Origin of the sequence: Streptomyces sp. NPDC028722 (assembly GCF_040637655.1) — a bacterium.
In the GTDB taxonomy this organism is placed as follows: domain Bacteria; phylum Actinomycetota; class Actinomycetes; order Streptomycetales; family Streptomycetaceae; genus Streptomyces.
Genome location: NZ_JBEZWU010000020.1, coordinates 1 through 114,337, shown reverse-complemented (window position 1 = coordinate 114,337; position 114,337 = coordinate 1). Strand labels below are relative to the sequence as shown.

102 protein-coding genes, 1 tRNA gene and 2 pseudogenes (1 of these 105 cut by a window edge) are annotated in these 114,337 nt (G+C 70.8%); 45 read left to right on the top strand and 60 right to left on the bottom strand.

All coding sequences use genetic code 11. The annotated features are described in order from the left end of the window. On the bottom strand, window positions 1-604 hold the 5' portion of the coding sequence (locus AB0F03_RS26975) for a TetR/AcrR family transcriptional regulator (RefSeq protein ID WP_361996402.1). It extends 38 nt beyond the left edge of the window; 604 of the gene's 642 nt are visible here — the first part of the coding sequence; the start codon lies at window positions 602-604; its stop codon lies beyond the left edge, outside the window. A gap of 89 nt (window positions 605-693) precedes the next feature. Between AB0F03_RS26975 and AB0F03_RS26970 the strand changes: the two genes are divergently transcribed. From AB0F03_RS26970 to AB0F03_RS26960, 3 genes are read left to right on the top strand one after another with little or no spacing between them, the layout of a single operon-like run. Then, the gene (locus AB0F03_RS26970; RefSeq protein ID WP_361996400.1) at window positions 694-1,482 is read left to right on the top strand and encodes an ATP-binding cassette domain-containing protein; all 789 of its coding nucleotides are present in this window, start codon (window positions 694-696) and stop codon (window positions 1,480-1,482) included. A 20-nt stretch (window positions 1,483-1,502) separates the two neighbouring features. Beyond that, window positions 1,503-2,252 carry an ABC transporter permease gene (locus AB0F03_RS26965; protein WP_361996398.1) on the top strand — a complete coding sequence of 250 codons (750 nt, stop codon included), beginning with the start codon at window positions 1,503-1,505 and terminating at the stop codon, window positions 2,250-2,252. A 13-nt stretch (window positions 2,253-2,265) separates the two neighbouring features. Then, window positions 2,266-2,838, top strand: a complete 573-nt coding sequence (locus AB0F03_RS26960) for a cob(I)yrinic acid a,c-diamide adenosyltransferase (protein WP_361996396.1) — start codon at window positions 2,266-2,268, stop codon at window positions 2,836-2,838. A gap of 36 nt (window positions 2,839-2,874) precedes the next feature. Here AB0F03_RS26960 and AB0F03_RS26955 read toward each other — a convergent pair whose 3' ends face one another. After that, entirely contained in the window at window positions 2,875-3,378 is a 504-nt protein-coding gene (locus AB0F03_RS26955; protein ID WP_361996394.1) for a DinB family protein, read from the bottom strand. A gap of 322 nt (window positions 3,379-3,700) precedes the next feature. On the opposite strand from AB0F03_RS26955, the gene AB0F03_RS26950 reads away from it, so the two are divergent. Then, on the top strand, window positions 3,701-5,524 hold the full coding sequence (locus AB0F03_RS26950; protein WP_361996392.1) for a glycoside hydrolase family 18 chitinase: 1,824 nt from the start codon (window positions 3,701-3,703) through the stop codon (window positions 5,522-5,524). Window positions 5,525-5,548: 24 nt separating this feature from the next. Here AB0F03_RS26950 and AB0F03_RS26945 read toward each other — a convergent pair whose 3' ends face one another. From AB0F03_RS26945 to AB0F03_RS26825, 25 genes and pseudogenes are all read right to left on the bottom strand, one after another. Further along, window positions 5,549-5,995 (bottom strand): DUF2550 domain-containing protein, encoded by a 447-nt coding sequence (locus AB0F03_RS26945; RefSeq protein ID WP_361996390.1) that lies wholly within the window; start codon window positions 5,993-5,995, stop codon window positions 5,549-5,551. Window positions 5,996-6,149: 154 nt separating this feature from the next. Beyond that, on the bottom strand, window positions 6,150-6,524 hold the full coding sequence (locus AB0F03_RS26940) for a F0F1 ATP synthase subunit epsilon (protein WP_121786871.1): 375 nt from the start codon (window positions 6,522-6,524) through the stop codon (window positions 6,150-6,152). A gap of 110 nt (window positions 6,525-6,634) precedes the next feature. Continuing rightward, window positions 6,635-8,071 (bottom strand): F0F1 ATP synthase subunit beta, encoded by a 1,437-nt coding sequence (atpD, locus tag AB0F03_RS26935; RefSeq protein ID WP_361996388.1) that lies wholly within the window; start codon window positions 8,069-8,071, stop codon window positions 6,635-6,637. Continuing rightward, window positions 8,072-8,989 (bottom strand): F0F1 ATP synthase subunit gamma, encoded by a 918-nt coding sequence (locus AB0F03_RS26930; protein WP_361996386.1) that lies wholly within the window; start codon window positions 8,987-8,989, stop codon window positions 8,072-8,074. It lies immediately after the preceding gene. Between the two features lie 21 nt (window positions 8,990-9,010). Further along, window positions 9,011-10,603, bottom strand: a complete 1,593-nt coding sequence (atpA, locus tag AB0F03_RS26925) for a F0F1 ATP synthase subunit alpha (protein WP_361996384.1) — start codon at window positions 10,601-10,603, stop codon at window positions 9,011-9,013. A 138-nt stretch (window positions 10,604-10,741) separates the two neighbouring features. Next, window positions 10,742-11,557 (bottom strand): F0F1 ATP synthase subunit delta, encoded by an 816-nt coding sequence (locus AB0F03_RS26920; protein WP_361996383.1) that lies wholly within the window; start codon window positions 11,555-11,557, stop codon window positions 10,742-10,744. Next, window positions 11,554-12,099 (bottom strand): F0F1 ATP synthase subunit B, encoded by a 546-nt coding sequence (locus tag AB0F03_RS26915; RefSeq protein WP_361996381.1) that lies wholly within the window; start codon window positions 12,097-12,099, stop codon window positions 11,554-11,556. The genes AB0F03_RS26920 and AB0F03_RS26915 overlap by 4 nt, the downstream gene beginning before the upstream one ends. Before the next feature lie 41 nt (window positions 12,100-12,140). Then, window positions 12,141-12,383 (bottom strand): F0F1 ATP synthase subunit C, encoded by a 243-nt coding sequence (locus tag AB0F03_RS26910; protein ID WP_361996379.1) that lies wholly within the window; start codon window positions 12,381-12,383, stop codon window positions 12,141-12,143. A 72-nt stretch (window positions 12,384-12,455) separates the two neighbouring features. After that, entirely contained in the window at window positions 12,456-13,277 is an 822-nt protein-coding gene (gene atpB, locus AB0F03_RS26905) for a F0F1 ATP synthase subunit A (RefSeq protein WP_361996377.1), read from the bottom strand. 225 nt (window positions 13,278-13,502) lie between these two features. Continuing rightward, entirely contained in the window at window positions 13,503-13,949 is a 447-nt protein-coding gene (locus AB0F03_RS26900) for a hypothetical protein (protein ID WP_361996375.1), read from the bottom strand. Between the two features lie 300 nt (window positions 13,950-14,249). Beyond that, window positions 14,250-15,605, bottom strand: coding sequence for an MraY family glycosyltransferase (locus tag AB0F03_RS26895; RefSeq protein WP_361996373.1), 1,356 nt, complete (start codon window positions 15,603-15,605; stop codon window positions 14,250-14,252). Between the two features lie 161 nt (window positions 15,606-15,766). After that, a complete protein-coding gene (gene glyA / locus AB0F03_RS26890; RefSeq protein WP_361996371.1) occupies window positions 15,767-17,005 on the bottom strand; it encodes a serine hydroxymethyltransferase in 1,239 nt (412 codons plus the stop codon). A gap of 254 nt (window positions 17,006-17,259) precedes the next feature. Beyond that, complete coding sequence (locus AB0F03_RS26885) at window positions 17,260-17,937, bottom strand: protein-tyrosine-phosphatase (protein ID WP_356820117.1); 678 nt, start codon at window positions 17,935-17,937, stop codon at window positions 17,260-17,262. Continuing rightward, complete coding sequence (locus AB0F03_RS26880; RefSeq protein WP_356820115.1) at window positions 17,934-18,581, bottom strand: L-threonylcarbamoyladenylate synthase; 648 nt, start codon at window positions 18,579-18,581, stop codon at window positions 17,934-17,936. The genes AB0F03_RS26885 and AB0F03_RS26880 overlap by 4 nt, the downstream gene beginning before the upstream one ends. 52 nt (window positions 18,582-18,633) lie before the next feature. Further along, on the bottom strand, window positions 18,634-19,479 hold the full coding sequence (gene prmC, locus AB0F03_RS26875; RefSeq protein ID WP_356820113.1) for a peptide chain release factor N(5)-glutamine methyltransferase: 846 nt from the start codon (window positions 19,477-19,479) through the stop codon (window positions 18,634-18,636). 39 nt (window positions 19,480-19,518) lie between these two features. After that, complete coding sequence (gene prfA / locus AB0F03_RS26870; RefSeq protein WP_361996368.1) at window positions 19,519-20,595, bottom strand: peptide chain release factor 1; 1,077 nt, start codon at window positions 20,593-20,595, stop codon at window positions 19,519-19,521. Window positions 20,596-20,701: 106 nt separating this feature from the next. Continuing rightward, window positions 20,702-20,923 (bottom strand): 50S ribosomal protein L31, encoded by a 222-nt coding sequence (gene rpmE, locus AB0F03_RS26865; protein WP_031140670.1) that lies wholly within the window; start codon window positions 20,921-20,923, stop codon window positions 20,702-20,704. Between the two features lie 162 nt (window positions 20,924-21,085). Continuing rightward, window positions 21,086-22,219, bottom strand: coding sequence for an LCP family protein (locus tag AB0F03_RS26860; protein ID WP_361996366.1), 1,134 nt, complete (start codon window positions 22,217-22,219; stop codon window positions 21,086-21,088). Between the two features lie 354 nt (window positions 22,220-22,573). Then, on the bottom strand, window positions 22,574-24,640 hold the full coding sequence (gene rho, locus AB0F03_RS26855) for a transcription termination factor Rho (RefSeq protein WP_361996364.1): 2,067 nt from the start codon (window positions 24,638-24,640) through the stop codon (window positions 22,574-22,576). Window positions 24,641-25,062: 422 nt separating this feature from the next. After that, a complete protein-coding gene (gene thrB, locus AB0F03_RS26850; RefSeq protein WP_361996362.1) occupies window positions 25,063-25,980 on the bottom strand; it encodes a homoserine kinase in 918 nt (305 codons plus the stop codon). Window positions 25,981-26,476: 496 nt separating this feature from the next. Continuing rightward, window positions 26,477-27,535, bottom strand: a complete 1,059-nt coding sequence (thrC, locus tag AB0F03_RS26845; protein ID WP_361996360.1) for a threonine synthase — start codon at window positions 27,533-27,535, stop codon at window positions 26,477-26,479. Between the two features lie 6 nt (window positions 27,536-27,541). Then, window positions 27,542-28,834: a homoserine dehydrogenase gene (locus AB0F03_RS26840; RefSeq protein ID WP_361996358.1), complete on the bottom strand. Its 1,293-nt coding sequence runs from the start codon at window positions 28,832-28,834 to the stop codon at window positions 27,542-27,544. A gap of 167 nt (window positions 28,835-29,001) precedes the next feature. Next, window positions 29,002-30,393 carry a diaminopimelate decarboxylase gene (lysA, locus tag AB0F03_RS26835; RefSeq protein WP_361996356.1) on the bottom strand — a complete coding sequence of 464 codons (1,392 nt, stop codon included), beginning with the start codon at window positions 30,391-30,393 and terminating at the stop codon, window positions 29,002-29,004. A gap of 54 nt (window positions 30,394-30,447) precedes the next feature. Continuing rightward, entirely contained in the window at window positions 30,448-31,644 is a 1,197-nt protein-coding gene (gene nrtL, locus AB0F03_RS26830; RefSeq protein ID WP_361996354.1) for an ArgS-related anticodon-binding protein NrtL, read from the bottom strand. Window positions 31,645-32,007: 363 nt separating this feature from the next. Continuing rightward, window positions 32,008-32,379, bottom strand: a pseudogene (locus tag AB0F03_RS26825) (response regulator); the annotation flags it as partial. A 166-nt stretch (window positions 32,380-32,545) separates the two neighbouring features. On the opposite strand from AB0F03_RS26825, the gene AB0F03_RS26820 reads away from it, so the two are divergent. After that, a tRNA-Arg gene (locus tag AB0F03_RS26820) sits at window positions 32,546-32,617 on the top strand. Between the two features lie 257 nt (window positions 32,618-32,874). Here the strand turns inward: AB0F03_RS26820 and AB0F03_RS26815 are convergent. From AB0F03_RS26815 to AB0F03_RS26805, 3 genes and pseudogenes are all read right to left on the bottom strand, one after another. After that, window positions 32,875-33,129, bottom strand: a complete 255-nt coding sequence (locus AB0F03_RS26815) for a hypothetical protein (protein WP_361996352.1) — start codon at window positions 33,127-33,129, stop codon at window positions 32,875-32,877. Between the two features lie 54 nt (window positions 33,130-33,183). Further along, window positions 33,184-34,038 (bottom strand): nuclease-related domain-containing protein, encoded by an 855-nt coding sequence (locus tag AB0F03_RS26810; RefSeq protein ID WP_361996350.1) that lies wholly within the window; start codon window positions 34,036-34,038, stop codon window positions 33,184-33,186. Between the two features lie 188 nt (window positions 34,039-34,226). Beyond that, window positions 34,227-35,174, bottom strand: a pseudogene (locus AB0F03_RS26805) (site-specific integrase); the annotation flags it as partial. Window positions 35,175-35,345: 171 nt separating this feature from the next. Here AB0F03_RS26805 and AB0F03_RS26800 point away from each other — a divergent pair. Next, on the top strand, window positions 35,346-36,320 hold the full coding sequence (locus AB0F03_RS26800; RefSeq protein WP_361996488.1) for a DUF1152 domain-containing protein: 975 nt from the start codon (window positions 35,346-35,348) through the stop codon (window positions 36,318-36,320). 451 nt (window positions 36,321-36,771) lie between these two features. On the opposite strand, the gene AB0F03_RS26795 is transcribed toward AB0F03_RS26800, so the two are convergent. From AB0F03_RS26795 to AB0F03_RS26775, 5 genes are all read right to left on the bottom strand, one after another. Then, window positions 36,772-37,098 (bottom strand): hypothetical protein, encoded by a 327-nt coding sequence (locus tag AB0F03_RS26795; protein ID WP_361996348.1) that lies wholly within the window; start codon window positions 37,096-37,098, stop codon window positions 36,772-36,774. Between the two features lie 412 nt (window positions 37,099-37,510). Next, window positions 37,511-43,132: a DEAD/DEAH box helicase gene (locus AB0F03_RS26790; RefSeq protein ID WP_361996346.1), complete on the bottom strand. Its 5,622-nt coding sequence runs from the start codon at window positions 43,130-43,132 to the stop codon at window positions 37,511-37,513. Next, a complete protein-coding gene (locus AB0F03_RS26785; protein WP_361996344.1) occupies window positions 43,125-44,081 on the bottom strand; it encodes a hypothetical protein in 957 nt (318 codons plus the stop codon). The genes AB0F03_RS26790 and AB0F03_RS26785 overlap by 8 nt, the downstream gene beginning before the upstream one ends. Then, window positions 44,078-46,207, bottom strand: a complete 2,130-nt coding sequence (locus tag AB0F03_RS26780; protein WP_361996342.1) for a hypothetical protein — start codon at window positions 46,205-46,207, stop codon at window positions 44,078-44,080. Before AB0F03_RS26780 ends, AB0F03_RS26785 begins: the two co-directional genes overlap by 4 nt. A gap of 948 nt (window positions 46,208-47,155) precedes the next feature. Beyond that, complete coding sequence (locus AB0F03_RS26775) at window positions 47,156-48,190, bottom strand: Ku protein (RefSeq protein WP_361996340.1); 1,035 nt, start codon at window positions 48,188-48,190, stop codon at window positions 47,156-47,158. 53 nt (window positions 48,191-48,243) lie between these two features. On the opposite strand from AB0F03_RS26775, the gene ligD reads away from it, so the two are divergent. After that, the gene (gene ligD / locus AB0F03_RS26770; RefSeq protein ID WP_361996338.1) at window positions 48,244-49,131 is read left to right on the top strand and encodes a non-homologous end-joining DNA ligase; all 888 of its coding nucleotides are present in this window, start codon (window positions 48,244-48,246) and stop codon (window positions 49,129-49,131) included. A gap of 24 nt (window positions 49,132-49,155) precedes the next feature. Here the strand turns inward: ligD and AB0F03_RS26765 are convergent, their stop codons facing one another. Continuing rightward, complete coding sequence (locus AB0F03_RS26765; RefSeq protein WP_361996337.1) at window positions 49,156-49,959, bottom strand: nuclease-related domain-containing protein; 804 nt, start codon at window positions 49,957-49,959, stop codon at window positions 49,156-49,158. Between the two features lie 101 nt (window positions 49,960-50,060). Here AB0F03_RS26765 and AB0F03_RS26760 point away from each other — a divergent pair, with 101 nt between their 5' ends. The 7 genes from AB0F03_RS26760 (at window position 50,061) to AB0F03_RS26730 (ending at window position 56,851) form a co-directional block, all read left to right on the top strand. After that, a complete protein-coding gene (locus AB0F03_RS26760) occupies window positions 50,061-50,573 on the top strand; it encodes a protein phosphatase (RefSeq protein ID WP_361996335.1) in 513 nt (170 codons plus the stop codon). A gap of 242 nt (window positions 50,574-50,815) precedes the next feature. Further along, the gene (locus tag AB0F03_RS26755; RefSeq protein ID WP_361996333.1) at window positions 50,816-51,610 is read left to right on the top strand and encodes a hypothetical protein; all 795 of its coding nucleotides are present in this window, start codon (window positions 50,816-50,818) and stop codon (window positions 51,608-51,610) included. Continuing rightward, window positions 51,607-52,851, top strand: a complete 1,245-nt coding sequence (locus tag AB0F03_RS26750; protein WP_361996331.1) for a HAMP domain-containing sensor histidine kinase — start codon at window positions 51,607-51,609, stop codon at window positions 52,849-52,851. Before AB0F03_RS26755 ends, AB0F03_RS26750 begins: the two co-directional genes overlap by 4 nt. Before the next feature lie 146 nt (window positions 52,852-52,997). After that, on the top strand, window positions 52,998-53,381 hold the full coding sequence (locus AB0F03_RS26745) for an SH3 domain-containing protein (protein ID WP_361996329.1): 384 nt from the start codon (window positions 52,998-53,000) through the stop codon (window positions 53,379-53,381). A 52-nt stretch (window positions 53,382-53,433) separates the two neighbouring features. Further along, window positions 53,434-54,795, top strand: a complete 1,362-nt coding sequence (locus tag AB0F03_RS26740; protein ID WP_361996327.1) for an FtsW/RodA/SpoVE family cell cycle protein — start codon at window positions 53,434-53,436, stop codon at window positions 54,793-54,795. A gap of 35 nt (window positions 54,796-54,830) precedes the next feature. Beyond that, window positions 54,831-56,288 (top strand): penicillin-binding transpeptidase domain-containing protein, encoded by a 1,458-nt coding sequence (locus tag AB0F03_RS26735; protein WP_361996486.1) that lies wholly within the window; start codon window positions 54,831-54,833, stop codon window positions 56,286-56,288. A gap of 44 nt (window positions 56,289-56,332) precedes the next feature. Continuing rightward, entirely contained in the window at window positions 56,333-56,851 is a 519-nt protein-coding gene (locus AB0F03_RS26730) for a DUF3291 domain-containing protein (protein WP_361996325.1), read from the top strand. Here the strand turns inward: AB0F03_RS26730 and AB0F03_RS26725 are convergent. Further along, complete coding sequence (locus AB0F03_RS26725; RefSeq protein WP_361996484.1) at window positions 56,835-57,656, bottom strand: hypothetical protein; 822 nt, start codon at window positions 57,654-57,656, stop codon at window positions 56,835-56,837. The two genes, AB0F03_RS26730 and AB0F03_RS26725, sit on opposite strands and share 17 nt — an antisense overlap. A 183-nt stretch (window positions 57,657-57,839) precedes the next feature. Between AB0F03_RS26725 and AB0F03_RS26720 the strand changes: the two genes are divergently transcribed. The 4 genes from AB0F03_RS26720 to AB0F03_RS26705 all read left to right on the top strand — a co-directional run bounded on the left by AB0F03_RS26720 (window position 57,840) and on the right by AB0F03_RS26705 (window position 60,929). Next, a complete protein-coding gene (locus AB0F03_RS26720; RefSeq protein ID WP_361996323.1) occupies window positions 57,840-58,778 on the top strand; it encodes a diiron oxygenase in 939 nt (312 codons plus the stop codon). A 34-nt stretch (window positions 58,779-58,812) separates the two neighbouring features. Continuing rightward, a complete protein-coding gene (locus tag AB0F03_RS26715; protein WP_361996321.1) occupies window positions 58,813-59,469 on the top strand; it encodes a TetR/AcrR family transcriptional regulator in 657 nt (218 codons plus the stop codon). A gap of 4 nt (window positions 59,470-59,473) precedes the next feature. Next, the gene (locus AB0F03_RS26710; RefSeq protein WP_361996319.1) at window positions 59,474-59,776 is read left to right on the top strand and encodes a hypothetical protein; all 303 of its coding nucleotides are present in this window, start codon (window positions 59,474-59,476) and stop codon (window positions 59,774-59,776) included. A 112-nt stretch (window positions 59,777-59,888) separates the two neighbouring features. Continuing rightward, window positions 59,889-60,929 (top strand): C40 family peptidase, encoded by a 1,041-nt coding sequence (locus AB0F03_RS26705; protein ID WP_361996317.1) that lies wholly within the window; start codon window positions 59,889-59,891, stop codon window positions 60,927-60,929. Here the strand turns inward: AB0F03_RS26705 and AB0F03_RS26700 are convergent. The 6 genes from AB0F03_RS26700 to AB0F03_RS26675 all read right to left on the bottom strand — a co-directional run bounded on the left by AB0F03_RS26700 (window position 60,926) and on the right by AB0F03_RS26675 (window position 67,451). Continuing rightward, entirely contained in the window at window positions 60,926-61,219 is a 294-nt protein-coding gene (locus AB0F03_RS26700; protein ID WP_361996315.1) for a hypothetical protein, read from the bottom strand. The two genes, AB0F03_RS26705 and AB0F03_RS26700, sit on opposite strands and share 4 nt — an antisense overlap. A 320-nt stretch (window positions 61,220-61,539) precedes the next feature. After that, the gene (locus tag AB0F03_RS26695; RefSeq protein ID WP_361996313.1) at window positions 61,540-62,793 is read right to left on the bottom strand and encodes a styrene monooxygenase/indole monooxygenase family protein; all 1,254 of its coding nucleotides are present in this window, start codon (window positions 62,791-62,793) and stop codon (window positions 61,540-61,542) included. A 24-nt stretch (window positions 62,794-62,817) separates the two neighbouring features. Then, window positions 62,818-63,477: an ATP/GTP-binding protein gene (locus AB0F03_RS26690; RefSeq protein WP_361996311.1), complete on the bottom strand. Its 660-nt coding sequence runs from the start codon at window positions 63,475-63,477 to the stop codon at window positions 62,818-62,820. After that, complete coding sequence (locus tag AB0F03_RS26685) at window positions 63,458-63,865, bottom strand: DUF742 domain-containing protein (RefSeq protein ID WP_361996309.1); 408 nt, start codon at window positions 63,863-63,865, stop codon at window positions 63,458-63,460. Before AB0F03_RS26685 ends, AB0F03_RS26690 begins: the two co-directional genes overlap by 20 nt. Continuing rightward, a complete protein-coding gene (locus tag AB0F03_RS26680) occupies window positions 63,862-64,359 on the bottom strand; it encodes a roadblock/LC7 domain-containing protein (RefSeq protein ID WP_361996307.1) in 498 nt (165 codons plus the stop codon). Before AB0F03_RS26680 ends, AB0F03_RS26685 begins: the two co-directional genes overlap by 4 nt. Further along, the gene (locus tag AB0F03_RS26675; RefSeq protein ID WP_361996305.1) at window positions 64,356-67,451 is read right to left on the bottom strand and encodes a nitrate- and nitrite sensing domain-containing protein; all 3,096 of its coding nucleotides are present in this window, start codon (window positions 67,449-67,451) and stop codon (window positions 64,356-64,358) included. Before AB0F03_RS26675 ends, AB0F03_RS26680 begins: the two co-directional genes overlap by 4 nt. A gap of 382 nt (window positions 67,452-67,833) precedes the next feature. Between AB0F03_RS26675 and AB0F03_RS26670 the strand changes: the two genes are divergently transcribed. Further along, complete coding sequence (locus AB0F03_RS26670) at window positions 67,834-68,622, top strand: protein phosphatase 2C domain-containing protein (protein ID WP_361996303.1); 789 nt, start codon at window positions 67,834-67,836, stop codon at window positions 68,620-68,622. A gap of 55 nt (window positions 68,623-68,677) precedes the next feature. On the opposite strand, the gene AB0F03_RS26665 is transcribed toward AB0F03_RS26670, so the two are convergent. Then, window positions 68,678-69,169, bottom strand: a complete 492-nt coding sequence (locus AB0F03_RS26665; RefSeq protein WP_361996301.1) for a MarR family transcriptional regulator — start codon at window positions 69,167-69,169, stop codon at window positions 68,678-68,680. Between the two features lie 227 nt (window positions 69,170-69,396). On the opposite strand from AB0F03_RS26665, the gene AB0F03_RS26660 reads away from it, so the two are divergent. Beyond that, the gene (locus tag AB0F03_RS26660) at window positions 69,397-70,230 is read left to right on the top strand and encodes a lysozyme (protein WP_361996300.1); all 834 of its coding nucleotides are present in this window, start codon (window positions 69,397-69,399) and stop codon (window positions 70,228-70,230) included. 174 nt (window positions 70,231-70,404) lie between these two features. Beyond that, window positions 70,405-72,795, top strand: a complete 2,391-nt coding sequence (locus AB0F03_RS26655) for a SpoIIE family protein phosphatase (protein WP_361996299.1) — start codon at window positions 70,405-70,407, stop codon at window positions 72,793-72,795. Between the two features lie 81 nt (window positions 72,796-72,876). Here AB0F03_RS26655 and AB0F03_RS26650 read toward each other — a convergent pair whose 3' ends face one another. The 4 genes from AB0F03_RS26650 to AB0F03_RS26635 form a co-directional block, all read right to left on the bottom strand. Continuing rightward, entirely contained in the window at window positions 72,877-73,845 is a 969-nt protein-coding gene (locus tag AB0F03_RS26650) for a hypothetical protein (protein WP_361996298.1), read from the bottom strand. 181 nt (window positions 73,846-74,026) lie between these two features. Beyond that, window positions 74,027-75,100, bottom strand: coding sequence for a serine/threonine-protein kinase (locus AB0F03_RS26645; RefSeq protein ID WP_361996296.1), 1,074 nt, complete (start codon window positions 75,098-75,100; stop codon window positions 74,027-74,029). Window positions 75,101-75,251: 151 nt separating this feature from the next. Then, window positions 75,252-77,678: an endopeptidase La gene (gene lon / locus AB0F03_RS26640; protein WP_361996294.1), complete on the bottom strand. Its 2,427-nt coding sequence runs from the start codon at window positions 77,676-77,678 to the stop codon at window positions 75,252-75,254. Window positions 77,679-77,793: 115 nt separating this feature from the next. Beyond that, window positions 77,794-78,591: a rhomboid-like protein gene (locus tag AB0F03_RS26635; protein WP_361996292.1), complete on the bottom strand. Its 798-nt coding sequence runs from the start codon at window positions 78,589-78,591 to the stop codon at window positions 77,794-77,796. A gap of 194 nt (window positions 78,592-78,785) precedes the next feature. Here AB0F03_RS26635 and AB0F03_RS26630 point away from each other — a divergent pair, with 194 nt between their 5' ends. The 4 genes from AB0F03_RS26630 (at window position 78,786) to AB0F03_RS26615 (ending at window position 85,558) form a co-directional block, all read left to right on the top strand. Further along, window positions 78,786-79,463 (top strand): spermidine synthase, encoded by a 678-nt coding sequence (locus AB0F03_RS26630; RefSeq protein ID WP_361996290.1) that lies wholly within the window; start codon window positions 78,786-78,788, stop codon window positions 79,461-79,463. A 112-nt stretch (window positions 79,464-79,575) separates the two neighbouring features. Continuing rightward, entirely contained in the window at window positions 79,576-80,316 is a 741-nt protein-coding gene (locus tag AB0F03_RS26625; protein ID WP_121786956.1) for a response regulator transcription factor, read from the top strand. Further along, window positions 80,313-81,437, top strand: coding sequence for a HAMP domain-containing sensor histidine kinase (locus AB0F03_RS26620; protein WP_361996288.1), 1,125 nt, complete (start codon window positions 80,313-80,315; stop codon window positions 81,435-81,437). Before AB0F03_RS26625 ends, AB0F03_RS26620 begins: the two co-directional genes overlap by 4 nt. Before the next feature lie 302 nt (window positions 81,438-81,739). Then, window positions 81,740-85,558: a multifunctional oxoglutarate decarboxylase/oxoglutarate dehydrogenase thiamine pyrophosphate-binding subunit/dihydrolipoyllysine-residue succinyltransferase subunit gene (locus tag AB0F03_RS26615; RefSeq protein WP_361996286.1), complete on the top strand. Its 3,819-nt coding sequence runs from the start codon at window positions 81,740-81,742 to the stop codon at window positions 85,556-85,558. Window positions 85,559-85,681: 123 nt separating this feature from the next. Here AB0F03_RS26615 and AB0F03_RS26610 read toward each other — a convergent pair whose 3' ends face one another. After that, on the bottom strand, window positions 85,682-85,864 hold the full coding sequence (locus tag AB0F03_RS26610) for a DUF6104 family protein (protein ID WP_005312030.1): 183 nt from the start codon (window positions 85,862-85,864) through the stop codon (window positions 85,682-85,684). 180 nt (window positions 85,865-86,044) lie between these two features. On the opposite strand from AB0F03_RS26610, the gene AB0F03_RS26605 reads away from it, so the two are divergent. Further along, the gene (locus tag AB0F03_RS26605; protein ID WP_361996284.1) at window positions 86,045-86,983 is read left to right on the top strand and encodes a DUF4097 family beta strand repeat-containing protein; all 939 of its coding nucleotides are present in this window, start codon (window positions 86,045-86,047) and stop codon (window positions 86,981-86,983) included. A 1-nt stretch (window position 86,984) separates the two neighbouring features. After that, complete coding sequence (locus AB0F03_RS26600; RefSeq protein ID WP_361996282.1) at window positions 86,985-88,166, top strand: PadR family transcriptional regulator; 1,182 nt, start codon at window positions 86,985-86,987, stop codon at window positions 88,164-88,166. Between the two features lie 24 nt (window positions 88,167-88,190). Here AB0F03_RS26600 and AB0F03_RS26595 read toward each other — a convergent pair whose 3' ends face one another. Further along, window positions 88,191-89,156: a zinc-binding dehydrogenase gene (locus tag AB0F03_RS26595; protein WP_361996280.1), complete on the bottom strand. Its 966-nt coding sequence runs from the start codon at window positions 89,154-89,156 to the stop codon at window positions 88,191-88,193. Between the two features lie 229 nt (window positions 89,157-89,385). After that, window positions 89,386-90,609, bottom strand: a complete 1,224-nt coding sequence (locus tag AB0F03_RS26590; protein ID WP_361996278.1) for an NADP-dependent malic enzyme — start codon at window positions 90,607-90,609, stop codon at window positions 89,386-89,388. A gap of 582 nt (window positions 90,610-91,191) precedes the next feature. Between AB0F03_RS26590 and AB0F03_RS26585 the strand changes: the two genes are divergently transcribed. Genes AB0F03_RS26585 through AB0F03_RS26575 form a run of 3 tightly spaced genes read left to right on the top strand, consistent with a single transcriptional unit; the run spans window position 91,192 to window position 93,928 of the window. After that, window positions 91,192-92,151, top strand: coding sequence for an ABC transporter substrate-binding protein (locus AB0F03_RS26585; protein ID WP_361996276.1), 960 nt, complete (start codon window positions 91,192-91,194; stop codon window positions 92,149-92,151). A gap of 38 nt (window positions 92,152-92,189) precedes the next feature. After that, the gene (locus AB0F03_RS26580; RefSeq protein ID WP_361996274.1) at window positions 92,190-93,125 is read left to right on the top strand and encodes an amino acid ABC transporter permease; all 936 of its coding nucleotides are present in this window, start codon (window positions 92,190-92,192) and stop codon (window positions 93,123-93,125) included. Beyond that, entirely contained in the window at window positions 93,122-93,928 is an 807-nt protein-coding gene (locus AB0F03_RS26575; protein ID WP_361996272.1) for an amino acid ABC transporter ATP-binding protein, read from the top strand. The genes AB0F03_RS26580 and AB0F03_RS26575 overlap by 4 nt, the downstream gene beginning before the upstream one ends. Window positions 93,929-94,017: 89 nt before the next feature. On the opposite strand, the gene AB0F03_RS26570 is transcribed toward AB0F03_RS26575, so the two are convergent. After that, complete coding sequence (locus AB0F03_RS26570) at window positions 94,018-94,776, bottom strand: class I SAM-dependent methyltransferase (protein WP_361996271.1); 759 nt, start codon at window positions 94,774-94,776, stop codon at window positions 94,018-94,020. Window positions 94,777-94,876: 100 nt separating this feature from the next. On the opposite strand from AB0F03_RS26570, the gene AB0F03_RS26565 reads away from it, so the two are divergent. Then, a complete protein-coding gene (locus AB0F03_RS26565) occupies window positions 94,877-95,506 on the top strand; it encodes a CGNR zinc finger domain-containing protein (RefSeq protein WP_356820023.1) in 630 nt (209 codons plus the stop codon). Here the strand turns inward: AB0F03_RS26565 and sodX are convergent. Next, the gene (gene sodX / locus AB0F03_RS26560; RefSeq protein WP_361996482.1) at window positions 95,410-95,844 is read right to left on the bottom strand and encodes a nickel-type superoxide dismutase maturation protease; all 435 of its coding nucleotides are present in this window, start codon (window positions 95,842-95,844) and stop codon (window positions 95,410-95,412) included. The genes AB0F03_RS26565 and sodX overlap by 97 nt on opposite strands. A gap of 145 nt (window positions 95,845-95,989) precedes the next feature. On the opposite strand from sodX, the gene sodN reads away from it, so the two are divergent. The 3 genes from sodN (at window position 95,990) to AB0F03_RS26545 (ending at window position 97,398) form a co-directional block, all read left to right on the top strand. Next, on the top strand, window positions 95,990-96,385 hold the full coding sequence (gene sodN / locus AB0F03_RS26555) for a superoxide dismutase, Ni (protein ID WP_046418451.1): 396 nt from the start codon (window positions 95,990-95,992) through the stop codon (window positions 96,383-96,385). A 159-nt stretch (window positions 96,386-96,544) separates the two neighbouring features. Further along, window positions 96,545-96,946 carry a helix-turn-helix transcriptional regulator gene (locus AB0F03_RS26550; protein WP_361996269.1) on the top strand — a complete coding sequence of 134 codons (402 nt, stop codon included), beginning with the start codon at window positions 96,545-96,547 and terminating at the stop codon, window positions 96,944-96,946. A 35-nt stretch (window positions 96,947-96,981) separates the two neighbouring features. Beyond that, window positions 96,982-97,398, top strand: a complete 417-nt coding sequence (locus AB0F03_RS26545) for a VOC family protein (RefSeq protein WP_361996267.1) — start codon at window positions 96,982-96,984, stop codon at window positions 97,396-97,398. Window positions 97,399-97,449: 51 nt separating this feature from the next. On the opposite strand, the gene AB0F03_RS26540 is transcribed toward AB0F03_RS26545, so the two are convergent. The 4 genes from AB0F03_RS26540 to AB0F03_RS26525 form a co-directional block, all read right to left on the bottom strand. Further along, window positions 97,450-97,782 (bottom strand): DUF952 domain-containing protein, encoded by a 333-nt coding sequence (locus AB0F03_RS26540; protein WP_361996265.1) that lies wholly within the window; start codon window positions 97,780-97,782, stop codon window positions 97,450-97,452. A 9-nt stretch (window positions 97,783-97,791) separates the two neighbouring features. Continuing rightward, complete coding sequence (locus tag AB0F03_RS26535; protein ID WP_361996263.1) at window positions 97,792-98,049, bottom strand: hypothetical protein; 258 nt, start codon at window positions 98,047-98,049, stop codon at window positions 97,792-97,794. A 242-nt stretch (window positions 98,050-98,291) separates the two neighbouring features. Next, a complete protein-coding gene (locus AB0F03_RS26530) occupies window positions 98,292-99,437 on the bottom strand; it encodes a family 2 encapsulin nanocompartment cargo protein polyprenyl transferase (RefSeq protein ID WP_361996262.1) in 1,146 nt (381 codons plus the stop codon). Between the two features lie 112 nt (window positions 99,438-99,549). Then, a complete protein-coding gene (locus tag AB0F03_RS26525) occupies window positions 99,550-100,956 on the bottom strand; it encodes a family 2B encapsulin nanocompartment shell protein (protein WP_361996260.1) in 1,407 nt (468 codons plus the stop codon). Window positions 100,957-101,262: 306 nt separating this feature from the next. On the opposite strand from AB0F03_RS26525, the gene AB0F03_RS26520 reads away from it, so the two are divergent. Then, entirely contained in the window at window positions 101,263-101,856 is a 594-nt protein-coding gene (locus AB0F03_RS26520; RefSeq protein ID WP_361996258.1) for an N-acetylmuramoyl-L-alanine amidase, read from the top strand. A gap of 164 nt (window positions 101,857-102,020) precedes the next feature. Then, entirely contained in the window at window positions 102,021-102,875 is an 855-nt protein-coding gene (locus tag AB0F03_RS26515) for a pyridoxal-phosphate dependent enzyme (protein ID WP_361996480.1), read from the top strand. Here the strand turns inward: AB0F03_RS26515 and AB0F03_RS26510 are convergent. Then, window positions 102,872-104,455 (bottom strand): Na+/H+ antiporter, encoded by a 1,584-nt coding sequence (locus tag AB0F03_RS26510; protein ID WP_361996256.1) that lies wholly within the window; start codon window positions 104,453-104,455, stop codon window positions 102,872-102,874. The two genes, AB0F03_RS26515 and AB0F03_RS26510, sit on opposite strands and share 4 nt — an antisense overlap. 61 nt (window positions 104,456-104,516) lie before the next feature. Between AB0F03_RS26510 and AB0F03_RS26505 the strand changes: the two genes are divergently transcribed. The 3 genes from AB0F03_RS26505 to AB0F03_RS26495 all read left to right on the top strand — a co-directional run bounded on the left by AB0F03_RS26505 (window position 104,517) and on the right by AB0F03_RS26495 (window position 106,682). Then, window positions 104,517-104,777 (top strand): UBP-type zinc finger domain-containing protein, encoded by a 261-nt coding sequence (locus tag AB0F03_RS26505; RefSeq protein WP_361996254.1) that lies wholly within the window; start codon window positions 104,517-104,519, stop codon window positions 104,775-104,777. A gap of 292 nt (window positions 104,778-105,069) precedes the next feature. Continuing rightward, window positions 105,070-105,486, top strand: coding sequence for an anti-sigma regulatory factor (locus tag AB0F03_RS26500; RefSeq protein WP_009190566.1), 417 nt, complete (start codon window positions 105,070-105,072; stop codon window positions 105,484-105,486). Beyond that, window positions 105,483-106,682, top strand: coding sequence for an RNA polymerase sigma factor SigF (locus AB0F03_RS26495; RefSeq protein ID WP_361996252.1), 1,200 nt, complete (start codon window positions 105,483-105,485; stop codon window positions 106,680-106,682). Before AB0F03_RS26500 ends, AB0F03_RS26495 begins: the two co-directional genes overlap by 4 nt. Before the next feature lie 17 nt (window positions 106,683-106,699). Here the strand turns inward: AB0F03_RS26495 and AB0F03_RS26490 are convergent, their stop codons facing one another. Then, on the bottom strand, window positions 106,700-107,152 hold the full coding sequence (locus AB0F03_RS26490; protein ID WP_361996250.1) for a hypothetical protein: 453 nt from the start codon (window positions 107,150-107,152) through the stop codon (window positions 106,700-106,702). Window positions 107,153-107,288: 136 nt separating this feature from the next. Here AB0F03_RS26490 and AB0F03_RS26485 point away from each other — a divergent pair, with 136 nt between their 5' ends. Both AB0F03_RS26485 and AB0F03_RS26480 read left to right on the top strand, forming a co-directional pair. Further along, the gene (locus AB0F03_RS26485; protein WP_361996248.1) at window positions 107,289-108,257 is read left to right on the top strand and encodes a diacylglycerol kinase family protein; all 969 of its coding nucleotides are present in this window, start codon (window positions 107,289-107,291) and stop codon (window positions 108,255-108,257) included. Between the two features lie 319 nt (window positions 108,258-108,576). Continuing rightward, a complete protein-coding gene (locus tag AB0F03_RS26480) occupies window positions 108,577-108,834 on the top strand; it encodes a WhiB family transcriptional regulator (RefSeq protein ID WP_003992873.1) in 258 nt (85 codons plus the stop codon). Window positions 108,835-109,046: 212 nt separating this feature from the next. Here the strand turns inward: AB0F03_RS26480 and AB0F03_RS26475 are convergent, their stop codons facing one another. Further along, entirely contained in the window at window positions 109,047-110,513 is a 1,467-nt protein-coding gene (locus tag AB0F03_RS26475; protein ID WP_361996479.1) for a PAS domain-containing sensor histidine kinase, read from the bottom strand. Window positions 110,514-111,040: 527 nt separating this feature from the next. On the opposite strand from AB0F03_RS26475, the gene nagB reads away from it, so the two are divergent. The 4 genes from nagB to AB0F03_RS26455 all read left to right on the top strand — a co-directional run. Beyond that, on the top strand, window positions 111,041-111,826 hold the full coding sequence (gene nagB, locus AB0F03_RS26470; RefSeq protein ID WP_361996246.1) for a glucosamine-6-phosphate deaminase: 786 nt from the start codon (window positions 111,041-111,043) through the stop codon (window positions 111,824-111,826). Between the two features lie 232 nt (window positions 111,827-112,058). Next, window positions 112,059-112,823: a GntR family transcriptional regulator gene (locus AB0F03_RS26465; RefSeq protein ID WP_361996244.1), complete on the top strand. Its 765-nt coding sequence runs from the start codon at window positions 112,059-112,061 to the stop codon at window positions 112,821-112,823. 124 nt (window positions 112,824-112,947) lie between these two features. Next, window positions 112,948-113,223, top strand: coding sequence for a DUF3311 domain-containing protein (locus AB0F03_RS26460; protein ID WP_361996242.1), 276 nt, complete (start codon window positions 112,948-112,950; stop codon window positions 113,221-113,223). Continuing rightward, window positions 113,220-114,337 (top strand): sodium:solute symporter (locus AB0F03_RS26455; RefSeq protein WP_361996240.1); only part of this gene is annotated, 1,118 nt, incomplete at its 3' end. The genes AB0F03_RS26460 and AB0F03_RS26455, both read left to right, overlap by 4 nt.

Sequence of the window (114,337 nt, the reverse complement as noted above, 5' to 3'; positions counted from 1 at the left end):
CGTCCAACAGGTCCTCGATGTCGCCCAGGAGGACGAGTACCTCTCGTGACACTTCGGCCGGTTTGTGACCGGCGAGCATGCGGCGGCCGATCGCGTCGAAGACCGTCCGGTGGAGCCAGCAGATCTGACCGGCGATCAGGCCGGGCAGCGGGTCGGCGTCGTCCGCGCCGGTCTCCTCGCGCAGGGCCGTCTCCAGGTTGTCGTGGATCTCCTGCTGGAGGCTCCACAGCCGGGAGCGCAGGGGCGGGGCCTCGTGGATGACGCGCATGAAGCGGTCGTAGCCCTCCATCAGGCCCACCCGGGGCGAGACGGCCTCGACCTCCTCGCGCAGTTCGCGCAGCACGGCCCGGGCGGCGGACTCTCCCGCGTCCCGGCCGCGCACCCAGCGGGCGAGCCGGTCGACCACGCCGGCGGAGCGGTCGAAGAAGAGGTCCTCCTTGGCGGGGAAGTAGTTGTAGACGGTGTTGACGGAGACGTCGGCCGCCTCGGCCACGTCCGCCATGGTCACCGCCATGAAGCCGCGCTCCACGAACAGTCCGGTGGCGATGTCCGAGATCCGCTGCCTGGTCTCGCGCTTCTTCCGCTCCCTGAGCCCCTCTGCCATGCCGTCATCGTAGGACGCCCGAAGATTCATGGCGACCCACCAAACTTGGTGCCATTGCAAACTTGGTGGGAGTCTGTTTTTCTGAGGGCATGGCAACAGTCATCAGTACGGCGGGCCTCGCCCGCACCTTCCGGACGAAAGCCGGACCCGTCGACGCCGTCCGCGGCATCGACCTCACCGTCCACGCGGGCGAGATCCTCGGCTTTCTCGGCCCCAACGGCGCGGGGAAGACCACCACCCTGCGGATGCTCACCACCCTGCTGAAACCCACCGGCGGGGCCGCCGCCGTCGCCGGGCACGACCTGGCGACCGATCCGGTCGGGGTGCGCCGGGCCAGCGGATACGTCGCCCAGTCCGGCGGGGTCGACCCGCAGATCACCGTGCGGGAGGAACTGGTCACCCAGGGCCGGATGTACCGCCTGCCGAGGGCGGAGGCGGTGGCGCGTGCCGGGGAACTGGCCGCGGAGCTGGATCTCACGGCACTCCTGGACCGGCGGACCGGCACGCTCTCGGGCGGCCAGCGGCGCCGCCTGGACATCGCCATGGCCCTCACCCACCGCCCCGAGGTGCTGTTCCTGGACGAGCCGACGACCGGCCTGGACCCCGGCAGCCGCGCCGACCTGTGGGACCTGGTCCGCCGGCTGCGCGACCGGCACGGCACGACCGTCCTCCTGACCACGCACTACCTGGACGAGGCCGACGCCCTCGCCGACCGCCTGGTGATCGTCGACCGGGGCACGGTCGCCGCCGAGGGCACCCCGGGCGCGCTCAGGCTGCGCCACGGCGGTTCGCTGGACGCCACGCTCCAGGACACCTTCCTCGCCGTCACCGGCCGCGGCCCCGCACCGGCGGCCGCCACCTCCCCCGTAGCCGTATGAGACCGACAGGGACCCGCCCGATGCTCCTTCACGACACGGCCCTCGTCTACGGCCGCTATCTGCGCCAGTCGCTGCGCTCCCGCTTCGCCCTGCTCTTCGGCGTGCTCACGCCCCTGCTCTATCTGCTCTTCTTCGGCCCGCTGCTCACCGGACTGCCGCTCGGCGGTCGGGGCAGCTCCTGGCAGGTGCTGGTGCCCGGCCTGCTGCTGCAACTCGGCCTGTTCGGCGCGCTGTTCGCGGGGTTCGCGATCATCCTGGAGAAGGGACAGGGGGTGGTGGAGCGGATGCGGGTGACCCCGGTCAGCCGGCTCGCCCTGCTGCTCGGCCGGGTGCTGCGCGACGCCACGGTCTTCGTCTTCCAGGCGGTGCTGCTGGTACTGGCCGCGCTGGTGATGGGCCTGCGCGCCCCGCTGACCGGCGTGCTGATCGGCTTCGCGTTCGTCGCCCTGCTGACGGTCTCGCTGGCCTCGCTGTCGTACGCGCTGGGCATGAAGGTCCGAACCCCGCAGGAGTTCGGACCGCTGATCAACGCGGTGTCGATGCCGTCGATGCTGCTGTCCGGGCTGATGCTCCCGATGTCCCTGGCGCCGGGCTGGCTGGACGTGCTGTCGCACTTCGTGCCGTTCCGCTACCTGGTGGACGCGGTCCGCGACGCCTACGTCGGCCGGTACGGCACCGCGCACATGCTCTACGGCGTCCTGGTCGCCGTCGGGTTCTCCGCGCTGGCCGTGACGGTGGGCACACGGGTGTTCCGGACGGCCGGGGCGTAACTACGCTGGCCGCATGGTCAATCTGACACGCATCTACACCAGGACCGGCGACCAGGGCACCACCAGCCTCGGCGACATGAGCCGGGTGCCCAAGACGGACCTCCGCATCTCCGCGTACGCGGACACCAACGAGGCCAACGCGGTCATCGGCACCGCGATCGCCCTGGGAGGGCTGCACGAGGAGATCGTCACGGTCCTCACCCGCGTCCAGAACGACCTGTTCGACGTGGGCGCGGACCTGTCGACACCGGTGGTGGAGAACCCCGCGTTCCCGCCGCTCAGGGTGGAGCAGTTCTACGTCGACAAGCTGGAGGCGGACTGCGACCGCTTCAACGAGCGGCTGGAGAAGCTGCGTTCCTTCATCCTGCCCGGAGGCACCGCGGGTGCCGCCCTGCTCCACCAGGCGTGCACGGTCGTACGGCGGGCCGAGCGCTCCACGTGGGCGGCCCTGGAGGTGCACGGCGAGACGATGAACCCGCTCACCGCGACCTACCTGAACCGCCTCTCGGACCTGCTGTTCATCCTGGCCCGCAGCGCCAACCGGGAGGTCGGCGACGTGCTGTGGGTGCCGGGCGGGGAACGCTAGCCCCCTCCCCCACGGCCCGGCCGGGCGCCGGTCGGGTCAGGAGCCGGTCCGGCCGTCGGCCAGCTCGCGCAGGATGTCGAGGTGGCCGTTGTGCCGGGCCGTCTCCTCGATGAGGTGCAGCACGATCCAGCGCAGGTCGAACACGCTGCCGTCGTCCCGCTTCCGCCGCGCCTTGGCGCCCAGGTCGTGCGCGGCGATCAGCTCGTTGTGCCGTGCGGCCCCCTCGGCGTACTCGTCCAGCAACCGGGACAGCGGGAAGTCGACGGCGATGCGCATCTCGCGGTCTGGGTCCTCGTCGGTCCAGGGCCCCTCGTCCTCCTCCCCGAGGAAGATGACCCGGAACCAGTAGTACTCGACCCAGCGCAGATGGTTGATCACCCCGCTCATGGTCATCAGCGGCGAGCCGGGGAGAGGAGCCGAGCGGGCGTCCTCCTCGGACAGTTCCTCGCACTTGGCGCGCGCGGTGGCGCGGACGTAGTCGAGGAAGGTGGTCAGCTGGGTGCGCTCGTCCCAGGCGGGAGGCGTGTCGGTGCGTGTCATCGCCGGAATGATCCACCGGCACCCTTCTCCTTGTCGACAGGATTTGCGGCGGCCCCGGCCCGGGGCTCCCGTTCCGGGAAGCGCGTGTGACCGGCGCGGTCCGGCCGCGGAGGGCGCGCACGTCAGCCGGTTACCGGCCGAACCGGAGCCGAGCAGCCGGGTGCAAGCGACGGTTCCGGCGCGTGAGTCGGGGCGCTGACGGGACGACTCCGGAATGGTCCAGACCTATTGACGAGTGGTCCAGACCTTTCTACTCTCGCAGCACTCGGGCATGGAGGCTCAGTCATGCCCCTGACACCCCCGACGACGAGGGAGGCGCAGCATGCGCTTCAGACACAGAGCCGCGGCAGGGTTCGCGACCCTGTTGCTCCCGCTGGCCGGCCTGGTCGGCCTCGCGAGCCCCGCACAGGCCGCGAGCAACGCCACCGCCACCTACACCAAGGCCAGCGACTGGGGCACCGGCTTCGGTGGTCAGTGGACCATCAAGAACACCGGCAGCTCCAGCATCAGCTCCTGGACCGTCGAGTGGGACTTCCCCTCCGGTACGTCCGTCACCTCCTCCTGGGACGCGGACGTCACCGGCTCCGGAACCCACTGGACCGCGAAGAACAAGTCCTACAACGGCAGCATCGCCCCCGGTGCCTCGGTCTCCTTCGGCTTCAACGGCGCGGGCTCCGGCTCCCCGTCGAACTGCAAGCTGAACGGCGACAGCTGCGACGGCACGACGGTCCCCGGTGACGCGGCCCCCTCCGCGCCCGGCACCCCCACCGCCTCCTCCGTCACCGACACCTCGGTGAAGCTCGGCTGGGGCGCGGCCACCGACGACAAGGGCGTCAAGAACTACGACGTCCTGCGCGACGGCAAGGTCGTCGGCACGGTCACCACCACGTCGTACACCGACACCGGTCTGACCGCCGGCACCGACTACTCCTACACCGTGCAGGCCCGCGACACCGCGAACCAGACCGGTCCGGTCAGCGGCGCCGTCAAGGTGCACACCACCGGCGGCGGCACCACTCCCCCGCCGCCCACCGGTGACAAGGTCAAGCTCGGCTACTTCACCGAGTGGGGCATCTACGGCCGGAACTACAACGTCAAGAACCTGGTGACGTCCGGCTCCGCGTCCAAGATCACGCACATCAACTACGCCTTCGGCAACGTCACCGGCGGCAAGTGCGCGATCGGCGACTCCTACGCCGACTACGACAAGGCCTTCACCGCCGACCAGTCGGTCAGCGGCGTCGCCGACAACTGGGACCAGCCGCTGCGCGGCAACTTCAACCAGCTGCGCGAGCTGAAGGCCAAGTACCCGAACATCAAGGTGCTGTGGTCCTTCGGCGGCTGGACCTGGTCCGGCGGCTTCGCGGACGCGGCCAAGAACCCGGCCGCCTTCGCCCAGTCCTGCTACGACCTGGTCGAGGACCCGCGCTGGGCCGATGTCTTCGACGGCATCGACATCGACTGGGAGTACCCGAACGCCTGCGGTCTGACCTGCGACACCAGCGGGGCGGCGGCCTACAAGAACCTGATGGCCGCCCTGCGCGCCAAGTTCGGCTCGAACAACCTGATCACCGCCGCCACCACTGCGGACGGTTCCGCCGGCGGCAAGATCGAGGCGGCCGACTACGCGGGCGCCGCCCAGTACGTCGACTGGTACAACGTGATGACGTACGACTTCTTCGGTGCCTGGGACGCCAAGGGCCCCACCGCCCCGCACTCCCCGCTCACCTCGTACAACGGCATCCCGAAGGAGGGCTTCACCACCGCCGACGCGCTGGCCAAGTTCAAGGCGATCGGCGTCCCCGCGAAGAAACTGCTCATCGGCATCGGCTTCTACGGCCGCGGCTGGACCGGCGTCACCCAGGACGCCCCGGGCGGCACGGCCACGGGCCCGGCGGCCGGCACCTACGAGCAGGGCATCGAGGACTACAAGGTCCTGAAGTCGTCCTGCCCGGCCACCGGCACGATCGCCGGCACGGCCTACGCCCACTGCGGCAGCAACTGGTGGTCGTACGACACCCCGGCCACCATCAAGGCGAAGATGGCCTGGGCCAACAGCCAGGGCCTCGGTGGCGCGTTCTTCTGGGAGTTCAGCGGCGACACCAGCGACGGTGAACTGGTGAGCGCCATCAGCAACAACCTGTAACCGTCAAGCACCAGGTATCAAGCACTAAGCCACATTGACGCGCTGACCGGGCGGGGCTGCTTCCAGCCACGCGAGAAAACCGGTCAGCGCGTCTTCGCTCATGGCGAGTTCGAGGTGCGCGTCCCGGTGCGCACAGGCCAGCACCACCGCGTCGGACAGCAGCGCCAGTTCCTCCTCGCCCTCGGGCAGCCGGCGGCCGACCACCTCGATCTGCGCGCGCTCCAGGACGCGGCGGGGGCGGACGGCGTAGGAGAACACCCGGTACCACTCGATGCGGTCACCGTTGTAGCGGGCGACGCCGTAGCTCCAGCCCTTGCCGCCCGCGTCCGGTTTCTCGGGTACGCCCCAGCGCAGTGAACAGTCGAACGTACCGCCGGACCGCTGGATCAGCCTGCGGCGCAGTCCGAACAGGAACAATCCCACCGCCAAGAGCGCGACCACGATCCCGCACACAGTCAGAGCGAGGACCATCGGCACCGACCTCCTCGTCTCTCAGGCAGTGGCACCGCTGGTGTCACTGAGTAATGAAACGGAAAAAACACCCACATCTGCCTCAGCCGCGACCGGCACCGGATTGCTCCGGGCCGGCCGCGGCTGAGTGACGTCAACGTACAGCGCGGCTGGTTCAGCGCGCCGCCGCCGCGCGCAGTCGGACGTCCGCGCGGCGCTCGGCACCGGCGTCGCCCTCCGCCTTCGCGCGCTCCAGCTCCCGCTCCGTGCGCTGGACATCGATCTCGTCCGACAGCTCGGCGATCTCGGCCAGCAGCGACAGCTTGTCGTCCGCGAACGAGATGAAACCGCCGTGCACCGCGGCGACGACCGTTCCGCCTTCACTCGTACGGATGGTCACCGGGCCCGACTCCAGCACACCGAGCAGCGGCTGGTGACCGGGCATGACGCCGATGTCGCCGGACGTGGTGCGCGCGACGACCAGGGTGGCCTCGCCGGACCAGACCTGACGGTCGGCAGCGACCAGCTCGACATGCAGCTCAGCAGCCAAGGGTGGCTCCTCGGGTCACCACCCGGCGGTAGTGCCGGGTGTTGGGGTCAATTCTAGTAGGCGTGGATGAGGGGGCGGGACGCACCCGCCCCCTCACCCGAGCACGAGGCTCAGGAGACGCCCAGCTCCTTGGCGTTGGCCTTGAGGTCCTCGAGGCCACCGCACATGAAGAACGCCTGCTCGGGGAAGTGGTCGTAATCGCCGTCGCAGATCGCGTTGAACGCGGTGATCGACTCGTCGAGCGGCACGTCCGAGCCGTCCACGCCGGTGAACTGCTTGGCGACGTGGGTGTTCTGGGACAGGAAGCGCTCCACACGACGGGCACGGTGGACGACCAGCTTGTCCTCCTCGCCCAGCTCGTCGATACCGAGGATCGCGATGATGTCCTGGAGATCCTTGTACTTCTGGAGGATCGTCTTCACACGCATGGCCGTGTTGTAGTGATCCGCCGTGATGTAGCGCGGGTCCAGGATCCGGGACGTGGAGTCGAGCGGGTCCACGGCCGGGTAGATGCCCTTCTCCGAGATCGGACGGGAGAGAACCGTCGTCGCGTCGAGGTGGGCGAAGGTGGTGGCCGGGGCCGGGTCGGTCAGGTCGTCCGCGGGGACGTAGATCGCCTGCATCGAGGTGATCGAGTGACCGCGGGTCGACGTGATGCGCTCCTGGAGGAGACCCATCTCGTCGGCCAGGTTCGGCTGGTAGCCCACCGCGGACGGCATACGGCCGAGCAGCGTGGAGACCTCGGAACCGGCCTGCGTGAAGCGGAAGATGTTGTCGATGAAGAACAGCACGTCCTGCTTCTGGACGTCACGGAAGTACTCGGCCATGGTCAGGCCGGCCAGCGCGACGCGCAGACGGGTGCCCGGGGGCTCGTCCATCTGACCGAAGACCAGCGCGGTCTTGTCGATGACGCCCGAGTCGGACATCTCCTCGATGAGGTCGTTGCCCTCACGGGTGCGCTCACCGACACCGGCGAACACGGAGACACCGTCGTGGTTGTTGGCGACGCGGTAGATCATCTCCTGGATGAGCACCGTCTTGCCGACGCCGGCACCGCCGAACAGGCCGATCTTGCCGCCCTTGACGTACGGGGTGAGCAGGTCGATGACCTTGACGCCCGTCTCGAACATCTCGGTCTTCGACTCGAGCTCGTCGAAGTTCGGGGCCTTGCGGTGGATCGGCCAGCGCTCGCCGGTGTAGGCCTCGTCGGTGTTCAGCACCTCACCGAGGGTGTTGAACACCTTGCCCTTGGTGAAGTCGCCGACCGGCACCGAGATGGGGGCACCGGTGTCGACGACCGGGGCCTGGCGGACCAGACCGTCGGTCGGCTGCATGGAGATGGTGCGGACCAGGCCGTCACCCAGGTGCTGGGCGACCTCCAGGGTCAGCGTCTTCTTCTCGCCGGCGTTGGCCGGGTCGGCCACCTCGACGTGCAGCGCCTGGTAGATGTCCGGCATCGCGTCGACGGGGAACTCCACGTCGACGACCGGGCCGATGACCCGGGCGACGCGGCCCGTAGCCGTCGCGGTCTCAACAGTGGTGGTCATTTATCGGTCACTCCCCGCGGTCGCGTCGGCCAGGGCACTGGCGCCACCGACGATCTCGCTGATTTCCTGGGTGATTTCGGCCTGGCGGGCCGCGTTGGCAAGGCGGGACAGCGTGTTGATCAGCTCGCCCGCGTTGTCGGTGGCCGACTTCATCGCGCGCCGCGTGGCGGCGTGCTTCGAAGCGGCCGACTGGAGCAGCGCGTTGTAGATGCGGCTCTCGACGTACCGCGGCAGCAGGGCGTCGAGGACGTCCTCCGCCGACGGCTCGAAGTCGTACAGCGGCAGGATCTCGCCCTGGGGGGCGCTCTCCTGCGCGACCTCGTCGAGACGCAGCGGCAGCAGCCGGGCGTCGAGCGCCGTCTGCGTCATCATCGAGACGAACTCGGTGAAGACGATGTGGAGTTCGTCCACACCACCCTCGGCCGTGTCCTTCTCGATCGCCTCGATCAGAGGCGCCGCCACCTTCTTGGCGTCCGCGTACGTCGGCTCGTCGGTGAACCCGCTCCACGACTCCGCGATCTTGCGCTCACGGAAGTTGTAGTGGGCTGCACCGCGCCGGCCGACGATGTACGTGTCGACCTGCTTGCCCTCGCGCTCCAGGCGCTCGGTCAGCTGCTCCGCCGCCTTGATCGCGTTGGAGTTGAAGGCGCCGGCGAGACCGCGGTCGCTCGTGAGGAGGAGGACCGCGGCGCGGGCCGGGTTCTCCGCCTCCGTGGTGAGCGGATGCCTGGTGTTAGAACCCGTACCGACCGCCGTGACCGCGCGCGTCAGCTCGGTCGCGTACGGCGTGGAGGCCGCCACCTTGCGCTGCGCCTTGACGACGCGCGAGGCGGCGATCATCTCCATCGCCTTGGTGATCTTCTTGGTCGCGGTGACGGATCGGATGCGACGCTTGTAGACCCGGAGCTGGGCTCCCATGAGTCAGGTCCCTTCCTTACGTCACTTGGCGGCAGCGGCAGGAGTGTCCTCGCCGAGCAGCTTGCCGTCCGAGGTCTCGAACTGCTTCTTGAACTCGGCGATGGCGTCCGCGATGGCCGTGAGCGTGTCGTCGGACATCTTGGCGCCCTCGCGGATGGAGGTCATGAGGCCCTGCTCCTTGCGGTGCAGGTACTCCAGCAGCTCCTTCTCGAAGCGGCGGATGTCGGCGACCGGTACGTCGTCCATCCGGCCGGTGGTGCCGGCCCACACGGAGACGACCTGGTCCTCGGTGGACATCGGCTGGTACTGGTCCTGCTTCAGCAGCTCGACCATGCGCTGACCGCGCTCCAGCTGCGACTTCGAGGCCGCGTCCAGGTCGGAACCGAAGGCGGCGAACGCCTCCAGCTCACGGAACTGGGCGAGGTCGACACGCAGCCGGCCGGAGACCTGCCTCATCGCCTTGTGCTGCGCGGAACCACCGACTCGGGAGACGGAGATACCGACGTTCAGCGCGGGGCGCTGACCGGCGTTGAAGAGGTCCGACTCCAGGAAGCACTGGCCGTCGGTGATGGAGATGACGTTGGTCGGGATGAACGCCGAGACGTCGTTGGCCTTCGTCTCGACGATCGGCAGACCGGTCATCGAGCCGGCGCCCTCGTCGTCGGAGAGCTTGGCGCAGCGCTCCAGCAGACGCGAGTGCAGGTAGAAGACGTCACCCGGGTAGGCCTCACGGCCCGGCGGGCGGCGCAGCAGCAGCGACACGGCGCGGTAGGCGTCGGCCTGCTTCGACAGGTCGTCGAAGATGATCAGGACGTGCTTGCCCTGGTACATCCAGTGCTGGCCGATGGCCGATCCGGTGTACGGCGCCAGGTACTTGAAGCCGGCCGGGTCGGACGCCGGGGCGGCGACGATGGTCGTGTACTCCAGCGCGCCGTTCTCCTCCAGCGCGCGGCGCACGCCGGCGATGGTGGAGCCCTTCTGGCCGATGGCGACGTAGATGCAGCGGACCTGCTTCTTCGGGTCGCCCGTGCGCCAGTTGTCGCGCTGGTTGATGATCGTGTCGACGGCCAGGGCGGTCTTGCCGGTCTGGCGGTCACCGATGATCAGCTGACGCTGACCGCGGCCGATCGGGGTCATCGCGTCGACGGCCTTGTAGCCCGTCTCCATCGGCTCGTGCACCGACTTGCGCTGCATGACCGTGGGGGCCTGTAGCTCGAGGGCGCGGCGGCCGTCGGTCTCGATCTCGCCGAGGCCGTCGATCGGGTTGCCGAGCGGGTCGACGACGCGGCCGAGGTAGCCCTCGCCGACCGCCACGGAGAGGACCTCACCGGTGCGGCGCACCGGCTGCCCCTCCTCGATACCGCTGAACTCGCCGAGGACGACCGCACCGATCTCGCGCTCTTCCAGGTTCAGCGCGAGGCCGAGGGATCCGTCCTCGAACTTCAGCAGTTCGTTCGCCATGGCCGAGGGCAGGCCCTCGATCTTGGCGATGCCGTCGCCGGCGACGGTGACCGTGCCGACCTCCTCGCGCGAGGCCGCGTCCGGCTTGTACGACTGGACGAAGTTCTCCAGCGCGTCCCGGATCTCCTCCGGCCGGATCGTGAGCTCCGCCATCTGGGTTCCCTGCTCTCCTTGTTGGGCCCGAAGTTTCACTTTGGGGGGATGCGGACTCCCCCCAACAGGAGGTGAATCCTCTGCACGGCCCAACCAGGGCCGTAATTACGTTTTTCTCGACGAGTTGCCGAGGTGCTGCTAGCTCGCCATGCGACGGGCGGCCTCGTCCAGCCGGTCCGCGATCGAGCCGTTGATGACCTCGTCACCGACCTGCACCCGGACGCCTCCGACGACCTCGGGGTCGACGTCGAGGTTCAGGTGCATCCGACGCCCGTAGAGCTTGGTCAGGGCGGCGCCGAGGCGCTCCTTCTGCCCGTCGCTCAGGGGCACCGCCGAGGTGACGACGGCGACCATGCGGTTCCGGCGCTCGGCGGCAAGCCTGGACAGGGACTCCAGTCCCGCTTCCAGGCTACGTCCACGCGGCGCGGTGACGAGGCGCGTCACCAGACGCTCGGTGACCGGCTTGGCCCGCCCGCCGAGCAGCCGGTGCAGCAGCTCGGTCTTGGCCGGGCGGCCGGCGGCGCGGTCGGTGAGCGCGGCGCGCAGCTCGGGGCTGGAGGAGACGATCCGGCCGAACCGGAACAGCTCGTCCTCGACGTCGTCGAGGGTGCCCGTCTTCTCCGCGGCCGTGAGGTCGGCGATGTTCGCCAGCTCCTCGACCGCGTCCACCAGGTCGCGGGACTGCGACCAGCGGGACCGGGCCAGCCCGGACACCAGGTCGGCGGTGCTGCCGCTGACCTGGCCCCCGATCAGACGCTGGACCAGCTGCGCCTTCGCCTCTCCGGCCTTGCCCGGGTCGGTGAGGGCGCGGCGCACGCCGGCCTCGCGGTCGAGCAGCGCGGCGACGGCCGCCAGCTCGTCGGCGAGCTGCGCGGCGTCCACGGCCGTGGAGTCCGTCAGCGCGTCGAGACGCCCACGGGCGGCTGCCAGGGCCTCGCGGCTCGCTCCGTTCATCGCGTGGCCTCGGCCTTCTCCTCGAGCTGGTCGAGGAAGCGGTCGATCACACGGCTCTGCCGGGCGTGGTCCTCGAGGGACTCACCGACGAGCTTGCCGGCCAGGTCGGTGGCGAGCTTGCCGACGTCCTGGCGCAGCGCGGACGCGGCGGCCTTGCGGTCGGCCTCGATCTGCGCGTGACCGGCGGCGACGATCTCCTCGCGCTGACGCTGGCCCTCGGCCCGCATCTCGGCGATGAGCACGGCACCCTGCTCCTGCGCCTCCTGGCGCAGACGCGCGGCCTCGTGCCGGGCCTCGGCAAGCTGGGCCTTGTACTGCTCGAGGACGCTCTGGGCCTCGGTCTGTGCGGCCTCGGCCTTTTCGATACCGCCCTCGATGGCCTCACGACGCTCTTCCAGAACCTTGTTGATGTTCGGGAGGAGCTTCTTGGCGAGGAAGCCGAAGACGATGACGAAGGCGAGCAGGCCGATGACAAGCTCGGGGATCGGCGGGATGAGGGGGTTCTCCCCGCTCTCGGCCGCCATGATGAGCAGCTGGCTCATGTCAGTGCCTTTCGTCTAGGTGGCTTTGGCTGATCGGTCGATCAGATGCCGTAGACGAACGGCATGACCAGACCGATCAGCGCCAGCGCCTCACAGAAGGCGAAGCCGAGAATCTGGTTGGCGCGGATCAGGCCGGCAGCTTCGGGCTGACGGGCCAGGGCCTGGGTGCCGTTACCGAAGATGATGCCGACGCCGACGCCGGGGCCGATGGCGGCGAGACCGTAGCCGATGGAGCCGAGGGAGCCGTGAACGCCGTCGGCAGCAAGGGTCTGGAGAGCGGACATGCCGATTCTTCCTTCTTCTTTACGGACCGGTGGGGGTTGGCCACCGGACGATCGGGGTGTGGTGTGGGGCGCTCAGTGGTGCTCGGCGAGGGCGCCCTGGATGTAGGTGCACGTCAGAAGAACGAAGACGTACGCCTGAAGAGCCTGGATGAAGAGTTCGAAGGCCGTCATCACGAGGGTCATGATGAAGCTGACGCCGGCGTAGGCGATGCCGATGCCGTTCAGCAGGTACCAGCTGGCGATCGTGAAGAGCAGCAGCAGGGTGTGGCCCGCGAACATGTTCGCGAAGAGTCGCACCGCGTGGGTGAAGGGGCGCACCAGCAGGTTCGAGAAGAACTCGATGAGCATGGCGAGCGGCAGCACCGCACCGAGCGACTTGTCGTAGCCCGTGACGTTCTTGAAGAAGCCGACGAAACCGTGGCGCTTGAACGTCAGCGAAACCCAGAGGATGTAGACGATCAGTGCCAGGACCAGCGGGTACGAAATGATCGACGTCACCGGGAACTGGGCGACCGGAACGATCGACCAGAGGTTCATCATCCAGATGAAGAAGAACAGCGAGACGACCAGCGGGACGTACTTCTCGCCTTCCTTCTTGCCGATGGTCTCGTAGACGACACCGCGGCGGATGAAGTCGTAGCCGGTCTCGGCGACCATCTGGAGCTTGCCGGGGACGACCTTCGGCTTACGGAAGGCGGCCCAGAAGAAGCCGACGATGATGATCGAGCCGAGCAGCGCCAGCAGCATCGTCTTGTTGAAGTACACGTTGCTGTCGCCGTCGCCCCAGAGGGGCTGGAACAGGAACGAGTGCAGGCCGGGAGCCGGGAAGCCACAGCCGTCGAAGATGTGGCAGTCGGTCTCGAAGGCGAGCACCTGCGTCGGATCAGCACTCACCGCGGGCTCCTTCAGCGTGGCGCATAGGTACGGCAACCTCGTTGTGTCGGCGCGGCGTACGACCGCGGGTCGGCACGGGACTGGTGTTACGGATGTGGGGGCGGCTTGGGGGCATCTCGCCTCGCGATTGAGCAGGCGTCAGCTCAGATGCCCGCGCCCGCGATGCCGCAGTTGGCACCGGACGATAGCAGGCGATCTCGTGCGCCTTTATCCCGGCCCTACCCCTCACGACGAGTGCCCCGACTTGTGGGACTTTCCGTCGCTCGTGGATACGGTCGATTCGGGTTCGACGTACAGGATCTTGGACTTCATGTGCGCACGCGTCTGCGCGGCGATCCACGCGAGGGTGCCGGCGAGGAGCGTGAGCGCGAAAGCCCTGGGATTGAACAGCGTCGTGTGCTTGAACGCGGCCATGAACACGAACAGCAGCAGGATCTGTGCCGCGTAGAGCATCAGGCCCATGGCCTGGAACAGATGCGGAAGCGATTTGGCGGTGCGCTGGAGGACGTACAGACCGATACCCATGAACAGGATCACGATCACCGTGGCGACGACAGCCCCGATCGCTCCCTTGCCACCCGCGACCACACCGCTGACGACGGCGGCAATCGCGCCGACGGCAACCGTGGGTACGGCGGCCTGGGCCAGGATCCGGGCGTCATTGGACGGCATGGCGGCAACTCCGCTTTCACAGGGGGCAGGTGTCGTCATGGACGAGCGTAGTCCCGGGCCGAGGGGGTCAAGACCTCACACCGACGGACCAACGCACTGGGTCCTTCGGCTCTCTCCGGGGTTCTCGTGAACCGTATCACAAACTATTTGATGAGGTCTTTACCTGGTTGGTGTGCTTGCTGTCACACATGAGAGTGACAGCGCCCGTCTGTGCAAAAACCGAACCGAGTTGTCTGGTATTGGGGATTTTGCTCCCCCACGAGTTGGCAATGCTCTAGTCAGATTCTTACCTTGGCCGTCTCAGCGACGGTGGGCGAAACGGGACCGGGAACCGATCGCGGTCGCCCCGTTGACGCCCGCGGCACCGGCCACGACGGGGTCCCGCTCCGCGGATTCCCCGGGCTCCCGCACCGGGTCGCCGGACCCCGGTGCCACCTCGTCCGACGCCTCGGCCTGCTGCCCGGACACGGCCGGCTCCACGCTCCGGCGGCGCCTGCGGTACCGCGGCGGCACGAACCGCTGGGCCCACACCGGCACCCGCGGGGTGAAGCGCGGGAGCAGCAGCAGGAGCAGCCCGATCGCGCTGAGGAACACCACGCCCAGCACGATCCACATCGACGCCGAGTTGACCGAGTAGGCGAGAGCGCCGAAGCCGATCAGGGCCGACCAGAAGTACATGATCAGCACGGCCCGGCTGTGCGAGTGGCCGATCTCCAGCAGCCGGTGGTGCAGATGGCCGCGGTCGGCGGCGAACGGGGACTGGCCGCGCCAGGTGCGCCGGACGATCGCCAGGACCAGGTCGGCGGCCGGCACGGCGATGATCGTCAGCGGCAGCAGGAGGGGGATGTAGACCGGGACCGTCTGGTGGACCGCCGCCTTCTCCGACCCCGTGAAGAGGGCCAGCGCGTCCGGGTCCACCTGACCGGTGATCGAGATCGCGCCCGCCGACAGCACCAGGCCGATCAGCATCGAACCCGAGTCGCCCATGAAGATCCGCGCCGGGTGCATGTTGTGCGGCATGAAGCCCAGGCACATGCCCATCAGGATCGCCGCGAAGAGGGTCGCCGGCGCCGCGGACTCGATGCCGTACGAGTACCAGATCCGGTAGGCGTACAGGAAGAACGCCGCCGCCGCGATGCACACCATGCCGGCCGCGAGACCGTCCAGGCCGTCCACGAAGTTCACCGCGTTGATCGTGATCACGACCAGCGCGACCGTCAGGAGCGTGCCCTGCCACTGGGTCAGGGCGACGTTGCCGACGCCCGGGATGGGCAGCCACAGGATCGTCAGACCCTGCATGACCATCACGCCCGCGGCGATCATCTGACCGCCCAGCTTGATCAGCGCGTCGATCTCGAACTTGTCGTCCAGGACGCCGATCAGCCAGATCAGGGCGGCACCGGAGAGCAGCGCCCGTGGTTCGTTCGACTTGGCGAAGACCTCGTTGAGGTTGGTCAGGTGGTCCGCGACCAGCAGGCCCGCGCACAGCCCGAAGAACATGGCGATACCACCGAGCCGCGGAGTGGGTTCCCGGTGCACGTCACGGGCCCGGATCTCCGGCATCGCCCCGGCCACGATCGCGAACTTCCGTACCGGCCCTGTCAGCAGATACGTCACCGCGGCCGTGATGCAGAGCGTCAGCAGGTATTCACGCACGGGCTTCCCCACAGGTCTCGCTGGCCATCACAGCCTCACACCCTAGCGACGGACGCATACGGTTGAGGACTTCCGGGTAGCGACGATGGTTGCACGGGTGGCTGTGCGCCACGGTCCACAGGGGTCCACACCGGGAGATACGGGACTTCGCCGGTCCCCGTTCAGCCGGGATACGGCGGGAACTCACCGGTGAGTGCGCGCACCTCCTCCCGGGCCGCGGCCGGCTGTGTACCGCCCCGCAGCACGGCCGCCAGCAGCGCCGCGATCCGCACCATCTCCGCCTCGCCCATGCCCTGCGTGGTCACGGCGGCCGTCCCCAGGCGCAGCCCGCGGCCGTCGCCGTGCGGCAGGGCGCAGCAGTCCAGCACCAGGCCGGCCGCCAGCAGCCGGCCACGCGCGGTGCGGCCGTCCACGCCGAGCGGGGCCGGGTCCGCGGTGATCAGGTGGGTGTCCGTGCCGCCGGTGGTGACGGCCAGCCCCTCCGCGGCCAGGTGCCCGGCGAGCACGCGCGCGTTGGCGACGACCTGATGGGCGTACGTCGCGAACGCCGGTGTCGCCGCCTCACCGAACGCGACGGCCTTGGCGGCGATGGTGTGCATCTGGGCGCCGCCCTGGGTGAAGGGGAAGACGGCCCGGTCCACCCGCTGGGCCAGCTCGGCACCGCACAGGAGCATCCCGCCGCGCGGACCGCGCAGCACCTTGTGGGTGGTCGCGCACACGATGTCCGCGAACGGCACCGGGTTCGGCGCCGCGCCGCCGGCGACCAGCCCGATCGGATGCGCGGCGTCGGCGATCAGATAGGCCCCGACCTCGTCGGCGACCGCGCGGAAGAAGGCGTAGTCGATGTGGCGGGGGTAGGCGATGGAACCGCACACGATGGCCTTGGGGCGGTGGTTGCGGGCCAGGTGGCGCACCTGGTCGTGGTCGATCAGACCGGTCTCGGCGTCGACGCCGTAGCCGACGAAGTCGAACCAGCGGCCGGAGAAGTTCGCCGGTGAGCCGTGGGTGAGGTGGCCCCCGTGGGGCAGGCCGAGGGCGAGGACGGTGTCGCCGGGGCGCAGCAGGGCCGCGTAGGCGGCCAGCACGGCCGAGGAGCCGGAGTGGGACTGCACATTGGCGTGCTCGGCGCCGAACAGGGCCCTGGCCCGGTCCACGGCGGCGCGTTCGGCGACGTCGACGATCTCGCAGCCGCCGTGGTGCCGGGCGCCGGGATACCCCTCGGCGTACTTGTTGGCGAGCGGCGAGCCGAGGGCGGCCAGCACGGCCGGCGAGCAGAAGTTCTCGGCGGCGATCAGCTGGAGCGTCGTCGACTGCCGCTGAAGCTCCCCCAGCAGGATCTCGGCCATCGCCGGATCCTGCCGCCGCAGGGCATCGGTCTCGTGGACGGTGGTGACCGACATGACGGACTCCGGGCGGTCGACGGTGGCGTATCCCCAATGTAGGCCCGCCCCCCGGCGAACGCGCGACCATCACGCCCGCACGGCCCGCCTCGGTACGAGCGGGTACTCCTGTCGGCTCAATCGGTGGCCGGCCGCGCGCCACCGCACGCACAACGCCGGCGGGAACTCCCCGACGCGCCTCACGCGCGCTCGGCCCCGGCGGGCCTGCCGGCTTCGGGACGCCGCGGCCGACCCGGGCCGCCGCACGCCGGCCGTCACGCGCGCGCCGGTACCCCCGTCAGCGCGGTGACGACCGGGTCCAGGGCGTCCCGTATCTCGTCGCCGATCGAACGGAAGAACGTCAGGGGCGCGCCGTAGGGGTCGTAGACCTCGTCCGCCTCCGCCGTCGGGGCCAGCAGCCAGCCCCGCAGCGCCGCCGCCGCCCGCACCAGCGCCCGCGCCCGCATCACCACCCCGTCCTCCAGCGGCGGCAGCGTGGTGGGGTCTATGGCGCGGACCAGGCGGGTGAACTCCTTGAGGGTGAAGGTGCGCAGCCCTGCGGAATGGCCCATGGAGATGACCTGGGCGCGGTGGTCGCGGGTGGCGGTCAGGACCAGGTCGGCCATGATCACGTGTTCGTCCAGCAGCTCCCGGCCGACGAAGCCGGAGGTGTCCGCGCCGAACTCGGCCAGCACGGTCTCCGCGTGGGACTCCATGGACGCACCCTCGTGGCCCCAGGTGCCCGCGCTCTCCACGATCAGCCCGCCACCGAGTACGCCGAGCCGCTCCGCGACGAAGTGGCGGGTCAGCCGCTCGGTGATGGGTGAGCGGCACACGTTGCCGGTGCTGACGTGGAGGATGCGGAAGGTGTCGCGCGGAAACCCGAACGTCGTCGTCTCCTCCGCGCTGTAACCCCCGCCGCCTATGCCACGCCCCGCTTCAGGGGCCGTCAATTCGCCACCTCGAGGTCGGGTACCACCTTGCGCAGCTCGTCGGGGGAGATCGCGCCCTCGCGCAGCAGCAGCGGCACCTCGCGGGAGACGTCCACGATGGACGACGGCACGATGCCCGGGGTGGGCCCGCCGTCGAGGTAGACGGAGACGGAGTCGCCGAGCATCTGCTGGGCGGCGTCGCAGTTCTCCGGCGCCGGGTGACCGGTGAGGTTGGCGGAGGACACGGCCATCGGACCGACCTCGGTGAGCAGCTCGATGGCGACCGGGTGCAGCGGCATGCGCACGGCGACCGTGCCGCGGGTGTCGCCGAGGTCCCACTGGAGGGACGGCTGGTGCCTGGCGACGAGCGTCAGGGCGCCCGGCCAGAACGCGTCGACCAGCTCCCAGGCCAGCTCGGAGAAGTCCGTGACGAGGCCGTGCAGGGTGTTCGGGGAGCCGATGAGGACGGGGGTGGGCATGTTGCGGCCCCGGCCCTTGGCGGCGAGCAGGTCGCTGACGGCCTCCGAGGAGAACGCGTCGGCGCCGATCCCGTACACCGTGTCGGTCGGCAGCACCACCAGCTCGCCCCGGCGGACGGCGGACGCCGCCTCGCGCAGACCCGTCACGCGGTCGGTCGCGTCGTTGGTGTCGTATCGCCGTGCCATGACTAACTGGCCTCCTCGTACACGTACTGCGGGGTGGGGGTCTGCGGGGTGCTCACGGCAGCGCCTTGCGGGCCGTCGCGAAGCGGGGGCGGTTGTTGAGGTCGGGGTGGTCGGCCGCGTCGGCCCAGCCCCGCTCCTCGGTGAAGATCCACGGCACCTGGCCGCCCTGGGTGTCGGCGTGCTCGATAACGACGACACCGCCGGGGCGCAGCAGCCGGTGCGCGGTGCGTTCGATGCCCCGGATAAGGTCGAGTCCGTCCTCACCGGAGAACAGGGCCAGCTCCGGGTCGTAGTCGCGGGCCTCCGGGGCGACGTACTCCCATTCGGTGAGCGGGATGTACGGCGGGTTGGAGATGACCAGGTCGACCTGGCCGTCGAGGTCGGGGAAGGCCGTGAGGGCGTCACCCTGGCGCAGGTCGACCCGCGACCCGGACACGTTCTTGCGCGTCCACACCAGGGCGTCCTCGGACAGTTCCACGGCGTGGACGCGGGAGCGCGGCACCTCCTGCGCGAGGGCCAGCGCGATGGCACCGGAGCCGGTGCACAGGTCGACGATGCACGGCTCCACGACGTCCATGGCGCGTACGGCGTCTATGGCCCAGCCGACCACGGACTCCGTCTCCGGCCGGGGCACGAACACGCCCGGCCCGACCTGGAGCTCCAGGTACCGGAAGTACGCCCGCCCGGTGATGTGCTGGAGCGGCTCGCGCTGCTCGCGCCGGGCGATGACCTCCCAGTACCGGGCGTCGAAGTCGGTGTCCTTCACGGAGTGGAGTCCGCCGCGCTTCACGCCGTGCACGAAGGCGGCCAACTCCTCCGCGTCGTTGCGCGGCGAGGGCACGCCGGCGTCGGCCAGCCGCTGGGTGGCCTGGGCCACCTCTGCGAGCAGCAGGTTCACGCGAGTCCTCCGTGTCGTACTCGTGCGGGCGTACGGGTCTTACGCGGCGGCGAGCTTCGCCGCCGAGTCTGCGTCGACGCAGGCCTGGATGACCGCGTCGAGGTCGCCGTCCAGGACCTGGTCCAGGTTGTACGCCTTGAAGCCGACGCGGTGGTCGGAGAGCCGGTTCTCCGGGAAGTTGTAGGTGCGGATCTTCTCGGAGCGGTCGACGGTGCGGACCTGGCTGCGGCGGGCGTCGGCGGCCTCCCGCTCGGCCTCCTCCTGCGCCGCCGCGAGCAGCCTGGAGCGCAGGATACGCAGCGCCTGCTCCTTGTTCTGGAGCTGGCTCTTCTCGTTCTGGCAGGAGGCGACGACTCCGGTCGGCAGGTGCGTGATCCGCACCGCGGAGTCGGTGGTGTTGACGGACTGCCCGCCCGGGCCGGAGGACCGGTAGACGTCGATGCGGAGGTCGTTGGGGTTGATCTCGACGTCGACCTCCTCGGCCTCCGGCGTGACGAGCACACCGGCGGCGGAGGTGTGGATACGGCCCTGGGACTCGGTGGCCGGCACCCGCTGCACGCGGTGCACCCCGCCCTCGTACTTCAGCCGCGCCCACACGCCCTGACCGGGCTCGGTCGCGCCCTGGCCGCCCTTGGTCTTCACCGCGACCTGGACGTCCTTGTAGCCGCCCAGCTCGGACTCGGTGGCGTCGATGATCTCGGTCTTCCAGCCGACGCGCTCGGCGTAGCGCAGGTACATGCGCAGCAGGTCACCGGCGAACAGGGCCGACTCGTCACCGCCGGCGCCCGCCTTGATCTCCAGAATGACGTCCTTGTCGTCACTCGGGTCGCGCGGGACGAGCAGCAGCCGCAGCTTCTCGGTCAGCTCCTCGCGTTGCTTCTCCAGATCCTTGACCTCGGCGGCGAAGTCGGAGTCGTCGGCCGCGAACTCGCGCGCGGTCTCCACGTCGTCGCCGGTCTGCTTCCAGGAGCGGTACGTGGCGACGATCGGGGTCAGCTCGGCGTAGCGCTTGTTCAGCTTGCGCGCGTTCGCCTGGTCGGAGTGGACCGACGGGTCGGCGAGCTTCTTCTCCAGGTCGGCGTGCTCGACGACGAGTTCCTCGACGGCCTCGAACATTCTGGGCTCCTGTACTGCGGTGAAGGAAAGGGCGGGCGACCAAAAACGCCGGTCCCGGGCACACCCCGCGAGAGGGCGTGGCCGTGGACCGGCGATATGGGGCTCGCTACTTCTTGGAGCCGGCGGCCTTGCCGAAGCGGGCCTCGAAGCGGGCCACACGGCCACCGGTGTCGAGGATCTTCTGCTTGCCCGTGTAGAACGGGTGGCACTCGGAGCAGACGTCGGCCCGGATGGCACCGGACTCGATGGTGCTGCGGGTGGTGAACGACGCGCCACAGGTGCAGCTGACCTGCGTCTCGACGTACTCGGGGTGGATGTCGCGCTTCAAGGTGTCTCCTAGGTATCGGGAGGGCGCCGGGTCGCCGCCACGGGATGCGGGAGCGTGAACCGGAGCCGACGTACCAGTCTGCCAGGACTGGGGCCATCCACCCAAACCGGGGGTACGGTCGTTCTATTCCTGGGGGCCGCACAGGCCCCTGCGGCGCTACGCCTAGCCGGTCACCACGCCCGTGGCCTCGCCCGTCGCCGTGCCTTGCGTGGCCGCCCTGGGGATCGGCCGGTCGCTCTTCAGGGCGTTCCACACCAGCGCGGCCTTGCTCCGCTCCAGGAGGACCCGGTTGGGGTTGGCCGGGTCGTACCGCACGGGCATCGTGACCATCTTCATGTGCGACGAGCCGATGCCCTTGAGGCCGTTGGCGAAGTCCATCAGGGAGTTGACCGAGCCGAGGTCGGAGTCGGTGGTGACGGCCTTGGTGGCGGTGTCCGCGAGGTCGAACAGCTTCTTGGGGTTCGTGAAGACGCCGACGTGCTTGACCTGATCGATCAGTGCCTTGATGAAGGCCTGCTGGAGCTGGATGCGGCCCAGGTCGGAACCGTCGCCCACGCCGTGCCGGGTGCGCACCAGGCCGAGGGCCCGCTCGCCGTCCAGGGTGTGCGCGCCGGCCTTGAGGCGCAGGTGGCTCTGCGGGTCGTCGATGGCCTTGGTGGTCGTCACCCGGACCCCGCCGAGGTCGTCGATGAGTCTCTGGAAGCCCTCGAAGTCGACCTCCAGGTAGTGGTCCATGCGGATCCCGCTGATCGACTCGACGGTCTTCACCGCGCAGGCCGCGCCCCCGGTGGAGTACGCCTCGTTGAACATCACGCCGGACGCGACGGGGTGGGCGGTGCCCTTGGTGTCGGTGCATTCGGGCCGGTCGACGAGGGTGTCCCGGGGGATGGAGACCACGCTGGCCCGCTGGTGGCCCTCGTACACGTGGACGATCATCGCCGTGTCGGACCGGGCGCTGCCGTCGTCGGTGCCGCCGCCGAGCTTCCTGTTCTTGCCGGACCGGGTGTCCGAGCCGAGGACCAGGATGTTCTCGGACCCGTTGTCGATCTTCGTGGGCCGGTCGCTGCCGAGGGCCTGGTTGATGTCGACGCTGCGGATGTTGCCGTTGAGCTTGACGTACACGAGCCCGGCGCCGGCGCCGCCCAGCACGACCACGCCCGCGGCCGTCCAGGCCGTCACGAGCAGCGCCTTGCGGTGCGTGCCACGGGCCTTGCGGCGGCGGCCCCTGCCCCCGCGGCGGGATCCGGTCGTGCCCTGCCCGGTTATGGCGGGCTCGGGCGTGCTCTCGGCGGCCACAGCGCTCCTCGGTCTCGTCGGTCGGCTACCCCCTGCTGTCAGGGTCAGGCGCGGTTCTCACCGCTCCATCGTCGCTCCGCCGGGTCAGACGGAGAAACCGGGAAAAGGGTTGCACGACGCAGAGTGCCCGCCGCGTGCGGAAAAGGTCACGGCGGGTAGTCGCCTGTTTCCGGCCGACCGCGTTCACCTGCGGTTCGGCGTCGGAGGCCGTACGTCCGGACTTCTGTGCCCGCCCGGATTCCTGTGGCAAAGATCTCGGGTCGCACGCCCTCCCCTCCCCCGGCGCAACGAGCCCGCCCCCCGTCCACAAGGGGACGGGGGGCGGGCTCGTGCGGTTCAGGGACGCGGAGACGTTCAGTCACCGTTTCCCGGCGTCGGCGTCGTCTTCTGGATCTGCATCAGGAACTCGCCGTTCGACTTGGTCTGCTTCATCTTGTCCAGCAGCAGCTCGATGGCCTGCTGCTGGTCGAGCGCGTGCAGCACCCGGCGCAGCTTCCAGGTGACGGCCAGCTCCTCGTTGCCGAGCAGGATCTCTTCCTTACGGGTACCGGACGCGTCGACGTCCACCGCCGGGAAGATGCGCTTGTCGGCGAGCTTGCGGTCGAGCTTGAGCTCCGCGTTGCCGGTGCCCTTGAACTCCTCGAAGATCACCTCGTCCATGCGGGACCCGGTGTCCACCAGCGCGGTGGCGAGGATGGTGAGCGAGCCACCGTCCTCGATGTTCCGCGCCGCGCCGAAGAACCGCTTCGGCGGGTACAGCGCGGTCGAGTCGACACCACCGGACAGGATGCGGCCGGAGGCCGGGGCCGCCAGGTTGTAGGCACGGCCCAGACGCGTGATCGAGTCGAGCAGCACGACGACGTCGTGACCCAGCTCCACCAGGCGCTTGGCGCGCTCGATGGCCAGCTCGGCGACCGTGGTGTGGTCCTCGGCCGGGCGGTCGAAGGTCGAGGAGATGACCTCGCCCTTCACCGACCGCTGCATGTCGGTGACCTCTTCCGGACGCTCGTCGACGAGGACGACCATCAGGTGGCACTCGGGGTTGTTGTGCGTGATCGCGTTGGCGATCGCCTGCATGATCATGGTCTTGCCGGTCTTCGGCGGGGCCACGATCAGACCGCGCTGGCCCTTGCCGATCGGCGCGACGAGGTCGATGATCCGGGTCGTCAGCACGCCCGGGTCGGTCTCCAGGCGGAGGCGGTCCTGCGGGTAGAGCGGCGTCAGCTTGTTGAACTCCGGGCGGCCGCGGCCGTGTTCGGGCGCCATGCCGTTGACGGAGTCGAGGCGGACCAGCGCGTTGAACTTCTCGCGGCGCTCACCCTCCTTGGGCTGGCGGACCGCGCCGGTGAGGTGGTCACCCTTGCGCAGACCGTTCTTGCGGACCTGGGCGAGGGAGACGTACACGTCGTTCGGGCCGGGCAGGTAGCCGGAGGTCCGGATGAACGCGTAGTTGTCCAGGATGTCCAGGATGCCCGCGACGGGGATCAGGACGTCGTCGTCGGTGACCTGCGGCTCGGCGATCTCGTCGCGGCCACGACGGCCACGGCGGTCGCGGTAGCGGCCCCGACGGCCACGGCGGCCGCCCTCGAAGTCGTCGTCGTCCTGCTGCTGCTGGCGGTCGCGGTCCTGCCGGCCGCCGCCCTGCTGCTGGCCCTGCTGCTGACGGTCCTGCCGGTCCTGACGGCCGCCGCCGCCCTGACCCTGCTGCTGCTCGTCGCCCTTGCCACGGCGGTCGCGGTCCCGGCCGCGCTCACGGCGGTCGCGGCGGCCACGGCCCTCGCCGTCACCGGCGTCGCCCTTCGCGTCGCCCTGCTGCTGCGACTGCTGCGCGGGCGTCTCGGCCTTGGGCTCGCTCTTGGCCTCGGCGGCGACGGTGTCGGCACCGCTTCCGGCCGGGCTGCCCGCATCGGCGGTGGCACGGCGGCGACGGCGCTCGACCGGGGCGTCGTCCGCCCCGCGCTCGGCCTCTCCCCCACGCTCGGCCGCGCTCGCGCGGGAGGGGCCCCCGGCGGGCTGGCCGGGGATCTCGATCTGCTGCTGGGCCACGGCCTTGTCGGCGGGCGCCTCGGACCGGGTCCCGGCCTTGTTCTCCGCGTCCTCGGCGGAGTCGCCGGTGCGGGCCTTGGAGGTGGCCCGGCGCTTCGGCTTGGTCTCGGTGGCGGTCTCGGCCTTGGGGGCGGCGCCCCCGGATGCCTGCGCCTCCTTGATGACCTCGATCAGCTGGCTCTTGCGCATCCGCGCGGTGCCCCTGATACCGAGGCCCGAGGCGACCTGCTGAAGCTCGGCCAGCACCATGCCCTCGAGGCCGGTACCGCGGCGCCGCCGGGAGCCGGCACCGGCGGCAGGCGCGGAGGCGTCCGTGGAGGGCGCGGCAGCGGTCTCCTCGACACGTGCGCCCATCAGATCGGTGGTGTCGCTCACGAAGGGTCCTTCCCTGGAGCGGACGTCGGCCTGTCTGGCTCGGCGACCGGTTGTGCTGTCCGGCTACGGTCCTGTCTTCTGTGAACCGTGCCGGGGCGGTGGTCCGCCAAAGCGGCGGAAGAAAATGTGCGGTGATGGCGCTTCCGCGAGCCGTGGCACCGTGTGTCACGTGGCGCGGTAGCACCGGTTCCGGAGGTCCCCTAGAGGGGGTACCCCCACCGGCGGCCCGCTCAGCGCTCGCCTACGACGTACTGCCCAGGTACGGCGCAAGGAACACGGAGTGGCGCGGGAGGCTCCCGGAAGAATGTCTGTCCCCGACGGGGACACGAGGCACCTCGCCATGGTGAGGTCGGGTGCAGACTTGAGATTAACACTACCGGATCCCACAAACATTCCCCCTCTCCAAATCCGGCAACCGCGTGTCAGGACGCAAGCGGCAGCACGCTCGCTCCCCGTACGTCGAGGTCCAGCCGGTTGGCGGCCCACTCGGCGCCGGCCAGGGCTTCCACCTTGTCGGCGGTGCCGGCGTCGGCGAGGGCCATGACGGTGGGTCCGGCGCCGGAGATGACGGCCGGGACGCCGTCGGCGCGCAACCGCTCCACCAGCGCCGCGCTGTCCGGCATGGCCGGGGCGCGGTACTCCTGGTGCAGACGGTCCTCGGTGGCGGGCAGCAGCAGCTCGGGGCGCCTGGTCAGCGCCTCGACGAGCAGGGCGGCGCGGCCCGCGTTGGCGGCGGCGTCGACGTGCGGCACGGAGCGCGGGAGCAGGCCGCGCGCGGTCTCGGTGAGGACCGGCTTCCCGGGCACGAAAACCACCGGAACGATGGAATGGTGGGGCTCCATCCTGATGGCCCGGGCGGCGCCGGCCTCCATCCAGGACAGGGTGAAGCCGCCGAGCAGACACGCGGCCACGTTGTCGGGGTGGCCCTCGATCTCGGTGGCCAGCTCCAGCAGCGCGGCGTCGTCCAGGCGGGACTCGCCGCCTATGGTCACCGCGCGGGCGGCGACGATACCGGCGCAGATGGCGGCGGAGGAGGAGCCGAGGCCCCGGCCGTGCGGGATGCGGTTGGCGCAGACGATCTCCAGGCCCCGGGGCTGGCCGCCCAGCAGGTCGAAGGCCGTGCGCAGGGAGCGGACGAGGAGGTGGCTCTCGTCCCGCGGGAGGGTCTCGCCGCCCTCGCCCGCGATGTCGATGTGCAGCCCGGTGTCGGCCACCCGGACGACCACGTCGTCGTAGAGCCCCAGCGCGAGACCCAGGGCGTCGAAGCCGGGGCCGAGGTTGGCGCTGGTGGCGGGAACGCGCACCCGGACGGCGGCGGCGCGGAACGCTGGACCGGCCATCGCTCGTTGACTCTCCTTGAGCTGCGTGACTGGCGGATGACGCTCGATGATTCGAGGGTCGTCCGGTGGACTGCCGATGACTGACGTACGAAGACCCGTCGGGCCGCGGAGACGGCGCCGTGCCACACGCTGGGGCATATGCGGTGGGCGGGTTGGATACAGCCTATCGAAGGAAGGTTCCGTGGCGACATAGGGCGCACAGGAGGCGCACGATGCGTGTCGGAAGCCGCCTGTGCCCCTGTCGGGGACGGCCCCGGACCAGGGACGCCCGGCCCGGGACACAGGGCCGGAACACCCGGCCCCGGGCGCCCGGACCGACCAGGTGCCGTGGCCGGGATGCCATGGCCGGGATGCCGTGGCCGGGGCGCGGCGCGCAGGCGGCGCGCCCCGGGCCGTGAGCGTCGGACGAGGCCGTGACCGTGACCGTCGGACCAGGCCGTGACCGTGGGACGCGGCCGTGACCGTCGGACGCGGCCGTGACCGTCGGACGAGGCTGTCAGGCGAGGCCGAGGCGCTCGGCCGCGGTGGCCGCGTCGACCGGGACGGTGACCGGCTGCGGGGCGCCGGCGACGGCCCAGTCGGGGTCCTTCAGGCCGTTGCCGGTGACGGTGCACACGATGCGCTGCCCCGGGTCGACCTTGCCCTGTTCGGCGGCCTTGAGCAGACCGGCCACGGAAGCGGCGGAGGCGGGCTCCACGAAGACACCCTCCTGCGCGGCCAACAGCCGGTAGGCGCGCAGGATTTCACGGTCCGTCACCTCGTCGATGACACCGCCGGACTCGTCCCGCGCGGCCAGGGCGTACTGCCAGGAGGCGGGGTTGCCGATGCGGATGGCGGTGGCGATGGTCGACGGGTCCTTGACGACCTCGCCGCGCACGATCGGGGCGCTGCCGGAGGCCTGGAAGCCCCACATGCGGGGAGTCGCGGTGGCGATGCCGTCGGCGGCGTACTCCCGGTAGCCCTTCCAGTAGGCGGTGATGTTGCCCGCGTTGCCGACCGGCAGGACGTGGATGTCCGGCGCGTCGCCGAGCATGTCGACGATCTCGAAGGCAGCTGTCTTCTGGCCCTCGATGCGCACCGGGTTGACCGAATTCACCAGCGCCACGGGGTAGTTCTCGCTCAGGGCGCGGGCGAGGGTGAGGCAGTCGTCGAAGTTGCCGTCCACCTGGAGGATCTTCGCGCCGTGCACGAGGGCCTGGCCCATCTTGCCGAGCGCGATCTTGCCCTGCGGCACGAGGACCGCGGACACCATGCCGGCGCGTACGGCGTACGCGGCGGCGGAGGCGGAGGTGTTGCCCGTGGAGGCGCAGATGACCGCCTTGGCCCCCTCCTCCTTGGCCTTGCTGATGGCCATGGTCATGCCGCGGTCCTTGAAGGACCCGGTGGGGTTGGCTCCCTCCACCTTCAGGTGGACCTCGCAGCCCGTGCGCTCGGAGAGCACCTGCGCGGGCACGAGGGGCGTGCCGCCCTCGCGGAGCGTCACGACCGGCGTGCTGTCGGAGACCGGAAGCCTGTCCCGGTACTCCTCGATGATTCCGCGCCACTGGTGGGTCATTGCTGGTTACTCTCCTTCAACCCGCATGATGCTGGCGACACCCCGCACGGTGTCGAGCTTGCGCAGTGCCTCGACGGTCCCGGTGAGGGAGGCGTCGGAGGCCCGGTGGGTGACGACGACGAGGGAGGCCTCGCCGTCCTTGCCCTGCTGCCGAACGGTGTCGATGGAGACGCCGTGTTCGGCGAAGACGGTGGCGACCTGGGCGAGCACGCCCGGTTTGTCGGCCACGTCGAGGCTGATGTGGTACCGGGTGACGACCTCGCCCATCGAGGAGACGGTCAGGTCGGCGTACGCCGACTCGCCGGGCCCGGTGGTGCCGTTGAGCCGGTTGCGGCAGACGGCGACCAGGTCGCCGAGGACGGCGGAGGCGGTCGGGGCACCGCCGGCGCCGGGGCCGTAGAACATCAGTTGCCCGGCCGCGTCCGACTCCACGAAGACGGCGTTGTACGCGCCGCGCACCGAGGCGAGCGGGTGGCTGAGCGGGATCATCGCCGGGTGCACGCGCGCGGTGACCGACGCCCCGTCCTTGGCGCGCTCGCAGATGGCGAGCAGCTTGATGGTGCAGCCCATCTCGCCGGCCGAGCGGAAGTCGGCGGCGGTGACCTCGGTCATGCCCTCGCGGTAGACGTCGTCGAGGCGCACGCGCGTGTGGAAGGCGATGCCGGCGAGGATCGCGGCCTTGGCGGCGGCGTCGAAGCCTTCGACGTCGGCGGTCGGGTCGGCCTCCGCGTACCCGAGGGCGGTGGCCTCGTCCAGGGCCTCCTGGTAGCCCGCCCCCGTGGAGTCCATCTTGTCGAGGATGAAGTTGGTGGTGCCGTTGACGATGCCGAGCACGCGGTTGACCTTGTCGCCGGCGAGGGACTCGCGCAGCGGCCGGATCAGCGGGATGGCGCCGGCGACGGCGGCCTCGTAGTAGAGGTCCTTGCCGTGCTGCCCGGCGGCGGCGTGCAGCGCGGCCCCGTCCTGGGCGAGCAGCGCCTTATTGGCCGAGACGACGGAGGCGCCGTGTTCGAAGGCGGTGGTGATGAGGGTCCGCGCGGGCTCGATCCCGCCGATGACCTCGACGACCACGTCGATGTCGCCGCGTTTGACGAGGGCGGTGGCGTCGGTGGTGACGAGGGCCGGATCGATGCCCTCCCGGACCCTGGAGGGCCGCCGGACCGCGACGCCTGCGAGTTCCACCGGGGCGCCGATCCGCGCGGCGAGGTCGTCGGCGTGCGTCGTCATGATGCGCGCCACCTCTGAGCCGACCACTCCACAGCCCAGCAGCGCCACCTTCAGCGGACGCGTACGCATCATCCGACCTCGTTTCCTCATACCGTCTACGGTTGGACCAGTCTCACTCACCGGACGACAGTTTCTACCCTTCGTCCGGATCGTGAGACATGTATTTCATTTGTACGGAGGCGCGGAGCCGGAGATCTTCCACCCCCGGTCACACCCCCGCGATTTCCCGTGGGAACCGGTCACCCCACGTCCAGACGCAGGAGGTCCTCCTCCGTCTCGCGCCGGACGATCACCCGGGCCTCGCCGTCCCGTACGGCGACGACGGGCGGCCGGAGCACGTGGTTGTAGTTGCTGGCCATGGACCGGCAGTACGCGCCCGTCGCCGGTACGGCGATCAGGTCGCCCGGCGCCACGTCGGCGGGCAGGAACGCGTCCTTGACCACGATGTCCCCGCTCTCGCAGTGCTTGCCGACGACGCGGGCGAGCACGGGCTCCGCGTCGGAGACCCGCGACACCAGCGCGACGCTGTACTCGGCGTCGTACAGCGCGGTCCGGATGTTGTCGGACATGCCGCCGTCGACGGAGACGTACGTCCGCAGCCCCTCCAACGGCTTCACGGTGCCGACCTCGTAGAGCGTGAAGGCCGTCGGCCCGACGATGGCCCGCCCCGGCTCGACGGAGATCCGCGGGGTGCGCAGCCCGGCCGCCTCGCACTCGCGCGTGACGATCTCGTTGAGCGCCTTGGCGATCTCGTGCGGCTCACGGGGATCGTCGTCGCTGGTGTAGGCGATACCGAGCCCGCCGCCCAGGTCGATCTCGGGCAGCTCGACCCCGTGCTCGTCCCGGACGTCCCGCAGCAGCCCGACCACGCGGTGGGCGGCGACCTCGAAACCGGACATGTCGAAGATCTGCGACCCGATGTGGGAGTGGATCCCGATCAGCTCCAGCCCGTCGAGGTGCAGCGCCCGCCGTACGGCCTCCGCGGCCTGCCCCCCGGCCAGCGGAATGCCGAACTTCTGGTCCTCGTGGGCGGTGGCGATGAACTCGTGGGTGTGCGCCTCCACGCCCACGGTGATCCGGATCTGGACCGGCTGGCGCCTGCCGAGCGACTGCGCGATGTGCGCGACCCGCACGATCTCCTGGAAGGAGTCCAGGACGATGCGCCCGACACCAGCCTCGACCGCCCGGGTGATCTCCGCGACGGACTTGTTGTTGCCGTGCAGGGCGATCCGCTCGGCGGGCATGCCGGCGCTCAGGGCGGTGGCCAGTTCCCCGCCCGAGCAGACGTCGAGATTGAGCCCCTCCTCGTGCAGCCACCGCACGACGGCCCGGGACAGGAAGGCCTTCCCGGCGTAGAACACGTCGGCGTCCGGACCGAACGCGCTGCGCCAGGCACGGGCGCGGACCCGGAAGTCGGCCTCGTCGAGGATGTAGGCGGGCGTGCCGAACTCCTCGGCGAGCCGGGTGGCGGTGATCCCGCCGACGGTGAGGACACCGTCGTCGTTACGGCCGACGGTCCGGGCCCACACCTTGGGATCGAGGGTGTTCAGGTCGGCGGGCGGCGCGGAGTAGTGCCCCTCGGGCAGGACGTCGGCGTGGCGGGGCCCGGCGGGATGGGCGGAACGGCTCATGACGTGGCTCTCAGACTCTCTGTCTCTCTCCGGGACGCATCTGCTCTCGGCGCCTCAGAGATGTTCGGGTGCGTCGATGCCGAGCAGGGACAGGCCGCCGGCCAGCACCGTCCCGGCAGCTTCGGCGAGGGCCAGCCGGGCACGGTGGGCGGCCGAGGGTTTCTCGTCCCCACGGGGAAGCACGCAGGGCAGAAAGGGCAGCACGGCATCGGCGACGGTCACGAGATGCCGGGCGACCCGGTCCGGGGCACGGTGGGTGGCGGCCGCGGCGAGGATACGGGGGTGGTCGGCGAGGGGGGTCAGCAGCGGGCGGAGGGTGGTGCCGGCTTCGGGGTGGGGGTGGGGGTGGGGGGCCGGGCGCGGGAGGGCGTCCGGCTGGGTGGGGGCGGGGTTGCCGGGGCGGGGGGCGGCGGCATCCGGGGCAGGGTCGCCGGGGCGGGGGCCGGCGGCGGTCGTGACGTAGTGGCCGAGGTGGGGGGCCGCGACGGGTGCGGGTTCGACGGGTCCCGATTCGGCGGGTCCGGGTCCGACGGGTGCGGGTCCTACGGGTCCGGCTTCGGCGGTGAAGCCCAGGCGGGCGGCGTTACGGCTGAGGGACCGGATACGGGCGTGGGCGTATCGGACACGGAAGAGGGGATTGCTCTCCCGCTGCACCAGGTGGTCGGCGCTGATCCGGGGCCGGTCGTGCGGGGCCGGGTGGAGCAGGGCCCACCGGGCCGCGTCGGGACCGAGCGGGGCGGGATCCTCCGGTGCGGGCACGGGCCGCAGGTTGGCGGGCTCGCCGTGCTCGACGGTGGCCCGGCCGCCCTGCGCCCCCACGAGCCGTACGACCACGTCGGCGACGACCTCGGCCCGCACCTCGTACGGCACGCGCAGCGCGACGAGCTGGCCGGCGAGGGCGTCACCTTGCCCGTACCGCTCGCCCTTGTCCCGGATCTCGCGCACCAGCCCGCTGACGGAGTCGGCCTGGGCGGCGAGGGTGATGTTGAGGAACCCGGGCCCGGTGACGACGACGTCCCGGATGCCGGCGGCGCCGGCGAGGCGGGGCCGCAGGATCTCGGCGACCCGCCGCGGGGGCTGCCCGGCCGGCCGGGCGAGCTGGAGCGCGATGGTGGTGGCGTAGTCCCCGCAACCACCGGGCCCCGGCTCACCCACCACGGCCCGCTCGGGCACGGTCACACTCAGCGCTCCGTCATCGACAGCGCGACGCACCGCGCGCAGCACGGTACGGGAGAGCTCGACGGGGGTCACGGGACAAGCGTAGGGGAGGAGGGGGGTGGGTAGGCGAGGCGGTTATCCACCGGGCCCTGCCCCCGCGGTGCGTGCGCCTCACTCTCCGCGGTGCGCGCCGCCCTACCCTCCGCGGGCCATCCCGCCCGGCACACCGTCGGAGAGTCCCTCACCACCCGGGGAGTCATCACGGCCGGGACATCCGCCGCTACCGGAGACACGGTGCGAACCGGAAGCCCCACCTTCACCGGCCCCGGCATCACCACCGCCCGGCCCCCGGCCTCCTCCACTACTTCCCCTTCCCCCGTCACCGCCGCCGCCTCCTTCGCCCCCGCCTCCCCCATCCCCGTGGGCCTCTCCCCCGTGCCCTCCGTGTCCGGTGCGGCGCTCGATGAGGTCCATGACGAGCCGCACCAGCTCGGCGGGCTCGAAGGGCTTGGCGAGGAAGGCGTCCACGCCGACGTCGAGACCTGCCTCGACGTCGTACTGCGTACACGCGCTGATGATGGCGAGGGGCAGATGACTCGTACGGGGATCGGCACGGAGCCGGGCGGCGGTGCGCAGCCCGTCCAGCCGGGGCATGACGACGTCGAGCGTCACGACGTCGGGCTGCACCTGATGCACCACGTCCAGACACTCGGCACCATCGGCCGCGGTCACGACCTCGAGCCCTTCCAGCTCGAGATTGACCCTGATCAGCTGCCGGATGACCTTGTTGTCGTCCACAACAAGCACCCGCCCCGAAGCGCCTGGCACACGTCGAGAGTAGGTCGGCTCCGGCCACCGCGTCCGGGTTTTCCCCACTTCCACCCCCTACCGGGGACGCGCCCACCCCGCACCCCGGAATCGGGTTCCTGATCACCCCCGCGGACCTGCTAGTGTTCTACCCGTCGCCGCGAGCGAGAAGCTCAACGCAAGACACGCCCCCGTAGCTCAGGGGATAGAGCAACGGCCTCCGGAGCCGTGTGCGCAGGTTCGAATCCTGCCGGGGGCACCCAGCATGAGGTGCCCAAAGACCCCGTCACCAGCGGAAACGCTGAGGCCGGGGTCTTCGCGTATGTGCAGGCGTGTGCCGCCCGGAGCGGGCGTATGCCGGGGTCTGTGGACGAGGCGTGGACGGGATCTTGGAGCATCGCCGCAGGTGAGGTCCAAGAATGGGCGAGGCCGGCACCGGCGCCAGGTGCCGCCGCCCTGATAGACATCACCACGCCACCAGGGCTACCAGCGGGCTCCCACGAGGACTACCGACACCTAATCGTGGTTGTTGCTACGGGCTTGGCGTGCCGCCTCCTCGCGCTGCTTCCTGAAGTAGTCGTCCTTCCGCTTGATGGCACGCCGACGCCGCGCCTCCTCTTCCTGCCGCTTCCTTGTCTCGTTCTGCAGCTTCTCCGCTGCATCCCTGAAGATCGGGCTCTTCACCACATCGTTTTTCATCAGTACAGCCAGTCCCGAGACCACAGCCGCACCCGCCAAACCAGTCAGCGCCATCAGCTTCGCGCTCTTCATTCGTTGCTCACCCCTCAGCACTAAGACATCGCCCGCTAGTCGCTGTCCACCAAGTCAGGCGTGGCTCCAAGCCTGACGATGGCGAGCAACGCTGTACACCCGTTCCACCTGGTCGGCCGTGAGAACGCCTAAGAGCGGACCGAGGGCCGACACCTGGCGCTCCTGGTACACCCTGACATCGAGCTGCGTAGCGACCACCTTCAGCTCGGTCACACCTACGAAGACGAGCACCGGCTCCACCACTACCGGGAAGTCGCAATAACGCTCAAGCACTCGGGCGACCCGCTTCGCCTCTGCCCGGCTCTTGCGTGCGTAGGGCGCCGGTTTCCCGTGATCGACTTTTACGGAATCGTCCCCGACCCATACGGCCCGCTTGTGGTGGTGCTTCGTATTGATGCTGAACACTCCACCAGGCCCGATCAGTAAGTGATCGATATCTACTTTGTTGGCCAAGGGGACGGAGTGCAGGACGCGCCAGCCGTGGCGCCCCAAGCGGTTTAACTCGGCTCCCACTCGCCGCTCCCCCGCCAACCCCTTTCGCCAGGGGTCCCATTCCGAGGGCCGCCGCAGAAGCCGTGAGACGACTCGCTCCATCAGTCCCGGGCCGGATTCATCGAGCAGATCACGTATGGACTTCCCGGGAGGGTTGACGGCCAGGTCGTCGGCCGGCGTCAGAGGCGGCAGCATCGGACGCGCCTGAACCTCCGGCGCCCTGTCTGGCGGGACAGGCTCGGTGAGGTTCTGTAAGTGCTTCGTGAGCACGGCGATCACGTCGTCACGACACTCGGCCCGCAAAACCGTGATGTCCCCCGTCGTGACGTCCGCCCAACCGACCGCGGTGCCATCAGGCAGGTTGGCGTACAGACGATCATGCCCGTACCGCTTCCAGCGGGTGACGTGCAGTTCCATAAGGCCCCCTGTGCTCCCGCGTTGCCGTTGCAGATATGCCAGCAGCAAGCGAGACGAGGCCACAAGACCGCATGGTGTGCCGCTTGACTCAGCTCGCCGCTTCCGAACGAGGCATCGGCGCAGGTAGGGCCAAAAAGAGGGAGGCCTCAGGCGGCATGCCTGAGGCCTCAGTGTGGGTGCAGGTTGTCTCACTCGTACTCGCGGAGCAGGTCCTCGATGCGCCGGTTGGCGACGTCCTGCCGTCCGTCGAGGCACTTCGCGTAGCGGGTCAGCAGGACCTCAACGCTGTTGCCGGCGCGTTCGGCAACCTCGGTGGGATCCACTCCCGCATTGAGCCACGTCGACAGCGCCGAGTGCCGAAGGTCGTACGGCCTGCTCGCAAGCGGCGAGGCCGCGACAGCCGGCGGAAGCGCCAGAAGCCGAGCCTCTTGCCACACGCGGTAGTAGGTCGAGGACGGGACGACCGAACCCCTCTCACTGAAGAAGAGCCGCCCGTCCTCCGCTGTGCCGAACGTGGCCAGGTGCTCACGCAGCACGGCGACGAGCTGGGGCGGGATGGGCACACGCCGGACGCCCTCAGCCGGTCGATTCTTGAGCCCGCGGTCGTCGTGGGTCTCCCCCGAGTCCGTCCATTGCTTGCCGACCGAAGGACGGGTGCGGTGGAGCAGCGCCGATCCCCAGCCCTGCTCAGGGAGGACAAGGTCAGTCTCGACCAGGCCAACCGCCTCAGCGGGCCGGAGGCCACCGAAGTACATCGCCGCGAACAGCCCGACGAGACGCCGGCCGCGAGCCCGCCGGTATCCGCCCACGTAGGACACTGCCGCCAGGAGATTGCGTGCCTGCTCCGGGTTGGCCACAACGCGCGGATCGACCTGGTTCGAGACCTTGGGCTTCTGCCAGCGAACCGCCGTAATCGGATTCTCCCGCAGCTCCCCCAAGTCGACCGCGTAGTTCGCAGCGTTGACGAGGGTCCGCCGCTTCCGCCGCACGGTCTCGGCAGCTGCCGCGGTGCCGTCGAGCTTGAGCTTCAGCCCGTCGAGCACCGCGCGGGCCGTTGCCGGTTCAGCGAGGTCCGCGAGCGGCCGGGAAGCCTTCGCTACCCAGTGCAGGACGTTCCGAACATTGTCCGGAACTTCCGGCGGAACGAGAGCGGCGGCCTGGTGCTGGTTCGTCGTCGCACTGACCGCGTCGCTCGGGGCCAACGTGGCCACGGAGGAGGTGGCGACGCAGTCGCCGCCGCAATGCTTCACGCCGCCCTGTACGGCGACGAGGACCAGGCGGTGATCCTCACCTAGGCGTGGGACCGCCTGCTCATCGACCCGGTACCGGGCCCACGAGGAGCCCGCGACTTCACCGGCCTCCGGCAGATCACCCCGGCCGTCTCGGCAGTGCCGGCCGAGGCCCGTCCGATCGCACCAGCCGGTTTCACACTGCCGAGGCTTGCCGCGGAACTCCCGCATACCTTCGCACTGCTCGACCCATACCAAGGTGCCGAAGGCGTAACGCGTCAGCTGGAAGAACTGGTCAGTCACTTCGGGCCGGAGTCCATCGACCTCCTGGACGTGGGCGGTGACATCCTCGCCCGGGGCGACGAGCCGACGCTGAAGAGCCCTCTCGCCGATGCCCTCACCCTGGCCGCTGCCTGCCAGGTGAACGCGTCGGTCCGCCTCCTGGTCGCCGGCCCCGGCCTGGACGGCGAACTCTCCCCGGGCGACCTACGTCCGATGCTCGGTTCTGTCCTCCACACCCTCACCGCGGACGACGTGCAGCGGATCAGCGCAGTCCTGGAGTGGCACCCCTCCGAGGCAACCGCGATGCTCGCCGCAACGGCCCGAGGCGTCCGGGGCACCTGCGAGGTACGAGACGCGGGGCTTCCCGTAGCTCTCACCGACGAGGGCCCACGGGTGCACGAGGTTGACCTGGACGAAGCGGTGAGCCGCAACAGTCTGGCCCGGGCCATCATGACGACCGCTGCCCTGGACGAGGTCGAGGCGCATAGCCGCCAGGTCTGCGGGTTCTCCGAGATCGACTATGAGCGCAACAAGGCCGCGTGGCTGAAGGACCAGTCACCGGTGAGACTGGACGCCGAAGCCGTATTGCCGCAGCTGGAACAGTTCGAGACGGAGGCCCGCAGCCGCGGAGTCACTCACACGACGTTCCGCCGCATCACCGAGGCTCTGCACCTCAACGGCTCTCAGCGCAGCGAACTGCGCTGGCTGCTCATCAACAGGCGCCCGGAGCAGTACGACGCACCCCTGTGGCGCATCACGACGACTGCCTGAGTAACAACTTTCTCTACGGGTTCAAGGCGGCTCGCTCCGCTCACCGCGCGCGGCCCGGCCCCCGGCCGGGCTTGCGCTCCTGTCTCCGCCCCGCTCCAGCCCGGCCGGCGCCCGCGCCGCGCACATAGCAGCGAGCCAAAGACCACGAGTCGAGTGCCACACAGGAGCGGCCCCGGTCAGAGCGATGCCTCCGGCGGGGGATCGGCCGGCACCGGGATGGCGGGGGCGCCGTCGTCGGCCGCGGGCGCGTAGTGGCGTGCGCGGGGTGCTCCCATCCCGTCCGCCGTCGACCCAGGCAGAGCCGAGCAGACGCGGCCCATGGCGTCCAGGTCGTTCGTACAGTGGCGCGCTCCACCTGGACGCCATGGACCACGCCCGCTCCACGGTGTTTGGGTCGACGGCGTACGGGATGGGAGCTGGGGAAGGCGGTGGGCTGCCGCCCACAGCAATCTCAATGTTCGGAGGGGGACTCCTGCGCCTCATCTGCGAACAGGGAAATCTGCCCGCGCATCACCGGAGAACGAGAAGGGCGCGCGTAGTCAGAGATGGGACCAAGCGTTCGCAGCACGGTCGCGTCATATAGCCAGCTGAGATTCCCTTCCTTTTCCAGTCGGCCGCTTACCTGCAACGCCAAGTCTTCCTCATGCGCCCTGACCGCCTCATGATATTCCTCTTCATCCGAGAGTCGGACGCGGACCTTTTTTGCTGGCCCCGATGCGGGCGCCTCGATACTAAAGACACCAGGACTTCCAGCCTGCTTCTTGGCGAGTAGGTGCACTCGTCCGATCATCGTCGTAACTCGGGAGGAGTCATCTGACGCTAGTTTCATAGCCGCTTTATTTAGTGGAAGTAGATCCGAACCTTGCAGGTCAAATCGAGAATCTAGGTCAACAGGAGAGGGCATGGCGGGATCCCACTCCACGCTAATATCTGCACCGTCCGAATTCTCGGCAGCGTCCGAACCGACCTCAAATGATCTCAGCTTCCCAAGCTGAGAGCGCGAGTTCGATTCTCGTCACCCGCTCCACACGAAACACCCAGGTCTGTGACCTGGGGGTTCTTTGTCGTCTTCTCCCACGCAGAATGGAAGTTCACCCCACCTGACGATCATTCGGTTCAGCGTTGTGGATGGTTAGTGATCAGGATTTGAGGGAGGGGTTGAAGACAGTCGTAGTTCTAATCCTGTACCACTATTCGTCGATGCCCTCGAATTCGGTCACCATGGAGACAATCCTCGCGGGCGCCTTATCGAGGAGGAAGTCGTCGGCGAAGACGACCTCGGGGATGCCTCGGCAGTCTGCGGCCGCGGCTCGCCTGACCGCAGAGATCCGGGGGGATTCAACTTGGTCGTCAGCTGCCTCGAAGGGACTCTTGGCGGCTACCCACATACGCTGCTCAAACAGGACGGCCGGGCCTGCCCCACCGAGGTCCGGTACGAACTCGGCACCGCCTTCCAGGAAGTCAGCCGCCCAGTTCTGCAGCAGCCGACTGGGCTGGCGCGGCTCGATGCGGGTACCTGTGGCCTCCCCGGAGAGGATGGCAAGGAGGTCGTCGGCGAGCCGCCAGTCCAGGAGCGAGTGGTAGGCCATGTTGGTGTAGTCGCGCAGGCACTCGTAGCAGGAGCCCCGGCAGTCGCGGCCGTGGCTGCCGTCACGGAACTTCTCGACCATGCGGTTGGCGGCGGCCACGAGGTCGTTGAAGACCTCGGGCTCGGCCAGGTGGGTGCAGTAGCCCGCGCCGTTATCGAGGGTGTCGGAGAGGAAGGCGAACGTCCGCGCCCGGGAGCCGGCGGATCCGGCACCGTGGATACCGGAGGCGATTTCGTTCGGCTGGACCTGGAGGATATCGCCGGCTGCCACACGGAGGAGTGCGGCCAGGGAGTACCAGCCGGCACGGCGTCCGGAGCGGTCATCCGGGAATCCGGTCGCCTGGGCGACTGAGGCGAGGTTGAGGCGGAGGCCGTGTTCCAGACTCTCGCCCGAGGCCGGGCCGAGGAGGAAGAGATCGGTGTGCTGGACCGCGCCGATCGCTGTGCCAGGGGTGCTGCTGGCGTCTTCAACGGTTCCGGCCAGCCAGGGCGCGTAGACGGCAGCTTCTGCCTCTACCAAAGCACCGGACCAGTCGGAGGTCGCCTTGGCCGGGGAGAAGTGGAAGAGCCGACCGCCGTTGTCGTTGACCGCGTAGCGGCGGCCCTTTCCGGCATGCACCACCATCCCGGCTTGGGTAATCCGCCGGGGAGCACCGGACTCCAGGTCCGCTGCCGTACGCGGGGAGAGTGATCTGGCCCTCCAGGCGAAGTTGCCGTCGAAGTCGCGCGCCTTCCCTCCGGTCATGAAGCCGGCCGGCTGATGGAGGCTGATCTCCCGGTACGAGCCGTCGGATGCTCCGCAGGCAGGACACTCCGCAGTCCGCTCTTCGTCTCCGCCCGGCTCGGAAACAGCCTTCGCGTCCTCGTCGAGGTGCCCGCACGCACGGCACATACCGATGTGCTGCGCTTCGCCGAGGGGATCACTCACAGCCTTCGGGGTCCCGCCTCCAGGCACGTATCCGACCACACCGACCGATGTATGGACCTTTCCGTCCTTCACGGTCTCCGCGCCGGGGGCGAACTGCGAAATCGCGACGTCGAGCGAGCGGTCGACGACACCTGGCGGGGGCCACGGGTAGGACTCCCGCGGCCGCCTCGTGTAGAGGTAGCGGACCGACGTCGGGAAGCCGAACATCGGGAGGAGGCCGGACTCGGCCAGGCGCTGGCTGAGATCGTGGTGCCCGCGGGATGATTCAGCGACAGCGGTGACTTCGGCAACAAGGCGCTCCGTCGCCCATCGAAGTGCCGCGTCAGGAGCCCCGGTGCTTTTCGTGTGGCTCACGAGCGCCTCGGCCACCGCACTGATCTGAGCGGCCTCGGATGCGATCCACGCTTCGACTGCGGGTCGGACAGCATGCCAGTCGCGGACGAGTCCGAACTGGCCGTGGACGTTGCGCGTCGGGTCGAGCTCAGCGTCGCCCGCGGAGTTCGCCTGTGCGAATTCGAACGCCCGGCGGAGCACCTCAGAGGCGAGGACCCGCTGGTAGATGTCCTTCATATCCGTAGAGAGGTACGGAGGCGGGGTCGGAGCGTCAACGATGCGCTTGGGGTCCTGGAAGTAGTGCTCGTCGTGACTGCGCCCGCGGCACACCGTGAGCGCAAGGGCTACGGGCGCCCCGCGGCGGCCTGCCCGACCGACCCGCTGCTGGTAGTTGAAGCGGGTGGGCGGCATGTTGGCCATCAGCACGACGGAGAGCGGTCCGATGTCCACGCCGGCTTCCATCGTCGTGGTCACCGAGAGCACGTCGAGGGTGTCGGGCCGCGGGTGTTCCGCATCGTTGAGGAACACGCTCTGGAAGCGGGCTTGGCGCCCTTGGGCCTCGATCCGGTCGGTCTGGCCGGTGAGCTCCGCGGTGTTCAGGCGGAACTTCCCGATTCCGTTCTTCGCCATCCACGCGTAGTAGTCGTCCTCCGGCGGGTCGAAGTCCTCCGCCTCGGGAGGCAGCGGTCCTCCGCACTTCGTACAGATGCCGGTCCCAGGGTGCAGGTGCCGACGGTGGCATACGCCGCACTCCCACGCGAGGCCTTCACCATGTCGGAGAGACACCTCCTCCGGCTGGATCACATACCCGATCACGGCCTTGCCCCAGGCTCGCTCGGCTCGATGCTGGACATCCTCCTCGTCTTGGCCTGTGACCGCTGCAATCCTCTGCCAGTAGTCGCGGAGGCGACGAGGCGGAGTGTCCGCGGCAGTACGGAGGCCTGCGAATCGGCGCAGGTGGCCGAGGACACGCAGGCTTCCCCGTACGAGTGCGATCTCCGAAGCCCGGTCGCTGGTGAGGACCGACCTGTCTGACGCCAGCGAGAGCCAGCCGAGACCGAGTGATTCGAAGTCCCTGCCCGCACTGCCGAACAGTCCCATGAGGAGCTCCCGGCTGAGGGACTCCCGTATCTCGTCGCGGAGATCACGCTGCCGCGCGCTGAGAACCGTGCCGGACTCGTCGCGGACCTTCCCTTCGGGATCATCGGGCCATCGGTACAGCGACGACCACCGCCGTGTCTCAGTGCCCTTCTCATAGCGAGCCGTCTGCAGCGAGGCGTTCGGCCCTCCCGGGTTCACTCCGAGGTGGACTAGCTTCTCGGCAACGGTGGCGGCGTGGCTGTCCAGACTCGGAACCCTGCTCAGATGCGCGTAGAGCTCCTCCTCCGTGTCAGGTTCTGGATCATCGGCGAGGTCGTCGAGACTCTCGGCAGAGGGCGGCTTCTGGAGCTTCTCCCATTGGTCGTATGCGGCGGGGTCCCTGGGCCGGATCCGCTTTCGGGCGGCCTGAGCTGCCGCTAGGTCCTCCTGGGTCCGCGAGGCACTCTGGTAGAAGCCCTGGATCACTGCCAGGTCGGTTGTGGGATCTCCTTGGTTCGCGACTTCCTCCGCAAGAAGCAGACGCAAGAGGTCCTGGTAATGGCGCAAGCCGAGGCCGGCTGCGAGCTTCGCGGCGTCCTGGCGGCTGTCGGAGAAGACGACGGCCTGACGCGTGGGCAGTTGGGCGAGGACGGCGGTGGTAAGTACCTGGTTGACCTTCTCGAAACCGGTGCGCATCGACCGGACTGGAGTCCGGAGGCGACGGGGGTCGCTCAAGCTGAGGTTGTCGTGCCCGATACGCCGGACCTCCCAGTTGTCGCCGCAGCCAGGGCACTGGGAAGGAGCGGCCGGAAGGTCTTCGAGCCGGAGGCGGGGGCGTCCGCGTTTCGGCTCTGGAACGCTGGTGTGGAAGGACCAACCGGTGTGGTTCCTGTGGTTGCGCAGCATGCCGGTGCGGGGGTCGTACGCACTCCGCTTGAACTCGAATCCGGCGCTCATCGCCCCCTTGTCGGAACTCGTCTCCCAGTCCAGCTTGTCCGCGGCAGGGTGCTTCTTCCTCGGCCAGTAGACGACGTAGTTAGCCGCGCTGGGGCCGAGGGAGCCCCCGTCGGGTAGCGAGTCGAGGTCAGGCAGATCGGCAAGGAGACCGGCTTTGAATCCCTTCCCCCTGCGCTGCTTGAAGGCGGATTCCGGGGCGTACCCGCCCAGCAGCACATCGCCGCAGTTCTGGCAGTAGAGCAGTTCGAGGACCCGGGCTCCGCAGTCGCATCGCGAGGTCGGCCGCGAGAACAGCTTTCCGACGGTCCGGGCGCTGTCCTCTCCGTGGGCGGGCTCTCCGTCAGCGGGTTCTCGTCCGGGGATCTGCGGGCACTCAGGATCCGAGCATGCCCAGACTCCAGGGATGTTTCTGAAAAAGAGGTGGCCCCGCAGAGTCGGCAGCTTGGGCAGCCCGCTGCGGCGGAGCGCGGCCAAAACGCCTGCCAGAGCGTCTGCTTGCTGCTCCTTCGCCACCGCCGGGAACATCCTGGCGGCGACTGCGTCGTCGAAGTCGGCGGTCAGCCGGTCGCCGTCCCGAAGTGCGTTGGTGAGGGCGTCGCCGGCACCGGTACGGGCCAAGAGGTCGTCAGCCTCGGCCGCTCCGGGCTCAGAGCCGAGACGCGCGAACTCGGCAGCATGATCCGACACGTCGGAGTCCGTGGTCGCAGGCAGGTCCAGACGGCCGCCGAGCACTTCGAACCGGTCGCGTTCGATCCCGAAGAACTCCTGGAGGAAGTCGAGGTCCCGGGGTGCTTCGAGGGAGGCAGACGCTGCGATGACCCGGAACTTGTCAGGACGGTCGGTTAGGCCCAGGCGGTGGCGGAGGTTCCTCAGCAGATACGCGATCTCCGTACCGGCTGTGCCGCGATACGTGTGGAGCTCGTCGACCACCAGTGTGAAACGGGCGTCGGGGACCTGGTGCAGCCACTGGCGCGTCTTCTCGAAGACGGACGCTTCCCGGGACCGCATCAGCATGACGTTCAGCATGCTGTAGTTGGTGATCATGATGTCCGGGGGTGCCTGGATCATGTCCCAGCGGGAGCGCATCTCCGCACCGTCGAGCCGGGGGATGAAGTACTTGCCGTCGCCGTCGCCGCTCTGGGCCTGGCGGGAGCGAGCCTCGGTGGCGGCAAACTCCTTGCGGAGGTTCCTGACGCCGGCAGCAGAACCGATGTCCCCCGGGACAGGTGTCGCGCCTGTGTAGCGGCCGAAGTAGAAGCGGTGTCCAGGGCGCTTGGCCTCAAACCACGCGCGCACGCCGTCGCTGTCCAGAGCCTTGCGCAGACGCATCATCTGGTCGTCGACGAGCGCGTTCATCGGGTACAGCACGAGTGCGCGAACGGCAGCGTGGCGGCCGCGCTCGCCAGCCCTCTGCGGCTGGAAAGCACCGTCGGGCGAGGTCCACCAGCGGTTGGCCGGGGCTGACGTCGCACTCCACGACTCGGACTCCCGCACCAGGTCGGCAAGGATGGGGAGCAGGAACGCCTCCGTCTTACCTGATCCGGTACCGGCAGTGATGACAACGTCGCGCCGGTCCCTGACCGCGGCGGCGAGCGCCTGGTGCTGGTGCTCGTGGAGGGAGCGAACACCCTTGAGGAGGCCCAGCTCGACGAGTTCGGCGAGCTGGGGGTGGGCGGCGGCCTCGCGGACCGACGCGGCGATGCTCACTCCGGCAGAGACGTACTGCGGCCGGACCTCGATCAGCGGGCGGCGCCAGGCGCCCCCATCACGGTCGAACAACCGGCGCCGTTCCTCCTCCAGTCCATCGTCTGCCAGCCCGAAAGGGGTGTCGTAGTAGCGGAAGAGCGCATTCTTAAGGTGATCAAAGGAGCCGACTATGTCCAGTCCGTGATCTGCCGCGGGTTCTGTCGTCGCGTTGTCATGCATGAAGGTCTCCGAGCGTCTGCCCGAGCGATGCGGCGATCTTCAAGGCCACGTCCCCCGGGACGTTGTCGTACGCAAGATTCTGGGCTGACTCCTGAATGCGGGGTGCGAGGCCGGAGCACATGGCAGCAACCCTCCGCTGCAGGTCCGGCAGCGGATAGCCCCAGTCCACGAAGAGCGTCCCCATGTCGTCGCGACCGCAGTCGGCCTCGGGGCGCCACCGCAGTACGTCGGCGGCGCTGTTCTGCTCGGATAGCACCGTGTAGATGCCGTACTCGTGCGTGGTCTCGAACCAGGCCCCGTCGCGGAGAACCTGGCAGACCCGCTTGCTGTCCCTGCGCTTTAGCCGGTACAGGCCGTCACCCTGCGGACGGACGGTCGGCATGTACCGCCGCTGCTCCAAGTCGTAGCGCTCCAGCGGTGCTCCGTACTCCGGCGCCGAGGTGCGCTCCGCCAGGCCCGAGCCCGGCAGCAGGGCCGCACCCCGGTAGGCAAAAGTGGGAGCGAAGACAGCTCTGAGGTCCTCCGCCAGATCGCGGAGTTCGCTCTCGTCCCCGAATCGGACGAAGTATGAAGAGGGAAGTTGGATGTCCCGAGGCGGCCGGTCCGACGAGGCCCGGTACAGCTGGACGAGCCCCTCGTCCTGCAGCTCGTCGAGTCGCCGGTCGAAGGAGGCCGTGCGGCTGCCCGTGATGGCGGCAAGGCCCTGTGCCTTAGGCAGCGGGGTGAGCACCGGTGGCGCAGCGGACCAGCGGCGCCCGCTCCAGTCGACGTCGAGGTATGCCAGAGACACGGCATCGCGGAGCCAACGGCCTGGTGCGCCGGACTCGATCTCGTCGGACTCCTTGGCGCCGAGCCACCACAGACTCTGCTTTGCTTCGGTGAGACTCCCCGCCCCCTCTTCGCTGAACCAGCGCAGCAACAGGTCTCCCGCGCCGATTTCCGTGCTCATTTCCCACCCCGATCGCGCGTGTTGCTGATTTCTGCGGCAGCAGCCACGTACTCGGCCCAGCCTGCCGCTCGGCACGCATCGGCGGCGCTGAGTACGACGTATGCCCAGCGGTAGTCCTCCCAGCTCGGTACCGGGGCAGGAGCCGGAGCACCGGGATCAGCTGGCCGCACCCACCATCGCTGTAGAGTGCGGTAGACGAACCACACAGCGCCATTAGGGATCTCTGCTTCCATCGCGGGGGTTTCGGACGCCTGGGGGATGCGCTTGCTGACCCACGACGGTGCTTCTTGCCTTCGTACCGGCGTCACCGTTCCGTACTGGTCGAGGAAGTAGGACTCCACAACCTCGAGCTTGACGACGACTGTTCGGGCCGGGGCGGGAGCAGACGTGGCATCCGCGCCCCGGATGAAGGCTCCGCTGTCCTCGTCATCGCACTCGCTGACGCGGTGTGCGGAAGTGCCTGTGCACCGGTAACCGAGCGAACCGGTGCCCTCAGGAAGTCCTTCGTGGAACCCGTCGTAGACGGTGAAGATCTGGCGGCTCGAAGATGTGCCTACCTCGTGCTGACCTTCCTCGAAGGCGAGGCAGTTGAGGGGGAAGGGCACCCGGGGGTCAGCGCGCAGGTTCTCTGTCTGGCCGTCGAGGGATACCTCGACGGTACGGTCGGGAGTGTCGGAGGCCGGCAGGAAGAGGTCGGGTTCCCCGCCCCTGAGGTAATGGCCCGCGACGCCGGATCCGGTGCGGTACTCGCGGGCGATGCGGAGTCCGCCGATCAGCTTCGTGTGCTGCCTGATCTGGGGGTGCAGGACGTGGCTGTGCTCAGCGCTGGAGTCCAGCGCCTGCTTGAACGCGGAGGTATCGGCAGCTCGCACGCCCTTGAAGAGCCGCCACCCGGGGACAGGGGCGGCAACCTCCCGCACCGTCTTGGACCGGAGCCCGCTGAGCATGGCGCGCACCTGGGCCGCCGACGACGAGGACGCCAGTATCCAGTGCGGCTCACCGGGTTCGAAATACTCTGTGCTCACCCACTCGCCGAGATCCGCGTGCATGCGGAGCAGTACGACCTCCTGAGGCACCCATTCGATGACGAGGTCGTCGCCGTCGAGATGGACACCGAGGCGGAGCTGGGGCTCTGAAGGCACCAAGGTCTCAAGCCCTGAGTAGACCCCCCCGTAGTCGGTGCGGAGGGTGAAGGACCGGCCGTCGTGAATCCGGACAGTCGTCTCCTCTACACCTTCGGCAGCGTCCGCAAGCCACTCCAGACGGCGGCCCTTGTCCGTCACCGCGATACGCAAGCCCAGCGCCCGGCGCCGCTGCTGACGCTCCGGCTCGTGAAGGGTTCCGTCCCAGGCGGCGGCCAGCCGCTCCAGAAGGGCGACGATGAGTGGATCGCCGCCCTCGCCGCTACTGGGCGCAGATGCGAACTTCAGCTCCTCCATAAGCCGGGGAGACAGGCCCCGGCCACGCCCCGCACTCCACGCGTTGAGCCGCCGCAGGAGCTCTCGGCCTGGCACCTCGGTCGAGTTGTGGGGCCGCAGCCGGGTCGTGGCGAAGAAGCGTGTGAGCGCTTGGCGGTCCGACCTGCGGACGAGCGCCTGTGAGACCGGGTATCCCACGCGCCAGTAGAACTCGTCCGTGCTCACTGTGCTCGTCCCGTACAGGCCGCCGGTATCTTCGAGCCAGGAGTCCAGTTCCTCCCACATGGCCGCTACGTCGTCCAGGGCCTTGTCGAGGCGGTTCGCTTCGGGTCCCTCCTGCGGGACGCCGAACATCTGGTACCAACGTCCGCGGAAATTCGTTCGGCGCATACCGTCCGAGGTCGCCATCCGGGTGGCCGCGAGGACCGACGCCGCCAGGACCGGAAGGCTCGGCGGCGCGCCGGTGCTCCCTTTCGCCGCCCATACCCGGCACTGGCTCATCACGCGCCAGAGCAGGGTCTTGTCCGACCCCGACCAGTAGAGCTCGTCCGCGACGGCGCTGCTGAGCGACTCCTCGATGCCGAACCGCTGGGCGAGTTCCCGTTCAACCTCGTCGTCGACATACAGCACGGTGCTCTGCAGGGCATGGTCAGCACCGAAGAACTCGTCAGAGAGGACTTCGTGCCACCGGTCGTACGCTCGCTTCATCTACCTGCCTCTGCCCACAGCACTGTCCGCATCTAGATCTTGCGTGGCGTGGGGGGATGTGCCCTCGCCGCGGCCTGTTCCCGGCCCGACTGTTGCGCCGCGCGGTGGCGGCGGGTTGGCCAGGTGACTGCAGCGTGGGGCGTGCAGAGAGGGACGCCCGTGGTGAGCGCACTGATGTCGGCAACGATACGACAGCACGCGTTCCATGTCAGTAGCTTCCGCAAGCCGGTGACCTGCGCTTGCGTGACCGGCACGGGTGTCGCTACAGGTCTCCGGGCCAGCTTTCCATCTGGCGGAGGCTCCGGCGTACATCGGCACGGAGCGCTTCCGACCTTTGAACCGAGTTCTGGGCCAGCTTCGCCAAATAAGCGTCAGACATGGCCAAACGCGCACATGCGAGCTCAAACTCTTCCAAGAGTTCGTCCCCAAGAGTCCTCGGGCGACCCAGTCCGCGCCGCCGCCCCGGAGGAGCACATCCCCGCCGACTGAGAAGGCGTCCGGGGACCCGGCCACCCCGAAACCGAGGCCGTACGCGCGGACCTTAGCAGCGGACAACAGCGGTCGCGAGCGAATCATGGTGTACATCCGTGCCAGGCTGAGATGGCTTTGCCCAGCATTGCTCAAGCCGGGATCGAAAGGGGTGCGCAGCCAGCCATGGACTATCCGTGGACTGGCCCCGCCTGATCTACCACGTGCAGGGCCGTGACCTGCAGCGTTACCCAGTTCCCAAGCGCCCTCCGGGCCGTGTGCGCAGGTTCGAACCCTGCCGGGGCACCCAGCATGAGGTGCCCAAAGACCCCGTCGTCAGCGGGAACGCTGATGACGGGGTCTTCGCGTATGTGCAGGTGGGTGCCGGCCGAAGTGGCCGCCCGAAGACCCTTGCGGCGCGGGCATGGCGTGCGTGGACGTGGCTGTTCGCCCCGGCCGGGTGTCCCGCCTGACCGTCGCTCAGGCGGGTCGTTTCCGGGACGGTGTCTTCTTCTCGGTGGGTTTCTTCGCCGTGCTCTTCGTCGTACCGGTCGTCGTGTTCTTCGGTGTCGCCTGTGTCTTCTTCGCCGTGGTCTTCGTGGGTGTTGGCTTCTTCTTGGTGTCCTCGGCCGCCCTCGGGGTGGGCTTGCGGGTTGTGGGCGTCTTTTCGGTGGTCGGCGTCTTCTTGGGCGCCGCCCGTCCTCGCAGCGGTCTGACCTCCGCCTCGCCGGTGGGGGTCCCGCGGGACTCGCGGGCCGCTCGGACGCTGTTCTCCAGGGCGGCCATGAGGTCCAGTACCTTGCCGCCGGCGGCGGGGGCCGGGGATTCGGGTGGGGTCTCGCCGGCGGCCTTGGCCGCGATGACCTCCTCCAGGGCCTCGCGGTACTCGTCGTGCAGGTCCTCCAGGTCGACCTCGCCGAGGGTGTCCATGAGGGCGTCCGCGAGGTCGAGTTCCTTGTCGCGGATGGTCACGTCGGTGTCGGGGGCGATGCCCTCGGGAGCCCGTACCTCGTCGGGCCACAGCAGGCCGTGCAGGGTGATGGCGTCCTCCACGACCCGCAGCATGCCGAGGCGTTCCCTGCCGCGCAGCGCGTACTTGGCGATGGCGACCTTGTCGCTGCGCTTGAGGGCCTCGCGCAGGAGGGTGTACGGCTTGGCGGCGGGCGTCCCGCCGGCCGCGAGGTAGTACGCCGAGCTCATCTGGAGGGGGTCGATCCGGTCGGCCGGCACGAAGGCCACGATCTCGATGGTGCGGGCGGTCGGGATGGGCAGGTGGGAGAGGTCCTCGTCGGTGATCGGGATGATCGAGCCGTCGGCGTCCTCGTACGCCTTGCCGATCTCGTCCTGGCCGACCTCGCGGTCCTCCAGTTCGCACACCTTGCGGTAGCGGATGCGGCCGCTGTCCTCGATGTGGATCTGGCGGAAGGAGACGGCGTGGTTCTCCGTGGCGTTCACCAGTTTGACCGGGATGGTGACGAGACCGAAGGAGATGGCGCCGTTCCAGATCGATCGCACGTGCCGCACCCTGCCTTTCCCGTTTTCTCCGGTTCGTCTGGGATTGTCATCTTATGACGCCTATCACAGAGGTGGAGGGGCGCCGGGTCGCGCTCAGCAACCTGGAGAAGGTGCTGTATCCGGAGACCGGCTTCACCAAAGCGGAGCTGCTGCACTACTACGCGACCACCGCCGGGGCCCTGCTGCCGCATCTGCGCGACCGCGCGGTGTCCTTCCTGCGTTATCCGGACGGCCCCGACGGACAGCTGTTCTTCGCCAAGAACGTGCCGCCGGGTACGCCCGAGTGGGTCACGACCGCGAAGGTGCCGCGCTCGTCGGCGGACAGTCCGGCCCGGATGGTGGTGGTGCAGGACCTGCCCAGCCTGGTCTGGGCGGCGAACCTGGTCGCCGAGTTCCACACCCACCAGTGGCTGGTGCAGACGCCCGACGAGGCCGACCGGCTGGTCTTCGACCTCGATCCGGGTGCGCCCGCGCACATCGTGCACTGCTGCGAGGTCGCCCTGTGGCTGCGTGAGCGGCTCGCCGCCGACGGGATCGAGGCGTACCCGAAGACGGCCGGGTCGAAGGGGCTGCACCTGCTGGCGGCGGTGCGCGGGAGTTCCTCCGAGCGGACGTCCGAGTACGCGAAGGCGCTGGCCGTGGAGGCGGAGCGGGCGATGCCCGGGCTGGTGGTGCACCGGATGAACAAGAGCCTGCGGCCCGGGAAGGTGTTCGTCGACTGGAGTCAGAACGCGGCCCGCAAGACCACGGCCACCCCGTACACCGTGCGCGCCCGCCGGGCCCCGCTGGTGTCCACGCCGGTGACCTGGGAGGAGGTCGCCGGCTGCCGCAGCCCGGAACAGCTGGAGTTCCGGGCCGGGGACATCGCCGCCCGGCTCCAGGACCTCGGTGACCTCATGGCCCCGCTGACGGACCCGGCGAAGGCCGCCCCCCTGCCCTGACCTGCGTCTGCGTCCACGCCCGCGCTAGACCCTGCCCCAGGTGTTCCGGTCCCGTGCCATCCCGTGCAGGGCCTCCACGTCCGCCGGCTTGAGGACCCCGCCCAGCTGGGCCAGGTCCGCCAGCTCGGTGTCCCGCAGGATCCGTACCCGGCGCGGCTGCGCGGTCACGGTCACCTCGGCCGGGGCGGTGAGGACCAGTACCGCCCGGACCTCCGCGGTCAGCGCGTACGAGGCGCGGTCGGCGTCGGCGCGCAGGCGGCGCAGCAGCGGCTCGGCGGCGCGGCGGCCCAGGCTGATCATGGGGTCGGCGACCAGGACGCGCGTCCTGCGGGCGTACAGGGCGTGGACGGCGAACAGGCCGCCGGGGCCGATCACCAGGTGGTGGATGCGGCCCCCGCCGGGCAGCGGTACCGAGTGCAGGGTGTGCCAGCCGGCGCCCTCCAGCCCGTCCAGTGCCTCGCCGGCGCTCTGCTCGGCGGCCAGGGCGCGCCGGCGGGGATCGGGGCGCAGCCGGTGGGCGGGGCCGGGGTCGCGGTCGAGGGCGACGAGCAGGGCCTCGCCGGGGCGGTTGGGGGCCAGGTCGTCGTCCGGGTGCAGGGTCAGCCGGGCGTATTCAGCGGGGGTCGGGACCGGGGGCGGCCCCACGGTGACCGGGCCGGTGAGGAAGGGACGCAGCGCGTGCAGCACGGCGTCCCTGCTGTCCTCGCCGAGCAGATTGACCCGGCCTGTCTCACGGTCGTACCAGGCGACGTTGCTTCCGTCCGCGCGGCAGACGTACAGCCGTTCCCTGCCGTGCCGGCCGGCCGGCACCACGCGCAGTCCGCTCATGTGCCATCACCCCTCGACCATGGGAACAGGCGGGGTGCTCCCGGGGCAAGACCGGTTACCGTGGAGGACGGCCCTCGCGAGAGGGAGTTGGGGAGGCACCGGTGCGGACCCGCGGAAAGCAGCCTGACGTACCGGCTCCGGAGAGCCCGTGGAACGAGATCCTGCCCGGCCTGTGGATGGGCGGGCACGAGTACCTGGGCCGTTCCGGGCGCCTGGAGTCCGCCGTCGTACGCGACGAGTTCGACCTGGTGCAGACGCTGCTGCGGCTGCCGGGGTACGGGCCCGGTCCGGGCGTGGAGCACCATGTGTGGCCGATCCCCGACGGGCCGCTGGACGGGACGCAGCTCGCCGGGGTGATGCGGCTGGCGCGGGCGGTGGACGAGGCGCTGGACGCCCGCCGCCGGGTGCTGGTGCGCTGCTGTCACGGGTACAACCGGTCGGGGCTGGTCATCGGGCATGCCCTGGTGCGGCGGGGTGAGTGCGCCGACGAGGCGATCCGGCTGATCCGGGCCCGGCGCTCGGCGTGGGCGCTGCACAACGAGCTGTTCGTGGCGTACCTGCGGGCGGGCCTGGCGACCGTACGGCTGCTGGAGGAGCTGGCCGAGGCCGAGTAGCGCCCCCCGGGGGGAGGCGGGGGGCGGGAGGCCGGCAGCGGTCCTCGGGCGGGAGGCGGAGCGGGCGGGATGCCGGTCCCGGCAGGGGTCCCCCGACAGCCGTACCGTCCCGCCGGGGCCGCCGCCCCTCCCCCGGTGCCCCGTGCCGTGCGCGGGACGGGTGGTCGGCTCAGGCTGGGCACATGCCTCCGCGCACCCACGAATTAAGGTGGCGGGGATCGAACCCGACGCCCAGGAGCACCGTGCCAGCCCGTCGTCCCGCGCGCACCGCCCTCGCCGTGACCGCCGTCGCCCTGCTCGCGGCGACGGCTGCGGCCTGCGGGGACACCGGCGGGCTGCGGGGCGCCGGGTCGACCCCGGCCGCCGCGAGCCCCGTGAAGCTCTGGCCCGGACTGCGGCCGGCGGCCAGCCCGGCCTACCCGTACGACGTGGCGACCAGGGAGACGGTGAAGGATGTCACCGTGCCCGGGGACGACATCCGGAAGGTTGATCCGGTGGACGTCGTCGAGGCGGAGCTGAAGGCGCACCCGGCCGACTACGGGCCGAAGGGCACCTACCACGCCACCGTCGACCGGATGAAGGAGTGCCGTCCGGGCGGTGACCGGGCCCGCTGTCCGCTGCTGGAGCCGTACTACCGGGACCTCACCGGGGACGGCCGGCCCGATCTCACGCTCGGTTTCCGGCTGTATCCGACGAACCAGACGGGCGTACGGGTCTACACCGTCGAGAAGCACGGGCTGGTGCAGGTGCTGGCCGACAACGACGCGATCACCGGGGTGGAGCTGGCCGGCCGGGCGCTGATCGAACGTTCGCCGGCCGACATCTCGGGCTACGAGTACCGCACCACCTGGGTGTGGGACCCGGGCCAGCGCGCGATGGTGTTCTCCCGCGACGAGTACCTGCACGTCGGTGACGGGCGGCACGGCAGGACGCCGTCCGCGTCCCCGTCCCCGTCCGTCTCCGTCTCCGTCTCGGCGTCCGTGTCCCCGTCCGCCTCCGTGCCGCCTTCCGCGTCGCCATCCGCGAGCGGGCGATGAGGCTCGCGCTGCCCCACTGGGCCGGGACGCTCGCCGTCAAGGCCGCCGCGTTCATCACGGTGATGTGCTGTGCGCTGGCCGCGCTGCTCGGCGTGCTGGTCCACGTCTCGGTGACCAACCAGACCGTCGGGCAGGCCCGTGACCTGGCGCTGTCCCGGCTGACCGACGCGACCCGGGCGTACGAGGCCGGGGACACCCTGCTGCCGGGCGCCGCGGTGGACCCGGGCGGGCTGCCCGCGCCGCTGCGGACGCTTGCGGTGGCCGGGAAGCGCGGCACGATGGTCTCGACGCACCGGGGACGCCCGACCATGTGGGCGGCGGGGCCGGTGGCCGGGCGCCGGGCGCTGTCCGTGGAGGTCGACTACTCGCAGCAGTCCCGCACCATCGCCGGCCTCGACCAGTCGATCCTGTGGTCGTCGGGGCTCGCCATCGGGGCGACCGTGCTGGTCGGCGCGTTCGCGGTGACCCGGGTGACGAGGCGGCTGCACGGCACCGCGCGGGTGGCCCGGCGCATCAGCGCGGGCGACCTGGACGCCCGGGTGGAGGATTCGCGGACGAAGGATCCGACCCGGGCGCAGGACGAGGTGGCGGCGGTGGCCGCGGCCCTGGACTCGATGGCCGCGTCGTTGCAGGGCAAGCTGCTGAGCGAGCAGCGGTTCACCGCGGACGTGGCGCACGAGCTGCGCACCCCGCTCACCGGGCTGCACGCGGCGGCGGAGCTGCTGCCGCCGGGCCGGCCGACGGAGCTGGTGCGGGACCGGGTGGCGGCACTGCGCACCCTCACCGAGGATCTGCTGGAGATCTCCCGGCTGGACACCGGGCGGGAACGGCTGGAGGCCGACACGGAGGAACTGGGCGCGCTGGCCGGGCGGGTGGTACGGGCGTCGGGTACGGAGACGGAGGTGCGGGTCCTGCGGGACGCGCGGGTGGAGACCGACCGGCGGCGGCTGGAGCGGGTGCTGGGGAACCTGGTGGCCAACGCGCACCTGCACGGTCGCCCTCCGGTGGTCCTGACGGTGGACGGACCGGTGGTGACGGTGCGGGACCACGGCGGCGGGTTCCCTGAGTACCTGGTGGAGCACGGGCCGCAGCGGTTCCGTACGGAGGGCGGGGCCAGGGGCCACGGGCTCGGGCTGACCATCGCCTCGGGGCAGGCGGAGGTACTGGGGGCCCGGCTCTCGTTCGCCAACGCGGTGGACGGCGGCGCGGTCGCCACGCTGACGTTGCCGGGCGAGGGGTAGCGCCGGGAGCGGGGTCCGGGGCGCGAGGTATGGCGGTACTCGTTCCCGCCCGCCGTCCGTTGGGCCCAGCAAAAAAGGCAGCCCCCCGAGGGGCCTCCTAATGTGGCGATTGGTCAGGTTCCGCCCCTTTTCCCGGAGGTAACCCCATGCGCCTACGCCGCTCCCTCACCCGGTGTCTCGCCGTGGCCGTCACCACGGGGGCGCTGGCCGCCGGTGCCGCGGTCGCGCCGGCCGTGGCCGGCGACGCCCGGGGAACCGACGATCCCGGGTCCGCAGCGCACGACGACGCCTCCGGCCCTTATCAGGGTGTCGTCACCGCCCGGGGTGGCCTGTGGCTGCGTGACCGGCCGGACCGGGGCAGCCGGCGGGTGCGGCTCGTGCCGGAGGGGGAGACCGTGTCCGTCTTCTGCAAGACGGGCGGCGAGCCCGTGCGCGGCAACCCGCTCTGGTACCTGCTCACGGACGGCACCTGGGCCTGGGGCTCGGCCGCGTACATCCGGAACGTCGGCCCCGCGCCACGCTGGTGCTGACGCGGCCGTCGAACAACACCCACAACTCGTCCCGTTTCGGTAGGTTCCGGGCATGACCAAGGCCGGAACCACCGTGACGGCGGCCCCCGCTCCCCCGCGCACTCCCCGCCTCCCCCGGCGCCGGGGCATCGAACTGGCCCTGATCGTGCTGGCCGTCCTGCTGTCGGTGTACGGCTACTGCGCGGTGGGGCTGGCGCGCACCGGTTCCGTCCCGCCCGGTGCCGCCGGCTACGGCGCCGGACTCGGCGTGCTCGCCCTGTTCGCGCATCTCGCGGTGCGCATCCGGGCGCCGTACGCCGATCCGCTGCCGCTGCCCATCGGGGTGCTGCTCAACGGGCTCGGGCTGGTGCTGATCTACCGGCTGGACCTGGAGACGCCCGGCGACCGGGCGGCCCCCACCCAGCTGGTGTGGTCGACGTTCGGGATCGGGCTGTTCATCGGCGTCGTCCTGGTGCTGCGCGACCACCGGGTGCTCCAGCGGTACGCGTACGTGTGCGTGGTGGCCGCCCTGGTGCTGCTGGCGCTGCCGATCCTGTTCCCCGCGGTCAACGGCGCCCGGATCTGGATCCGGATCGCCGGGTTCTCCATCCAGCCGGGCGAGTTCGCGAAGGTGCTGCTCGCGGTGTTCTTCGCCGCCTATCTGGCCGCCAACCGCAGCGCGCTCGCGTTCACCGGCCGCCGGCTGTGGCGGATGCAGTTCCCGACCGGCCGGGTGCTCGGGCCGATCGTGACGATCTGGGCGGTGAGCGTGGGGGTGCTGGTGCTGGAGCGGGACCTCGGGACCTCGCTGCTGTTCTTCGGGCTGTTCGTCGTGCTGCTGTACGTGGCCACCGGGCGGACCGGGTGGATCGCGGTCGGGCTGCTGCTGGCCGTGGTCGGCGCCGTCGCGGTGGGGCGGCTGGAGCCGCATGTCAACGGGCGGATCGAGGACTGGCTGCACCCGTTCGCCACGATCCAGGCCGGGCAGGGACCCAACCAGCTCGTGCAGTCCCTGTTCGCCTTCGCCGCCGGCGGGGTCCTGGGCACCGGGCTGGGGCTCGGGCACTCGATCCTGATCGGTTTCGCCACCAAGTCGGACTTCATCCTGGCGACCGCCGGGGAGGAGCTGGGCCTCGCGGGTCTCGCGGCGATCGTGCTGCTGTACGCCCTGCTCGTGGAGCGCGGCTACCGGGCGGGCCTGGCACTGCGCGAACCCTTCGGCCGGCTCCTCGCGGTCGGGCTGGCCTCGATCGTGGCGTTGCAGGTGTTCGTGATCGCGGGCGGGGTCACCGGGCTGATCCCGCTGACCGGGATGGCGATGCCGTTCCTCGCCCAGGGCGGTTCCTCGGTGGTCACCAACTGGGCGATCGTGGCGCTGCTGATCCGGGTGAGCGACTCGGCGCGCAGTCAGTACGACGGCCGGGAGGCGCCGTGACCGAGTACGGGGGCCTGCCCGAGAACGGGCGCCCGATGGCGAAGTACATCCGGCACGCCTGCGCGTTCTGCGCCCTGCTGCTGGCGGCCCTGCTGGGCAACGCGGCCCGCGTGCAGGTCGTGCAGTCCGGGGAGTACGCCGGCAGCCCGGCCAACCGCCGTGCCACGATCGCCCGTTACCAGCAGCCGCGCGGTGACATCCTGGTGGGCGGTGTGCCGGTCACCGGCTCCGTGGACACCGGCGAACAGCTGCGCTTCGAACGCGGCTATTTGAACGGGCCGTTGTACGCGCCGGTCACCGGCTTCGCCTCGCAGAGGTACGGCACCACGTTCCTGGAGCACGCCGAGGACGGGGTGCTCTCCGGCACCGATCCGATGCTGGCGCCGCTGCCGGTGTGGAACGACGTGACGCGCGCGCCGAACCGCGGCGGGGACGTCGTCACGACCCTGAACCGCAAGGCGCAGGAGGCCGCGTACCGGGGGCTGGCCGGCCGCAAGGGCGCGGTGGCCGCGCTGGACCCGGCCACGGGCCGCGTCCTGGCGCTGGTGACCAGCCCGTCGTACGACCCCGCCGAACTGTCCGGCAACAGCGAGGCGGTGACGTCGGCGTGGTCCCGGCTCAACAGCGACCCGGAGAAGCCGATGCTCAACCGGGCGGTACGGCAGACCTATCCGCCGGGGTCGACGTTCAAGGTGGTCACCGCGGCGGCGGCGCTGGACGCGGGCGTGGTCACGGACCTGGACGCGCCCACCGACTCCCCCGCCCCCTACCGGCTGCCCGGCACCACGACCCGGCTGACCAACGAGGGCGACGGCTGCGTGGACGCCTCGGTGCGGGACGCCTTCGAGTGGTCCTGCAACACGGTGTTCGCCAAACTGGGCGTGGACGTGGGCGTGCGGGACATGGCGGGCACGGCACAGGCGTTCGGGTTCAACGACTCCGCTCTGCGCATCCCGTTCTCCGTGGCGCCCAGCACCTTCGACAGCCGGGTGGACCGGGCGCAGCTGGCGCTGTCCTCGATCGGGCAGTACAACACCCGGGCCACGCCGCTCCAGATGGCGATGGTCGCGGCGGCGGTCGCCGACGGCGGCCTGCTGCGTCCGCCGTATCTGGTGGAGCGCACCACCCGGCACGGCGGCGAGACGCTCACCGGCAGCGCGGCCCGTCCGGGGCGGCAGGTGATGCGGCCGTCCACGGCGGCCCGGCTGAGGGAGCTGATGGCCGGCGTGGTCGAGGAGGGCACCGGCACCCGGGCGGCCATTCCCGGCGCGATCGTCGGCGGCAAGACCGGCACCGCCCAGCACGGGGTGGGCAACGCCGGGGTGCCGTACGCCTGGTTCGTGTCCTGGGCGCAGGCCGATGACGCGCCGGAGCCGCAGGTGGCGGTCGCGGTGGTGGTGGAGGACGCCTCGGCGGACCGGGGCGAGATCAGCGGGGGCGGGGACGCGGCGCCGATCGCGAAGGAGGTGATGCGGGCGGTTCTCGCGGGCTGAGACGGGGGGTGCCGGTGGCCCGGTGGCCGACCTACCGTGCGCCCATGACGGAATCCGTGATCGCTCACCAACTCGCCCAGGTCAACATCGCCCGCCTCAAGTACCCGCTGGACTCCCCGGAGTTGAAGGACTTCGTCGACGCCCTCGACCCCGTGAACGCGGTGGCGGACACCGCGGACGGCTTCATGTGGCGGCTCCAGGGCGAGGACGGGAACGCCACCGCCGTCCCCGTCCTCGGCGACGAGTGGCTGATCATCAACATGTCGGTGTGGCGGGACGGGGACGCGCTGACGGCGTTCATGTACCAGGGCCGGCACCGGGAGCTGCTCGCCCGGCGGCGGGAGTGGTTCGAGCGGCCCGGGGAGGCGATGACCACGCTGTGGTGGGTGCCGGCCGGTCACCGCCCGGCGGTCGCCGAGGCGGAGGACCGGCTGCTGCACCTGCGGGCGCACGGCCCGACGCCGTACGCCTTCTCACTGCGGACGCCCTTCGCGCCGCAGGCGGCCCCGGGAACGACGGCGGCGGCGTCCGCAGAACCGGTGGCCGTCAGCCGACCGGCTTGAGCATCTCCGTACGGACCTTGAGGGTGTCGCGGGCGGCGGCGTCGAGGTCGATGTCGGCGGGGTCCTTCTTCTCCATGCCCACCGCGCCGATGATGGCCGCCGTGTTGCCGTCCGCCCAGGCGCAGACCGGGTAGGTGAGCGTGACGAGGGCGCTCTTCTGGATCAGCACCTCGCAGCTGACGGGCGTGTCCGCGCCGGACGGGGTGACGTCGCGCGCGGGCTCCCCGACCGTGACGTCGTCGGCCTCGGTGGCGCCCTTGAGCATCTTCCGCCGGACCGCTGCCTCGTTCTTGAACCGGCCGTACATGCCGGACACCAACAGCGAGCCCTTGGTGTCGTCGCCGCCCGGGCTGTAGCGGGCGGTGACGGCGTGGATGTCCTTGGCGTCCCAGGCGCCGTCGGCCTCCCGCTCGACCTTCTTGCCCTCGGTGCCGGAGTAGTCCTGGGCGAAGACGTACGTGCCGTCCAGCAGCGTGTGCGGCAGCGTGAGCTTGTTCCTCGCCTCGGGGAAGCCGCTCCCGACCGCCACCCCGAGCAGGACGAGACCCACGACACCCAGCGTGACGGCACCGCCCACGATCCCGAGCACCAGACCCACCCGGCGCTTCTTGGGGGGCGGGCCCATGGGCGGCACACCGCCCCAGCCGGGGTAGGGCTGCGGCGGATAGGGCTGCTGCGGGGGATACGGCTGCTGCGGATAGGACTGCTGCGCGGGGTACGGCTGCTGCTGGGGGTACGGCGAGCCGTACGGGCCCGGGGCCGCGGGGGGCTGCGGGCCGTAGGGGTACTGCGGCTGCGGAGGCATGGACACGCCAGCACGCTACTGCATCCGGGGAAGCGCACGGCGCCGCGTCCGCGCCGGCCGGGATCACGCGATCCGGCACACAGCCCGGCCCAACAAGTCGTGCGCGAGGGATTGACGAGCTTGCTGACAGGCAGTCTCATAAGAGGCGAGACGACTACCCCCGGGTAACGAGGTGAGGGAGCCATGACGACCCTGACGGAAGAGGACGCGCTGGACGGGCTGCGCGACGCGCTCGGCCTGCTGAAGGACCGGGAACAGGTGGCCGAACGGCTGCTCGTCTCTTCCGCCAAGCACTCCTTCGATCCGGACAAGGAGCTGGACTGGGACGCGCCCCTGGAGGAGGGGAAGTGGTTCTGGCCCCCGGAGCTGGTGTCGCTGTACGGCACCCCGATGTGGCAGCGGATGAGCGAGGAGCAGCGGCTCCTGCTCTCCCGGCACGAGGCGGCGGCGCTGGCCTCGCTCGGCATCTGGTTCGAGCTGATCCTGATGCAGCTGCTGGTCCGGCACGTCTACGACAAGGCGGCGACGAGCGCGCACGTGCGCTACGCGCTCACCGAGATCGAGGACGAGTGCCGGCACTCGAAGATGTTCGCCCGGCTGATCACGCACGGCGGCACGCCGTGGTACCCGGTGAGCCGGGCCCACCAGAACCTCGGCCGCCTGTTCAAGACGATCTCCACGACCCCCGGTTCCTTCACCGCGACGCTGCTCGGCGAGGAGGTCCTGGACTGGATGCAGCGCCTGACGTTCCCCGACGAGCGGGTCCAGCCGCTGGTCCGGGGCGTCACCCGGATCCACGTGGTGGAGGAGGCACGGCACGTCCGGTACGCCCGTGAGGAGCTGCGGCGTCAGATGGTGACCGCGCCGAAGTGGTCGCAGGAGTTCACCCGGGTCACCTCCGGGGAGTTCGCCCGGGTGTTCTCGGTGGCGTTCGTGAACCCGGACGTGTACGCCAACGTCGGCCTCGACAAGCGGGAGGCCATGGCGCAGGTGAAGGCGAGCGGGCACCGGCGGGAGGTCATGCAGACGGGCGCGAAGCGGCTGACCGACTTCCTGGACGACATCGGGGTGCTGCGGGGCGTCGGCCGGCGGCTGTGGAGGTCCTCGGGGCTGCTGGCCTGACCCCCGCGCCCGCACGGCGATTAGGCTGCGGGGCATGACCCCGTCCGCCACCCCCGCCTACCGCCGGCTCAGTGTCGAGGAGCGGCGGCGTCAGCTCCTCGACGCCGCGCTGTCCCTCTTCGCGCACCGCGCCCCCGAGGACGTGTCCCTGGACGACGTGGCGGAGGCGGCCGGAGTCTCGCGTCCGCTGGTGTACCGGTACTTCCCGGGCGGCAAGCAGCAACTGTACGAGGCGGCGCTGGGGTCGGCCGCGGACGAGCTCCAGCAGTGCTTCGACGAGCCGCGCGAGGGCCCGCTGCTGCCCCGCCTGTCCCGCGTCCTGGACCGCTATCTGGCGTTCGTGGACGAGCACGACACCGGGTTCAGCGCGCTGCTCCAGGGCGGCAGCGTGGTGGAGACCTCCCGTACGACCGCCCTCGTCGACGGGGTGCGCCGGTCCGCCGCCCAGCACATCTGCCGGCACCTCGGCGTCCCCGACCCCGGCGCCCGGCTGCGGATGACCGTCCGCATGTGGATCACGGCCGTGGAGGCGGCCTCCCTGATCTGGCTCGACGAGGACAAGCAGCCGCCGGCCGGGGAGCTGCGCGACTGGCTGGTGGAGCAGTTCGTGGCCGTCCTCACGGTCACCGCGGGCCGGGACCCGCAGACCGCCGCGCTCGTCGGCGCGCTCGCCGGGGATGGCCGAGACTGAACCCGTGAAGAGCCAGGACACCCCGTTCGAGGGCGGCCCCATGGACGGCCGTGTGCTGCCCGTGCTGCTCGGCCCCACCGGGCACCCCCCGAAGACGTACCGCATCCCCGTACCGGACCCGGACGGCGGTCCGCCCACGGTGCTCGTCTACCACCGCGTGCCGCGCGGGCACAGCCGGCGGCTGGGACTGATCCAGGGGTGGAAGTACCGGTACGCCTCCGAGGACCGGTCGGGCGGGCGGCCGAGGTGGCCGTGGTCCAAGCCGGACATCACGCCGTCCGGCAAGCCGGACGACACGGACGGGTGACAGGGTTGGGCCGAACCGCGCACGCGCGGGGCGCGCCCCGCACACACATCTGCCGTGCTCGCGGTGCGATAAGCGGAAGTAATCTCTTCCTCTGAGCACCCGAGGTGATGATGTGTCAGGCATGCTTCCGCGCCTGGCCTGCGCGGCCGCGGTGGCGGCCCAGGCCGTCCTCGTGCCCGTGCCCGCCGCCGCCACGCCGGCTCCCCAGCCGTCCGTCGCCCGGCTGCTGACCGATCTCCAGCGGCTGTACCGGCAGACCGAACAGGCCACCGAGACCTACAACGCCACCACGGAACAGCTCGAACGGCAGCACGCCGAGGTCACCCGCCTCGACGGCGAACTGACCCGCGCCCGGCTCGCCTTGCAGGGCAGCCGGACCGACGCCGGGCGCCTGGCCCGGCAGCAGTACCAGAACAGCGGCGGCCTCGGCCCCTACGTCCGTGTCCTGTTCGCCCCCGACCCGCAGCACGCGCTGGACGAGGGGCACGTCATCGGTGAACTCGCCCGCGAACACGCCCGGACGGTGGCCCGGCTGGCCGCCACGGAGAGACGGAAGGACGCGCTGGCCCGTGCGGCCCGCAAGGCCCTCGACACCCAGCAGACCCTCGCCGGCCGGCAGCGCAGCCAGCGCGACGACGTACGGGCACGACTGTCCGACGTGGAGCGCATGCTGGCCGGTCTCACCCCGGAGCAGCTCGCGGCCGTGGCCCGGCTGGAGGAGCGGGGAGTCAGCGAGGCGCAGCGCAAGCTCACCACCGCGGGCGCCCTGCCCGCCGACCGCCCCGCCTCACCGGCGGGCGACCGCGCCGTCGACTACGCCCTGGACCAGCTCGGCAAGCCGTACCGGTGGGGCGCGCAGGGCCCGGACGCGTTCGACTGCTCGGGCCTGACGTCCCAGGCGTGGTCCCACGCGGGAACACCGCTCCCGCGCACCAGCAAGGAACAGTGGGACCGGCTGCCCAAGGTCCCCCTGGGTCAACTGCGCCCGGGAGACCTGGTCGTGTACTTCCCCGAGGCGACGCACGTGGCGCTGTACCTGGGCGACGGCAAGGTAGTCCAGGCGCCCAGACCGGGCGAGAAGGTGGAGATCTCCGCGATCGCCGGCTACCCGATCCTGGGCGCGGTACGACCCGATCCGGACGGACGGGTCTAGCTCTTGCAGAACTGCCTGGACGCCGCGGCGGCGCCCGCGTCGTAGCCCTTCTGCCAGTTCGGGTCCACCTTCTGGGGCACGGCGAACTGCTGCTGGTTCTTCTTGCAGTCCTTCTTCAGATCCGCGAAACCGTCCTTGAAGCCCTGCCGGTACTGGGCCTTGGCATCGTTGTGCTGCCCGTTCCCCGCCATCCCGCACTTGGCCCCGGAGGTGCCGACCTGATGGGCGGTCACGAGGCCGCTGGCGCCCATGATCGTCGTGAAGAATCCTCCGTTGGCGTTCGTCCTCACGCTGCCGTCCGCTCCACGTGAGGAATCGACGACAACGGTCCTGTTCGGCTTGAAGCCACTGCCGATGACCCGCACGGCATTCTGGCCGTTGCCCGTCCCCACCAAGCATCTGGGTGACGCCGCCGCCGCTGTCGTGGCGGAGAACGTCATCGATCCCAGCGCCAGTGACGACACCGCCAGTGGTGCCAGCACAGCCAGACGCACACGTCGACCGTTCATGAGAACACTCCTACGTGGTTGTCCCCCCTGTGCCCCCTGCTTTCCAGCGTCTCTCCGCCGGTGCGGGGTGTCAAAAGGGGGACGGACCCGTAGGAACGCGGTCAGGCTCCGGTGACCGAGGCCAGATAGGCGGCCGTCTTGTCCGGCTCGTAGAAGAAGTTCTCGAAGTCGGCGGGATCGTTGAACGCGTTGGCGAACCGATCGGCCACCGGCTGGAGTTGGCCGGCGGCGCCGATGAGGTTCAGCACGTGCTCCGGCGGCGGCGCCAGCATGGCGTTCGTCCACTTGGTGACGTGCCGGGCGGTGGCCCAGTACCGGTCGAAGGTGGCCCGCATCCACTCCTCGTCGAACGGTTCGTCACCCCGCTCCAGGATCGACGCGAGGTACGCGGCGGCGCACTTGGACGCCGAGTTGGAGCCCTGCCCGGTGATCGGGTCGTTCGCGACGACCACGTCGGCCACGCCGAGGACCAGGCCGCCGGAGGGCAGCCGGCCGACGGGGTTGCGGACGGTCGGGGCGTACCGGCCGGCCAGCGTGCCGCCGGCGTCGGTCAGTTCGGCCTTCGTGGCCCGCGCGTGCTCCCACGGAGTGAACGTCTCCATGAGCTTCAGGGTCAGGGACAGGTGCTCCGCCGGGTCCTTGACGCCCTTGAAGACGTCGAGCGGGCCGCCGGGTATGCCCTCCCAGAACAGGATGTCGGCACGGCCCGAGGTGGTCAGGGTCGGCATGACGAACAGCTCGCCGACCCCGGGGACGAGGTTGCAGCGGACCGCGTCGAAGTCCGGGTGCTCGGGACGCGGGCCCAGCCCGTGGACGTACGCCACCGCCAGCGCGCGCTGCGGCTCGCTGTACGGGGAGCGCTCGGGGTCGCGGGCGAACATCGACACCAGTTCGCCCTTGCCGGCCGCGACGAGGACGAGGTCGTAGGCGCGGGAGAAGTAGTCGAGGTCGCCGACCGCCGCGCCGTGGATGACCAGCTGGCCGCCGCGCTGGGCGAAGGTCTCCATCCAGCCGGCCATCTTCACCCGCTGGTCCACCGACTGCGCGTACCCGTCGAGCCGGCCCACCCAGTCGATCGCCCGCTGGGTGGGGCCCGGGTCGTGCGAGCCGGGGGCCGCGACCGAGACGCCGAGGCCCTCGATCCTCGGTGCCTGGGACTCCCAGAAGTTCACCTGGAGATCGCGCTCGTGCCCCAGCGCCGTGTCGAACATGCACTGCGTCGACATGACCCGGCCGGAGCGGATCTCGTCCGCGGTCCGGTTCGACATCAGGGTGACCTCGTAGCCGTGCGACTGGAGGCCGAGGGCGAGCTGGAGGCCGGACTGGCCGGCTCCGACGACGAGTATCTTCCGCATGCGGGTGGTGGCTCCTTACAGGGACTACTCGGGTGTTTCCGCCAGCGCGTGGCCCACCAGGGCCAGGAGGGTCTCGATCGCCGAGATCCGGCGCCGGGCGTCCATGATCATGACAGGGACGTGCGCGGGGATCGTCAGCGCCTCCCGCACGTCATCCGGATCGAACCGCTCACTGCCGTCGAAGTGGTTCACCGCGACGACGTACGGCAGTGCGCAGCTCTCGAAGTAGTCCAGCGCCGGGAAACAGTCCTTCAGGCGGCGGGTGTCCGCCAGGACCACGGCGCCTATCGCGCCGCGCACCAGGTCGTCCCACATGAACCAGAACCGCTGCTGGCCCGGCGTGCCGAACAGGTAGAGCACCAGGTCGTCGTCGAGCGTGAGGCGGCCGAAGTCCATGGCCACGGTGGTGGTGAGCTTGCCCGGGGTGGCGGACAGGTCGTCGGTGCCCTCACTGGCCTCGGTCATCAGCGCCTCGGTCTGGAGGGGCGTGATCTCCGAGACGGAGGTGACCAGGGTGGTCTTGCCGACGCCGAAGCCCCCCGCCACCACGATCTTCGTGGCGATGGGGGCCCGGGAGCGGTCCGTCTGCCAGGACTTCAGATCCTCGTCGGGCTCGGCGAAGCCGGCGACGAGGGGGACGCCTCCTACGGCGGAGGCGGCGGCGTCAGAGACGGCGGAGTCCACTCAGCACCCTTTCCAGCAGCGCGCGGTCCGGGCGGCCGGTGCCGTGCCCGGTCCCGGTGCCGTACACACGGATCTTTCCCTGGTCCGCGAGATCGCTCAGGAGTACGCGGACCACACCGAGCGGCATCTTCAGCAGCGCGGCGATCTCGGCCACCGTGCGCATACGGCGGCACAGTTCGACGATGGCCCGCATCTCCGGCATGACCCGGGTAGCGAGCGAGCCGTTCGTCAGTTCCCTGCGCTCCTCGGGGGCCTCCAGCGCGGCCACGAAGGTCTCCACCAGGAGGACGTGCCCGAAGCGGGTACGGCCGCCGGTGAGCGAGTAGGGGCGGACACGGGCGGGTTTGTGGTCGCCGCCGCGGACGGGGAGTTTCGCTGTGCCGCTCATCGGGCGCTCCCCGTCGACTGGGACTCGAGTGACTGCCGTAGCTCCGAGCGGAGTTCCGGGGTGAGGACATGGCCGGCGCGGCCGACGAACAGCGCCATGTGGTAGGCCACCACGCTCATGTCGCACTCGGCGGAGCCGTGCACGCCGAGCAGCGAGCCGTCGCTGATCGACATCACGAACAGGCTGCCCTCCGCCATGGCGACCATCGTGTGCCTGACCCCGCCGAAGTCCATCAGCTTGGCGGCCCCGAGGGTGAGGCTGCCGATGCCGGAGACGATGGTGGCGAGGTCGGCGGAGGACCCGCGGGGGCCCTTGGCCGGGCCCGCCCGACGGGACTGCTCGGTGTGTCCGGGATCGGACGAGAGCAGCAGCAGGCCGTCCGAGGAGACCACGGCGACGGACTGGATGCCGGGTACTTCCTCGACCAGGTTGGTCAGCAGCCAGTGCAGGTTGCGGGCTTCGCTGCTCAGTCCGTAGGTAGTGGGCGCGGTCAACTGCTTGCCTCCTCGGCTGTGCCCCCCGTGGCTTCTGTGGTGTGTCCGGCGATCTCCGCCTCCACGTCGCGGTAGCCGGCTACGGCTCCCCGGCGGAACCCGCCGAGCCTGCGGCGCAGGGCGTCGGCGTCGACGCTCTCGGTGCGCTGGCGGGGCGGTGCCGCGGGTGCGGTGATCCTGGGCGTGCGCTTGGGCAGGCCCTTGCTGGTGACCACCTCGGCGTCGTCCTCGGCGGGGTCGTTCGTGCCCGCACCGGTGGTGCGGAAGTCATCGGCGGGCCCATGCGCCCGGCCGCCCTCCGGCCCGGACCCCGGCCGGGTGGCCAGGTGCCCGGCGGTGGACCGGGCGGCGGGCGCCGGCTCGGCGGAGCCGTGCCCGGCGGAGCCCTGCCCGGTGGGGGTCTGCCCGGTGAGGGTCTGCCCGGCGGGGGCCTGCCCGGCGGGGGCCTGCCCGGTGGGGGTCTGCCCGGCGGAGCCTTGCCCGGCGTGGGCCGGCTCGGCGGAGCCCTGCCTGACGGAGCCGTGCTCGGATGGGGTCTGCCCGGCGGAGCCCGACCCGGCGGAACCGTGCCCGGCGTGGGCCGGCCCGGCGGAGCCCGACCCGGCGGAGTCCTGCCCGGTCGTGTCCTGCTCGGTGGCGGCCGGGGACAGGTCCGGGAGCAGCAGCTCCATCGTGGTCTCGGCGGGGGTCTCCGGGGGGGCCTTCGGCCGGGCCGGCGCATCCTGCGCGCGCCGCTGCCCGGGGGTCTCCGCCCGGGTGTGCGTCTCGGTGTCCTCGGGCTCCGGCGCCGGCTCCGGCTCGGTCTCCCGCGTCTCCTCGGTCCGCTCCCCGGTCTTCGCGGCCGTGACGCCGGAGGCCCGCGCCGCCTTCTCCGCCAGCGCGACCAGCGGGTCGGTGTCCGCGGCGCGGCCGTGCAGGACGTTGGAGTTGGCCTCGGCGTCGGCGCCCGGCAGGGAGTAGGTGCCGGTGCCGCTCATGGAGGCGGACTGCGCCGGGAGCGCGGCCGGCGGGGCCTCGGTGAGGAGGGACGCCGGGAGGACCACGACCGCGGCGACGCCGCCCTGCTTCTGCTCGCGCAGCCGGACGCGGACGCCGTGGCGCTGGGCGAGGCGGGCGACGACGTAGAGGCCGAGGCCGAGGTTCTCGCCGCCCTCCTGGTCGTAGGGCGACCCGGGGTCGAAGTCGGTGAGGCGGGCGTTGAGACGGGCGAGGCGCTCCTCGGTCATGCCGATGCCCTCGTCCTGGACGGACAGCATGACCTCGCCGGATTCCAGCAGCCAGCCGGAGACCTCCACGGGCAGGTCCGGCGGCGAGAACGACGTGGCGTTCTCCATCAGCTCGGCCAGCAGGTGGGAGAGGTCGTCCGCGGCGAAGCCCACGAGGTGCGTGTGCGGGGGCAGCGCCGCGATGCGCACGCGTTCGTACCGCTCGATCTCGCTGACCGCCGCCCGGACCACGTCGACCAGCGGGACCGGGCCGGGGTGCTGCTGCACGTGCTCGGTGCCGGCGAGGACCAGGAGGTTCTCGCTGTGCCGGCGCATGACCGTGGCGAAGTGGTCGAGTTTGAAGAGCGTGGCGAGGCGGTCGGGATCCTGTTCGCGGTCCTCCAGGCCCTCGATGACCGCCAGCTGCCGCTCGACCAGGCCCAGGGTGCGCAGGGCCAGGTTGACGAAGGTGGAGCCGATGCTGGTGCGCAGCCGCTCCAGCTGGGCGGTGGACCCGGCGAGTTCGGCGCGCAGTTCCTCGCGGGCGTCGGCCATCTTCTGCCGCTGGCCCACCAGGTGCTTGCGGTCCGTCTCCAGGGTCGCGACCCGCTCGTGCAGCGTCACGGCGTGCGCGTGCAGGGCGTTGACCGAGCGGACCACCTGGGCGAACTCGTCGTTGCGGCCGGTGAAGGTGATCGGCTCCTGGGCCGCCGGGTCCTCGGCCCCGGCGAGGCGGGCGGAGCCGCGGCGCAGGACCGAGAGCGGGCGGGTGAGGGTGCGGGCCATCGCCGCGGCGACGCCGATCGCGGCCAGCATCAGGGCGCCGAGGACCGCGACGCGGATCTCCAGGGCGGTGACGTCGTCGTCCCGGAGCCTGGCGAGGTCCTTGGTGCGGTGGTCGTAGAGCGCGGACTCGGCACCGCGCATCAGGTCCACCCGGGCGGACAGGGCGGCGTCCAGCTTCTTGGTACTGGTGGTCGCCTCGCTGTCGGCCAGGGTGGGCTGGTCGGTCAGCGTGGCCAGGTACTTCTCGGCCGAGTTGACCTCCGGGCCGGTGACCGTGGAGTCGTAGGAGTCCACGGCCGCCTTGGGCGCCGTCTCGCGGAAACCGGCGAGGGCGGCGTCGGCGCGCAGCCGGGCCTGCTGGGCGGCGACGGTGAGCGCGTCGCGCTGCCTGCCCTCCGCGTCGGTGCCGGTGGCGTCCGTGGCCGGCAGGCCGGTGACGGGGTCGATCACCGTGCGGGAGTGGGACGGGACGTTCAGCGCGGCCAGCAGCAGGCCGCGGGCGGCGGCGGACTGCTGGACGGCCGAGTCCAGCTCGGCGAGGGCGTGGGCCCCGGAGCCGGCCCGCGGGGGCGTCCGCTCGGCGAGCTGTTCGGCGAGCCGGTGCAGCGCGGTGATCGTCTCGGAGTACGCCTGGTGCGCCTGGAGTGCGCTGGTCTTGCCGGTGAGGGCCGCGCGCCGGACGGCATCGATGCCGCCGAGGTCGGTGCGCAGGTCCGCCGGGGTGCCGGTGTCGGCGCGCAGCTCCTCGACCTGCCGGTCCACGCGGGCGCTGCGGTCCTCGGCGGGCGCCTTGGAGCGGGGGCGGCCGGCCGCGATGTAGGAGGTGACCTCGTCCCGCTCGTCGGCGAGGGAGTGGGCGAGGGTGAGCGCGTCCTGGGTACGGGCCGCGAGTGTCACCAGATCCTGGGAGTCGCTGACGTCCTGGGAGGCGGTGAGCACGGCGGGCGCGCCCGCGCCGGCCACGGCGGCGGCCACCACCGCGACGGCGACGATCAGCCGGTTGCGCACATGGGTGGGGCGGCCGGTGCCCACGGGTGTCTGCGGGGCGGTCCCCGCGGGGGCCGTCTGACTGCCTGTGCGCCGAGGCCGCTTTTTCTGCACCGGTGCTCGCATTCCTGAACTCGTCTACCCAGGGCCCGGGTGGCACCCCGTCATCTCGGTGCCAAGTGGTGCGTACACCCGGTTCGTACGGTTCCCGACCCTCCCAGCGCCGGTGGGCAGTGGTCGCGCATCACCTGACCCGCCACCCGAAGGAGTGAACATCGGAGGGGAGTTGGCGGGCAAGTTCCTCTGGCCAGTGCGGGGGGCTTGCGCGGTGGGCCGGTTGGACGCGCGCGGCAGGCTTTGGCACTATTCGCCACCACGCCTTCCCGGAGTGGATCATTACCTCCCAAATCAGGCGCCTGACCTGCGGGGTCACGGGAAATGACCACCGCTTGCCAGCCTTTGGCGAGCGTGTGAAGGGGTCGTGCAGACTGGCTGGATGCGCACTGATCTCGTTTCCGGACCCGGCGACGCGACCCGCCCCAACGAGGACTTCGCCGGTGTCGCGCTACCCGCCTGCGGACAGGGAGGTTGCGTCGTCGTCCTCGACGGGGTGACGCCACCCGGCGGCGGCGCGGGCTGTCTGCATTCCGTCCCCTGGTTCACCGCGCGGCTGGGTGGCGCGCTGACCGAACTGACCGTTTCCGCACGAGATCTGACGCTGCCGGAGATCCTCGCGGAGGCGATCCGGCGCACCGCCGAGGCCCACGCGGGCACCTGTGACCTTTCTCACCCACGGACGCCCCAGGCAACCGTCGCCCTGGCCCGCTGGTCCGCCGCCACGGTGGAGTACCTGGTGCTGTCCGACTCCGCGCTGCTGCTGCGGGGCCCCGACGGCACGGTCACACCGGTCCTGGACGACCGGCTCGCCCGGCTGCCGCGTGCCGCGCTCGCCACGGAGGCCCTGGTCGACACGCGTCTGCGCAACCGGGAGGGCGGCTTCTTCACAGCCGCCGCCGACCCGGCCGTGGCCGCCCGGGCCGTCACCGGCGCCCTGCCCCGGCGCGAGGTCCGGGCGCTGGCCGCGCTGACGGACGGCGCGACCCGCTGGACGGAGACGTTCCGCGAGGGCGACTGGACGGCGCTGTTCGACGTGGTCGCGAAGGAGGGCGCGCGGTCACTGGTCGACCGGGTGCGGGCACTGGAGGACGCGGACCGGGTGGAACGGGTGTTCCTGGGGCGCGGCAAGACGCACGACGACGCGACGGTGGTGTACGCGGAGCTGTGACGGGACGCCGCGGCAAAGGCGTGGGGGCCGGGCGGGGGAGCTGTGCGCTCCAGGGCTACTTCTCCATGCCGCCGTTCAGCTCGTGGAGCAGTCGGGCCAGTTCGGCGACCTCGTGGCGGTCCCAGTGGGCGAGCTGGCGGACGTAGCGGGCGCGGCGGGCCTCGCGGACCGTGCCGACGCGGCGGCGGCCCTCGTCGGTGAGGGTGACGAGCCAGGCGCGGCCGTCGGCGGGGTCGGGCTCGCGGGCGATCAGGCCGAGTTCCTCCAGGGCGCGCAGCTGGCGGGACATGGTGGCCTTGCCGACGCCGATGTAGGCGGCGAGTGCCGTGGCCCGCTGGCCGCCGAGTTCGTCCAGCCGGATGAGCAGGCCGTAGGCGGAGGACTCCAGGTCGGGGTGGACCGCGCGGGCCATCTCCCCCTGGCTGGCCCGGGCACGCCGGAGCAGCACGGTCAGCTCGCGTTCCAGCGCCAGGAACTCCTGGTCCGGGGCACTGGGTGTCGTCTGGCCGGCGGCGCGGCGCGCGCCACCGTTTCCGTCGTCGTGCACGTCAGCACCCCTGATCGGTTTCGCTGTCCTGAAAGTTTCTGCCGTATGTCGCCATCACCGCAGCTCCGTCAGTATTTCGCAGGAGTAGACCAACGGCGTCCTCCGGACCCCCTTCCCACCCCTTATCTACGTGCGTAGCTTCCTTACGAGGCAATCAATGGCATGCCCACGCCATTGGATCAGCGGTCCGCGCCTCGTCCCCCACTTCACTCCCCCGGAGGCACGTCATGGCCGTGCTCAGACCCGGTTCCATCCGTTCCCGCCGCCCGCGCCCCCTCGCCGGCCTCCTCACGACCCTGCTCGCGGCGCTCTCCCTCACGCTCCCGCTCACCACCGCGCACGCCGTGACCACGCCCAGCCGCGGCTCCGCCTACCTCGGCATCGGCGTCCTCGCCCACGACGGCCGGAACGGCACCCCCACCACCGGTGACGCCACCCAGACGGAGGGGGTGGACGTCTCCGCGTACCAGGGCAACGCCGCCTGGTCGACCCTGTGGAACAGCGGGGTGCGCTGGGCGTACACGAAGGGCACGGAGGGGACGTACTACACGAACCCCTACTTCGCGCAGCAGTACAACGGCGCGTACAACGTGGGCATGATCCGCGGCGCGTACCACTTCGCCACCCCGGACACCACCAGCGGCGCGACCCAGGCCAACTACTTCGTCGACCACGGCGGCGGCTGGTCCCGGGACGGCCGGACCCTGCCCGGCGTGCTCGACATCGAGTGGAACCCCTACGGCGCCGCCTGCTACGGCAGGACCGCGAGCCAGATGGTCAGCTGGATCGCCGACTTCGTCAACACCTACGCGGCGCGCACCAGCCGGTACCCCGTCATCTACACGGCCGCCAGCTGGTGGACGCAGTGCACCGGCGACTACAGCGGCTTCGCCGCGAACAGCCCGCTGTGGATCGCCCGCTACGCGGCGGACCCGGGGACGCTGCCGGCCGGATGGCCGTACTACACGATGTGGCAGTACACCTCCTCCGGCCCGACCGTCGGCGACCACGACAAGTTCAACGGGGCGCTGGACCGGGTCCAGGCCCTGGCCAACGGGTAGGGGTCGTCCCACCGGCCGCGGCACGGCGGCACGCCGGGACGCCGGCCCCGGTCGGGCCGGGGTCCGGGTTCTCCCCCCGTGCCGTCGCGCGGACCGTCCCTGCGTTGGTGCTCCGCGCCGCCCGGGATCATGCTGGTCAGGAGAGCCTGCCGAGCAAGGGCGAGATGAGCGGCGATGGAGCGACAGTCGACGTACACGGCCACGGCCACCATCGACGACCGGGGCATCCTGACCGGCTGGAGCGAGGGCGCGCGGCGGCTGCTCGGTTACGACTCCTCCGTGGTCGTCGGCCGCCCCGCCACCGCGCTGCTCGCCACCGACGGCGCGGCCGTCCGGCGGGCCCTGGCCGGCCGGACCCGCTGGAACGGCACCGTCCCGCTGCGCCACCAGGACGGCCGGCTCCTGGAACTGGGGGTTCTCGCCCATCGCCGTACCTCCGACCAGGGCGTCACCGACTGGCTCGCGGTGAGCGCCGTGACACCACGGACCCAGCCGCCGCGCGGTGAACCACTGGAGGAGTGGACGTTCCTCCAGTCCCCCTTCCCGCTGGCGGTCTTCGACACCGACCTGCGCCTGGTGCGCGCCAACCGCCGGATGGAGCACGCCCTCGCCCTGCCCGAGGCGGCGATGCGCGGGTTGCGTCTCACCCACATCGTGCCCGAAAGCGCGGGTGAGGAGGCCGACCGCTCGATGCGGCTGGCGCTGGAGTCCGGCGGGCCGCAGGAGGCGCGCGGCTGTCTCGCCCCGGACCTCGGCGGGACCACCGTCCTGACCCCGCTGAAGGACGCGGGCGGCCGGGTACGGGCCGTGTGCCTGTCCGGGCAGCAGCCCGGCCAGGACTCCGCCACCCGGCAGCGCGCCTCGGCGGACTCCGGACCGCGCGTCGGCACGGTGGCGGACCAGGCCCGCGCCGCACAGGAACTCGGCGAGGTCACGGTCCCCCGGCTCGCCGACGTCATGGTGGTCGATCTGCTGGACTCCCCGCGCACCGGCGAGGAGGCCGGCGGGCCCGCCGATCCGGTCGTGCTGCGCCGGGCCGCCCTGCGCGCGCTGCCGGACGGAGGCGGCGCCACCCACGGAACCGGCACCAGCACCGGTGTCGGCACGGGCTCCGGTATCGGTATCGGCATCGGTGACGCCGTCGTCTGCCCGGCGGACTCGCCGCCCGCCCAGTGCCTCGCGGCGGCCCGCCCGCTGCTGTACGACACCGCCGACCCGGCCGTCGCCGGGTGGGCCGCGCTGGACCCGGGCGCCGCCTGGCTGCACACGTCCGGAGCACGCGCCCTGCTGGCGGTGCCGCTCCTCGCCCAGGGCACCACGCTCGGCGTGGCCCTGTTCGCCCGCCACCCCCGGCGGGGCGCGTTCGGCCCCGAGGACCTGCGGCTCGCGGAGGAGTTCACCGCCAAGGCCGCCGCCGGCATCCAGCAGGCCCGGACCTACTCCAAGTCCCGTACGACCACGATGGCCCTCCAGCGCAGCCTGCTCCCGCACACGCTGCCCGACCAGGCGGCACTGGAGATCGCCACCCGCTATCTGCCGGCCGCCACCCGGGCCGGCGTGGGCGGGGACTGGTTCGATGTGATTCCGCTGTCCGGAGCGCGTGTGGCGCTGGTCGTGGGTGACGTGGTGGGGCACGGCATGCGCGCCTCCGCCACCATGGGCCGGCTGCGCACGGCCGTACGCACCCTGGCCGACGTCGACCTGCCGGCCGACGAACTGCTCACCCACCTCGACGACCTGGTGCTCAGACTGGCCGCCGACGAGGGCAGCGCGGACCCGGCCGCCGACACCGCGGGCGGCATCGGCACCACCTGTCTGTACGCCGTCTACGACCCGGTCTCGCGCCGGTGCACCATCGCCCGGGCGGGCCATCCGCCGCCCGCCGTGGTCACCCCGGACGGCACCGTCCGCTTCCTCGACGTCCCCGCGGGCCCGCCGCTGGGCCTCGGCGGGCTGCCCTTCGAGGCGGTGGAGACCGAACTGCCCGAGGGCAGCATGCTCGCCCTCTACACCGACGGGCTGCTGGAGGCCCGCGACCACGACATCGACGAGGCGCTGGACAAGATGTTCCACGCGCTCGGCCGCCCCGCGAAGTCACTGGAATCGGTGTGCGACCGGGTCCTCACCGAGCTGCTCAGCCACCGCCCCGACGACGACATCGCCCTGCTGGTGGCCCGCACCCGGGCGCTGCACGCCGACCGGGTCGCCTCCTGGGAACTCGACAACGAGCCCACCGTCGTCTCCGTGGCCCGCCGGTACGCCACCGAGCAGCTGACCACCTGGGGCCTGGACGAGGCCGCGTTCCCCACGGAGCTGATGGTCAGCGAGCTGGTCACCAACGCGATCCGCTACGGCCGCCCGCCCATCCAGCTCCGGCTGATCCACCAGGACAGCAAGCTCATCTGCGAGGTGTACGACTCCAGCGGGACCACCCCGCACATGCGGCGGGCCCGGATCTTCGACGAGGGCGGCCGGGGCCTGCTGCTGGTCGCCCAGCTCGCCGAACGCTGGGGCACCCGGCACGACCGGGTCGGCAAGACGGTCTGGGCGGAACAGTCACTCTGACACCACCGCCCCCGGACACAGGTCCGCCCCGCCGCGGGGAGCGGCGGGGCGGAGTCCTGCCGCTGTCGCGGCGGTCAGGCCTTACTGGCCGGTCGTGTTGGACTGGTCGGTGGTGTTGTCGTTGGACTGGGCGCCACCGTTGTCGCCCTGCTGGTTCGACTGGTCGGTGGTGTTGTCGTTCGACTGGTCACCGGACGCGGTCCCGGCCTGGTCGTTCGACTGGTCGGTGGAGTTGGTGTCGGTCTGGTCGCCGGTGCCCTTGTCCGTCGTGTTGGACTGGTCCGTCGTGTTCTTGTTCGACTGGTCGCCGCCTTCCTTGCCTGTCTTGTCGTTCGTCTGCGTGGTGTCGTTCTTGTTCGACTGATCGCCGGTACCGGAGCCCTTGTTGGACTGGTCGGTCTTGTTGTCGTTGGACTGCTTGCCGTCACCGGTGCCCTTGTTGGACTGGTCGGTCTTGTTGTCGTTGGACTGCTTGCCGTCACCCTTCCCGGTCTTGTCGTTCGTCTGCTTCGTGTCGTTCTTGTTGGACTGGTCGCCGCCACCCTTCCCGGTCTTGTCGTTCGTCTGCTTCGTGTCGTTCTTGTTCGTCTGGTTGTCGCCGCCCTTGTTGGACTGATCCGTCTTGTTGTCGTTCGACTGCTTGCCGTTGCCGGTGGACTGGTTCTGCTGAACGGTCACGTTGGTGTTGTTCTGCACGGTGGTGCCGGAGGAGTGGCCGCCACCGCCGTGGCCGGATTCGGAACCGTGACCGGAACCATGACGGGAGCCGCCCTCGTGCCCGCCGCTGTGCCAGGAGGAGCCGTGTGAGTGCTTCTTGCACCAGTTCTTGTGATGGCCGTGCTTCTTCTTCGACTTGCAGTGGTGGCTGTGATGGCCGTGGGAGTGCTCGGCGGCAGTCACCGCGGCCGATGTGTGCACGGGAGCCGCGACCGCCGCGGTCGCCGGAAGAGCGAGTCCCCCGCCGATCACAGCCGAGGCGATCAATGTGGCGAGGCGGATGCCCCGACGCTTGGGACGGTGGGCGTCGCGGTTCTCAACAGTACGGTTCATGGCTTTTTCCTCACTCGATGAAGTGTTTTCGCCGGGGCCGGCAATTAAGGAGAGGGAATCCCTGGACCGGATTTCCGTTTCCCTTGCGGTTCGTTTTCCTGGCCGCACTTCAAGTAAGCCAAAACGGGCAGCCCCGGTCATGCTCCGAGGACTCGGGGCTTGACGGAGGGGAAGGCACCCGCTATTGGGTCGTCCGCAGAACCGGTACGGCCCACGCCGGAGGCCCGGGCACCGCCATCCGGTCCGCACCGGGCTCAGTGCCGGGGCGGGGCTCCGTGCCGGGGCCGGGGCGGGGTTCCGTGCCCGGGGCGGGGCAGGGGGCGTCCACGCGCAGGTCCACCAGCGTCGGTGTACGGCCGCGCGGGCCGGCCGCGCCGACGGCCGTGCGCAGGGCCGCCACGAACTCCGTACAGGTGTCGTATCGGTCGTCCGGGACCTTGGCCAGGGCCCGCAGCAGTACCGCGTCGGCGCCGGCCGGGATGTCCGGCCGCTTCTCGCTGAGGGCGGGAGGGGTGTCGCACTGGTGGGCCCAGAGCAGCTCGACGTGGTCCTCCCGCTGGAAGGGCGGGGCGCCCGTCAGGATCTCCTGGACGACACAGGCGAGGCTGTACAGGTCGGACCTGCCGTCGACCGGGCGCCCGGTGAACCGCTCGGGCGCCACGTAGTCCAGCGTGCCGACGAACTCTCCCACGCTGGTGAACCCGGTCAGCGACAGTGATTTCTTCGCCAGTCCGAAGTCGGCGAGATAGACGTGCTCGGGGTGGTCGCTGTCGATGCCCTCGGCGACCAGGACGTTGCCGGGCTTGACGTCCCGGTGGACCAGGTCGCGCGCGTGGGCCGCGTCGAGGGCGGAGGCGAGCTGGGCGGCGATGCGCAGCGCCGTCGGCACCGGCAGCGGGCCCTCGCGGTCGAGCAGGGCGCGCAGGTCGAGGCCGGCGACGAAGCACATGGCGATGTAGAGGATGCCGTCGGCCTCGCCGGCCTCGAACACGGGCACGATGTTCGGGTGGTCGATGGCGGCGGCCACCCGGGACTCCTGGGCGAAGCGGCTGCGGAAGGCCTCGTTGCGGGTGTACTCGGGGGCGAGGAGCTTGAGGGCGACCGTGCGGCCGAGGCGCAGGTCCTTGGCGCAGTAGACGACGGCCATGCCGCCGCGCCCGAGTTCGCGCTCCACCCGGTAACCCGCGATCTCGGCCCCGATCAGGCCGGAGGGGGTTCTGGGCGGCCAACCGGCCTGACTGGGCGCCGTGTTCATCGAGACACCACCCTCACCCCGGTCCGCTGCGGAGGGCTGGCTCCTGTCTGCATCCTACCGAGTGCTCCCGGTGTACGCCCGGGCGGAAAGCGGGCACGGAGCAGGCCCGGACCCCCCTCACGGGAGTCCGGGCCCCAGGTCTAGGCGTCCGTCACGCCGCCACGGGCACCTCCGGCGTCGCCCCGTCCACGGCGGGCGCGAGCGCCAGTTCCAGGACCTGGCGGACGTCGGTCACGGCGTGGACGTCCAGCTTGTCCAGCACCTCGGCCGGGACGTCGTCCAGGTCGGGTTCGTTGCGCTTGGGGATGATCACGGTGGTCACTCCGGCGCGGTGGGCGGCGAGGAGCTTCTGCTTCACCCCGCCGATGGGCAGCACCCGGCCGGTCAGCGAGACCTCGCCGGTCATGGCGACATCGGTGCGGACCAGGCGGCCGGAGAGCAGCGAGGCGAGTGCCGTGGTCATCGTGATGCCCGCGCTCGGGCCGTCCTTGGGGACCGCGCCCGCCGGGAAGTGGATGTGCACGCCCCGGTCCTTGAGGTCGGCCACCGGCAGCTCCAGTTCGGCGCCGTGGCTGCGCAGGAAGCTCAGCGCGATCTGCGCCGACTCCTTCATCACGTCACCGAGCTGTCCGGTGAGGGTCAGGCCCGCGCCGCCGGTCTCCGGGTCGGCGAGGGACGCCTCCACGAAGAGCACGTCGCCGCCGGCGCCGGTGACCGCGAGGCCGGTCGCCACGCCGGGCACTGCCGTGCGGCGCTCGGCGGGGTCCTGTGCGGACTCGGGCACGTGGTGCGGCCGGCCGATCAGCCCGCGCAGGTCGCCGTCCGTCACGGTGAACGGCAGGTCCCGCTCGCCCAGCTCGTGCTGGGCGGCGATCTTGCGCAGCAGCCGGGCGATGGACCGTTCCAGGGTCCGCACGCCCGCCTCGCGGGTGTACTCGCCGGCGAGCCTGCGCAGCGCGCTCTCGTCGAGCGTGACCTCCTCCCCGTGCAGGCCGGCCCTCTCCAGCTGGCGCGGGAGCAGGTGGTCGCGGGCGATGACGACCTTCTCGTCCTCCGTGTAGCCGTCCAGCCGGACGATCTCCATACGGTCGGCGAGCGCCTCCGGGATGGCCTCCAGGACGTTGGCGGTGGCGAGGAAGACCACGTCGGACAGGTCCAGCTCGACCTCCAGGTAGTGGTCCCGGAAGGTGTGGTTCTGCGCCGGGTCCAGCACCTCCAGCAGGGCCGCCGCCGGGTCGCCGCGGAAGTCCGAGCCCACCTTGTCGATCTCGTCGAGCAGGACGACCGGGTTCATCGACCCGGCCTCCTTGATGGCCCGCACGATCCGGCCGGGCAGCGCGCCGACGTACGTACGGCGGTGGCCGCGGATCTCGGCCTCGTCACGGACGCCGCCGAGGGCGACGCGGACGAAGGTACGTCCCATGGCGTGGGCGACCGACTGGCCGAGGGAGGTCTTGCCGACCCCGGGCGGTCCGACGAGCGCGAGCACGGCACCGCCGCGCCGCCCGCCGATCACGCCGAGTCCCCGGTCACCGCGCCGCTTGCGCACGGCCAGGTACTCGGTGATGCGCTCCTTCACGTCCTCCAGGCCGGCGTGCTCGGCGTCGAGCACGGCCTTGGCGCCCCGGATGTCGAAGGCGTCCTCGGTCCGCTCGTTCCACGGCATCTCCAGGACGGTGTCCAGCCAGGTGCGGATCCAGGAGCCCTCGGGCGACTGGTCGGAGGCGCGCTCCAGCTTGTCGACCTCCTTCAGGGCGGCCTCGCGGACCTTCTCCGGCAGGTCGGCGGCCTCCACGCGGGCACGGTAGTCGTCGGACTCCTCGGCGGCGTCCTTGCCGTTCCCGCCGTTCAGCTCGCGCAGCTCCTTGCGGACGGCCTCCAGCTGGCGGCGCAGCAGGAACTCGCGCTGCTGCTTGTCGACGCCCTCCTGGACGTCCTTGGCGATGGTCTCGGCCACTTCCTGCTCGGCGAGGTGGTCGCGGAGCTGCTGGGTGGCGAGCCGGAGCCGGGCCACCGGGTCGGCGGTCTCCAGCAGGGCGACCTTCTGGTCGGTCGTCAGGAACGGCGAGTAGCCGGAGTTGTCGGCCAGCGCGGACACGTCGTCGATGGCCTGGACGCGGTCCACGACCTGCCAGGCGCCGCGCTTCTTCAGCCACGTGGTGGCGAGCGCCTTGTACTCCTTGACCAGTTCGGTGACGTGGCCCGGCAGCGGCTCGGGCACACTCTCCTCGATCCGGGCGCCCTCGACCCACAGGGCCGCGCCCGGGCCGGTGGTGCCGGCGCCGATGCGCACCCGGCTCCGGCCGCGGATCAGGGCCCCGGGGTCACCGTCGGCCAGCCGGCCGACCTGCTCGACCGTGCCGAGGACGCCGGTGCCGGCGTAGGTGCCGTCGATGCGCGGGACCAGCAGCACGGTGGGCTTGGCGGGTTCCGGCGCGGCGGCCTGCGCGGCCTCCACGGCGGCCCGCACCTCGGCGTCACTCAGGTCCAGCGGAACGACCATGCCGGGCAGCACGACCTCGTCGTCGAGCGGCAGCAGCGGCAGGTTGAGCGTGAACGCCGGTGACTCAGCAGCCATGATCTCCCCTTCGGCAGTCAACTTGAGCTATGCCGACTCAATGTTCTGGCTGCCGCCGATGTTCCCGACCGGGTGTTCGCCGTGAGCGATCACGGGATCGGTGCAGGTGGGGCCGTTACCGGACCGCCTGGACCGGCCGGTGCGGGCGCCGGAGGAGCGGCCAGGCGGCCAGGCCGATCGTCAGGGCGATGAGGTGCCCCCAGTTGGTCAGTGGGTCCGCGTAGGCGTACAGGTCGCTCAGGAGCGTTCCGGCCACCGACACCAGCAGGGGCCAGCGCAGCCAGGGGCGGAGCAGTCCGGCCAGCGCGCCGATGCTGGCGGCGACGCCGAAGCTGATGCCGTAGTCGAGGCGGTGCAGGGAGGTCGGCGGCAGATGGCCGGCCAGGACGGCGAGGCCGACCGGGACCTCGGTGGCGAGGGTGGCCAGGACGTGGCCGGCCAGGAAGACGCCGGCGGCCCGCACCCCGCCCGTGCGCCGTTCCAGCGCGGTGAGCACCAGCAGGAACGCGAGGGCGTACGGCGAGACGATGCCGCCCGCGATCCACAGCGCGCTCGCCGTCAGCACGGACACGGGCGTGCGTATGAGGTGGGCGACGTCCGTGCTGGAGCCCTGGTGGAGGGCGTGGACCAGGGCGGGGTCGGCCACGGCCGCGACCACGGAGGTGACGGCCAGGACGCTCGCGTAGGCGAAGGTGAACGGGGTGCCGGCCGGGGTGGGCAGCAGTCGCCAGGGCCGTACGGCCGGCCGTGGCCGGCACGCGGGGGCGGACGCCGCCGCAGCACCGCGCTGACGGGGCACGCCGTCCAGCAGGCCGGCGGCCGGCGAGGGCGCGGCGGCGGGGCCGCCGGGAAGGGGCGGGCCCGGCCGGGGCGGGGACGTGGCCGTGGCAGGGCCCTTCGTGATCCGTTCCACGGTGCGGCGCTCCTTCCGTCGCGCTCCACCCTTGGGGTCCGGCGTGCCGCTGTCTATGACCGACGCCACCCGGGAGCGGATTCACAGCAACCTCTCACTCCCCGGCCGCGTCCGTACGCCGTCCTCCCGGGGCGGCCGTCGCGTCGTCCGCAATTCCCGTGAAGGTCGGGCGCCGTTGAGCCAGGATGGGGGGCATGACTGCCCTGTACGACTCTCCCGTGGTCCTGGACCGGCGCGACGGCCCGTACGGAGAGGTGGTGCTGCGCAGACACGGCCCGCTGCTCCAGATCATCGCCAACGGCTGCTTCCTGATGGACACCTCCGACGGCCGCTCGGAGCGGCTGCTGGTCGACGCCGCCCGCGCCGCGCTGGACGGGCGGCCGGAGCCGGATGTGCTGATCGGGGGGCTCGGCGTGGGGTTCTCGCTCGCACACGCGGCGGCCGGTCCGGGGTGGGGGCGGATCACCGTGGTGGAGCGGGAGCCCGCCGTCATCGGCTGGCACCGGCGGGGGCCGCTGGCGGAGGTGTCCGGCGGCGCGCTCGCCGACCCGCGCACCCGGATCGTGGAAGCGGATCTCGTGGCGTACGTCAATGAGACATCGGACACGTTCGACGCACTGTGTCTCGACATCGACAACGGGCCCGGCTGGACCGTCACGGAGGACAACGGCAGCCTTTACTCACCGGCCGGACTGGCCGCGTGCGCACGGGTGTTGAGACCCGGCGGGGTGCTCGCCGTATGGTCCGCGCAGCCCTCGCCGGAATTTGAAGGAAGCTTGCGGAATGCCGGGTTCCGACAGGTGCGTACCGAAGAGGTGCCCGTTGCCCGGGGCGTTCCGGACGCTGTCCACCTCGCCGTCCGACCTGGATAGCGACAGCCCGGGCAGTCCCCGTAATGTGCTGCCCTGACGCAGATCATTCAAGCGTCAAACGCAGACATGGGATCACCCCACGGATTCCGGAAAGCAACAACAGGGGCGGGCGATGGAGCAGACACACACCTCCCAGAGCGGCGCGGCGACGACCACCCCGGGCGCACAGCGCCGGGTGCTGGTCGTCGAGGACGACCTCACGATCGTCGACGCCATCGCGGCCCGGCTCCGTGCCGAGGGATTCCTGGTGCAGACGGCGGCCGACGGTCCCGCCGCCGTCGACACGGCCGAGGCCTGGCAGCCCGACCTGCTGATCCTCGACATCATGCTGCCCGGCTTCGACGGGCTGGAGGTCTGCCGGCGCGTGCAGGCCCAGCGCCCGGTGCCGGTTCTGATGCTCACCGCGCGGGACGACGAGACCGACATGCTGGTCGGGCTCGGCGTCGGCGCCGACGACTACATGACCAAGCCGTTCTCGATGCGGGAGCTGGCGGCACGCGTGCACGTGCTGCTGCGCCGGGTGGAGCGGGCGACGATCGCCGCCGCCACCCCGCGCTCCGGCATCCTGCGCCTCGGCGAACTGGAGATCGACCACGCGCAGCGCCGGGTCCGGGTGAAGGCGGAGGACGTCCATCTGACGCCGACCGAGTTCGACCTGCTGGTGTGCCTGGCGAACACCCCGCGCGCGGTGCTCTCCCGGGAGCAGCTGCTGGCCGAGGTGTGGGACTGGGCGGACGCCTCCGGCACCCGCACGGTCGACAGCCACATCAAGGCACTGCGCCGGAAGATCGGCGCCGAGCGGATCCGCACCGTGCACGGTGTGGGCTACGCGCTGGAGACGCCGGCCCCATGAGCGGTGACGGGCGCCCGGCCGCACACAGGAGTCACCGGTCCTCCGGTGCGGAACCCTGGGGCGGCGTGCGCCCGTTCTCGATCAAGACCAAGCTGGGCGCGCTGGTCGTCATCGCGGTGCTGATCACCACCGGGCTGTCGATCGTCGCCGTGCACACCAAGACGGAGCTGCGCTTCATCACCGTCTTCTCGATGATCGCCACCCTGCTCATCACCCAGTTCGTGGCGCACTCGCTCACCATGCCGCTGGACGAGATGAACACGGTGGCCCGCTCCATCTCGCACGGCGACTACACGCGCCGCGTGAAGGAGAACCGCCGGGACGAACTCGGCGACCTGGCCCAGACGATCAACGTCATGGCCGACGAGCTGGAGGCCCAGGACAGCCAGCGCAAGGAGCTGGTGGCGAACGTCTCGCACGAGCTGCGCACCCCGATCGCGGGCCTGCGCGCGGTGCTGGAGAACATCGTCGACGGGGTCACCGAGCCCGACCAGGAGACGATGCGGACGGCCCTGAAGCAGACCGAGCGGCTCGGCCGGCTGGTGGAGACCCTGCTGGACCTCTCCCGGCTCGACAACGGCGTCGTACCGCTGAAGCTGCGGCGGTTCGAGGTGTGGCCGTACCTCTCGGGCGTGCTCAAGGAGGCCAACATGGTCGCCTCCGCACGCGCGGGCATCGCCTCCGGCTCCGGCAGCCACACCCGGACGGACGTCCATCTGCACCTCGACGTCTCACCGCCGGAGCTGACCGCGCACGCGGATCCCGAGCGCCTCCACCAGGTCGTCGCCAACCTGATCGACAACGCGGTCAAGCACAGCCCGCCGCACGGCCGTGTGACCGTGAAGGCCCGGCGCGGTCCGCAGCCGGAGTCGCTGGAGCTGGAGATCCTGGACGAGGGCCCCGGCATCCCCCGGTCGGAGTGGCACCGGGTGTTCGAGCGGTTCAACCGGGGAGCGGTGACCCGGCCGCACGGACCGGGCAGCGACGGCGGTACGGGGCTGGGGCTGGCGATCGCCCGGTGGGCCGTGGATCTGCACCGCGGCCGGATCGGTGTGGCCGAATCAGAGCGGGGCTGCCGGATCATCGTCACTCTTCCGGGCCTGACTTCCGCCACGAGTTGACGTAGGGTCCGAACCGGAAGCACAAGATCCACGACGGTCGGCGCCGCTCGGCGCGGTCTCAGCCGTGTGATCGGGACCAGGCCCGCGCCACCCGTCGAACGAAGACGCGCAGGGCTCCGGCCAGTGCACCCTCCCACGTGCGGAACCACGGTTGTTTCCCGCCATTTCAAGCCCCGAAACAAGATTTCCGATGTGACTTACGCGACGATGAACGGGCCCGACCTGACCTTCACGGTCAGGGAGGCGTAGCCTTTATTCCCGCTGTCCATCACCTTGTGAAGCGGAAGAGGGCGGTTGCCGCCGTGTCGCCACAGTCCCCCAGTAACTCGAGCATCTCAACCGATGACCAAGCCGGGAAGAACCCCGCAGCCGCGTTCGGTCCGAACGAGTGGCTCGTCGACGAGATCTATCAGCAGTACCTCCAGGACCCGAATTCCGTAGACCGCGCCTGGTGGGACTTCTTCGCCGACTACAAGCCGGGCGCTCCTGCCACCCCGGCTCCGGCGGGTACTGCGGCCGCGGGGGCCGCAGAGACCCCCACCACGGCCCCGCAGGCCCAGCCCGCGGCCCCGGCCCCCCAGGCCGCCGCCCCGGCCGCACCCGCGGCTCCGAAGCCCGCGGCGGCCCCGGCCCAGGCGCCCGCCCCGGCGCCCGCCGCCGCACCCGCTCCCGCGGCGAAGGCCGCCCCGGCAAAGCCGGCGCAACCCGCACAGGCGCCCGCTCAGCCGAAGGGCAAGGCCGCCGAGGCCCCCGAGGGCCCGGAGCTGATCACGCTGCGTGGTCCGGCCGCCGCTGTCGTGAAGAACATGAACGCCTCGCTGGAACTGCCGACCGCCACCTCGGTCCGCGCGGTACCGGTGAAGCTGCTGTTCGACAACCGCATCGTCATCAACAACCACCTCAAGCGCGCCCGCGGCGGGAAGATCTCCTTCACGCACATCATCGGGTACGCGATGGTGCAGGCCGTCAAGGCCATGCCGTCGATGAACTGGTCGTTCGGCGAGAAGGACGGCAAGCCGACCCTGGTCAAGCCGCCGCACGTCAACCTCGGCCTCGCCATCGACCTGGTGAAGCCGAACGGTGACCGCCAGCTGGTCGTCGCGGCGATCAAGAAGGCCGAGACGCTGAACTTCTTCGAGTTCTGGCAGGCCTACGAGGACATCGTCCGCCGCGCCCGCGACGGCAAGCTGACGATGGACGACTTCACCGGCGTGACGGTCTCCCTGACCAACCCCGGCGGCCTCGGCACCGTCCACTCCGTGCCGCGTCTGATGCCCGGCCAGTCCGTGATCATGGGCGTCGGCTCCATGGACTACCCGGCGGAGTTCCAGGGCACCAGCCAGGACACCCTGAACAAGCTCGGCATCTCCAAGGTCATGACGCTCACGTCGACCTACGACCACCGGGTCATCCAGGGCGCCGCCTCCGGCGAGTTCCTGCGCGTCGTCGCGAACCTGCTGCTCGGCGAGAACGGCTTCTACGACGACGTCTTCGAGGCGCTGCGGATCCCCTACGAGCCGGTCCGCTGGCTCAAGGACATCGACGCCTCCCACGACGACGACGTCACCAAGGCCGCCCGCGTCTTCGAGCTGATCCACTCCTACCGGGTCCGCGGCCACGTCATGGCCGACACCGACCCGCTGGAGTACCGCCAGCGCAAGCACCCCGACCTGGACATCGTCGAGCACGGCCTCACCCTGTGGGACCTGGAGCGCGAGTTCGCCGTCGGCGGCTTCGCCGGCAAGTCGATGATGAAGCTGCGCGACATCCTCGGCGTGCTCCGCGACTCGTACTGCCGCACCACGGGCATCGAGTTCATGCACATCCAGGACCCCAAGCAGCGCAAGTGGATCCAGGACCGCGTGGAGCGCGGCCACTCCAAGCCGGAGCGCGAGGAGCAGCTGCGCATCCTGCGCCGGCTGAACGCGGCGGAGGCCTTCGAGACCTTCCTCCAGACCAAGTACGTCGGCCAGAAGCGCTTCTCGCTGGAGGGCGGCGAGTCCGTCATCCCGCTGCTGGACGCGGTCATCGACTCGGCGGCCGAGTCCCGCCTGGACGAGGTCGTCATCGGCATGGCCCACCGCGGCCGGCTGAACGTCCTCGCCAACATCGTCGGCAAGTCGTACGCGCAGATCTTCCGTGAGTTCGAGGGCAACCTCGACCCGAAGTCGATGCACGGCTCCGGCGACGTGAAGTACCACCTGGGCGCCGACGGCACCTTCACCGGCCTGGACGGCGAGCAGATCAAGGTCTCCCTGGTCGCCAACCCCTCCCACCTGGAGGCCGTCGACCCGGTCCTGGAGGGTGTCTCCCGCGCCAAGCAGGACATCATCAACAAGGGCGGCACGGACTTCACGGTCCTGCCGGTGGCGATCCACGGCGACGCGGCCTTCGCGGGCCAGGGCGTGGTGGCCGAGACCCTGAACATGTCGCAGCTGCGGGGCTACCGCACCGGCGGCACGGTCCACATCGTCATCAACAACCAGGTCGGCTTCACCGCGGCCCCCGAGTCCTCGCGTTCCTCCATGTACGCCACGGACGTCGCCCGCATGATCGAGGCCCCGATCTTCCACGTGAACGGTGACGACCCCGAGGCCGTCGTCCGCGTCGCCCGGCTGGCCTTCGAGTTCCGCCAGGCGTTCAACAAGGACGTGGTCATCGACCTCATCTGCTACCGCCGCCGCGGTCACAACGAGTCGGACAACCCGGCCTTCACCCAGCCGCTGATGTACGACCTGATCGACAAGAAGCGCTCGGTGCGCAAGCTGTACACCGAGTCCCTGATCGGTCGCGGTGACATCACCCTGGAAGAGGCCGAGCAGGCCCTCCAGGACTACCAGGGCCAGCTGGAGAAGGTCTTCACGGAGGTCCGCGAGGCCACCTCCCAGCCGCCCGCCGGCGACACCCGGGCGCCCCAGGACGGCTTCCCGGTCGCGGTGCCCACCGCGGTCTCCGCGGAGGTCGTCAAGCGGATCGCCGAGTCCCAGGTCAACGTCCCCGACCACATCACGGTGCACCCGCGGCTCCAGCCGCAGCTCCAGCGCCGGGCGGCGATGGTCGAGGACGGCACCATCGACTGGGGCATGGGCGAGACCCTGGCCATCGGCTCCCTGCTGCTGGAGGGCACCCCGGTCCGCCTCGCGGGCCAGGACTCCCAGCGCGGCACCTTCGGCCAGCGCCACGCGGTGCTCATCGACCGGGAGACCGGCGAGGAGTACACCCCGCTCCAGTACCTCTCCGAGGACCAGGCGCGCCTGAACGTCTACAACTCGCTGCTCTCCGAGTACGCGGCGATGGGCTTCGAGTACGGCTACTCGCTGGCCCGGCCCGACGCGCTCGTCATGTGGGAGGCGCAGTTCGGCGACTTCGTCAACGGCGCGCAGACGGTCGTGGACGAGTTCATCTCCTCGGCCGAGCAGAAGTGGAGCCAGACCTCCGGCGTCGTCCTGCTGCTGCCGCACGGCTACGAGGGCCAGGGCCCGGACCACTCCTCGGCCCGCCCGGAGCGCTTCCTCCAGCTGTGCGCGCAGAACAACATGACGGTCGCGATGCCCACGTCCCCGTCGAACTACTTCCACCTCCTGCGGTGGCAGGTGCACAACCCGCACCACAAGCCGCTGGTCGTCTTCACCCCGAAGTCGATGCTGCGCCTGAAGGCGGCGGCGTCGAAGGCGGAGGAGTTCACGAGCGGCGAGTTCCGCCCGGTCATCGGCGACGCCTCGGTCGACCCGGCCGCGGTGCGCAAGGTCGTCTTCTGCGCCGGCAAGGTCTACTACGACCTGGAGGCCGAGCGGCGGAAGCGCGGTGTCACGGACACGGCCATCATCCGCATCGAGCGGCTGTACCCGCTGCCGGGTGCCGAGCTCCAGGCGGAGATCAAGAAGTACCCGAACGCCGAGAAGTACCTGTGGGCGCAGGAGGAGCCGGCGAACCAGGGTGCCTGGCCGTTCATCGCGCTCAACCTGATCGACCACCTGGACCTGGCGGTCGGCGCGGACGTCCCGCACGGCGAGCGGCTGCGGCGCATCTCGCGCCCGCACGGCTCGTCCCCGGCGGTGGGTTCGGCCAAGCGCCACCAGGCCGAGCAGGAGCAGCTGGTGCGTGAGGTGTTCGAGGCGTAGGCCTCCCGGACTCCTGCGGCACGCCGCGACGAGGGCCCGGCACCGAGTTCCGACTCGGTGCCGGGCCCTTCGTCCGTGCGGGACCGTACCCGGCGAGGCGGGATTCCGCCGGCTGCGCGGGACCTACTCCTCGTCGTCCTCGTCGTCGAGGCGCGCGAGCCAGGTGGCCAGCCGCTCCACGGGCACCTCGAAGTCCGGGTTCAGGTCCACGAACGTGCGCAGCTGCTCGGCGAGCCACTCGAAGGTGACCTCCTCCTCGCCACGCCGCTTCTCCAGCTCCTCGATACCGCGGTCGGTGAAATACATGGGGCCGTGTCTCCTGCGCATCCATCCAGGCCGTTACTGACTGGGTCCAGCCTATGCGCCGGGCCGGCCGGTCCCCTCACCGGAAAGAGCGTCTTGACTTCGGGCAGCCACGATATATCGTGTTTCCCAGAACACGCGATATGACGCGTTGTCGTCCCGCCGCCCCGCCGAGGAGGCCCCATGCCCGAGTGGTCCGTCACCGAGCCCCGGAAGCTGACCTTCGACAACCCCGTACGCGACCTCCACGTCCGGCTCGTCAACGGCACGGTCAACGTCGTGAGCACGGACGAACCCGCCGCCCGCCTGGAGGTCTCGGAGGTCGAGGGCCCACCCCTGGTGGTCACCCAGCAGGACGGCGTACTGACCGTGTCCTACGAGGACCTGCACTGGAAGGGCTTCCTGAAGTGGCTCGACCAGGCGGGCCGGCGGCGCAGCGCCGTCGTCTCCCTCGCCGTTCCCGCCGGCACCCGGGTGGAGGTGGGCGTGGTCGGCGCGGGCGCGGTCGTCTCCGGCATCCGCGGCCCCGTGGATGTCAAGGGAGTGACCGGCGACACCACCCTGGTCGGCGTCTCGGGCCCGGTCCGCGCGGACACCGTGTCGGGGAACCTGGAGGCCCAGGCGGTCACGGGCGACCTGCGGTTCCACTCGGTCTCGGGCGACCTCACCGTGGTCGACGGCTCAGGCCCCTCCGTCCGCGCGGAATCCGTCACCGGCTCCATGATCGTCGACCTGGACCCGGACGGGCCCACGGAGGTCGGCCTGACCAGCGTCTCCGGCGAGATCGCCATCCGCCTGCCGCACCCGGCGGACGCCACGGTCGAGGCCAACACCGCGAGCGGCACCATCTCCAACGCCTTCGACGGACTGCGGGTGCAGGGCCAGTGGGGCGCCCACAAGGTCTCCGGGCGGCTCGGCGCGGGCACCGGGCGGCTGCGCGCCACCACGGTCTCCGGCTCGATCGCCCTGCTGCGCCGCCCGCCCCGGGACGAGGAGGAGCACGTCCCCTGGGAGACGGAGCCCGACTCCCCGCGGCCCGCCGGCCCGCCCGCCGGCCCGCCCGGCGCCCCGGCCGACGGCACGACGACCGACGGCACGACGACCGACAAGAAGGTGCTCTGACATGCCCCCTGTCTTCGCCCACGGCCGCCTCCGCCTGTACCTGCTCAAGCTGCTCGACGAGGCCCCGCGCCACGGTTACGAGGTGATCAGGCTCCTGGAGGAACGCTTCCAGGGCCTGTACGCCCCCTCGGCGGGCACGGTCTACCCCCGCCTGGCCAAGCTGGAGGCGGAGGGCCTGGTCCGGCACACCACCGAGGGCGGCCGGAAGGTGTACGCGATCACGGACGCGGGCCGGGCCGAACTGGCCGACCGCAGCGGTGAACTGGCCGACCTGGAACTGGAGATCCGCGAGTCGGTGGCGGAACTGGCCGCCGAGATAAGGGCCGACGTGCGCGGCGCGGCCGGTGACCTGCGCCGCGAGATGCGCGCGGCGGCCTCGGAGGCCCGCCGGGGAACCAGGGCGGCCGGCACCGGGGCGGCCCCCTTCCCGGACCTCGGGAAGGACGGGACCGAAGGAGCCCGGGGCGATGCCGGGGAGTACGACGACCTGAGCGACAAGGAGGCCTGGAAGCTCGCCAAGGAGGAGATGCGCCGGGTCAAGCAGGAGTGGAAGGAACAGGCCCGCCGGGCCAAGGACGAGAGCCGCCGGGCCCGTGAGGAGGCCCAGCGCGCCCGCCACAAGGCCCAGGAGGCACAGGCGCGGGCACGGGCCCAGGCGCAGGAGGAGGTGCAGCGCATGGCCCGACGGGTCCAGGACCGGGTACTGGACCACTTCGCCCGCGGGGACTGGCCGACCGGCGTGCGCGACGGCCTGACGGAACTGGCCAAGGAGTTCGGCGAGTTCGGAAAGGACTTCGGCAAGGAGTTCGGGAAGGACCTCGGCGGCAGCTGGACCTTCGGCCGCACCACCGAAGAGACCTCCGCCCCCGCCCCGGCCCCCGCTCAGGAGCCGCACCACACCTCCGCCCCGGCGGACTTCCCCGTGGCGTACGAACCCTCGTGGGCGCACCAGGACTTCACCGGTGACCCGGCCCGTGACCTGGACCGTCTCCTGGACCGCTTCCGCGACGACATCCGTGACGCGGCCCGTGACCACGGCGTCACCCCGGAGCAGCTCGCTGCGGCCCGCCACCACCTCTCGACGGCGGCAGCCCACATCGCGGCACTCCTTGACACCCGCGATCCCGGGTCCTCCCCGCCCACAGGGACGGGCGGGCAGAAGGAGAACCCGGGCCCGGGGTAGCCCGGCCGGACGGCTCCGCTCGGCTCAGGAGTGGGTCAGCACGATCTTCCCGAACTGCTCACCGGACGCCAGCCGCTCGAAGCCCTCGCGGGCCCGGTCCAGCGGCAGCTCCTCGTCGATGACGGGCCGTACACCGGTCGCGGCGCAGAAGGAGAGGAGGTCCTCCAGCTCGTCCTTGGTGCCCATGGTCGAGCCGACGACCTTCAGCTCCAGGAAGAAGATGCGGGTCAGTTCGGCGTGCGAGGGCTGGTCCCCGCTGGTGGCACCGGAGATGACGAGCGTGCCGCCGGGCCGCAGGGACTTCACCGAGTGGGACCAGGTGGCGGCGCCGACGGTCTCGATGACGGCGTCCACCCGCTGCGGCAGCCGGGCGCCGGGCTCGACGGCCTCCACGGCCCCGAGTTCCAGGGCCCGCTTCCGCTTCGCCTCGTCCCGGCTGGTCGCGAAGACCCGGAGCCCGGCCGCCTTGCCGAGGATGATCGCGGCCGTGGCGACACCGCCGCCCGCTCCCTGCACGAGGACCGAGTCACCGGGCCGTACGCCGGCGTTGGTGAACAGCATCCGGTACGCGGTCAGCCAGGCGGTCGGCAGACAGGCGGCCTCGGCGAAGGACAGCTCCCTGGGCTTCGGCAGGACGTTCCACGTCGGCACGGTGACCTGCTCGGCGAAGGTGCCCTGGTAGCGCTCGGTGAGGATGGAGCGCGGCTCGTCGGGGCCGACGCCGTGGCCGGTCTGGCCGATGACGGAGTGCAGGACGACCTCGTTGCCGTCCTCGTCGGTCCCGGCGGCGTCGCAGCCGAGGATCATCGGCAGCCGGCCCTCCGGCAGGCCGACGCCCCGCAGGGACCAGAGGTCATGGTGATTGAGGGAAGCGGCCCGTACGGTGATGGTGCTCCAGCCGGGACGGGCCTCGGGAGCCGGACGCTCCCCCAACTCGAGGCCGGTGAGCGGCTGGTCGCGGTCGATTCGGGCGGCGTAGACAGCGAACATGCTGCCGACGATAGGTGCACGGTGCAGCCGGCGGAACCAGGCCCGCCTGTGACACATGCCCTCTTGCGCAACGGCACCCGTGCGGCGCAGAGCGCGTGAGGCGCCCGACAGCGCCGCGCCCTCACCCGTCCGCGCGCGCGGGCAGGCGGAAGGACAGGCAGGAAAACGAGCGGAGAAGCGGGCAGGAAGAACGGCCCCGCCCGGGCGGGCGGGGCCGTTCAGCGCTGCATCAGCCGCGGGCGACGCCCTCGGCGCGCGCGGCGGCCGCGACCGCCGCGGTCACGGCCGGAGCGACCCGCTCGTCGAACGGGGACGGGATCACGTAGTCGGCGGCGAGGTCGTCCCCGACCACCGCGGCCAGCGCCTCGGCGGCGGCGATCTTCATTCCCTCGGTGATCCGCGTGGCCCGCACCTGGAGCGCGCCCGCGAAGATCCCGGGGAAGGCCAGCACGTTGTTGATCTGGTTCGGGAAGTCCGAGCGTCCGGTGGCGACGACCGCCGCGTACTTGTGCGCCACGTCGGGGTGCACCTCGGGGTTCGGGTTGGCCATCGCGAAGACGAAGGCGCCCTGCGCCATGGAGGCGACGGCTTCCTCCGCGACCGTACCGCCGGAGACACCGATGAAGACGTCCGCGCCCGCGAGGGCGTCCTCCAGCGAGCCGGTGAGGCCGGCCTTGTTCGTGAAGGACGCCAGCTCGCGCTTGACCGGGGTCAGGTCCGCCCGGTCGGCCGACACGACGCCCTTGCGGTCCGCCACGGCCACGTCCCCGATGCCGGCCTCGACCAACATCCGGGCGATGGCGACACCGGCCGCGCCGGCGCCCGAGATGACGGCCCGCAGCTGCCCGATCTCGCGCCGGCTGAGCCGGGCCGCGTTCCGCAGCGCCGCGAGCGTCACCACGGCCGTACCGTGCTGGTCGTCGTGGAAGACCGGGATGTCCAGCCGCTCCTGGAGCCGGCGCTCGATCTCGAAGCACCGGGGCGCCGAGATGTCCTCCAGGTTCACTCCGCCGAAGGACGGGGCGAGCCGGACGACGGTCTCGACGATGTCGTCCACGTCGGTGCAGTCGAGCGCGATCGGCACCGCGTCGACGCCGCCGAACTGCTTGAAGAGGATCGCCTTGCCCTCCATCACGGGGAGGGAGGCCTGGGGACCGATGTCCCCGAGTCCGAGCACGGCGGTGCCGTCGGTGACGACGGCGACCACGCTGGACTTCCATGTGTAGTCGTTGACCAGCTCCGGCTGTTCCGCGATCGCGGTGCACACGCGAGCGACGCCGGGCGTGTACGCGAGGGAAAGGTCGTCCTTGTCGCGGATCGGCACGGTGGCCTGCACGGCCATCTTGCCGCCGCGGTGCAGCGCGAACACCGGGTCGAACGAATCGAGGGGCTCGGCCCCTCCGTCGTGGTCCGTACCGCTGTCGCTGCGAGGATTGACGATCTCCGCTGCCACTTTGTTGTACCCCTTAGCTATGCATGGTTTGAGGGTCGACCACTCCTGGTGAGGGGTGGGCGGGCACCGCGCACGGCTCGATTGCGGATACGTACGAGCACATACGCGACGGGCGCGCCGCACACGCGCCCTGAGCCCCGGATGAGGGGTGTAAAGAACCTTCTTACCGGACGGATGGCGCCCGCGACGAGTCCATTAGGTGCAAGGTCACATCCCGGAACAGCAAAACGGCGGGAAGGTGACGCGCGGCCGACGGCGCGGCGGCGGCGCGCGGGCGACCCGGCGCGACGGGGGCGGCCGGGCGGTCATGTGACCCGGGGAGGGTGATCACATCGTGAGACACGCCGAAGATTTTCCGGCCGGAGCGCTGGATTCCCGCAGATGATCCTGCGGCTATGGACCGGGGTTGTACCGACCTGATGCGGTTCGGGGGTCACCCGTTATCCGATTTTGACATAGCGACGCCCCTGAATGGCGTAGTCCGAATGGCAAGATGCCGTAAACCCACGAGGTCGCGACACCCGAAGGTGTGTGTTTCCGTCGACCCATCGGCAACTCTTCCCATCCGCCGGAGGAACCACGATGACCGCAAGCTCCACCCGTCGTACAAGCGCCGCGCGCTCACGTCTGGCCGCGGCCGGTGCGATCGCGGTCGCAGGCGCCCTGCTGCTCACCGGCTGCGGTGACCAGACCAAGGACAAGAACAAGGACTCCGGCGGCGCGTCCACCAGCACCGCTCCGCTCGCCGACAAGCTCCCGCAGGACATCCGCAGCGCCGGCAAGATCAGGGTCGGTTCGGACATCGCGTACGCGCCGGTGGAGTTCAAGGACGCCTCCGGCAAGGTCGTCGGCCTGGACCCGGACCTGGCGGCGGCCATGGGCAAGCAGCTCGGGGTGACGTTCGAGTTCGAGAACGGTACCTTCGACGCCCTGCTCACCGGTCTGCGCTCGGGCCGCAACGACATCGCGATGTCGGCCATGACGGACAACAAGAACCGTCAGGAGGGCATCGACCCGGACACGGGCAAGAAGGTCGGCGAGGGTGTCGACTTCGTCGACTACCTGTCCGCGGGTGTCTCGATCTACACCCGCAAGGGTGACACCGGCGGCATCACCCAGTGGTCGGACCTGTGCGGCAAGAAGCTGGCCGTCGAGCGGGGCACCGTCTCGGAGGACCTGGCCAAGCAGGAGGCCAAGAAGTGTCCCGCCGGCAAGAAGCTCACCGTCGAGGCCTTCGACGACGACCAGCAGTCCCAGACCCGGCTGCGCTCGGGCGGCGTGGACGCGGCGTCCTCCGACTTCCCGGTCGCCGCGTGGGCGGTCAAGAACTCGGGCGGCGGCAAGGACTTCCAGCTCGTCGGCGACCAGGTCCAGGCGGCCCCGTACGGCATCGCGGTCTCCAAGAAGCAGACCCAGCTGCGGGACGCCATCAAGGCCGCGATGGACGCGGTCATCAAGAACGGCGAGTACAAGACGATCCTCGAGAAGTGGGGCGCCGAGGACGGCGCGGTCAAGGAGTCCGCGATCAACGGCGGCAAGTGACCCGCGTCGGCGCCAGCGGCCACTGAGAGGCAATACCCGTGACTGACATCGACAAGACGGCGGACCCGAAGGGCACGCCCCCGGCCGGCGCGGAGGCCATCAAGGCCATCCCGGTCCGGCACTACGGGCGGTACGTCTCCGCCGTCATCGCGATCGCGATCCTCGTCGCGATCATCTACGCGTTCAGCCAGGGCAGGATCAACTGGCACGCGGTACCGGACTACTTCTTCGACGACCGGATCCTGACCGGTGTCGGCAAGACCCTGCTGCTGACGGTCCTGTCCATGGTGATCGGCATCGTCGGCGGCATCGTCCTGGCGGTGATGCGGCTGTCCAAGAACCCGGTGACCTCGTCGATCGCCTGGTTCTACATCTGGTTCTTCCGCGGCACCCCGGTCCTGGTCCAGCTGTTCCTCTGGTTCAACCTGGGCCTGGTCTTCGAGTACATCAACCTGATGCCGTTCTACAAGGACTACTGGTCGAACTTCATGACGCCGTTGCTGACGGCGCTGCTCGGCCTGGGTCTGAACGAGGCGGCGTACATGGCCGAGATCTGCCGGGCCGGTCTGCTCGCGGTGGACGAGGGCCAGACCGAGGCGGCCCACGCGCTCGGCATGAGCCAGGGCAAGACGCTGCGCCGGGTGATCATCCCGCAGGCGATGCGCGTGATCGTGCCGCCGACGGGCAACGAAGTGATCAACATGCTGAAGACGACCTCGCTCGTGGCGGCCGTCCAGTACCCCGAACTGTTCCGCTACGCCCAGGACATCGGCCAGAACTCCGGCGCCCCGGTGGAGATGTACTTCCTCGCCGCGGCCTGGTACCTGATCATGACCTCGGTCCTGAGCGTCGGCCAGTACTACGTCGAGCGTTACTACGCCCGCGGCTCCAGCCGCCAGCTGCCACCGACGCCGTGGCAGAAGGTCAGGACGAACATGCTCTCCCTGGGCCGGCCGAAGGGTGGCATGGCATGACCGACAAGCTGAACAAGACACAGGACACCCCGGCCGCGGGGACCGTCCCGATGGTCAGGGCGGAGGGCGTCCACAAGTCCTTCGGCCACGTGGAGGTGCTCAAGGGCATCGACCTGGAGGTGAAGCCGGGCGAGGTGTTCTGCCTCATCGGCCCCTCCGGCTCCGGCAAGTCGACCTTCCTTCGGTGCATCAACCACCTGGAGAAGATCAACGCCGGGCGGCTGTACGTCGACGGCGAGCTGGTCGGCTACCGCCAGCAGGGCGAGAAGCTGTACGAGCTGCGCGACCGCGAGGTCGCCATGAAGCGCCGGGACATCGGCATGGTCTTCCAGCGCTTCAACCTGTTCCCGCACATGACGGCCCTGGACAACGTCATGGAGGCGCCGGTGCAGGTGCGGGGCACCGGCAGGACGCAGGCCCGGGAACGGGCCGTGCAACTGCTGGAGCGCGTGGGCCTGGCCGACCGGGCCGGGCACTACCCCTCGCAGCTCTCCGGCGGCCAGCAGCAGCGCGTGGCCATCGCCCGGGCGCTGGCGATGGACCCGAAGCTGATGCTGTTCGACGAGCCGACCTCGGCCCTGGACCCGGAGCTGGTCGGTGACGTCCTGGACGTCATGCGGGACCTCGCCGAGTCCGGCATGACCATGGTGGTCGTCACCCACGAGATGGGCTTCGCCCGCGAGGTGGGCGACAGCCTGGTGTTCATGGACGACGGCGTGGTGGTGGAATCCGGTCATCCGCGGGACGTCCTGACCAACCCGCAGCACGAGCGGACGCAGTCCTTCCTGTCGAAGGTGCTGTAGACACGCGGGGAAGGGGCGGTACGGCCGTGGCCGTACCGCCCCGCTCCGCTGCAAGGCCACGGCAGCCCCGCACCGTCACCGCAGGGCTGTCACTTCAGCGCCAGCAGCAGGGTGTCCGACGGTGAGCACCACACCGCGCGGGCCTCGGTGAACCCCTTCTCGCGCAGCACGCGCGCGTGCCAGGCGGCCGACGGCATGTCCCCGTCCGCGTGCTCGCCGTAGATCGCGAAGCGGCGGGCGGTCGGTTCGGCGAGAGCCGGGTCCGCGGCCGCCAGCCGCCACCACTCGGCCCAGTCCGGGGTGCCGTCCTGCCTGGCCTGATCCATGCGGGCGTGGCGCTGGGCGCGCTCCGCCGCGTTGATCCGGGGCGTGCTGTCGTCGATCATGTGGTCGGCGTTCATGAGGACGCCGCCGTCGCGGACCAGCTCCGCGACCTGACCGTAGAGGGCCGCGAGAGGTTCACTGTGCAGCCAGTGCAGGGCCGTCGCGGTCAGGACGGCGTCGTAGGAGTCGTACGGCAGTCGTCCCGGCCAGTCGGGGTCCTTCAGGTCGGCGGTGACGAGGGAGACGCGGTCGTCGCCCTCGAAGGTGCCCTGCGCGATCGCGAGCAGCGCCGGGTCGAGGTCGACACCGGTGCTGGTGGCCCGCGGGAACCGCCGGAGCAGCCGCGCGGTGATGCTGCCGGTGCCGCACGCGAGGTCGAGGACGCGCGGGGCCGTGCCCACCAGCGCCTCGACCATGTCGAGCATGATCCGGAAGCGTTCCTCCCGGTCGGGCATGTAGCTCTCCTGCTGCCGGTCCCAGCTCTCCTGCCAGGCGGCCCAGTCCGTACCGGTGTCCGTGGTCATGGCACCCCGACTCCCCTCGGTTCGCGTAATACCCTGGAAGCACGACCGGCTATTACCCGACCGCAGACATGACGATAAAGCGCCCCGGTAAGGACTACAAGTGGAACTGGCCTATTACTCGGACTACGCCGTACGGCTCGTCAACAGCGAGGAGCCGGCCCGGGGCAAGGACTCCCTGACCTCGGTCGAGGCCGTCCGCGACCTCTTCGGTGCCAACGCGTCGGCGGCCCGTCGCGCCACCGACGCCGACGTCACCCGCTTCCGCTCGGTCCGGGCCCGGCTCCGCTCGGTCTTCGAGGCCGCCGACACCGGCGACGAGACCCTGGCCGTGGACCTGCTGAACTCGCTGCTGCTGGAGTTCCCGGTCAGCCCCCAGATCTCCGGCCACGACCACCGCGACGAGGACGACCGCCCCCTGTGGCACATGCACCTGGCCGACCACCCCTCCAACGCCACCGCCGGCTACGCGGCGATCGCGACGATGGGCCTGGCGTTCCACCTCACCGAGTACGGCGTGGACCGCCTGGGCCTGTGCCAGGCGGCCCCGTGCCGCAACGCCTACCTCGACACCTCCACCAACCGCTCCCGTCGCTACTGCTCCGACCGCTGCGCGACCCGCGCCAACGTGGCCGCCTACCGGGCCCGCAAGCGCCTGGAGGCCGACCGGTCGGGCAGCAGGGGCCTCGCCGCCGAGAGCGCCCAGCGCAGCAGCGTCAGCGGCGAGCGCTGACCGGCCCGCGGCGGCCGGAACCGCAGCAGGGCCTTCCCCAGCACCAGGTCCTCCGGGACGACCCCGTAGTCGGTGCTGTCGCCGCCCGCGTACGGGTTGTCCCCGAGCACCCACCAGCCGCCCTCACGCCGTTCCACGGCCCGCTTGACGACCAGCAGGTCCTGCTGGAACGGATGACGCAGGACCACGACGTCCCCCGGCCTGACCCCACCCCCGTACCGCACCAGCAGCCGATCCCCGTGGCGCAGCGTGGGCACCATGGACGGGCCGGTCACCTCGGCCAGCCCGAAGGGCGCCACGGCCCCGCCCTGCTCGGTCTCCCGCGACAGCTCCGGCATCCCCGGCACCTCCCCGGTCCGTTCCTCCACCGGTCCCAGTCTCACCCTGGACTTTCGTCCTAAGCCCTAGGGGGCACTCACGAAAACCGGTTCCTCAGGGAGTAATGTCGCACCTGAGAAGACGATCACGAGGAAGGAATGCTCCATGCTTTCCCGCCTGTTTGCCCCCAAGGTCAAGGTCAGCGCCCACTGCGACCTGCCCTGCGGCGTGTACGACCCGGCCCAGGCCCGCATCGAGGCGGAGTCGGTGAAGGCCGTCCAGGAGAAGATGGCCGGTAACGACGACCCTCACTTCCAGGCGCGTGCCACCATCATCAAGGAGCAGCGCGCGGAGCTGGCGAAGCACCACGTCTCCGTACTCTGGAGCGACTACTTCAAGGCCCCGCACTTCGAGAAGTACCCGGAGCTGCACCAGCTGGTCAACGACACCCTGAAGGCCCTCTCGGCCGCCAAGGCGTCCACCGACCCCGCGACGGGTCAGAAGGCGCTGGACTACATCGCGCAGATCGACAAGATCTTCTGGGAGACCAAGAAGGCCTGATCCACCGATCACGCCGACCGGTCCGCGATGTCTGCGGTCGTCCGGTCCTCCCGTCCGCACCCGGTCCGCGGCGCGCCGAACACGGCGTCCGCGGCGGACCGGGTGCGGTCTTTTTCCGCCCCGTGGAGGGCGCGGGCGGGGCTGTGGGAGGCTGAGGGGATGACCGCTCTGGAGGACCTCAGACGGCTGCGCCGGGTACGTGACCGGATGGACCGCGAGTACGCCGAGCCGCTCGACATGACCGGGCTGGCCCGCGACGCCCTGATGTCCCCGGGTCACTTCCAGCGCAGCTTCCGCAAGGCGTTCGGGGAGACGCCCTACAGCTATCTGATGACCCGTCGCATCGAGCGGGCCAAGACACTGCTGCGCCGGGGCGACCTCACCGTGACCGACGTGTGCCTCGCCGTCGGCTGTACCTCGCTCGGCTCCTTCAGCTCCCGGTTCACCGAGCTGGTCGGCGAGACGCCGAGCGCCTACCGGGCCCGCGACCACCAGGAGAGCGCGGTGATCCCGTCCTGCGTGGCCCGCCGGCTGACCCGGCCGCGGCGCCGCCTGTACTGAGGGCACGGCGCGCGCCCCGGTTCTAGGCTGAGCCCATGGACGTGAAACTCGCGCAGTGCTTCATCGCCGTGGACGACCACGACAAGGCCATCGCCTTCTACCGCGACGTGCTCGGCCTGGAGATCCGCAACGACGTGGGCTTCGAGGGGATGCGCTGGGTGACGCTCGGCTCCCCGCTCCAGCCCGATGTGGAGATCGTCCTGGAGCCGCCGGACGCCAGCCCCGACGCCTCCCCCGCCGACAAGCAGGCACTGAACGAACTCCTCGCCAAGGGCCTGCTGCGCGGGGTCATCTTCACCACCCCCGACTGCGACGCCCTGTACGAGCGGGTACGGGAGTCCGGCGGCGACGTCCTCCAGGAGCCGACGGACCAGCCGTACGGGGTCCGCGACTGCGCGTTCCGCGACCCGGCAGGCAACCAGCTCCGCTTCCTGGAGCGACCTGCACGCTGATCTCCCGGGCGCGACGGCTCCGGAGCGGGCGCCACCGGGCCCCCTGCCGTTTCATCCCCAGGGCTCCACGTCCACCACGGCCGCGACCGGTACCGGCCCGTACACGTGCGGGAACTCCTCCCCGCCCGGTCCGACGGTCTCGTACCGCACGGGCGCCCCGACCCGGGCGGGGTCCACGACCAGGACGACCAGTTCGTCCGGGCCGTCGTAGTCGCCGTAGAGGAAGGCGGCGATGCGCGGGAGCTGGGCCCGCGTGGAGAAGTGGATGAAGCCCTCCTCCTGGAGGGTGCGACCGCGGGTCGACACCTCGTAGGTGCCGCTCTCGCGCGCCGCCTCCCACAGGGAGCGCTCGGTGACATGCAGGATGTGCGGAAGTTTCGGCATGCGCCCACGCTACGGCGCCCCCGGTCCCCCTCGTGCTCGGACGGCGCTGTTCCCCGCGCCGGGCGCCGACGGGCCCTTGGGACCGCTGCTCCGGCGCCGGGCCGGGGCGCCGGCGGGCCGGGCGGGGTCGGGGCGGGCGGCGCAGTCGGGGCTGTGGCACGGGCCGGGGGTCCACACCGGCACCCAGGCGCCCAGGGTCTTGTGCCGCCTGACGACCATGTCGACGGGCTGTCCGCAGACGGGACAGACGGGCTGTTCGCTGTCCATGCCCTCAGGGTAGGACGGTGGCGGCCGCGGCGCTTCCTGCCGTACGACCGCACGAACCTGCCGTCGCCGAGGACGCGCAGAAGACGCGCAGGGCGCCCGGTACCGGCCGGGCAAGGCGGCGGGGCCCGCGCACGGTGGGAGTGCGCGGGACCCGCCTGGCCGGAGGCCCGGTGACCGTGCGGGGTCAGGAGCCGCACGGTCACCGGGGGCTCCGGATTCGGCGGGGCTGCCGGACGGCAGCCTCAGTTGTTCCGCCGGGTCACGAACTCGGCGAGCGCCAGCAGACCGCCCGCCGCCTCGGGCACGGGGACCGCGCGGGCCAGTTCCTGCATCGCACGGGCCATCCGGTCCGCCGCCTCGGCCTGCGCCCAGTCCCGGCCGCCGGCCCGTTCCACCGCGAGTGCCGTCCGCGCGATCTCCCCGGCCTCGGCCTCCGCCGCCAGGTACGGCTTCGCGTACAGCGCGGCGAGTTCGGCCGCCGCGGGGGTGCCGGAGGTGAGCGCCGCCACCACCGGCAGTGACTTCTTGCGGGCCGCGAGATCCGCGCCGGCCGGCTTGCCGGTGCGCTGCGGGTCTCCCCATATGCCGATGACGTCGTCGATGAGCTGGAACGCGAGCCCGGCCTGACGGCCGAAACCGTCCAGCGCGGCCACCTCCTCCTCACCGGCGCCCGCGTACAGCGCGCCGAGCGCGCAGGCGCAGCCGAGCAGGGCGCCGGTCTTGGCCTCGGCCATGACGAGGACCTCGTCCAGGGTCACCGCGTCCGGGGCGCGACGCTCCAGTTCGCTGTCGGTCTGCTGGCCGGCACACAGTTCCACGACACAGTCCGCGAGCCGGGCCACGGCCGGAACGGCCGCCGGATGCGGATCCTCGACGAGCAGCCGCAGCGCCAGCGCCTGGAGCGCGTCCCCGGCGAGGATCGCGTCGGCGTCACCGAACACGGTCCAGGCGGTGGGCCGGTGCCGCCGGGAGGTGTCCCGGTCCATCACGTCGTCGTGCAGCAGCGTGAAGTTGTGCACGAGTTCGACCGCCACCGCCGCGCGGACGGCCGCCGCCCGGGCCGCCGGCCCACCGAGCGCGGCGGCGGCCGCGAGGACGAGCGCGGGCCGCATCGCCTTCCCCGCGTTGTCCGCCGCCGGCGTGCCGTCCGCCTGCTGCCAGCCGAAGTGGTAGAGCGCGATCCGGCGCAGGGAGCCGGGCAGCGACTCGACGGCCGCGCGCAGCTCCGGGTCGACGAGCGCGCGGGTGCGCTCCAGCAGCGCCGTCGCCTCGTGCCCGTCGGGCGGTCCCCCGGGGGCCTCCCCGGTTCTCTCCCGCGGCTCCCCCGGTGCGCCGGGACGCGGCACCCCGGGGGCACGCTGTCCGGTCTCCGTCATGAACTCGGCCATGGTTCCCCCTCGCCAGGTCCGCGCGGGCCGGTGTCGCCGGCCCGCCCGGACGCGTACCCCCGGGGCCTGCCCGCCCGTGCCGACGGGGACACGGCCGCGACGCGCGCAGACGTCACCCCCACCGGCCGATCTCGACGTTCTCCAGCACACCGAGCGCGTCGGGCACCAGGACGGCGGCCGAGTAGTAGGCCGTCACCAGGTACTTGATGATGGCCTGCTCGTTGATGCCCATGAACCGCACGGACAGGCTCGGTTCGATCTCGTCCGGGATGCCGGACTGCCGCAGACCGATGACGCCCTGGTCGGCCTCGCCCGTACGCATCGCGAGGATGGAGGTCGTACGGGCCTCGCTGACCGGGATCTTGTTGCACGGGTAGATCGGCACCCCGCGCCAGGTGGGGATGCGGTTGCCGCCGATGTCGATGGTCTCCGGGACCAGCCCGCGCTTGTTCAGCTCGCGCCCGAACGCGGCGATGGCGCGCGGGTGGGCGAGGAACAGCTTGGTACTGCGGCGGCGGCTGAGCAGCTCGTCCATGTCGTCCGGGGACGGCCCGCCGTCGTGCGGCTGGATCCGCTGGTCGTACTCGCAGTTGCTGAGCAGACCGAACTCCGGGTTGTTGATCAGCTCGTGCTCCTGGCGCTCCTTGAGCGCCTCGACCGTGAGCCGCAGCTGCTGCTCGGTCTGGTTCATCGGCTGGTTGTACAGGTCGGCCACGCGCGAGTGGATACGCAGCACGGTCTGGGCGATGCTCAGCTCGTACTCGCGCGGCCTGGGTTCGTAGTCGACGAAGGTGTGCGGGATGTCGGGCTCGCCGGAGTGGCCGGCCGCCAGCTCGACCTCCTTCTCGCCGTACTTGTTGGTGCGCTGCCGCGGGAGCGCACGCACCTGCTCGAGGTGTTCCCGCAGGGTGTCCGAGCGCTCGGCGACCTGCTCGAAGTCCTGGCGGCTGAGGATCAGCACCGTGGTAGCGGTGTCCGCGCGGGCCGTGTACTCCCAGATGGAGTCGGGGTCGGCCAGCGCCTGGTCGCCGAAGTAGGCGCCGTCGGCGAGGACACCGAGGACGGCCTCGTCACCGTACGGACCCGTGCCGACCTTCGACACCCTGCCGTGGGCGAGGAGGTAGACCTCTTCCGTCGGGTTCCCGAAGTCGGCGATGACCTCACCCGGCGCGAAGTCACGCCGGCGGCAGCGCCGGGCCAGCTCGGTGAGCACCTCCTCGTCCTCGTACGACCGCAGGACCGGCAGCTCACCCAGTTCGGCCGGGATGACCTCCACCTGGTCACCGGTCTTCACGAAGGTGACGCGGCCGTCGCCGACGGCGTAGGTCAGCCGCCTGTTCACCCGGTACGTGCCGCCCTGGACGTCCACCCAGGGAAGGGTGCGCAGCACCCAGCGGGAGCTGATCTCCTGCATCTGCGGAACGGACTTGGTGGTGGTGGCCAGGTTCCGCGCTGCCGCTGTCCCGAGGGACTGCTGCGGCCTGCCCTGATCCGTGCGGACCTCTTCGCCTACCGACATAGAGAAATGCCCTCCCAGGTATGCCCGGTGCCCTGTCGCACGGAGCACCGGTCTCGGGTCCGAGCCTTCCACCACCGTGTGTGGTCCCACCATTACCCGAAAGAGGGGGAATGGATCATCGCACTACTGGGCACAATGAGGGACTTGCCCCGACCCTCCCCGATGGCCCCCGGATGCGCCGCCTGTCCGGATCGGCTCGCACAGCGTACGAACCATGTGTCCCCGGACGTCCGGTTTCGGTAGAAGCAGGCAGAACGGATCGGCCGCGACCGGCGGCCGGACGGGCACGGCACGAAGGAGTCGGCCATGGCCTCACCCATGTCGGCGAGCGGATTCCTGGACGCGCTGCGGGCGGAGGGCGTCCCGGTCGTCGAGGTCGGCGACTGGCAGCACCACAACCGGAACCACAAGGGGCCCTGGGGACCCGTCCACGGCGTGATGATCCACCACACCGTCACCCAGGGCAGCGCCCGCACGGTGGAGCTGTGCCGCGACGGCTACCCGGCGCTGCCGGGGCCCCTGTGCCACGGCGTGATCACCAAGGACGGCACGGTCCACCTGGTCGGCTACGGCCGCGCCAACCACGCCGGGCTCGGCGACGACGAGGTGCTGCGCGCGGTGATCGCCGAGAGGGGCCTGCCGCCGGACAACGAGGCGAACACCGACGGCAACCGGCACTTCTACGGCTTCGAGTGCGAGAACCTCGGCGACGGGGAGGACCCCTGGCCACAGGCGCAGCTGGACGCGATCGAACGGGTCTCCGCGGCGGTGTGCCGGTACCACGGGTGGACGGAACGGTCGGTCATCGGGCACCGGGAGTGGCAGCCGGGCAAGGTGGATCCGCGGGGGTTCACGATGGCGTGGCTGAGGGAGCGGGTGGGGGAACGGCTCAAGGGCTGACACCTTCGGCGGGAACCGCGGCGCCCTGCCCGCCCCGCCCCGCGGAGCGCGGTCCCCGTCAGGCGCCGTCACCCTCCGCCCGCGCCCGGGCCGGGCCGGGTGACAATGGGGCCGTGACCAGCCCCGGCCCGCTCGCCCCCCGCCTCCCCTCCCCGCTGCACGAGATGGACGACGACCGTTTCGCCCGGCGCGGGGTGCGGTTGCTGCTCAAGCGGGACGACCTCCTCCACCCGGAGCTGGTCGGCAACAAGTGGCGCAAGCTGGTGCCGAACATCGCGGCGGCGCACGGCCGCCCGCTGGTCACCTTCGGCGGGGCCTACTCCAACCATCTGCGGGCCACCGCCGCGGCAGGCCGGCTGCTCGGCCTGCCGACCACCGGCGTGGTCCGCGGCCAGGAGCTGGCCGGCCGCCCGCTCAACCCGTCCCTGGCCCGGTGCGCGGCCGACGGCATGCGCCTGCACTTCGTGGACAGGGCGACGTACCGGCGCAAGACCGAGCCGGACACCCTGGCCGCCATCCTGCGCGCGGCCGGTGCCGAAGGGGCGCACGTCGTCCCCGAAGGCGGCAGCAACGCCGAGGCGGTGCGCGGCTGTCGCGCCCTCGGTGAGGAACTGCGCGGCCCCGCGGACGTCGTCGCGGTCGCCTGCGGCACCGGCGGCACCCTCGCCGGCCTGGCCGCCGGACTGTCGCCCGCTCAACGCGCGCTCGGCGTACCGGTGCTCAAGGGCGGCTTCCTGGAGGACGCCGTGCGAGCCCTCCAGGAGAGTGCGTTCGGCGCGCGCAGCGGCACCTGGTCCCTGGCCGACCGCTTCCACTGCGGGGGTTACGCCCGTACGACACCGGAACTGCTGGCTTTCGCACAGGACTTCGAGCAGCGGCACGGAGTGCCCGTGGAGCGTCTCTATGTCGCCAAGTTGCTGTACGGACTCCTCACCCTGACCGAGGAGGGCGCCTTCGCGCGCGGGACGACGATCGCCGCCGTGGTGACCGGGCGGCCGGACCCGGAGGGCGGGCGCTAACCGGCCTCCCGGTAGGCCGCCGCCTCCTCCAGGTCCAGGCGTCTGAGCAGGGCGCGCAGCATCTCGTCGTCGATGTAGCGGTGGTCGCGGAGCTTGACGAACACCTCGCGTTCGGCGCTGATCATCTCGCGGGACAGCCGGCGGTAGGTGTCGTCCACGGACTCGCCGGTCACCGGGTTGACCTGGCCGAGCCGCTCCCAGACGGCGTTGCGGCGGCGCTCCAGGACCGTGCGCAGCCGGTCGGCGAGCGGCGGCGGCAGGGCGTTGCGCTCGTCGGTGAGGAGTTCGTCCAGGCGGCCGTCGGCGGCCCGGGAGGCCTGGGCCTGGGCGTTGGCCTCGGCGAGGGTCTCGGCCTGCCGGTCGCGGGCGGGGAAGCGCAGCAGCCGGATCAGCAGCGGCAGGGTCACGCCCTGGACGACCAGGGTGCCGATGACGGTGGTGAAGGTCAGGAAGAGGACCAGGTTGCGGGGTCCGTCGGCCATGGTCGGCGGGATGGCGAAGGCGATCGCCAGGGAGACGACACCGCGCATGCCGGCCCACGAGGTGACCATCGCCCCCCGCCAGGTGGGGTTCTCCTCCCGCTCCCTGATACGCGCCGACAGCATCCGGGGCAGGAAGGCGGCCGGGAAGACCCAGACGAACCGGGTCGCGACGACGACCAGGAAGACGGCGACCGCGTACCCCACGGCGGAGGCGCCCTCGTACTCCCCGAGCCGCTTGAGGACGATCGGCAGCTGGAGACCGATCAGGGCGAAGACCGCGGACTCCAGCACGAAGGCGACCATCTTCCACACCGCCTCCTCCTGGAGCCGGGTGGCGAAGTCGACCTCCCACGCGCGGTGGCCGAGATAGAGGGCGACGACCACGACCGCGAGCACCCCGGAGGCGTGGGCCTGCTCGGCGACTCCGTAGGCGACGAACGGGATCAGCAGGGAGAGGGTGTTCTGGAGGAGGGGTTCGGTCAGGTGCGTGCGCAGCCAGTGCAGCGGCGCCATGAGGACGAGGCCGATCCCCACGCCGCCGACCGAGGCGAGCAGGAAGTCCCGGATCCCGCCCGCCCAGGTGGCCCCCGCGCCGACCGCCGCGCCGAGCGCCACCTTGTAGGCGGTGATCGCGGTGGCGTCGTTCAGCAGGGACTCGCCCTGGAGGATGGTGGTGATCCGGGAGGGCAGGCCGGCCCGGCGGGCGACCGCCGTGGCGGCCACCGCGTCCGGCGGCGCCACGACCGCGCCCAGCACCAGCGCGGCGGGCAGCGGCAGTCCGGGCACGATCAGGTAGGCGGCCCAGCCGACGGCCAGGGTCGCGAAGAGCACGTAGCCGACCGACAGCAGCGCCACCGGCCGCAGCTGGGCGCGCAGGCTGAGGTAGGAGCTGTCGCTGGCGGAGGTGTACAGCAGCGGGGGCAGCAGCAGGGGCAGGACGATGTGCGGATCGAGGGTGTAGGACGGCACCCCCGGGATGCTCGAGACCACCAGCCCCACCGCGACCAGCAGCAGGGGCGCCGGCGCGGGAGTGCGCCGGGCCGCCGCGGCCACCGCGGCACTGCCCGCCACCAGCAACAGCAGCGGCATCACGTCCATGGTCCTCGCCCACCCTCGTATTCCGCGCGGTCACCCGCACGTGCGTCGTAATCTGGCAATCATGAAACAGTGCACGCACACCGACGCGCTGCCGCACCCGGAACCGGAACCGCTCGGCGAGACCTGCCCGGAGTGCCTGCGCGACGGGACCCACCCGGTGCAGCTGAGACTGTGCCTCACCTGCGGCCACGTAGGCTGCTGCGACTCCTCGCCCGGGCGTCACGCGACGGAGCATCACGAGCGGACCGGTCATCCGGTGATGCGGACGTTCGAGCCCGGCGAGGACTGGCAGTGGTGCTTCGTGGACCACGTCCTCGTGTGAGTTTCCCGTCCGGGGGCCTTCTCGTGTGACACTGCATGTGGCGGTCGCCGCACGACGGGTTCGAGCAGGTGACGCCTGGGTACGTCAACCCGGCGCGCGCTCTTTTCATTTGGGCCCGCAGACCCTCTAGACACGGAGCGTATCCACAGCTTTACTGTGAGTGACGTCAGGGGGTTGGGGTCCCGGGGACAGGAATGTTCGGAGCGCGATAGCGTCACCGGTTGAACTCGTACGCGTTACCCCGGGGGGCGACCCTCGGCCCCGTAAAGCTTGTACCACCATGGAGGTGAGGGTGTCCCAGATCGCAGGCGAGCCCGCGGCGAACCAGGACTTCGTGGAAGTCCGGCTGCCGGCGGCGGGTGCCTACCTGTCGGTGCTGCGGACGGCCACGGCCGGTCTGGCGGCCCGCTTGGACTTCACCCTGGACGAGATCGAGGACCTGCGCATCGCCGTGGACGAGGCCTGCGCGATCCTGCTCCAGCAAGCCGTGCCGGGTTCGGTGCTCAGCTGCGTCTTCCGGCTCGTCGACGATTCGCTGGAGGTCACGGTGTCGGCGCCGACCACCGACGGCCACGCTCCCTCGCGGGACACCTTCGCCTGGACCGTGCTGTCGGCCCTCGCGGGGAAGGTCTCGTCCGCCGTCGACGAGGACAAGACGGTGTCGATCAGCCTCTACAAACAGCGCGGCGCGGGTCCCGGGCCGGCGTGAGGAACGGGGACGGGCCGGTGCGGGACGAAGAGCGCGGCACGCGGGAGCGGCCGACCGGGGACGAGGGTGCCCCCTGGTCATGGGAGTCCCCCCGCTCGGGCGCAGTCGAGAGTGACACCGGAGCCGACACCTCGGGGCAGGGCCCCCGGGACGGCTCCCGGCGCATGGCGGACGGCATCGACGGCATCCCCGAGCAGGCCAGACCGCACCCGGAGGACGGCTCCGCGCCGGCCGGCGACGACGGTGCCGTACCGGCCGTGCCGCCACCGGCACACGGTGGCGCCGGCGCCGCAGGCCACGCGGGAGCGAGGGCTCGGGGAAGGGCTACGGGCGGGACGATGAGCGAGCACGGGCGACACGCCGATGACGACGCGCCGGCCGCGGAGGCCGTGCCGACCGCGGAGGCCCTGCCTGCCGCGCCGCACGTCGCGCAGCACACCCCGCACGACCGCAGCGGGGCACGGGCGATGTTCGTGGAGCTGCGCAAGCTGAACGCGGGCAGCGCGGAGTACGCGGAACTGCGCAACCAGCTGGTCCGTATGCATCTGCCCCTCGTGGAGCACCTGGCGCGCCGGTTCCGCAACCGCGGCGAGCCGCTGGACGACCTCACCCAGGTCGCCACGATCGGTCTGATCAAGTCCGTCGACCGGTTCGACCCGGAGCGCGGCGTGGAGTTCTCCACGTACGCCACCCCGACCGTGGTCGGCGAGATCAAGCGGCACTTCCGCGACAAGGGCTGGGCGGTGCGGGTGCCGCGCCGGCTACAGGAGCTGCGGCTTTCGCTGACGACCGCGACGGCCGAGCTGTCCCAGCTGCACGGCCGCTCCCCCACGGTGCACGAGCTGGCCGAGAAGCTCGCCATCTCCGAGGAGGAGGTCCTGGAGGGCCTGGAGTCGGCGAACGCGTACTCCACCCTGTCCCTGGACGTCCCCGACACCGACGACGAGTCCCCGGCGGTCGCCGACACCCTGGGCGCGGAGGACGAGGCGCTCGAGGGCGTGGAGTACCGCGAGTCCCTCAAGCCGCTGCTGGAGGACCTGCCGCCGCGCGAGAAGCGGATCCTGCTGCTGCGCTTCTTCGGGAACATGACGCAGTCGCAGATCGCGCAGGAGGTCGGCATCTCCCAGATGCACGTCTCCCGGCTGCTGGCCCGCACCCTGGCCCAGCTGCGGGAGAAGCTCCTCGTCGAGGAGTGAGCCCCACGCAGTGAGCCCTATTCGGCCCGGCCCGGTCCCTTGATCCCGAGGGCCCGGGTCGTCTCGCTGTTGACCAGGAGCACCAGGGCCGCCACGGCGACCACCGCGAGGACGATGCCTACCGGGATGGCCACGCTGTCGGCCTGGAGCAGGTTGTAGGCCACCGGGAGCGCCATCAGCTGGGTGATCACGGCGGGGCCCCGGCTCCAGCCGCGCCGCAGCAGCAGACCGCGTGCGGCGAGCAGCGGCAGCAGTGCGAGGACGACCAGGGTGATGCCGAGGGTCACGGCCTGCTGGCGGCCGTCCGGATCGCCGGTGAGCGCCCGGACGAGCACCCACAGACCGCCGCCCACCAGACCGGCCCCCTCCAGCGCGGCCAGTGCCGCCGCGTACGTCAGCCGGCGCGGGCGCGGCTCCGTGGCTGCGGCGGCTTCGGCGGTGTCCGGGGCGGGGTTCTGCTGACTGCTCACCCCAGCAGGGTAGCCCGCCCCCTGCCGCGCCCGGCGGGGCCCGCCGACCCCGGGTGTCCAGGCTCACCCCCCGCCTTCTTACCGGTTCCCTACCTCGGTCTGGGATGAATACCCCCCAGTAGGTACGCTGCCATGCATGCGTGCACTTCTCGTGGTCAATCCGGCGGCAACCACCACAAGCGCACGCAGGCGTGATGTCCTGATCCACGCGCTGGCGAGCGAGATGAAGCTGGAGGCGGTCACCACCGAGTACCGCGGTCATGCGCGCGACCTCGGCCGGCAGGCGGCGGAGAGCGACGACATCGACCTGGTGGTGGCGCTCGGCGGTGACGGCACGGTCAACGAGGTCGTCAACGGTCTGCTGCACGCCGGCCCCGACCCGGAGCGGCTGCCCGGTCTGGCGGTCGTTCCCGGGGGCTCCACGAACGTCTTCGCCCGCGCCCTGGGCCTGCCCAACGACCCGGTCGAGGCCACCGGCGCGCTGCTGGACGCGCTGCGCGAGGGCAGCGAGCGGATCGTCGGCCTCGGTCTGACCTCGGGTCCGCGCGGGACCGAGGACGAGGCGGTGCCGGCCCGCTGGTTCACCTTCAACGCCGGGCTGGGGTTCGACGCGGGCGTGGTGGGGCGCGTCGAACAGCAGCGCGAGCGCGGGAAGAAGTCGACGCACGCGCTCTACGTCCGCCAGGTGGTGCGGCAGTTCCTCGGTGAGACGAACCGCCGGCACGGCACGATCACGCTCGAACGGCCCGGCGCGGATCCGGTCGGGGATCTCGTGGTCGCCATAGTCTCGAACACGTCCCCGTGGACGTATCTCGGTAATCGCCCCATGTACACGTCGCCCAGGGCGTCGTTCGACGCCGGCATCGACGTGCTCGGTCTCAGCCGCCTGTCGACGGCCGCGGTTGCCCGGTATGGCACCCAGTTGCTCACTTCGTCCCCCGAGCGCGGACCCCATGGCAAGCACGCCGTCGCGCTGCACGACCTGGACCAGTTCACCTTGCATTCGAAGGCGCCTCTGCCCCTTCAGATGGACGGTGACCATCTGGGGCTGCGTACGAGCGTGACGTTCACAGGCGTACGCCGTGCACTGCGTGTGATTGTGTGAGCGGAACGGGCCAAAGTCCTTTCACTCGAACGTTTAGGCCAGGATCCACCCCATGGAAGTACGGCTGTGACCTAGTCGACACCGAGGAATCAAAAAAAATCTTCGGGAAGGGGTTGTATCCGCCGCTGAGGTTTGCGAGTCTCTACGTGGCGATCGGGACAGCCCGCAACACCGGCATCCACTGATCACCAGAACCCCTCTTCAATCCCAGGACCACGCCGGGGAGACTCGGCGATCGGCCCTTCACTTGTTGAGGGATTCGTGAAAGCGTTCACATTCACAAGCAATCCGCACGTAATACCAAGGAGAGGTAGCAGCCATGGACTGGCGTCACAACGCCGTTTGCCGCGAGGAAGACCCCGAGCTCTTCTTCCCCATCGGCAACACCGGTCCTGCGCTGCTGCAGATCGAGGAAGCCAAGGCCGTCTGCCGCCGCTGCCCGGTGATCGAGCAGTGTCTGCAGTGGGCGCTCGAGTCCGGTCAGGACTCCGGCGTCTGGGGTGGTCTCAGCGAGGACGAGCGCCGTGCCATGAAGCGCCGCGCCGCTCGCAACCGGGCCCGTCAGGCCTCCGCCTGACATCCCACCCCTCTTGACGGCCTGAGCTTGGCGGCGCGTGCAGCACGCACGCTTCTCCCGCCCCCGAGCCGCAGCGCGCAGTATCCCCCGATGCGCTTAGCGACACAGCGGAGCAGCAACGAGCATCAGCCTCGGACCAATGGCGGTCCGGGGCTTTTTGCTGTGCCCGGTCCCCCGCGCGGCCGGTACGCCGGCCGGTGAGGCGACCGGGCTCACTTGTCCGCGCGCACCGGGACGTCCAGGATCACCCGTGTCCCCCGCCCCGGCGCCGGCACCATGTCGAAGGTGCCGCCCAACTCGCCCTCCACCAGCGTCCGTACGATCTGGAGCCCGAGGTTGCCCGAGCGGTGCGGGTCGAAGCCCGCGGGCAGACCGACGCCGTCGTCCTGGACCGTGACCAGGAGACGGGCCTCCTTGGTGGTACCGCCGCGCACCGCGGAGACCTCGACCGTGCCCGTGTCCCCCTCGCGGAAGCCGTGCTCCAGTGCGTTCTGGAGCACCTCGGTGAGCACCATCGACAGCGGGGTGGCGACCTCGGCGTCGAGTATGCCGAACCGTCCCGTGCGCCGGCCGGCCACCTTGCCCGGGGAGATCTCGGCGACCATCGCGAGCACCCGGTCGGCGATGTCGTCGAACTCCACCCGCTCATCCAGGTTCTGAGACAGCGTCTCATGAACGATGGCGATGGAGCCGACCCGGCGGACCGCCTCCTCCAGCGCCTCCCGGCCGCTCTCGGAGTCGATACGCCGGGCCTGGAGCCGGAGCAGGGCGGCGACCGTCTGGAGGTTGTTCTTCACCCGGTGGTGGATCTCCCGGATGGTCGCGTCCTTGGTGATCAGCTCACGCTCGCGCCGGCGGAGTTCGGTGACGTCCCGGCACAGCACCAGTGAACCGATGCGGGTTCCCTTGGGCTTGAGCGGGATGGCCCGGAACTGGATGACCCCGTCGTGGGCCTCGATCTCGAACTCGCGCGGCGCCCAGCCGCTGGCCGCCTTCGCGAGCGCCTCGTCCACCGGGCCCCGGGTGGGGGCGAGTTCGGCGGTGGTGCGGCCGAGGTGGTGACCGACCAGGTCGGCGGCGAGACCGAGGCGGTGGTAGGCGGACAGGGCGTTCGGGGAGGCGTACTGGACGATGCCGTCCGCGTCCAGCCGGATCAGACCGTCACCGGCGCGCGGGGAGGCGTCCATGTCGACCTGCTGGTCGGGGAACGGGAAGGAGCCGGCGGCGATCATCTGCGCGAGGTCGGAGGCGCTCTGGAGGTAGGTCAGTTCCAGCCGGCTCGGCGTGCGGACGGTGAGCAGGTTGGTGTTGCGGGCGATCACGCCGAGGACGCGGCCCTCCCGGCGCACGGGGATGGACTCGACCCGTACGGGGACCTCTTCGCGCCACTCCGGGTCGCCCTCGCGCACGATCCGGCCCTCGTCGAGCGCCGCGTCCAGCATGGGCCGCCGGCCGCGCGGGACCAGGTGGCCGACCATGTCGTCCTGGTAGGAGGTGGGGCCGGTGTTGGGGCGCATCTGGGCGACCGACACGTACCGGGTGCCGTCACTGGTGGGGACCCACAGGACGAGGTCGGCGAAGGAGAGGTCGGAGAGCAGCTGCCACTCCGAGACCAGCAGGTGGAGCCACTCGAGATCGGAGTCGTCGAGGGCGGTGTGCTGGCGTACGAGTTCGTTCATGGAGGGCACGTGTGCGAGCGTACCCGGGGCCTCACGGGTGGCCGAAAAACACCCGCGGGCCGCGGCGCCTGGAAGGGACCCTCAACCCTCCCGGCACCGCAGCCCGGAGCATCATCGGCCGTGGGGTGTGCGGTCCCGGTCGGCCGAAGGTCGAGGAGCCGGGACAGTCAGGGCAGAGAGCCCGGTTCCTCGGTCCGCCTTCCTGTGCGGGGAAGACGGAGACCTGTTCTCTTGGATTGTGGACTAGACCATGAGGGCGTGTCCATGGTGGGGGCGAACGCCGCGGACCACTGGCACGCGATGCCAGAGAGCCTAGCCCGCCCGGGTCACTCGTGGGGCCGGATGGCCATGGCAATTTCCGCGGCGGCCTCCGGTTCCTTCCGGCGGGCGCCGTCGCGGGCCTGCCGGGACATGCCCGCACACCCCCGCCCCCGCCCCTTTTCCCGCGCCCGGGAACACCGATTCTGCTAGATTGGTCTAAACCACATGGAGACGGATACAGCCCCCTTCAGAACGGCAGGCCCAGCGTGGAAGTTGTCATCGTCCCGGACGCCGCGGCGGGCGGCGAGCTGATCGCCGAGGCCATGGCGCAGCTGCTGCGGCGCAAGCCCGACGCGCTGCTCGGTGTGGCCACCGGCTCGACCCCGCTGCCCGTCTACCAGGCACTGACCACCAAGGTGCGCTCCGGTGCCGTGGACGCCTCCCACGCGCGGATAGCGCAGCTCGACGAGTACGTGGGCCTGCCCGCCGACCACCCCGAGTCCTACCGCTCGGTGCTGCGCCGCGAGGTGCTGGAGCCGCTGGGCATAGACATGGACGCGTTCGTGGGGCCGGACGGCACGGCGGAGGACGTCCAGGCGGCGTGCGAGGCGTACGACCGCGCGCTCGTCGAGGCCGGCGGGGTGGACCTGCAACTGCTCGGCATCGGCACCGACGGGCACATCGGGTTCAACGAGCCGTGCTCCTCGCTCGCCTCCCGCACCCGGATCAAGACGCTGACCGAGCAGACCCGGATCGACAACGCCCGCTTCTTCGACGGCGACATCGAGCAGGTTCCGCACCACGTCATCACCCAGGGCATCGGCACCATCCTGGAGGCCCGGCACCTGGTGCTGCTGGCCACCGGCGAGGGCAAGGCCGACGCGGTCGCCGCCACCGTCGAGGGCCCGGTCGCGGCGGTCTGCCCGGCCTCCGCGCTCCAGCTCCACCCGCACGCCACGGTCGTCGTCGACGAGGCCGCCGCGGCCAAGCTGAAGCTGGCCGGCTACTTCCGGCACACGTACGCGAACAAGCCGGAGTGGCAGGGGATCTAGCCGGCGAACAGGGGTACGGGAGACGAGGGGGCGTGCGACGCGGGAACGGGCGCGTCGCCGCCCGCGGTCTCCGGCGCCCTCGATGGACTAGACCAACAGGGGGCGCGGCGGTATACAGAGGGGATCACGGAGCGTGCGGGGGGAGTCCCGACACGGCGACCCGTGCCACGATGTGTGCCGTGGCCGATGGGATGTCGGTCGCTTTCGGCACTCGGAGCCGGGAAGGCAGAGCATGAGCACCGACGTCAGCAGTGCGGAGAACGAAACCGGCACGACCGTCCGTACCGCGCGCGTGCCCAAGTACTACCGCTTGAAGAAGCACCTGCTCGACATGACGGAGACGCAGGCGCCGGGCACTCCGGTGCCGCCCGAGCGCACTCTGGCCGCCGAGTTCGACACCTCCCGCACCACGGTCCGCCAGGCACTCCAGGAACTGGTCGTCGAGGGCCGGCTCGAACGCATCCAGGGCAAGGGCACCTTCGTGGCCAAGCCCAAGGTCTCCCAGGCGCTCCAGCTCACCTCCTACACCGAGGACATGCGGGCCCAGGGTCTGGAGCCGACCTCGCAGCTGCTGGACATCGGGTACGTCACGGCCGACGACCGGCTCGCCGGGCTGCTCGACATCACCGCGGGCGGGCGGGTGCTGCGCATCGAGCGGCTGCGCATGGCCAACGCCGAGCCGATGGCGATCGAGACCACCCATCTGTCGGCCAAGCGCTTCCCGGCCCTGCGGCGGTCGCTGGCGAAGTACACCTCGCTGTACACCGCGCTCGCGGAGGTCTACGACGTCCACCTCGCCGAGGCCGAGGAGACCATCGAGACCTCCCTGGCCACCCCGCGTGAGGCCGGGCTGCTCGGCACCGACGTGGGCCTGCCGATGCTGATGCTCTCCCGGCACTCCCTGGACCGCAGCGGCCATCCGGTGGAGTGGGTGCGCTCGGTGTACCGCGGGGACCGGTACAAGTTCGTGGCACGGCTGAAGCGGCCCGTGGAGTAGGAGCGGGGGCGCGTTCGCCGAATCGATATACCGATATGCGGACGAGGGCTTCCACTGGTACGACGCCGTCACCTAGATTGCCTGCGCATTACACAGGTGATCAGCGAGGGGACGGAGCCGTGGCATGTCCGAAACGCCTGAAGTGAGGCCACCGGTGGTGACACCGGCCAGGGTGGTGATCGCCCTGTGTCTCGTCGCGCCCTTCGTGGCGATGCTGTGGGTCGGCTCGTACGCCCGGACGGAGCCCACGTTCGTCGGGATCCCGTTCTTCTACTGGTACCAGATGCTCTGGGTGCTGATCTCCACCGCACTCACGATGCTCGCGTACCAGCTGTGGCAGCGCGACCAGCGTGCCCGCGGCAGGTCCGCCGCCGGCCGGGACGAGGAGGCGGCGAAGTGAAGAACGGCGTCAACGGCGTCGCACTCGGCGTCTTCATCTTCTTCTTCCTGGCCGTCACGGTCATGGGCTTCCTGGCGGCGCGCTGGCGCAGGACCGACAACGAGCAGACCCTGGACGAGTGGGGCCTGGGCGGCCGGTCGTTCGGCACCTGGGTCACCTGGTTCCTGCTCGGCGGCGACCTGTACACGGCGTACACCTTCGTGGCCGTACCGGCGGCGATCTACGCGGCGGGCGCGTCCGGCTTCTTCGCGGTGCCGTACACGATCCTGGTGTACCCGCTGATCTTCACCTTCCTGCCCCGCCTGTGGTCGGTCTCGCACCGCCACGGGTACGTCACGACCTCCGACTTCGTGCGCGGCCGGTTCGGGTCCAAGGGGCTGTCGCTGGCGGTGGCCGTCACCGGCATCCTGGCGACGATGCCGTACATCGCGCTCCAGCTCGTCGGCATCCAGGCCGTGCTGGACGTGATGGGCGTCGGCGGCGGCGAGAACACCAGCTGGTTCGTGAAGGACCTGCCGCTGCTGATCGCCTTCGGCGTGCTGGCGGCGTACACCTACTCCTCCGGTCTGCGCGCCCCGGCCCTGATCGCGTTCGTGAAGGACACGCTGATCTACATCGTCATCGCGGTGGCGATCATCTACATCCCGGTCAAGCTGGGCGGGTTCGACGACATCTTCGCCAAGGCCGGCGAGAAGTTCTCGGCCACGGGTGTGGGCGGGGTCGTGCCGGCCCCCGGGGGCCAGTGGACGTACGCCACGCTGGCCCTCGGCTCCGCGCTGGCCCTGTTCATGTACCCGCACTCGATCACCGCGACCCTGTCGTCCAGGAGCCGTGAGGTGATCCGCCGCAACACCACGATCCTGCCGCTGTACTCCCTCATGCTGGGCCTGCTGGCGCTGCTGGGCTTCATGGCGATCGCGGCCGGGGTCAAGGTCACCAACGGGCAGCTGGCGATCCCGCAGCTGTTCGAGGACATGTTCCCGGACTGGTTCGCGGGCGTGGCCTTCGCGGCGATCGGTATCGGCGCGCTCGTGCCCGCGGCCATCATGTCCATCGCGGCGGCGAACCTCTTCACCCGCAACATCTACAAGGACTTCATCAAGCCGGACGCCAC

Bases quoted from the DNA above. Each gene is read 5' to 3' on its own strand.
- AB0F03_RS26745 (WP_361996329.1), top strand. From the start codon at position 52,998: ATGCGCCTACGCCGCTCCCTCACCCGGTGTCTCGCCGTGGCCGTCACC.
- AB0F03_RS26810 (WP_361996350.1), bottom strand. From the start codon at position 34,038: ATGGAACTGCACGTCACCCGCTGGAAGCGGTACGGGCATGATCGTCTG.
- AB0F03_RS26945 (WP_361996390.1), bottom strand. From the start codon at position 5,995: ATGGTCCTCGCTCTGACTGTGTGCGGGATCGTGGTCGCGCTCTTGGCG.
- AB0F03_RS26695 (WP_361996313.1), bottom strand. From the start codon at position 62,793: ATGCGGAAGATACTCGTCGTCGGAGCCGGCCAGTCCGGCCTCCAGCTC.
- lon (WP_361996294.1), bottom strand. From the start codon at position 77,678: ATGGCTGCTGAGTCACCGGCGTTCACGCTCAACCTGCCGCTGCTGCCG.
- ligD (WP_361996338.1), top strand. From the start codon at position 48,244: ATGACGCCTATCACAGAGGTGGAGGGGCGCCGGGTCGCGCTCAGCAAC.
- AB0F03_RS26550 (WP_361996269.1), top strand. From the start codon at position 96,545: ATGACCGCTCTGGAGGACCTCAGACGGCTGCGCCGGGTACGTGACCGG.
- sodX (WP_361996482.1), bottom strand. From the start codon at position 95,844: ATGCCGGAGCTGTCGCGGGAGACCGAGCAGGGCGGGGCCGTGGCGCCC.
- AB0F03_RS26630 (WP_361996290.1), top strand. From the start codon at position 78,786: ATGACTGCCCTGTACGACTCTCCCGTGGTCCTGGACCGGCGCGACGGC.
- AB0F03_RS26960 (WP_361996396.1), top strand. From the start codon at position 2,266: ATGGTCAATCTGACACGCATCTACACCAGGACCGGCGACCAGGGCACC.
- thrC (WP_361996360.1), bottom strand. From the start codon at position 27,535: ATGACCCACCAGTGGCGCGGAATCATCGAGGAGTACCGGGACAGGCTT.
- AB0F03_RS26520 (WP_361996258.1), top strand. From the start codon at position 101,263: ATGGCCTCACCCATGTCGGCGAGCGGATTCCTGGACGCGCTGCGGGCG.
- AB0F03_RS26610 (WP_005312030.1), bottom strand. From the start codon at position 85,864: ATGTATTTCACCGACCGCGGTATCGAGGAGCTGGAGAAGCGGCGTGGC.
- AB0F03_RS26780 (WP_361996342.1), bottom strand. From the start codon at position 46,207: ATGAAGCGAGCGTACGACCGGTGGCACGAAGTCCTCTCTGACGAGTTC.
- AB0F03_RS26915 (WP_361996381.1), bottom strand. From the start codon at position 12,099: ATGAGCCAGCTGCTCATCATGGCGGCCGAGAGCGGGGAGAACCCCCTC.
- AB0F03_RS26605 (WP_361996284.1), top strand. From the start codon at position 86,045: ATGCCCGAGTGGTCCGTCACCGAGCCCCGGAAGCTGACCTTCGACAAC.
- AB0F03_RS26570 (WP_361996271.1), bottom strand. From the start codon at position 94,776: ATGACCACGGACACCGGTACGGACTGGGCCGCCTGGCAGGAGAGCTGG.
- thrB (WP_361996362.1), bottom strand. From the start codon at position 25,980: ATGGCCGGTCCAGCGTTCCGCGCCGCCGCCGTCCGGGTGCGCGTTCCC.
- AB0F03_RS26595 (WP_361996280.1), bottom strand. From the start codon at position 89,156: ATGTTCGCTGTCTACGCCGCCCGAATCGACCGCGACCAGCCGCTCACC.
- AB0F03_RS26465 (WP_361996244.1), top strand. From the start codon at position 112,059: ATGAGCACCGACGTCAGCAGTGCGGAGAACGAAACCGGCACGACCGTC.
- AB0F03_RS26720 (WP_361996323.1), top strand. From the start codon at position 57,840: ATGACGACCCTGACGGAAGAGGACGCGCTGGACGGGCTGCGCGACGCG.
- AB0F03_RS26670 (WP_361996303.1), top strand. From the start codon at position 67,834: ATGCGCACTGATCTCGTTTCCGGACCCGGCGACGCGACCCGCCCCAAC.
- AB0F03_RS26840 (WP_361996358.1), bottom strand. From the start codon at position 28,834: ATGATGCGTACGCGTCCGCTGAAGGTGGCGCTGCTGGGCTGTGGAGTG.
- atpD (WP_361996388.1), bottom strand. From the start codon at position 8,071: ATGACCACCACTGTTGAGACCGCGACGGCTACGGGCCGCGTCGCCCGG.
- AB0F03_RS26955 (WP_361996394.1), bottom strand. From the start codon at position 3,378: ATGACACGCACCGACACGCCTCCCGCCTGGGACGAGCGCACCCAGCTG.
- AB0F03_RS26920 (WP_361996383.1), bottom strand. From the start codon at position 11,557: ATGAACGGAGCGAGCCGCGAGGCCCTGGCAGCCGCCCGTGGGCGTCTC.
- AB0F03_RS26585 (WP_361996276.1), top strand. From the start codon at position 91,192: ATGACCGCAAGCTCCACCCGTCGTACAAGCGCCGCGCGCTCACGTCTG.
- AB0F03_RS26515 (WP_361996480.1), top strand. From the start codon at position 102,021: ATGGACGACGACCGTTTCGCCCGGCGCGGGGTGCGGTTGCTGCTCAAG.
- AB0F03_RS26725 (WP_361996484.1), bottom strand. From the start codon at position 57,656: ATGCCTCCGCAGCCGCAGTACCCCTACGGCCCGCAGCCCCCCGCGGCC.
- AB0F03_RS26600 (WP_361996282.1), top strand. From the start codon at position 86,985: ATGCCCCCTGTCTTCGCCCACGGCCGCCTCCGCCTGTACCTGCTCAAG.
- AB0F03_RS26730 (WP_361996325.1), top strand. From the start codon at position 56,333: ATGACGGAATCCGTGATCGCTCACCAACTCGCCCAGGTCAACATCGCC.
- lysA (WP_361996356.1), bottom strand. From the start codon at position 30,393: ATGAGCCGTTCCGCCCATCCCGCCGGGCCCCGCCACGCCGACGTCCTG.
- AB0F03_RS26460 (WP_361996242.1), top strand. From the start codon at position 112,948: ATGTCCGAAACGCCTGAAGTGAGGCCACCGGTGGTGACACCGGCCAGG.
- prfA (WP_361996368.1), bottom strand. From the start codon at position 20,595: ATGTTCGAGGCCGTCGAGGAACTCGTCGTCGAGCACGCCGACCTGGAG.
- AB0F03_RS26970 (WP_361996400.1), top strand. From the start codon at position 694: ATGGCAACAGTCATCAGTACGGCGGGCCTCGCCCGCACCTTCCGGACG.
- AB0F03_RS26480 (WP_003992873.1), top strand. From the start codon at position 108,577: ATGGACTGGCGTCACAACGCCGTTTGCCGCGAGGAAGACCCCGAGCTC.
- AB0F03_RS26645 (WP_361996296.1), bottom strand. From the start codon at position 75,100: ATGAACACGGCGCCCAGTCAGGCCGGTTGGCCGCCCAGAACCCCCTCC.
- AB0F03_RS26510 (WP_361996256.1), bottom strand. From the start codon at position 104,455: ATGGACGTGATGCCGCTGCTGTTGCTGGTGGCGGGCAGTGCCGCGGTG.
- glyA (WP_361996371.1), bottom strand. From the start codon at position 17,005: ATGTCGGTCACCACCGTCCACGAGACCGATGCCCTGCGGCGGCAGGAT.
- AB0F03_RS26475 (WP_361996479.1), bottom strand. From the start codon at position 110,513: ATGAACGAACTCGTACGCCAGCACACCGCCCTCGACGACTCCGATCTC.
- AB0F03_RS26625 (WP_121786956.1), top strand. From the start codon at position 79,576: ATGGAGCAGACACACACCTCCCAGAGCGGCGCGGCGACGACCACCCCG.
- AB0F03_RS26715 (WP_361996321.1), top strand. From the start codon at position 58,813: ATGACCCCGTCCGCCACCCCCGCCTACCGCCGGCTCAGTGTCGAGGAG.
- AB0F03_RS26535 (WP_361996263.1), bottom strand. From the start codon at position 98,049: ATGGACAGCGAACAGCCCGTCTGTCCCGTCTGCGGACAGCCCGTCGAC.
- AB0F03_RS26620 (WP_361996288.1), top strand. From the start codon at position 80,313: ATGAGCGGTGACGGGCGCCCGGCCGCACACAGGAGTCACCGGTCCTCC.
- AB0F03_RS26815 (WP_361996352.1), bottom strand. From the start codon at position 33,129: ATGAAGAGCGCGAAGCTGATGGCGCTGACTGGTTTGGCGGGTGCGGCT.
- AB0F03_RS26685 (WP_361996309.1), bottom strand. From the start codon at position 63,865: ATGAGCGGCACAGCGAAACTCCCCGTCCGCGGCGGCGACCACAAACCC.
- AB0F03_RS26540 (WP_361996265.1), bottom strand. From the start codon at position 97,782: ATGCCGAAACTTCCGCACATCCTGCATGTCACCGAGCGCTCCCTGTGG.
- AB0F03_RS26880 (WP_356820115.1), bottom strand. From the start codon at position 18,581: ATGGCACGGCGATACGACACCAACGACGCGACCGACCGCGTGACGGGT.
- AB0F03_RS26660 (WP_361996300.1), top strand. From the start codon at position 69,397: ATGGCCGTGCTCAGACCCGGTTCCATCCGTTCCCGCCGCCCGCGCCCC.
- AB0F03_RS26790 (WP_361996346.1), bottom strand. From the start codon at position 43,132: ATGCATGACAACGCGACGACAGAACCCGCGGCAGATCACGGACTGGAC.
- sodN (WP_046418451.1), top strand. From the start codon at position 95,990: ATGCTTTCCCGCCTGTTTGCCCCCAAGGTCAAGGTCAGCGCCCACTGC.
- AB0F03_RS26785 (WP_361996344.1), bottom strand. From the start codon at position 44,081: ATGAGCACGGAAATCGGCGCGGGAGACCTGTTGCTGCGCTGGTTCAGC.
- AB0F03_RS26930 (WP_361996386.1), bottom strand. From the start codon at position 8,989: ATGGGAGCCCAGCTCCGGGTCTACAAGCGTCGCATCCGATCCGTCACC.
- AB0F03_RS26750 (WP_361996331.1), top strand. From the start codon at position 51,607: ATGAGGCTCGCGCTGCCCCACTGGGCCGGGACGCTCGCCGTCAAGGCC.
- AB0F03_RS26505 (WP_361996254.1), top strand. From the start codon at position 104,517: ATGAAACAGTGCACGCACACCGACGCGCTGCCGCACCCGGAACCGGAA.
- AB0F03_RS26575 (WP_361996272.1), top strand. From the start codon at position 93,122: ATGACCGACAAGCTGAACAAGACACAGGACACCCCGGCCGCGGGGACC.
- AB0F03_RS26485 (WP_361996248.1), top strand. From the start codon at position 107,289: ATGCGTGCACTTCTCGTGGTCAATCCGGCGGCAACCACCACAAGCGCA.
- AB0F03_RS26950 (WP_361996392.1), top strand. From the start codon at position 3,701: ATGCGCTTCAGACACAGAGCCGCGGCAGGGTTCGCGACCCTGTTGCTC.
- atpA (WP_361996384.1), bottom strand. From the start codon at position 10,603: ATGGCGGAGCTCACGATCCGGCCGGAGGAGATCCGGGACGCGCTGGAG.
- AB0F03_RS26650 (WP_361996298.1), bottom strand. From the start codon at position 73,845: ATGAACCGTACTGTTGAGAACCGCGACGCCCACCGTCCCAAGCGTCGG.
- AB0F03_RS26740 (WP_361996327.1), top strand. From the start codon at position 53,434: ATGACCAAGGCCGGAACCACCGTGACGGCGGCCCCCGCTCCCCCGCGC.
- AB0F03_RS26900 (WP_361996375.1), bottom strand. From the start codon at position 13,949: ATGCCGTCCAATGACGCCCGGATCCTGGCCCAGGCCGCCGTACCCACG.
- AB0F03_RS26545 (WP_361996267.1), top strand. From the start codon at position 96,982: ATGGACGTGAAACTCGCGCAGTGCTTCATCGCCGTGGACGACCACGAC.
- AB0F03_RS26765 (WP_361996337.1), bottom strand. From the start codon at position 49,959: ATGAGCGGACTGCGCGTGGTGCCGGCCGGCCGGCACGGCAGGGAACGG.
- AB0F03_RS26910 (WP_361996379.1), bottom strand. From the start codon at position 12,383: ATGTCCGCTCTCCAGACCCTTGCTGCCGACGGCGTTCACGGCTCCCTC.
- AB0F03_RS26530 (WP_361996262.1), bottom strand. From the start codon at position 99,437: ATGGCCGAGTTCATGACGGAGACCGGACAGCGTGCCCCCGGGGTGCCG.
- AB0F03_RS26735 (WP_361996486.1), top strand. From the start codon at position 54,831: ATGGCGAAGTACATCCGGCACGCCTGCGCGTTCTGCGCCCTGCTGCTG.
- AB0F03_RS26655 (WP_361996299.1), top strand. From the start codon at position 70,405: ATGGAGCGACAGTCGACGTACACGGCCACGGCCACCATCGACGACCGG.
- AB0F03_RS26965 (WP_361996398.1), top strand. From the start codon at position 1,503: ATGCTCCTTCACGACACGGCCCTCGTCTACGGCCGCTATCTGCGCCAG.
- AB0F03_RS26525 (WP_361996260.1), bottom strand. From the start codon at position 100,956: ATGTCGGTAGGCGAAGAGGTCCGCACGGATCAGGGCAGGCCGCAGCAG.